General features: G+C 44.3%; 96 protein-coding genes, 1 tRNA gene and 3 pseudogenes (1 of these 100 only partly in view). 85 read left to right on the top strand and 15 right to left on the bottom strand.

Annotated elements, in window-relative coordinates:
- Positions 1–45, bottom strand: a tRNA-Arg gene (locus EKG39_RS09520); it reaches 31 nt to the left of the window's first position.
- A gap of 190 nt (positions 46–235) precedes the next feature.
- Entirely contained in the window at positions 236–1,402 is a 1,167-nt protein-coding gene (locus tag EKG39_RS09515; RefSeq protein WP_126505512.1) for a flagellar assembly protein FlgT, read from the bottom strand.
- A gap of 464 nt (positions 1,403–1,866) precedes the next feature.
- Between EKG39_RS09515 and EKG39_RS09510 the strand changes: the two genes are divergently transcribed.
- Entirely contained in the window at positions 1,867–2,505 is a 639-nt protein-coding gene (locus tag EKG39_RS09510) for a FlgO family outer membrane protein (protein WP_342775520.1), read from the top strand.
- On the top strand, positions 2,502–2,948 hold the full coding sequence (locus EKG39_RS09505; protein ID WP_126505511.1) for an LPP20 family lipoprotein: 447 nt from the start codon (positions 2,502–2,504) through the stop codon (positions 2,946–2,948). Before EKG39_RS09510 ends, EKG39_RS09505 begins: the two co-directional genes overlap by 4 nt.
- A gap of 416 nt (positions 2,949–3,364) precedes the next feature.
- On the opposite strand, the gene flgN is transcribed toward EKG39_RS09505, so the two are convergent.
- The 3 genes from flgN to flgA all read right to left on the bottom strand — a co-directional run bounded on the left by flgN (position 3,365) and on the right by flgA (position 4,947).
- On the bottom strand, positions 3,365–3,790 hold the full coding sequence (gene flgN, locus EKG39_RS09500) for a flagellar protein FlgN (RefSeq protein WP_126505510.1): 426 nt from the start codon (positions 3,788–3,790) through the stop codon (positions 3,365–3,367).
- A gap of 7 nt (positions 3,791–3,797) precedes the next feature.
- The gene (gene flgM, locus EKG39_RS09495) at positions 3,798–4,133 is read right to left on the bottom strand and encodes a flagellar biosynthesis anti-sigma factor FlgM (RefSeq protein ID WP_126505509.1); all 336 of its coding nucleotides are present in this window, start codon (positions 4,131–4,133) and stop codon (positions 3,798–3,800) included.
- A 106-nt stretch (positions 4,134–4,239) separates the two neighbouring features.
- Positions 4,240–4,947, bottom strand: a complete 708-nt coding sequence (gene flgA, locus EKG39_RS09490) for a flagellar basal body P-ring formation chaperone FlgA (RefSeq protein ID WP_126505508.1) — start codon at positions 4,945–4,947, stop codon at positions 4,240–4,242.
- Between the two features lie 211 nt (positions 4,948–5,158).
- Between flgA and EKG39_RS09485 the strand changes: the two genes are divergently transcribed.
- From EKG39_RS09485 to EKG39_RS09375, 23 genes and pseudogenes are all read left to right on the top strand, one after another.
- Complete coding sequence (locus EKG39_RS09485; RefSeq protein WP_126505507.1) at positions 5,159–6,079, top strand: chemotaxis protein CheV; 921 nt, start codon at positions 5,159–5,161, stop codon at positions 6,077–6,079.
- Between the two features lie 124 nt (positions 6,080–6,203).
- On the top strand, positions 6,204–7,043 hold the full coding sequence (locus tag EKG39_RS09480; RefSeq protein WP_185817575.1) for a CheR family methyltransferase: 840 nt from the start codon (positions 6,204–6,206) through the stop codon (positions 7,041–7,043).
- Between the two features lie 160 nt (positions 7,044–7,203).
- Positions 7,204–7,334, top strand: a pseudogene (locus EKG39_RS09475) (chemotaxis protein CheR); the annotation flags it as partial.
- A 688-nt stretch (positions 7,335–8,022) separates the two neighbouring features.
- Positions 8,023–8,421: a flagellar basal body rod protein FlgB gene (gene flgB, locus EKG39_RS09470; protein ID WP_126505505.1), complete on the top strand. Its 399-nt coding sequence runs from the start codon at positions 8,023–8,025 to the stop codon at positions 8,419–8,421.
- A 2-nt stretch (positions 8,422–8,423) separates the two neighbouring features.
- On the top strand, positions 8,424–8,840 hold the full coding sequence (gene flgC / locus EKG39_RS09465; protein WP_126505504.1) for a flagellar basal body rod protein FlgC: 417 nt from the start codon (positions 8,424–8,426) through the stop codon (positions 8,838–8,840).
- 13 nt (positions 8,841–8,853) lie between these two features.
- Complete coding sequence (gene flgD, locus EKG39_RS09460) at positions 8,854–9,702, top strand: flagellar hook assembly protein FlgD (RefSeq protein WP_126505503.1); 849 nt, start codon at positions 8,854–8,856, stop codon at positions 9,700–9,702.
- Between the two features lie 132 nt (positions 9,703–9,834).
- A complete protein-coding gene (gene flgE, locus EKG39_RS09455) occupies positions 9,835–11,199 on the top strand; it encodes a flagellar hook protein FlgE (RefSeq protein WP_126505502.1) in 1,365 nt (454 codons plus the stop codon).
- Positions 11,200–11,394: 195 nt separating this feature from the next.
- On the top strand, positions 11,395–12,138 hold the full coding sequence (gene flgF, locus EKG39_RS09450) for a flagellar basal-body rod protein FlgF (protein WP_126505501.1): 744 nt from the start codon (positions 11,395–11,397) through the stop codon (positions 12,136–12,138).
- 11 nt (positions 12,139–12,149) lie between these two features.
- Complete coding sequence (flgG, locus tag EKG39_RS09445; RefSeq protein WP_126505500.1) at positions 12,150–12,938, top strand: flagellar basal-body rod protein FlgG; 789 nt, start codon at positions 12,150–12,152, stop codon at positions 12,936–12,938.
- Positions 12,939–12,948: 10 nt separating this feature from the next.
- Positions 12,949–13,638, top strand: a complete 690-nt coding sequence (gene flgH, locus EKG39_RS09440) for a flagellar basal body L-ring protein FlgH (protein WP_126505499.1) — start codon at positions 12,949–12,951, stop codon at positions 13,636–13,638.
- An 11-nt stretch (positions 13,639–13,649) separates the two neighbouring features.
- Positions 13,650–14,741 carry a flagellar basal body P-ring protein FlgI gene (locus EKG39_RS09435; RefSeq protein WP_126505498.1) on the top strand — a complete coding sequence of 364 codons (1,092 nt, stop codon included), beginning with the start codon at positions 13,650–13,652 and terminating at the stop codon, positions 14,739–14,741.
- 192 nt (positions 14,742–14,933) lie between these two features.
- Positions 14,934–15,959: a flagellar assembly peptidoglycan hydrolase FlgJ gene (gene flgJ, locus EKG39_RS09430; protein WP_126505497.1), complete on the top strand. Its 1,026-nt coding sequence runs from the start codon at positions 14,934–14,936 to the stop codon at positions 15,957–15,959.
- A gap of 76 nt (positions 15,960–16,035) precedes the next feature.
- Entirely contained in the window at positions 16,036–17,952 is a 1,917-nt protein-coding gene (flgK, locus tag EKG39_RS09425; RefSeq protein WP_126505496.1) for a flagellar hook-associated protein FlgK, read from the top strand.
- A 57-nt stretch (positions 17,953–18,009) separates the two neighbouring features.
- Positions 18,010–19,224 carry a flagellar hook-associated protein FlgL gene (flgL, locus tag EKG39_RS09420; RefSeq protein WP_126505495.1) on the top strand — a complete coding sequence of 405 codons (1,215 nt, stop codon included), beginning with the start codon at positions 18,010–18,012 and terminating at the stop codon, positions 19,222–19,224.
- Between the two features lie 150 nt (positions 19,225–19,374).
- Positions 19,375–20,823, top strand: a complete 1,449-nt coding sequence (locus EKG39_RS09415; RefSeq protein ID WP_126505494.1) for a flagellin — start codon at positions 19,375–19,377, stop codon at positions 20,821–20,823.
- Between the two features lie 902 nt (positions 20,824–21,725).
- A complete protein-coding gene (locus EKG39_RS09410; RefSeq protein WP_126505493.1) occupies positions 21,726–23,171 on the top strand; it encodes a flagellin in 1,446 nt (481 codons plus the stop codon).
- Between the two features lie 185 nt (positions 23,172–23,356).
- On the top strand, positions 23,357–23,755 hold the full coding sequence (locus tag EKG39_RS09405; RefSeq protein WP_126505491.1) for a flagellar protein FlaG: 399 nt from the start codon (positions 23,357–23,359) through the stop codon (positions 23,753–23,755).
- 87 nt (positions 23,756–23,842) lie between these two features.
- Positions 23,843–25,204: a flagellar filament capping protein FliD gene (fliD, locus tag EKG39_RS09400; RefSeq protein WP_126505490.1), complete on the top strand. Its 1,362-nt coding sequence runs from the start codon at positions 23,843–23,845 to the stop codon at positions 25,202–25,204.
- Positions 25,205–25,262: 58 nt separating this feature from the next.
- Entirely contained in the window at positions 25,263–25,583 is a 321-nt protein-coding gene (locus EKG39_RS09395; RefSeq protein ID WP_126505488.1) for a flagella biosynthesis chaperone for FliD, FliT, read from the top strand.
- Between the two features lie 6 nt (positions 25,584–25,589).
- A complete protein-coding gene (gene fliS / locus EKG39_RS09390) occupies positions 25,590–26,000 on the top strand; it encodes a flagellar export chaperone FliS (RefSeq protein ID WP_126505486.1) in 411 nt (136 codons plus the stop codon).
- A gap of 291 nt (positions 26,001–26,291) precedes the next feature.
- Positions 26,292–27,725 carry a sigma-54 dependent transcriptional regulator gene (locus EKG39_RS09385; protein WP_126505485.1) on the top strand — a complete coding sequence of 478 codons (1,434 nt, stop codon included), beginning with the start codon at positions 26,292–26,294 and terminating at the stop codon, positions 27,723–27,725.
- Positions 27,726–27,983: 258 nt separating this feature from the next.
- Positions 27,984–29,099, top strand: a complete 1,116-nt coding sequence (locus EKG39_RS09380) for a sensor histidine kinase (protein WP_126505484.1) — start codon at positions 27,984–27,986, stop codon at positions 29,097–29,099.
- Positions 29,092–30,450 (top strand): sigma-54-dependent transcriptional regulator, encoded by a 1,359-nt coding sequence (locus EKG39_RS09375; protein WP_126505483.1) that lies wholly within the window; start codon positions 29,092–29,094, stop codon positions 30,448–30,450. Before EKG39_RS09380 ends, EKG39_RS09375 begins: the two co-directional genes overlap by 8 nt.
- Before the next feature lie 347 nt (positions 30,451–30,797).
- On the opposite strand, the gene EKG39_RS09370 is transcribed toward EKG39_RS09375, so the two are convergent.
- Entirely contained in the window at positions 30,798–31,025 is a 228-nt protein-coding gene (locus EKG39_RS09370) for a hypothetical protein (RefSeq protein ID WP_126505482.1), read from the bottom strand.
- Between the two features lie 206 nt (positions 31,026–31,231).
- Here EKG39_RS09370 and fliE point away from each other — a divergent pair, with 206 nt between their 5' ends.
- The 28 genes from fliE to EKG39_RS09230 all read left to right on the top strand — a co-directional run bounded on the left by fliE (position 31,232) and on the right by EKG39_RS09230 (position 58,812).
- On the top strand, positions 31,232–31,564 hold the full coding sequence (gene fliE / locus EKG39_RS09365) for a flagellar hook-basal body complex protein FliE (RefSeq protein ID WP_126505481.1): 333 nt from the start codon (positions 31,232–31,234) through the stop codon (positions 31,562–31,564).
- A 76-nt stretch (positions 31,565–31,640) separates the two neighbouring features.
- On the top strand, positions 31,641–33,350 hold the full coding sequence (fliF, locus tag EKG39_RS09360; protein WP_185817574.1) for a flagellar basal-body MS-ring/collar protein FliF: 1,710 nt from the start codon (positions 31,641–31,643) through the stop codon (positions 33,348–33,350).
- A complete protein-coding gene (fliG, locus tag EKG39_RS09355; RefSeq protein WP_126505479.1) occupies positions 33,340–34,389 on the top strand; it encodes a flagellar motor switch protein FliG in 1,050 nt (349 codons plus the stop codon). The genes fliF and fliG overlap by 11 nt, the downstream gene beginning before the upstream one ends.
- Positions 34,389–35,360 carry a flagellar assembly protein FliH gene (fliH, locus tag EKG39_RS09350; RefSeq protein ID WP_126505478.1) on the top strand — a complete coding sequence of 324 codons (972 nt, stop codon included), beginning with the start codon at positions 34,389–34,391 and terminating at the stop codon, positions 35,358–35,360. Before fliG ends, fliH begins: the two co-directional genes overlap by 1 nt.
- Before the next feature lie 154 nt (positions 35,361–35,514).
- A complete protein-coding gene (gene fliI / locus EKG39_RS09345) occupies positions 35,515–36,855 on the top strand; it encodes a flagellar protein export ATPase FliI (RefSeq protein WP_126505476.1) in 1,341 nt (446 codons plus the stop codon).
- Positions 36,856–36,914: 59 nt separating this feature from the next.
- Positions 36,915–37,361 carry a flagellar export protein FliJ gene (fliJ, locus tag EKG39_RS09340; RefSeq protein ID WP_126505475.1) on the top strand — a complete coding sequence of 149 codons (447 nt, stop codon included), beginning with the start codon at positions 36,915–36,917 and terminating at the stop codon, positions 37,359–37,361.
- 156 nt (positions 37,362–37,517) lie between these two features.
- Entirely contained in the window at positions 37,518–39,329 is a 1,812-nt protein-coding gene (locus EKG39_RS09335) for a flagellar hook-length control protein FliK (RefSeq protein WP_126505474.1), read from the top strand.
- A 119-nt stretch (positions 39,330–39,448) separates the two neighbouring features.
- Positions 39,449–39,970, top strand: a complete 522-nt coding sequence (gene fliL / locus EKG39_RS09330; protein ID WP_126505472.1) for a flagellar basal body-associated protein FliL — start codon at positions 39,449–39,451, stop codon at positions 39,968–39,970.
- Between the two features lie 40 nt (positions 39,971–40,010).
- Positions 40,011–41,039, top strand: a complete 1,029-nt coding sequence (gene fliM, locus EKG39_RS09325; RefSeq protein ID WP_126505471.1) for a flagellar motor switch protein FliM — start codon at positions 40,011–40,013, stop codon at positions 41,037–41,039.
- Between the two features lie 179 nt (positions 41,040–41,218).
- Positions 41,219–41,602 (top strand): flagellar motor switch protein FliN, encoded by a 384-nt coding sequence (gene fliN / locus EKG39_RS09320; protein ID WP_126505469.1) that lies wholly within the window; start codon positions 41,219–41,221, stop codon positions 41,600–41,602.
- An 8-nt stretch (positions 41,603–41,610) separates the two neighbouring features.
- Positions 41,611–41,988, top strand: coding sequence for a flagellar biosynthetic protein FliO (gene fliO / locus EKG39_RS09315; protein ID WP_126505468.1), 378 nt, complete (start codon positions 41,611–41,613; stop codon positions 41,986–41,988).
- Positions 41,982–42,731 (top strand): flagellar type III secretion system pore protein FliP, encoded by a 750-nt coding sequence (fliP, locus tag EKG39_RS09310; RefSeq protein WP_126505466.1) that lies wholly within the window; start codon positions 41,982–41,984, stop codon positions 42,729–42,731. The genes fliO and fliP overlap by 7 nt, the downstream gene beginning before the upstream one ends.
- A gap of 8 nt (positions 42,732–42,739) precedes the next feature.
- Positions 42,740–43,009 carry a flagellar biosynthetic protein FliQ gene (locus EKG39_RS09305; protein ID WP_126505465.1) on the top strand — a complete coding sequence of 90 codons (270 nt, stop codon included), beginning with the start codon at positions 42,740–42,742 and terminating at the stop codon, positions 43,007–43,009.
- Positions 43,010–43,061: 52 nt separating this feature from the next.
- Positions 43,062–43,859 (top strand): flagellar biosynthetic protein FliR, encoded by a 798-nt coding sequence (gene fliR, locus EKG39_RS09300; protein ID WP_126505464.1) that lies wholly within the window; start codon positions 43,062–43,064, stop codon positions 43,857–43,859.
- Between the two features lie 29 nt (positions 43,860–43,888).
- Complete coding sequence (gene flhB / locus EKG39_RS09295; protein WP_126505462.1) at positions 43,889–45,022, top strand: flagellar biosynthesis protein FlhB; 1,134 nt, start codon at positions 43,889–43,891, stop codon at positions 45,020–45,022.
- Positions 45,023–45,360: 338 nt separating this feature from the next.
- Positions 45,361–47,463 (top strand): flagellar biosynthesis protein FlhA, encoded by a 2,103-nt coding sequence (gene flhA, locus EKG39_RS09290; protein ID WP_126505460.1) that lies wholly within the window; start codon positions 45,361–45,363, stop codon positions 47,461–47,463.
- Between the two features lie 11 nt (positions 47,464–47,474).
- A complete protein-coding gene (gene flhF / locus EKG39_RS09285) occupies positions 47,475–48,872 on the top strand; it encodes a flagellar biosynthesis GTPase FlhF (RefSeq protein WP_126505458.1) in 1,398 nt (465 codons plus the stop codon).
- A 4-nt stretch (positions 48,873–48,876) separates the two neighbouring features.
- A complete protein-coding gene (locus tag EKG39_RS09280; RefSeq protein WP_126505457.1) occupies positions 48,877–49,758 on the top strand; it encodes a MinD/ParA family protein in 882 nt (293 codons plus the stop codon).
- Positions 49,751–50,470: an RNA polymerase sigma factor FliA gene (locus EKG39_RS09275; RefSeq protein WP_126505455.1), complete on the top strand. Its 720-nt coding sequence runs from the start codon at positions 49,751–49,753 to the stop codon at positions 50,468–50,470. The genes EKG39_RS09280 and EKG39_RS09275 overlap by 8 nt, the downstream gene beginning before the upstream one ends.
- A 73-nt stretch (positions 50,471–50,543) precedes the next feature.
- Positions 50,544–50,927, top strand: coding sequence for a chemotaxis response regulator CheY (gene cheY / locus EKG39_RS09270; protein WP_012143382.1), 384 nt, complete (start codon positions 50,544–50,546; stop codon positions 50,925–50,927).
- 13 nt (positions 50,928–50,940) lie between these two features.
- Positions 50,941–51,678, top strand: a complete 738-nt coding sequence (locus EKG39_RS09265; RefSeq protein WP_126505454.1) for a protein phosphatase CheZ — start codon at positions 50,941–50,943, stop codon at positions 51,676–51,678.
- Positions 51,679–51,693: 15 nt separating this feature from the next.
- The gene (locus EKG39_RS09260) at positions 51,694–53,904 is read left to right on the top strand and encodes a chemotaxis protein CheA (RefSeq protein WP_126505452.1); all 2,211 of its coding nucleotides are present in this window, start codon (positions 51,694–51,696) and stop codon (positions 53,902–53,904) included.
- A gap of 25 nt (positions 53,905–53,929) precedes the next feature.
- Positions 53,930–55,051 (top strand): protein-glutamate methylesterase/protein-glutamine glutaminase, encoded by a 1,122-nt coding sequence (locus EKG39_RS09255; RefSeq protein WP_126505450.1) that lies wholly within the window; start codon positions 53,930–53,932, stop codon positions 55,049–55,051.
- Positions 55,044–55,700 (top strand): hypothetical protein, encoded by a 657-nt coding sequence (locus tag EKG39_RS09250; RefSeq protein WP_126505449.1) that lies wholly within the window; start codon positions 55,044–55,046, stop codon positions 55,698–55,700. Before EKG39_RS09255 ends, EKG39_RS09250 begins: the two co-directional genes overlap by 8 nt.
- A 36-nt stretch (positions 55,701–55,736) precedes the next feature.
- Complete coding sequence (locus EKG39_RS09245) at positions 55,737–56,528, top strand: ParA family protein (protein WP_126505447.1); 792 nt, start codon at positions 55,737–55,739, stop codon at positions 56,526–56,528.
- A complete protein-coding gene (locus EKG39_RS09240) occupies positions 56,512–57,588 on the top strand; it encodes a chemotaxis protein CheW (RefSeq protein ID WP_126505445.1) in 1,077 nt (358 codons plus the stop codon). The genes EKG39_RS09245 and EKG39_RS09240 overlap by 17 nt, the downstream gene beginning before the upstream one ends.
- A 7-nt stretch (positions 57,589–57,595) precedes the next feature.
- Positions 57,596–58,087: a chemotaxis protein CheW gene (locus EKG39_RS09235; RefSeq protein ID WP_126505444.1), complete on the top strand. Its 492-nt coding sequence runs from the start codon at positions 57,596–57,598 to the stop codon at positions 58,085–58,087.
- A gap of 320 nt (positions 58,088–58,407) precedes the next feature.
- On the top strand, positions 58,408–58,812 hold the full coding sequence (locus tag EKG39_RS09230) for a DUF2802 domain-containing protein (protein WP_126505442.1): 405 nt from the start codon (positions 58,408–58,410) through the stop codon (positions 58,810–58,812).
- Between the two features lie 833 nt (positions 58,813–59,645).
- Here EKG39_RS09230 and EKG39_RS09225 read toward each other — a convergent pair.
- Positions 59,646–59,981 (bottom strand): EscU/YscU/HrcU family type III secretion system export apparatus switch protein, encoded by a 336-nt coding sequence (locus tag EKG39_RS09225; protein WP_126505825.1) that lies wholly within the window; start codon positions 59,979–59,981, stop codon positions 59,646–59,648.
- A 283-nt stretch (positions 59,982–60,264) separates the two neighbouring features.
- Positions 60,265–62,640, bottom strand: coding sequence for a hypothetical protein (locus EKG39_RS09220; RefSeq protein WP_126505440.1), 2,376 nt, complete (start codon positions 62,638–62,640; stop codon positions 60,265–60,267).
- Between the two features lie 597 nt (positions 62,641–63,237).
- Here EKG39_RS09220 and EKG39_RS09215 point away from each other — a divergent pair.
- The 3 genes from EKG39_RS09215 (at position 63,238) to EKG39_RS09205 (ending at position 65,888) form a co-directional block, all read left to right on the top strand.
- Entirely contained in the window at positions 63,238–63,981 is a 744-nt protein-coding gene (locus EKG39_RS09215; RefSeq protein WP_425470167.1) for an MlaA family lipoprotein, read from the top strand.
- 80 nt (positions 63,982–64,061) lie between these two features.
- Positions 64,062–65,165 carry a response regulator gene (locus tag EKG39_RS09210; RefSeq protein WP_126505437.1) on the top strand — a complete coding sequence of 368 codons (1,104 nt, stop codon included), beginning with the start codon at positions 64,062–64,064 and terminating at the stop codon, positions 65,163–65,165.
- Between the two features lie 411 nt (positions 65,166–65,576).
- Positions 65,577–65,888 (top strand): four helix bundle protein, encoded by a 312-nt coding sequence (locus EKG39_RS09205; protein WP_126505435.1) that lies wholly within the window; start codon positions 65,577–65,579, stop codon positions 65,886–65,888.
- A gap of 212 nt (positions 65,889–66,100) precedes the next feature.
- Here the strand turns inward: EKG39_RS09205 and EKG39_RS09200 are convergent, their stop codons facing one another.
- Entirely contained in the window at positions 66,101–67,570 is a 1,470-nt protein-coding gene (locus EKG39_RS09200) for a peptide MFS transporter (protein WP_126505434.1), read from the bottom strand.
- A gap of 1,151 nt (positions 67,571–68,721) precedes the next feature.
- Between EKG39_RS09200 and rfaH the strand changes: the two genes are divergently transcribed.
- The 23 genes and pseudogenes from rfaH (at position 68,722) to EKG39_RS09085 (ending at position 96,385) form a co-directional block, all read left to right on the top strand.
- The gene (rfaH, locus tag EKG39_RS09195) at positions 68,722–69,258 is read left to right on the top strand and encodes a transcription/translation regulatory transformer protein RfaH (RefSeq protein ID WP_126505433.1); all 537 of its coding nucleotides are present in this window, start codon (positions 68,722–68,724) and stop codon (positions 69,256–69,258) included.
- Between the two features lie 745 nt (positions 69,259–70,003).
- Positions 70,004–72,739 carry an SLBB domain-containing protein gene (locus tag EKG39_RS09190; protein WP_126505432.1) on the top strand — a complete coding sequence of 912 codons (2,736 nt, stop codon included), beginning with the start codon at positions 70,004–70,006 and terminating at the stop codon, positions 72,737–72,739.
- 252 nt (positions 72,740–72,991) lie between these two features.
- Positions 72,992–73,336 (top strand): annotated as a pseudogene (locus EKG39_RS09185) (four helix bundle protein); the annotation flags it as partial.
- A gap of 219 nt (positions 73,337–73,555) precedes the next feature.
- Positions 73,556–74,521, top strand: coding sequence for a Wzz/FepE/Etk N-terminal domain-containing protein (locus EKG39_RS09180; RefSeq protein ID WP_126505431.1), 966 nt, complete (start codon positions 73,556–73,558; stop codon positions 74,519–74,521).
- 274 nt (positions 74,522–74,795) lie between these two features.
- Positions 74,796–75,785: an exopolysaccharide biosynthesis polyprenyl glycosylphosphotransferase gene (locus tag EKG39_RS09175; protein WP_126505430.1), complete on the top strand. Its 990-nt coding sequence runs from the start codon at positions 74,796–74,798 to the stop codon at positions 75,783–75,785.
- Positions 75,786–76,529: a glycosyltransferase family 2 protein gene (locus EKG39_RS09170; RefSeq protein WP_126505429.1), complete on the top strand. Its 744-nt coding sequence runs from the start codon at positions 75,786–75,788 to the stop codon at positions 76,527–76,529.
- Between the two features lie 9 nt (positions 76,530–76,538).
- Positions 76,539–77,729, top strand: coding sequence for a UDP-N-acetylglucosamine 4,6-dehydratase (locus EKG39_RS09165; RefSeq protein WP_126505428.1), 1,191 nt, complete (start codon positions 76,539–76,541; stop codon positions 77,727–77,729).
- A 64-nt stretch (positions 77,730–77,793) separates the two neighbouring features.
- The gene (locus tag EKG39_RS09160; RefSeq protein ID WP_126505824.1) at positions 77,794–78,933 is read left to right on the top strand and encodes a LegC family aminotransferase; all 1,140 of its coding nucleotides are present in this window, start codon (positions 77,794–77,796) and stop codon (positions 78,931–78,933) included.
- Complete coding sequence (locus EKG39_RS09155) at positions 78,930–80,294, top strand: NeuD/PglB/VioB family sugar acetyltransferase (RefSeq protein ID WP_126505427.1); 1,365 nt, start codon at positions 78,930–78,932, stop codon at positions 80,292–80,294. The genes EKG39_RS09160 and EKG39_RS09155 overlap by 4 nt, the downstream gene beginning before the upstream one ends.
- A gap of 10 nt (positions 80,295–80,304) precedes the next feature.
- Positions 80,305–81,360 (top strand): N-acetylneuraminate synthase family protein, encoded by a 1,056-nt coding sequence (locus EKG39_RS09150; protein ID WP_126505426.1) that lies wholly within the window; start codon positions 80,305–80,307, stop codon positions 81,358–81,360.
- A gap of 10 nt (positions 81,361–81,370) precedes the next feature.
- Complete coding sequence (locus tag EKG39_RS09145) at positions 81,371–82,399, top strand: nucleotidyltransferase family protein (RefSeq protein ID WP_126505425.1); 1,029 nt, start codon at positions 81,371–81,373, stop codon at positions 82,397–82,399.
- Positions 82,400–82,407: 8 nt separating this feature from the next.
- Positions 82,408–83,220 carry a cytidylyltransferase domain-containing protein gene (locus EKG39_RS09140; protein WP_126505424.1) on the top strand — a complete coding sequence of 271 codons (813 nt, stop codon included), beginning with the start codon at positions 82,408–82,410 and terminating at the stop codon, positions 83,218–83,220.
- Positions 83,193–84,179 (top strand): N-acetylneuraminate synthase family protein, encoded by a 987-nt coding sequence (locus EKG39_RS09135; RefSeq protein WP_126505423.1) that lies wholly within the window; start codon positions 83,193–83,195, stop codon positions 84,177–84,179. Before EKG39_RS09140 ends, EKG39_RS09135 begins: the two co-directional genes overlap by 28 nt.
- On the top strand, positions 84,173–84,643 hold the full coding sequence (locus EKG39_RS09130; protein WP_126505422.1) for a YhcH/YjgK/YiaL family protein: 471 nt from the start codon (positions 84,173–84,175) through the stop codon (positions 84,641–84,643). Before EKG39_RS09135 ends, EKG39_RS09130 begins: the two co-directional genes overlap by 7 nt.
- 676 nt (positions 84,644–85,319) lie before the next feature.
- Complete coding sequence (locus EKG39_RS09125) at positions 85,320–86,621, top strand: hypothetical protein (protein ID WP_126505421.1); 1,302 nt, start codon at positions 85,320–85,322, stop codon at positions 86,619–86,621.
- Positions 86,614–87,906, top strand: coding sequence for a hypothetical protein (locus EKG39_RS09120; RefSeq protein ID WP_126505420.1), 1,293 nt, complete (start codon positions 86,614–86,616; stop codon positions 87,904–87,906). The genes EKG39_RS09125 and EKG39_RS09120 overlap by 8 nt, the downstream gene beginning before the upstream one ends.
- Positions 87,907–89,142 carry a lipopolysaccharide biosynthesis protein gene (locus EKG39_RS09115; protein ID WP_126505419.1) on the top strand — a complete coding sequence of 412 codons (1,236 nt, stop codon included), beginning with the start codon at positions 87,907–87,909 and terminating at the stop codon, positions 89,140–89,142.
- A complete protein-coding gene (locus EKG39_RS09110; protein ID WP_126505418.1) occupies positions 89,120–89,617 on the top strand; it encodes an acyltransferase in 498 nt (165 codons plus the stop codon). The genes EKG39_RS09115 and EKG39_RS09110 overlap by 23 nt, the downstream gene beginning before the upstream one ends.
- A gap of 680 nt (positions 89,618–90,297) precedes the next feature.
- Positions 90,298–91,655: pseudogene (gene glmM / locus EKG39_RS09105) on the top strand (phosphoglucosamine mutase).
- A 173-nt stretch (positions 91,656–91,828) separates the two neighbouring features.
- Positions 91,829–92,998, top strand: coding sequence for a nucleotide sugar dehydrogenase (locus EKG39_RS09100; RefSeq protein ID WP_126505417.1), 1,170 nt, complete (start codon positions 91,829–91,831; stop codon positions 92,996–92,998).
- An 82-nt stretch (positions 92,999–93,080) separates the two neighbouring features.
- Positions 93,081–93,968, top strand: a complete 888-nt coding sequence (galU, locus tag EKG39_RS09095) for a UTP--glucose-1-phosphate uridylyltransferase GalU (RefSeq protein WP_126505416.1) — start codon at positions 93,081–93,083, stop codon at positions 93,966–93,968.
- 94 nt (positions 93,969–94,062) lie between these two features.
- Entirely contained in the window at positions 94,063–95,415 is a 1,353-nt protein-coding gene (gene glmM / locus EKG39_RS09090; protein WP_126505415.1) for a phosphoglucosamine mutase, read from the top strand.
- Positions 95,416–96,025: 610 nt separating this feature from the next.
- Positions 96,026–96,385: a hypothetical protein gene (locus EKG39_RS09085; RefSeq protein WP_126505414.1), complete on the top strand. Its 360-nt coding sequence runs from the start codon at positions 96,026–96,028 to the stop codon at positions 96,383–96,385.
- A 355-nt stretch (positions 96,386–96,740) separates the two neighbouring features.
- Here the strand turns inward: EKG39_RS09085 and EKG39_RS09080 are convergent, their stop codons facing one another.
- Positions 96,741–98,321, bottom strand: coding sequence for an MBL fold metallo-hydrolase RNA specificity domain-containing protein (locus EKG39_RS09080; protein ID WP_246028464.1), 1,581 nt, complete (start codon positions 98,319–98,321; stop codon positions 96,741–96,743).
- 1,219 nt (positions 98,322–99,540) lie between these two features.
- Here EKG39_RS09080 and cysD point away from each other — a divergent pair.
- The 5 genes from cysD (at position 99,541) to EKG39_RS09055 (ending at position 106,727) form a co-directional block, all read left to right on the top strand.
- A complete protein-coding gene (gene cysD, locus EKG39_RS09075; protein ID WP_126505413.1) occupies positions 99,541–100,446 on the top strand; it encodes a sulfate adenylyltransferase subunit CysD in 906 nt (301 codons plus the stop codon).
- 311 nt (positions 100,447–100,757) lie between these two features.
- Positions 100,758–102,167, top strand: a complete 1,410-nt coding sequence (cysN, locus tag EKG39_RS09070; protein WP_126505412.1) for a sulfate adenylyltransferase subunit CysN — start codon at positions 100,758–100,760, stop codon at positions 102,165–102,167.
- Between the two features lie 96 nt (positions 102,168–102,263).
- Positions 102,264–103,991, top strand: coding sequence for an SLC13 family permease (locus EKG39_RS09065; protein WP_126505411.1), 1,728 nt, complete (start codon positions 102,264–102,266; stop codon positions 103,989–103,991).
- 741 nt (positions 103,992–104,732) lie between these two features.
- Positions 104,733–105,404 carry an adenylyl-sulfate kinase gene (gene cysC / locus EKG39_RS09060; protein ID WP_126505410.1) on the top strand — a complete coding sequence of 224 codons (672 nt, stop codon included), beginning with the start codon at positions 104,733–104,735 and terminating at the stop codon, positions 105,402–105,404.
- 357 nt (positions 105,405–105,761) lie between these two features.
- A complete protein-coding gene (locus EKG39_RS09055; protein ID WP_126505409.1) occupies positions 105,762–106,727 on the top strand; it encodes a DHH family phosphoesterase in 966 nt (321 codons plus the stop codon).
- Between the two features lie 354 nt (positions 106,728–107,081).
- Here EKG39_RS09055 and EKG39_RS09050 read toward each other — a convergent pair whose 3' ends face one another.
- Positions 107,082–107,534 carry an REP-associated tyrosine transposase gene (locus tag EKG39_RS09050; protein ID WP_126505408.1) on the bottom strand — a complete coding sequence of 151 codons (453 nt, stop codon included), beginning with the start codon at positions 107,532–107,534 and terminating at the stop codon, positions 107,082–107,084.
- Between the two features lie 521 nt (positions 107,535–108,055).
- On the opposite strand from EKG39_RS09050, the gene rfbA reads away from it, so the two are divergent.
- On the top strand, positions 108,056–108,955 hold the full coding sequence (gene rfbA / locus EKG39_RS09045; protein WP_126505407.1) for a glucose-1-phosphate thymidylyltransferase RfbA: 900 nt from the start codon (positions 108,056–108,058) through the stop codon (positions 108,953–108,955).
- A 272-nt stretch (positions 108,956–109,227) separates the two neighbouring features.
- Here rfbA and EKG39_RS09040 read toward each other — a convergent pair whose 3' ends face one another.
- The 4 genes from EKG39_RS09040 to EKG39_RS09025 form a co-directional block, all read right to left on the bottom strand.
- Positions 109,228–110,553 carry a CDP-glycerol glycerophosphotransferase family protein gene (locus tag EKG39_RS09040; protein WP_126505406.1) on the bottom strand — a complete coding sequence of 442 codons (1,326 nt, stop codon included), beginning with the start codon at positions 110,551–110,553 and terminating at the stop codon, positions 109,228–109,230.
- Between the two features lie 15 nt (positions 110,554–110,568).
- The gene (gene tagD, locus EKG39_RS09035) at positions 110,569–110,967 is read right to left on the bottom strand and encodes a glycerol-3-phosphate cytidylyltransferase (RefSeq protein ID WP_126505405.1); all 399 of its coding nucleotides are present in this window, start codon (positions 110,965–110,967) and stop codon (positions 110,569–110,571) included.
- Between the two features lie 227 nt (positions 110,968–111,194).
- On the bottom strand, positions 111,195–112,706 hold the full coding sequence (locus EKG39_RS09030; protein WP_126505404.1) for a sugar phosphate nucleotidyltransferase: 1,512 nt from the start codon (positions 112,704–112,706) through the stop codon (positions 111,195–111,197).
- A gap of 58 nt (positions 112,707–112,764) precedes the next feature.
- A complete protein-coding gene (locus EKG39_RS09025; RefSeq protein ID WP_126505403.1) occupies positions 112,765–114,918 on the bottom strand; it encodes a WecB/TagA/CpsF family glycosyltransferase in 2,154 nt (717 codons plus the stop codon).
- Positions 114,919–115,343 lie beyond the last annotated feature (425 nt).

The following is a 115,343-nucleotide window of genomic DNA, read 5'->3' as shown; positions in this document are numbered from 1 at the left end:
GATCGCTTAGGAGGCGACTGCTCTATCCTGTTGAGCTATAGGGAGACGTCAGTGATTATACTGGTTTTATTCCAGATGAAAAGAGGGATGAAAAGGCTTTAAATTTAGTTGCTTGTTTATTATTCAAAACTAAGAGGGAAACATCTCACCACGAGTGCATACACTTGCTACTTTCGCTAACTAGCTTTACTTGCTACTTATAGTCAATGTGATAGCACCCACGAAAGACTTATGATCACATCTTTATCGCAATATCATTTATTTGCACATTGAAGGATGCTTTTTGGCCGATTAATACGGCGGTGGCGGTATCTTCGGTGACCTGATCTATTTTCACCGTTGCACGGCTCTTTCCGGCAACGGCTCTCATCTTATCAAATCGGTCAGGAAAGTTTTGTTGCAGGATAAGTTGGAATGAATCACCCACATGTATTCCGTGGCGTCGGCCCAGGTTAATTATTAGCCTGTCATGTTGTTTGGCGACGACTTGTCCCAGAATAGGCCGACAGCTTAAACTGGTGTCGATATCTTCAATGGCCTGAGCTAAAACCTTGTCGATGGTTTTTCCGTAGGTCGACTTCCAGAATCTTTGATGATTAGAGGGAACGGTTTCCTGACGGTCGAACTCCCACGGAGCGGATGCATTGTAACTTTCACCCCAGATCTTCTCGCCACTGATCCCATGATAGAGTGCCAAACGAATTTGAAATTGACGGTTCGGATCGCTGCTCCACAGGCCAAGCATATGACTCTCGGCAGGATCGGTCGAGATATCGATGATTTCCGGCAGTAACACATATTGGCTGTCGGTTATTTCACTCAGCCAGCTGGGCAGACGGTATCCGCGAATATCGATTAATGCCTGTTCTATGTCCAAGCGTTCATTGGCATGAATGTGGGGAAAACTGGTTTGAGAGCTCTGAGTTATTGTATCTCCTATTCGTTGAGATAGCGCTTTTTCAAAAAATCCGATATTACCGTAGCGTAGCTGCGCTCTGTCTTTAATTTGTGACTGCGGGACTAATATTGCCGCTTTAAGTGACTGACTGTCACACTGCATCTCATTGCTGTCAGAACTGACAACATCGACTCTGATCATGACGGTGAGCTTATCATTTTCTATCAGTTCGTTAACTAACTCGACCTTGGCCGCTTGCGATTGATTTTGAATTGAAAAGCTATCTTCGACAAGCTGGCCATTCTTGACCTGTTTAGTGCTGGTAAACTTGGCACCACTGTTAAGGGTGGCATAGGTGAGGGCCTGATGAATGGCATCCTCCCGGGCTTTGGGGACATTACCGTTAACTATATTCGCTTCGCCCTTAACTACAACCCAAGCAGCACTCGAAATATTGGGGTATAAAAATATTGAAAACAAAAATAAAGCTGCGAGATATTTCATGTAACGTTCCACTTTCTATGATGTTCGGTAAAATTCAGACCGAATGAAAAATGTTGTAATGGCGTTTGGCAATAGCCCTGATTGTCCTTTGATGTCGCAATTCTGACACTAGATATACTCAATTACCCATCAGGTGTAATGAAGCAATAAATATGCCAGAGAAGGGCGAACAAATATATCGGTTCACGAGTTTTGCTTGTACTATATGGAAACTAAGGTGATTTGAATGATTCGGATAAAGTTCTACTTTAAAATGCCGATAAGCTCATAATACGAAAATTCAATTCAATGATTCATTCTCATAAATGTCTTTATGGCTTGATAGTTGCTTTATTTTTAGTCGTAATCGTTTTTTTGCTATATAGAGTTTAGCTGTATAGAGATTTGGCCTGGTACCGAATGTATTGAATAGGGCGCCTGTTCTCGCTATATACCAATTAGCGATGAATAGGGGAAATGGGAATATGATGCACAAAGCAATAGTACTACTAACTACGTTTATCTTAAGTGCCTGCGCTAGTACAAATGGTGAAGATGGACTCTCTAATAGCCAGCTCTCAGACGGCAATCAGTTGCCGCAGAGTTCGGCAATTAATCATATGTCTCAACAGATAGTGAATGAGTTGGTAAGACAAAATGATGAACTGAGATCAAATCAGCCACTCCTTGTCGCTACACCAGTGTTATTGGAAGATCTTAAGCGGACAAATGCTATAGGTCTTCAGCTCCAGCAAGGCTTTATCTCTGCACTGCATGATAATCAATTTAGCCTGGTCGATATCAATGTCGGTGATAATATGAGGGTTACTCCAGAAGGGGATTTTTTACTAACCCGAGATTGGAAGCAACTGCCTTCGGGGATCGCCGTCGAGCACGTTCTTGTGTCAACCATGAGCCTTAATACTTTGGGAGTCGTAGTTAACTCAAGGATTGTCAATGTAACCAATCATCGTGTCGTATCCGCATCTCAGGGGAGTTTTTCCGTCAATGATCTTCCCGGTTATCTGAAGTATTCTGAAAAAGTGGTCTCTCAAGAGGGGCTGTTATATCGAGATAGCGGTATTGGTATGCAAGAGCTTCAAGTGAAAGGTGACACAAAATGAAAATTTGGCTGATGTTGATTGTAGTGTTAATTACTGGCTGTTCATCTAAAGACAGGTATATCGAGTGGGAAACACAGGAGCCGGAGAGTTTTCCTAAGCTGACTGCAATAGGTTATGCCCCCTTGGATACTCAACCCGCAGAGGCTCAGTCACAGAAAGTATTAATGGCGATGCAAGCGTCAAAGATTGCCGCCTACAGGGAGTTAGCCGAGCAGGTATATGGCCAACAGCTCTCAGCTTCGAGTAAGGTCGATGATTGGATGTTAACCGATGATAGTATTCAAGCATCGGTTACCGGAGTCATACGTGGTGCAAAAGTGGTAAAAAGCTATCCAGCCGGTGATCACTATGTGACAGAACTCGAGCTAGATTTCGCTCAGGTATGGGCGCTTTATCAACAACAAAACAGGCCGCAAAAGATAAAAGAGATCACCTATTTTTGAAATAGCCATGAGCTACGGGCTACGGGCTATAAGTTACTAGCTTCTTACCTCCGTCATACCCGCAACGCTTTGAGCGGGTAGCTGACCTCCAGGTTCCATACGCTTTAAAGACATTTTCCATATCCCTGTGGGTCAGTGGAAGTGTCGAGTGATGTTTGGAGTATCACCGAACAGTGACTCTTAATTATCTTGCCACTCATAAAAGAACAAAATAAAAGAACAAAGCTAAAGGCTCTATGCTCTATGCTCCAGTCTTCTCAGGGGTGACGAGCAAAGTACTTACTTTGGCTTCGAGATGAGTTTCGAGTTAGGAACTAGGAACTAGGAACCAGGATTTAAGGGGGCGGGTCTTTGCTTTTGGCTCGCGACTCGGAGCTTTCTTAGCATTATATTTAGCACGCCGCTGCTTTAAGTTATTACGCTTTTAGGTTATTGCCCAATGTCGATATGGTCGAGGTCTTACCCTTACCGTTATAGGTGAGGCTGGAGGCATTTCTGCTGACTTGAAGTGCTTGTGAAAAACGCTTGACGCTAGCAATGTTCAGTTCGATTAAACTGGTATTTTCAATGTTCAGTTGTTGGCATTCGGCAAGCAGTTTCTTGGCAGAATTTACTTTTTCTGACAATACGCTATCACTGGTTAGCAAAGATAGTTCTGAGTGTGAGGCTAACAACTCATCGTTCATTTTCAGGTCGTCGAGTAACTTGGCTTTGGTTGTGGCCAATGAGAGTAAAAGTTCTGCACTCTGTTCGACTAATGCACTTTTCTCTTGTGTTATCGTTACTTTCAGCTCTTCAAGCAGCTTATACTGTAGCTCGATGATGTTAGTTATCTGACTCATAGCTGTATTAATTGAGATCCTTTAGTTCATTTTCGAACTGAGCGATATTGGTTGCGAGTTTTTCTGGATCGATTTTATAACGTCCTTCCGCAATGGCGAGCTTTATCTCTTGAACTTTACCCTGGTCAACTTCCGGAATATTGGCCAACTTTGCCTGAGTACTTTGTAGTTGCTGTGCCTGAGAGGTGATAGATACTGAATCACTCTTTGGTGGCGCGCTCGTTGAAGCCGTAGCAGCTCCCTGACTCGCCTGGCTACCACTTTTGGCAACATCGGCGTTAGCTTTAGCTTTACCCACATTAGTGTGTGCAGAGGTATTTACTTGTTTAATATCAATAGCCATCTTAGGCTCCAGCAATCAAAAAATGGAAGAACATACACGTATATCGGCAGTGCTCAGCAGAGCTTTAGTTATTTTTTTTCTAATCTTGATGTTGCTTAAGTTGAGATCACATCCTCACTTCAACTTCGCCTACACCTGTGACTCTCGCATCTAGACTTTTATTGGAATAACTGTTCTTAATACGAATTCTATCACCTAAATTGCCATCACGCAGTGCTTCTCCCACTGTTTTTATTTCGAAATTTTTTGAACGGGCATAAATTGAGACCGTATCTCCTTTACATACAAAGCAGAGATTATTGACGAAGATAGGCTGGTTGGGAGGAATTCTTCTTTTTACCCGTGTTCCGAGTACATCGTCTATTTTATCAAACTGTTGTCCCCGCAAACTGGTTTGCTCTACATATTGAATAGCAACATCACCACTGGATATCAAGTCATCTGGTCCCAAAGTTTCTACCGAAACGACAACCGGATAGAGCACATCGACCCTCACGGACAGAAATATTTGCCAAGGGTACTGAAGTTGTGGGCTATTACAGCTTATTTTTACCGTATTATTCCGTTTGATAGCCCTATTGGTCGCTAATTCTGCTTTAACGGGTGGCAGGCACAAAGGTGGCTTCAACCTGGAGTCCAGACTTTGGGGCGTAATTTTGACTTTGGCATGCTCCGCAACGGTAATTTTTTCTTCGATAACGGCTATAGCTAAGTTCGAAATGGTCGATAGAGAAGGAACACTTGCTTCTTGTGAGCTAAAAGCATGTGTTGATTGGAATAAAATGATTAAATAGACCACATATTTTACTTTCATAATGAATAGACTAGCTTGATTAGCTAGATTACACCTATACTTTCTTAGTGACCGGAACTTTGTACTTCTCATCTTGTGAGAGAAGGTGTCAGAAACTTGACAATTATATGGTCAGGTTGTGAGATGTATTTTATAAAGCAATTAGTATGCCTATACTCATTAGATAGTGGGTAATGGGTGAGCATCCAAAAGTCGACAAGGCAAGAGTACTATGTCAAACATTCTTGAGTCAGTGAATAAACGCACGCAGTTAGTCGGGCAAAACCGTTTAGAGCTTTTACTATTTAAGCTAAACGGTCGTCAAAGGTTCGGTATCAACGTATTTAAAGTCAAAGAGGTATTGCAATGCCCGCCTCTTACCAGCTTGCCTAAATTAAATAACACTGTGAGAGGTGTGGCTCATATTCGTGGTAATACCATCTCAGTCATAGACTTGAGTGCAGCAACGGGTGGTCGTCCTATCGAAAATACCGAAGGTTGTTTCATCATTATCGCGGAATATAACCGTAGTGTGCAGGGATTTTTGGTTAGCTCTGTGGAGCGGATCATCAACATGAATTGGGAGGCTATTTTGCCTCCTCCACAGGGGGCCGGCAGGTATTCTTATCTGACGGCGGTAACAGAAATTGAGGGAGAGTTAGTCGAAATCCTCGATGTTGAAAAAATTCTCGATGAGATTTCTCCGGTTAAAACAGAAATTAGTCAAGAGACCGATGAAGCCATAACCATAGACCGGGAAGAGCATTTCCATATTATGGTTATTGATGACTCGGCCGTTGCTCGTAAGCAGATCATCAGGGCTCTCTCGTCACTGGGCTTACAAATTGATACGGCTATCGATGGTCGGGATGCGCTCGAAAAGCTCAACAAAATTGCTGCAGAGATGGATAATGTAGCGACTGAAATCCCATTGATCATTTCAGATATTGAGATGCCTGAAATGGACGGCTACACTTTAACTGCAGAGATAAGGGATAACCCTAAGTTAAAAGATATTAAAGTGGTATTGCACACATCATTGAGCGGCGTATTTAATCAGGCTATGGTTCAGAAAGTTGGAGCTAATGATTTTATTGCAAAATTTAACCCAGATGAACTTGCTGCAGCAGTGAACAAGCATTTGAGTCTATAATGACTCTTTATGGAGTGCAGTGACTTGATATTAAGCTTGTTTCTTTTATCTGGCTCATGTATAACGCTGCGCTCTATACTAGTAAATGTAACACTCTTATAGCCTGTTTTATTGATATTAGGATATCAAGGTGCCGAATAAATCACTTGCTGAAAATGAGTACACACAATTTAGACTATTTCTGGAACAACACAGTGGAATTGTGCTGGGCGATAATAAGCAGTATTTAGTACGAAGTCGCTTAGCACCTTTGATGGGGAAGTATAATCTTCCCTCACTATCCGAAGTTGTTAAACATTCGATGAAGCCGAGCGAGCGCCAACTTAGGGCTTCTGTTATCGATGCGATGACAACGAATGAAACCTTATGGTTCAGGGACAGATATCCTTTCGAGTTACTCTCTAACACTTTATTGCCTGAGTACTCACGCCTTGGGCGACCACTGAAAATTTGGTCTGCCGCTTGTTCATCAGGCCAGGAACCTTATTCTTTGGCGATGACGATTCTTGAGTATCAACAGAAAAAACCAGGGACCCTGCCTGGCAGCGCGTCAATTTTGGCAACCGATCTCTCTCCCTCAATGTTGGAGCGATGTAAAAATGCTGAGTATGATAACTTAGCTTTAGGGCGAGGCTTATCAGAAGAGCGAAAACGTAATTTTTTTACTGCGACTGATGCCGGAACTATGGTTATCAAAGATAATGTAAAACGGTTTGTGAACTTCAGAGCACATAATTTGCTCGAAAGTTATACCTTATTAGGCAAATTTGACATTATTTTCTGCCGCAACGTACTCATCTATTTTGCCCCTGAGGCAAAGGCAAAAATTTTGCGGCAATTTGCTGCCGCTTTAAACCCGAAAGGTATCCTTTTTCTCGGTGCTTCTGAGTCAATTGCCGGTTTGACGGAAGAATTTGACATGGTTCGTTGTAACCCAGGCATCTATTACCAGAAGAAGACTTAACAACAGGACGGCACAGCGTGCCTTATAGACGGCTTCGCCTATGGGGACGCTCGCCAGCTCACTACTAGACGCCAACAAGTTGGCTATTCGAAACAGTGAAAAGATTATATGCTGTTCTGTTACCACCTGAAACCTAAGCTATTATGGCTGCCGTCCCTTGGCCGATTTGAACCCGAAAGGTATCCTTTTTCTCGGTGCTTCTGAGTCAATTGCCAGTGCTAACTTAGCAAGAGCGAAGAATTTGACATGGTTCGCTGTAATCCAGGTATCTATTACCAGAAGAAGACTTAACAACAGGACGGCACAGCGTGCCTTATAGACGGCTTCGCCTATGGGGACGCTCGCCAGCTCACTACCAGACGCCAACAAGTTGGCTATTCGAAACAGTGAAATGATTATATGCTGTTCTGTTATCACCTGAAACCTAAGCTATTATGGCTGCCACCCCTTGGCCGTTTTAAATCCGAAAGGTATCCTTTTTCTTGGTGCTTCTGAGTCAATTGTCGGTGCTAAATCCTACGCCTGTTTTAAAAAGTTGCGAAGAATTTGATATGGTTCGCTGTAACCTGGGTATCTATTACCAGAAGAAGACTTAACAACAGGACGGCACTGCGTGCCTTATAGACGGCTTCGCCTATGGGACGCTCGCAAGCTCACTATCAGACGCCAACAAGTTGGCTATGCGCAAAATATCACCAGAAGAAGACTTAATAACAGGACGGCACAGCGTACCTTACTAGACGGCTTCGCCTATGGGGACGTTCGCAAGCTCATAGTAAGACGCCAACAAGTTGGCAATTCGCTAAAGTGGAAAAGGCAACCAAGTGTCTTCCTTAAATTCTTTCATTTTGCTCCTGGTAAGCCTGCCAGCGATCTCGTAGCCTGCTTATTAGCGTTCCCATAGAGTCTTTCACCCCACCTTGCTTTTTATGGCACGACTATTGCTTTGTTTTTAGCATCGAGCTGAGGAGGCAATTTTATGGCGATTAACTTTGATAAAGCATTGGGTGTTCACCAATATACATTGGGGATCCGTTCTCAACGTGCCGAAATCATCTCTTCGAATATCGCAAATGCCGACACTCCTCACTACAAAGCACGGGATCTTGATTTCGATAAGGCGATGCAGGCGGCAACCAGCCGTCAGGGTGGATTAGGAATGAGTCAAACAGATGCTAAGCACTTCGACCTGACAGCCTTGTCCGGACAAAATACGGCTTATAGAGTGCCAAACCAGCCTGATACAGGTGATGGCAATACTGTCGATATCCAACAAGAACAGTCAGAGTTTATGCAAAATGCACTGGAATACCAGATGTCTCTAGGTTTTTTAGACAGCAAGTTTTCTGGCCTTAAGAAGGCACTGCGAGGAGAATAATTATGAGCTTATTTAATATCTTCAATGTTTCAGGCTCAGGAATGTCGGCTCAATCGGTCAGATTGAATACCACGGCGAGTAACATTGCCAATGCCGATGCCGTCTCCAGCAGCGTCGAGGAAACTTATCGTGCCCGTCATCCGATTTTCGAGGCTGAGATGGCCAAGGCTAATCATCAGCAGCAATCTTCTCAATCGGTTGCCGTTAAAGGCATAGTTGAAAGTGATGCTCCCTTGCAAAAAGAATACTCCCCCGATCACCCAATGGCCGATGGTGACGGGTTTATCTACAAACCTAATGTAAACGTGATGGAGGAGATGGCTAACATGATCTCAGCTTCGCGTTCGTATCAAATGAATGTACAGGTTGCTGAAGCTGCAAAATCCATGCTTCAACAAACTTTAAGAATTGGCAAATAGCAGGAGGTAACACGTGAGCCTCATTAACCCACTTAGTAGTGCAGGTGCTCAATCTATAGCTGGTCAGACTCAAACATCTGTGGCACCAGCGCAGCAGGCGACCTCTTCGGCCGCAGAAGCTGCAACTACACAATCGACAGCGGATACCACGACGGGAAATCCCTTTATCGATAGTATTCGATTACCCGAAGAGTCATCAATTCCGGAGCCTAATAGTCAAGAGCTAACTCAAGAAGATTTCTTCTCATTGTTGAGTCAACAACTTTCAATGCAGGACCCCTTTAAGCCTGTAGACAATGATCAAATGATCTCACAGATGGCTTCATTCTCGACCGTTGATGGCATTAAGAACCTCAACGATGAGATTGTTAATTTGAACTCCGTAATGACCTCGAGTCAGGCACTGCAAGCTTCTGGTTTAGTTGGTCAAAAGGTACTTATCCCCTCGGATACTGGCTATATTTCAGCGGAAGACCCTTCTATTAATGGCATTATCAGTACTCCGGAAGCGATCGATACAATTACGGTGCGAGTCGAAGATGATAAGGGGCAGCTTGTTAAATCCTTCACCATCGATGGCAGCGCCGGGGGAAATATCGATGTAAGTTGGGATGGATTGGGCGCCAATGGTGAGCCGGTGGCTTCGGGTAATTATTCCATTAAAGCCAGTGGCCGCATCGATGGTTCGAGTGAAGAACTTCCTGTTTCAACCTATGCCCATGTAACGAGTGTCTCTCTGGGAACTGCGAGTACCGGCTCGATTCTTAATTTGCGTGGTGTGGGCGGTATTAAGCTTGGTGATGTACTGGCCGTTGCTGAATCTGGCGGCGGAAATAAACCGATTGTTGATGCAGAAACCTAGGTCATTTAAGTAGGTAAAGATTTTATACCTGGCGCAATATTTGCTCCATTTACGTCAGGTAAGCAGTTAACTAGTAGACTGTGGGTGAATAGATAAGTAGCCAGCAGTAATGAATCAAAATTGAGGTGAATTATGTCTTTTAACATCGCATTGAGTGGTATCGCTGCAGCGCAGAAAGATCTGAATACCACGGCAAATAACATTGCTAACGTCAATAGTATCGGCTTCAAAGAGTCGAGAGCCGAATTTGCAGATGTGTATGCAAACTCAATTTTTGCTAACAGTAAGACTGGCGTGGGTGGCGGTGCAACAACCAGTCACGTGGCCCAGCAGTTCCATCAGGGAAGTCTGCAATTTACCAATAATGCACTGGATATGGCAATCAATGGCGGAGGCTTCTTTGTGACCTCATCGGGTTTTAGCTCTCAAGACCTGAGCTATACACGAGCCGGTGCGTTCAAAGTCGATGCCAATAGTTACCTAGTTGACTCTCAGGGGAATTTTTTGCAGACCTTCGAGGTGGATAAAGACGGTAACTCGACCTCTGTCAGCTTAACTGAGACTAAGCCTGTCAGAATTCCTGACACCGCAGGTAGCCCGAAGAAAACTGAGAACGTCGGCATACAGATGAACCTCAATGCCGGTGATCCGACCTATGATCCTGCGCTGTTCGATCCGACAGACCGTGATACCTATAACAACTCTACCGCGGTGACCATGTATGACTCGTTGGGTGAGCCGCACGTGATGACAACTTACTTCGTTCGTCCACCGGATGCAGCCTATAACGGAGAGAGCAACTGGGTCGCCTTCTATGCTGTCGATGGCAAACAGGTGGACTTAGCGGGCCCAGCCGGTGTTTATGATCGAGATACAACGGGCGATGGTGCGGCGGATACACTCAATGTCCCCGCTGTTACAGCTGGTGGTTGGAAGGGAGCGGTCGTTAAGTTCAATGAGTTAGGCTCTCATACATCGACAGATCCGGCAACGATAGTGACAGAGACCTTAGGCACTGCTGGCGCTGATGTTCTTGGCCCTGGTACCGACGGTTCACAAACCCTGACTATCGACTTTGATAATCCGACTCAGTATGCATCAACTTTCGAAGTAACTGAGTTAACCCAGGATGGTACTACGGTTGGCCGACTGACCAATGTTGAGGTTGGCGCCGATGGTCTGATCAACGCCAGTTACAGTAACGGTGCAACTGTCGCGCTGGCAAGGGTAGCATTAGCCCGTTTTGCTAACGAACAGGGTCTGACACAGGTAGGTAATACCTCGTGGAAAGCGAGTTTGGATTCAGGTGCAGCCCTCGCCGGTGAGGCAAACAGCGGTACCTTCGGTAGTGTTCGTTCATCGGCACTGGAGCAGTCAAATGTCGATTTGACTACGGAACTTGTTGACCTTATCTCGGCTCAGCGAAACTTCCAGGCTAACTCGAGAACGCTCGAGGTGAATAATACCCTGCAGCAGACAGTGTTACAGATCAGGTAACTTGTACTCGTCGATGATGAAGGCGTTGCCAGCGGCAACGCCTTGCCGCTTTCCCTTCCACTGAATATTTTAAAATTTCCTTTCAAATTGTTATCCCTCTTAATTCTCAACTCAAAACAACTTGAACAATCTGGCATGATGTTTGCTTTTATTATTTTATAGATAGTAATAGCAGAAAGATTGACGGAGGCGCTGGTGGACAAGTTACTCTACGTCGCTATGAGCGGCGCAAAGCAGAATATGAACTCGCTGGCGGTTCGTGCAAATAACCTGGCAAATGCCAATACCGACGGCTTTAAAGCCGATATGGAGCAGGCGCGTTCCATGCAGGCTTTTGGTGAGGGTTTACCCACACGTGTGTTCGCCATGACTGAGAGTCCGTCGGCAAACTTTGCATCCGGTCCCATTAAAACCACGGGCAGAGATCTAGATATTGCCGTTAAAGGCGACGGTTGGATTGCTGTACAGGGAGATGATGGCGGAGAAGCTTACACCCGCTCGGGGAGTTTGAGTTTCGACACCACAGGCCTGCTTCGTAACGATCGCGGTAATCCGGTGATGGGGGATGCCGGCCCCATCGTTTTGCCACTGCCTATCGAAAAAATTGAGATTGCTCAGGATGGTATCATCTCTGTCAGGCCCCAGGGCGCTACGGCAGAAGTGATTGAAGAGGTGGGTCGCATCAAGCTCGTCAATCCGGGTAATCAAAATATGATGAGGGGCTCAGATGGCCTGTTTAGATTGATGTCGGGAGAAAATGCACCCGCAGACCCTTTTGTTGCCGTCGAAAGTGGCGCGGTAGAAGGCAGTAACGTCAATGCCGTCGATGAGATGGTTAACCTCATCGATATACAGCGTCAATTTGAGATGCAAGTCAAAATGATGAAAACAGCCGAAGAGATGGATAAAGCCTCCTCTTCATTAATGCGTGTTAGTTAGGAGTCAAAATTATGCATCCCGCGTTATGGATAAGTAAGACTGGGTTAGACGCTCAGCAAACAGATATCTCGGTGATTTCTAACAATGTTGCTAACGCAAGCACTGTTGGTTACAAAAAGAGTCGAGCCGTCTTCGAAGACCTTTTATATCAAACGGTTAATCAGGCTGGAGGCGTGAGCGCTTCCAATACTAAGCTGCCAAATGGTTTAAATATCGGTGCGGGTACCAAAGTTGTCGCCACGCAGAAGGTATTTACTCAGGGCAATATGCTTACAACCGATAACTCGATGGATCTTATGGTCGAAGGACCTGGATTCTTCGAAGTTCAGCTTCCCGATGGCACCGCCGCTTACACCCGCAATGGTCAGTTTACGCTTGACGACACCGGACAGATAGTGACACCAGGTTCGGGTTATGTGGTTCAACCGGCGATCACCATTCCGGAAAATGCCACAGGTATAACCGTGTCGGCCGAAGGTGAAGTGTCAGTAAAAACACCTGGCACTGCAGAGAGTCAGGTGGTTGGCCAGCTGAGCATGACCGATTTTATTAATCCAAGTGGTCTGGATCCCATGGGGCAAAACCTGTACACGGAAACCGGAGCCAGCGGCACACCTATTCAGGGCACCGCATCACTCGATGGTATGGGGGCAATACGCCAGGGCGCGTTGGAAACGTCCAATGTAAATGTGACCGAAGAGTTAGTTAACCTGATTGAGAGTCAGCGTATCTATGAGATGAACTCAAAAGTGATATCGGCAGTCGACCAGATGCTCTCTTACGTGAACCAGAACCTGTAGAGGCATAGTTATGAGTAAGTTATCTGTTTTGCTTGCTGCAACCATTATACTTTCACCGGTACTGACGGGCTGTAGCTCAACGGGTGAGAAGCCGATTGCGGACGACCCCTACTACGCACCTGTCTATCCGGAAGCGCCACCGACTAAGATAGCCGCGACAGGTTCAATGTATCAGGACAGTCAGGCATCCAGCCTTTACTCAGATATCAAGGCACTTAAGGTCGGTGACATAATCACTGTGATGTTGATGGAGTCGACACAGGCTAAGAAGAGTGCTGCTAATGAAATAAAGAAAGGCACCGATTTAACTTTAGACCCGGTTTATGCTGGCGGTGGCAACATCACCATAGGTGGTCAGCCTATCGACCTCAGGTATAGCGACAGCATGAATACCAAGCGCGAGTCCGATGCGGATCAGAGTAACAGTCTATCAGGCAGTATCTCTGCCAATGTGATGCAGGTGCTGAATAACGGTAACCTAGTTATTCGCGGAGAGAAGTGGATAAGCATCAATAACGGCGATGAGTTTGTTCGAATTACCGGTATTGTTCGCTCTCAGGATATCAGACCGGACAATACTATCGACTCTCAGCGTGTCGCTAATGCCCGTATTCAATATAGTGGTACAGGTACATTTGCCGAAGTTCAAAAAGTGGGCTGGTTGAGCTCATTCTTTATGGGCAGCTGGTGGCCTTTCTAGGAGTCATTATTATGAAAATTAAGTTATTTTCTATATTCCTTTTACTGCTTGTTTGCGGCACTAGCCAGGCTCAACGAATCAAAGATATCGCTAATGTTCAAGGTGTGCGAAGTAACCAGTTAATCGGTTATGGTTTGGTTGTTGGTCTGCCCGGTACGGGTGAGAAGACCCGCTATACAGAACAAACATTCAAAACCATGCTTAAAAACTTCGGCATTAATCTACCCGATAATTTCAGGCCGAAAATTAAGAATGTTGCAGTTGTGGCTGTCAGTGCCGTAATGCCAGCTTTTATTAAGCCGGGTCAAACTCTTGACGTTACCGTATCCAGCTTGGGTGAGGCTAAGAGTTTGCGAGGGGGCATGTTACTGCAAACTTTTATGAAGGGGGTCGACGGTAACGTTTATGCCATTGCTCAGGGAAGCATGGTGGTTAGTGGCTTCAGCGCAGAGGGGCTCGATGGCTCAAAAGTCATTCAAAACACTCCAACCGTTGGACGTATTCCAAATGGAGCCATGGTGGAGAGAACGGTAACAACTCCTTTCTCCACTGGGGATCACTTAACCTTTAACCTGCGTCGTGCCGATTTTTCAACGGCCAAGCGCTTAGCCGATGCCATCAACGAACTGCTCGGTCCGGGAATGGCAAGGCCGCTCGATGCAGCGTCTGTGCAGGTTAGTGCTCCAAGAGATGTCTCTCAGCGGGTCTCTTTTCTTGCTACCCTTGAGAATATTGAAGTAGAGCCGGCGTCTGAGTCTGCGAAAGTGATAGTGAACTCCCGTACCGGTACCATAGTTGTGGGTAAAGATGTTCGCTTACTACCAGCGGCTGTCACCCATGGTGGTCTTACAGTCACCATCGCCGAAGCGACCCAGGTTTCACAACCTAATCCGCTGGCGGGTGGTCGAACGGTCGTGACTTCAAACAGTACTATCGATGCCAGCGAAGAAGATAGTCGCATGTTTATGTTTGACCCGGGCACCTCACTAGATGAGCTGGTCAGGGCCGTCAACCTTGTAGGCGCAGCGCCTTCCGATGTGCTAGCGATTCTTGAAGCGCTAAAAGTGGCCGGTGCTCTGCATGGTGAGCTGATCATTATCTGACTCTTGTCAGCCCCCGAAATAAGAGAGTTCAGTTTCCTATCTGAACTCTCTTCGATAGCTTTACTTCAATACCTTTCCCTCCCTATATTTTCGAACTATTCCGAATAAATACCAGTTGTTTGCTGAATTGGTACGCAGTTTGCAGAGTAGAGATACTATCGTCTGAATATTGTCGGAACTCTTGGAACATTTATGGAAAAGCTGTCGAACTCATCTCATTTTTTGGATATCGGAGGTCTGGACTCCCTTAGATCTAAGGCCCAGAAAGATGATAAGTCGGCGCTTAAAGAGGTGGCCCAGCAGTTTGAGGGGATATTTGTTCAGATGCTGATGAAAAGTATGCGTGATGCCAATGCGGTATTTGAATCTGATAGCCCCATGAATAGTCAGTACACCAAGTTTTATGAGCAGATGCACGATCAACAGATGTCTGTGAATCTGTCAGATAAAGGCATGTTGGGACTGGCAGATCTTATGGTTCAGCAACTTTCGCCGGAAACCAGTAAGGTCACTCCGGCATCAGTGCTTCGTGGTGATATTGAACAGGGCGGAGGGGCTCTGGGAATGGCTCAGAGTATGGTGATGAGTCGTGCGGTCAAACCTGAAACTAGCCAGATTAATATATCAGCGGACAGTCAGCTTGTTGACGCTCAACCAAAGAGTCCGCTTGAAAGCATCTTAACTGGCAAGTCTTTGCCGTCTGAAGTGACAAAGACGGGAATGACATTTAGTGGCCCTGAAGATTTTGTTGCCAAGCTGTACCCTCATGCTGAAAAAGCCGCAGCCAAATTAGGAACCAAACCTGAAGTGCTTATCGCACAGTCTGCATTAGAGACAGGTTGGGGACAGAAGATGGTAAAACGTGCGGGCGGAGATTCCAGTAACAACCTGTTCAATATCAAGGCGGATAAACGTTGGCAGGGAAGTAAGGCTATGGTCAGTACTCTTGAATTTGAGCAAGGGGTTGCCGTTCAGCAAAAAGCCGACTTCAGAGTCTATGACGATATTAAGCAGAGCTTCGATGATTTTGTCTCTTTCGTATCGGAAGGTCCAAGATACCAGGACGCGATGAAGAAGGCGGCGAGTCCAAATGAGTTTATTCGAGCACTTCAGGATGCAGGCTATGCAACCGATCCTCAATATGCCGATAAAGTAATAAAAGTGATGAAATCCATTAGTCAGGATCTCAAGGCGGTGATGCCGGGAGTACAACCATGAAAGTGATGTCCTGTATGTACATGGCAATAGAGCTCGTCTGCCACTCAGCTTCTAATTTCGATGGGAGTCTCTGCTAATGTCGATGAATCTTCTTAATATTGCCCGCACCGGAGTCTTGGCCTCGCAATCACAACTGGCGGTGACCAGTAATAACATTGCCAATGCCAATACTCAGGGATATCACAGGCAGGTTGCTGAGCAGTCCAGTCTCGAATCACAGCGCGCGGGGAGTGAGTTCTATGGTGCCGGAACCTATATTTCAGATGTAAAGCGTATCTACAACGACTATGCCGCGCGCGAGTTACGCATAGGGCAGACGAGTGTGAGTGAAGCACAAACGACTCATACCAAGATGAGTGGGCTCGATCAAATCTTCTCCCAAATCGGCAAGGCGGTGCCACAGGGGCTCAATGATTTCTTCGCAAGCCTTAATAGCCTGTCAGATCTGCCCGATGATATCGGTATGAGGGGAAACGTACTGGGCTCCGCAGGACAACTGGCCACAAGCCTTAATCAGATGCAGTCTCATCTCGATGGTCAGAAGAAACAAACCAATGATCAGATCTCTGGCATTACCGACCGAATTAATGAGATCAGTAAAGAGCTGGGCAATGTCAATCAGGAGTTGATGAAGTCTCAGGGGGAAGATGCACAGCTTCTCGATAAACAAGATGCGCTTATCCAGGAATTAAGCCAATACTCGGAAGTTAACGTCATTCCGCTCGATACCGGAGCAAAGAGTGTCATGCTGGGTGGGGCGGTGATGTTGGTTTCCGGCGAAGTCTCTATGTCAATAGGCACTACACCCGGAGATCCTTTCGGCGATGAATCACAAATTACCGCCTCGATAGGAACTCATAGCCAGGTTATCGATGGTTCAAAACTGGGTGGACAGCTAGGTGCACTATTTGAGTTTCGCGATGACACGTTAGTCAAGGCCCAGCAGGAGCTTGGTCAGTTATCTTTGGGTGTAGCCGATGCATTTAATAAAGCCCAGAAGGAAGGCTTCGACCTGAATGGCGAAGTGGGCAAAGACATTTTTAAAGATATTAACGACCCCACTATGTCGGTTGGCAGAGTCGGAGCGTTTAGCTCAAATGGTGGTAATGCCGCACTTAGAGTCAATATCGATGATTCAGGATTGCTGTCGGGTAATAGCTACGAGTTATCTTACACCGCTCCGGCGACTTATGAGCTCAAAGACACCTTAACCGGCAATATCACACCGCTGACGCTAAACGGTACTCAGCTTGATGGCGCGGGCGGCTTTACTATTCATATCGATTCCGGGGCATTTGCAGATGGAGATACATTTGAAGTAAGACCCGCTGCAGGTGCAGCCGCTGGGATAAGTGTTGTGATGACTGATCCTAAGGGGATCGCAGCCGCGGCTCCTAAAATAACCCCCGATGCTGCAAACTCAGGTAATACCGAGATAGAGATGGTGAGTATCGATAACAGAGGGGCTGCTGGTTTCCCAATCACAGGCTCTGAACTCACCTTCGAGATAAACACTGCAGCGAATACATTCGAAGTTTTCGATGCTACCGGTACATCCCTTGGTGCTCCCGCTGCATTTGTCCCACCTTCAATCAGCGCCTATGGCTTTACCTTCGATGTGACATCTACGGCGGCGGCAACGGATAGATTTACTTTCGATCTTTCATTTGCACCGGGTGACAACACTAATTCGGTTGCCATGTCTAAATTGAGTGAAGCTAAGCTGATGAACGGCGGCACATCGACGCTGACCGATGTTTATGAAGGGACCAAATTGAGTGTCGGCGGAAAAACAAAGGCTGCCGAAGTTGCGGTGGGCTCGGCAGAGGCGGTCTATTCACAGGCATATACCAGAGTGCAGAGTGAGTCTGGTGTCAACATAGATGAAGAGGCTGCCAATCTGCTCCGCTTTCAACAAGCCTATCAGGCATCGGCGCGGATCATGACGACAGCGTCTGAAATTTTCGACACGCTATTTAGCTCGACTCGATAGGGAAAGCGAAATGACTTTTTTAACTTTCAGATTAGTTCAGCGAGATAGGGGGTTGATATGAGAATTTCAACTGCGCAGATGTTTAACCAAAATCTCACCAGTGTTTTGGATAGGCAGTCTTCAACCAACAAGATTTTAGAACAAATTTCGAGTGGTAAAAAGGTTAATACCGCAGGTGATGATCCCGTAGCCGCTATTGGAATAGACAACCTATACCAGCAGAACGCACTTGCCGATCAGTTTGTGAAAAATATCGACTATGCGACGGGTCACTTAGCATTAAGCGAAAGTAAGTTAGGCAGCGCAGAATCTGTGGTTAGCTCAACTAAAGATCAGGTATTGCGTGCGATAAACGGCACAGTGACAGCCAGCGAGCGGCAAACCATTGCCGATGAATTGAAATCCAGCCTCGAAGAGCTACTTGCCATCGCCAACTCGAAGGATGAGTCGGGCAATTATCTGTTTTCCGGGAACGAAACGGGGACTCAACCATTCGCTTTCGATACCGCCGGTAACATTGTATACAGCGGCGACAGTGGGGTAAGAGAGTCAGTTGTGGCTTCAGGCGTAACGGTTGGTACTAACACGCCAGGTGATAGTGCTTTTATGAACGCTCCCAACGCAATGGGTGATTTTAGCGTCAATTATTTGCCGGGCCAAACCGGTGAATTCATTGTAGAAAGTGCAAAGCTTGCCCCCCCAGCTGTTCATACACCGGTGGCACCGGAAAGTTATACCTTTAATTTTACCGATAATGGTGTTGGCGGCATTCAACTGGAAGTTTTTGATTCTGCGGCAACGTCGCAGATCATAGTGCCTAATTTTGATCCAAGCAGTTCGGTTGACTTCAACGGTATCTCAGTAAAGCTCGATGGAATGGCGGCTGCAGGTGATTCTTTCACCATGGCTCCCGAAACTGAAGTGAGTATTTTTGACACCATTAATCAGGCTATTGCCGTACTGGAAGATCCAACTAAGGCAAATACTCCTCAGGGAAACTCCGAGTTGGCACAGATATTGGATAATATTGATAGTGGCAGAAACAGGATAGATTTTGACAGGGGTATTGCCGGTAATAGCTTAAAGAGCATTGAGAGCTATCGATCGACACATGCTGACGAAAAGATAGTCAATAGTTCGGCACTTTCGATGTTAGAAGATCTAGATTTTGCTTCGGCAATAACAGAGTTCGAAAAACAACAGGTCGCCCTGAATGCCGTGTCGAGTCTGTTTAGTAGAGTGGGATCAACGTCATTATTTGATTACCTATAAACGGCAATAAACATACTTACTGACAGTAGAGTGACAGCAGTCGACAGTCTTAAGGGACTAAGACTTCTCATCCGTAATAGTAAGTATTAACAGTTAACAAATTATAGCCAGGCTTGAGCCTTGGCAGTAAAACATAAAGAGGAACTCAAGATGGCTATTTCAGTTAATACAAACGTGACATCGATGAAGGCTCAGAGCAACCTTAACCGATCTCAGGGTGATTTAAGTACTTCGATGGAGCGTCTAGCTTCAGGTCTTCGCATTAACAGTGCTAAAGACGATGCGGCGGGTCTACAGATCTCTAACCGTATGACCAGCCAGATTAACGGTATCGGTGTCGCAATGCGTAACGCCAATGACGGTATATCAATTGCGCAAACCGCTGAAGGCGCGATGAACGAGTCGACGAACATTCTCCAGCGTATGCGTGACTTGTCACTGCAGTCGGCAAACGGCTCAAACTCAACAGAAGATCGTGCGGCGATGCAAAAAGAGGTTAACTCTTTGCAAGCTGAGTTGACTCGTATTTCTGACACCACCTCATTCGGTGGACAAAAACTGCTTGATGGTTCATACGGTACACAGTCTTTTCAAGTGGGCGCCGAAGCCAATGAAACCATTGCCGTGTCATTGCAGTCAGTAGCAGCAGCTAATATCGGTGCATTCCAGAGTGATGCGCCAGGTAGTATATTCGGTGGAAACCTTGTAACAGCTGCTGCGGGTAGCAACGGTACAACGGCTGGTGATATTACTATCACTCAGGGTACGGCTGTCACAGCTGTAACATTAGCTGCTGATGATACGGGAACTGAGATTGTCTCAAAAATTAACAATGCCGGTACAGGTGTTAAGGCTATTGCTGAGACCAATATTCAGCTCGATTTGACCGCTGCATTTGATAGCTCGATGATAATGAGCGTCGATGATGGAACCAGTACCTCATCGCTGAACCTGACCGGTATTGCTAATAACACAGATCTTGCCACCGCGATTAACGATGTCTCGGGTGAAACGGGCGTTACGGCTAAGATAGATAATGGTACGTTAACGGTCACCAGCACTAATGGTGCGGATGTTAACTTTGCCGGACTTGCAGCTAACACTACAGGTGCCTTAGCGATTACCAACATAGCTGCCGATGGCACAGCATCTGCAACATCAAACCTTGCAACAGCTGCTGCGACTTTCACTGCAGCAGCCGCAATTACACTGAGTTCACCCGATACCTATACAGTAACTGGTGGTGCTACTGCAGAAATATCAGGTGAAGCTTCAGGTGTGTTTGCCGGTGTTAATACGGTTAGTGTGTCCACCGCTGCAGGCGCCCAAAATGCCATCGATATTATCGATGGTGCGATTGCCGGCATTGATAGCTCTCGCGCCGACTTAGGTGCGATACAAAACCGTATGAGTTTTACCATCAGTAATCTGGACAATGTCAGAAGTAACGTATCAGATGCTCGTAGCCGTATTCAGGATGTGGATTTTGCCCTGGAAACTGCCGAGATGACCAAGCAACAGATTCTGTCTCAGACATCTTCTGCGATGCTTGCTCAGGCTAACCAGCTGCCACAGGTGGCCTTATCGCTACTAGGCTAAGGGAAGTGACTAGGTTCTAGAACCTAGCCCCTGGATTGATAAACCACCTAACTCTCTATGAGGGTTAGGTGGTTTTGTTTTATATAAGTTTCTAGGACGCTAACTGCGTGAGCTAATCGACGTCCGCTTCGCTGGCTGTATAAGCCAAGACGACACTCACTGCGTGAGTTAACTGACATCAGCTCTGCTGGCTGTATAAGCTAAGACGACACTCACTGCGTGAGCTAATCGACGTCAGCTTCGCTGGCTGTATAAGCTGAGACGACACTCACTGCATGAGTTATCTGACGCCAGCTTCGCAGGCTGTATAAGCTAAGACGACACTCACTTCGTGAGCTAATCGACGCCAGCTCTGCTGGCTGTATAAGCTAAGACGACATTCACTGCGTGAGTTAACTAACACCAGCTTCGCAGACTGTATGAGCCAAGATGACACTCACTGCGTGAGTTAACTGACACCAGCTTCGCAGGCTGTATAAGCTAAGACGATACTCACTGCGTGAGTTAACTGACGCCAGCTTCGCAGGCTGTATGAGCCAAGACGACACTCACTGCGTGAGTTAACTGACACCAGCTTCGCAGGCTGTATGAGCCAAGACGATACTCACTGCGTGAGTTAACTGACGCCAACTTCGTTGCTGTCTCTGTTTCTTACAGAGCGCAGCTCGTCGAACAGGCATCGCCGTCCGCGTAGCGATAGGCGAAGGCCGTCGTCTTAGCCTTTATCGATCTTAGTTCCTCCTCCCTTTAATCATTCCTCTTTAACACAAAGCAAAACTTTTTTTAAAAAATTTCTAAAGTAAAAAAAGGTGCTGCCGTTAAATACACTGTAACCCAAAAGATCCGCCTGGCTAACTGTAGACAGGCACAGTCTACAGTCAGGTATTAAGAGGAAACAAATTATGGCTATTTCAGTAAACACGAACGTCACTTCAATGAAGGCACAGAGTAACCTAAATGGTGCTCAGAGTAATTTAAGTACTTCTATGGAGCGTTTGGCTTCAGGTCTTCGTATTAACAGTGCGAAGGATGATGCGGCGGGTCTGCAGATCTCAAACCGTATGACCAGTCAGATAAACGGTCTCGATGTTGCGATGCGTAACGCTAACGACGGTATCTCTATCGCGCAAACCGCAGAAGGTGCGATGGGTGAGTCAACCAACATCCTTCAACGTATGCGTGACTTATCACTGCAATCGGCTAACGGTTCAAACTCAAGTGAAGATCGTGCGGCGATGCAAAAAGAGATTAACTCACTACAATCTGAGTTGACTCGTATCTCTGAAACCACCTCATTCGGTGGACAAAAATTGCTTGATGGCTCATACGGTACACAGTCATTCCAGGTAGGCTCAGAGGCTAATGAGACTATCGACGTGTCACTGAAATCTATTGCGGCAACCAACATAGGTGCATACCAAAGTGATGCGCCAGGTAGTATATTCGGTGGAAACCTTGTAACAGCTGCTGCGGGTAGCAACGGTACAACAGCTGGTGATATTACTATCACTCAGGGTACAGCTGTCACAGCTGTTACATTAGCTGCTGATGATACGGGAACTGAGGTTGCCTCAAAAATTAACAATGCCGGTACCGGTGTTAAGGCGACTGCCGAGACCAATATTCAGCTCGATTTGACCGCTGCATTTGATAGCTCGATGATAATGAGCGTCGATGATGGAACCAGTACCTCATCGCTAAACCTGACCGGTATTGCTAATAACACAGATCTTGCCACGGCGATTAACGATGTCTCGGGTGAAACGGGCGTTACGGCTAAGATAGATAATGGTACGTTAACGGTCACCAGCTCTAATGGTGCGGATGTTAACTTTGCCGGACTTGCAGCTAACACTACCGGTGCCTTAGCGATTACCAACATAGCTGCCGATGGTACAGCATCTACGACATCAAACCTTGCAACAGCTGCTGCGACTTTCACTGCAGCAGCCTCAATTACACTGAGTTCACCCGATACCTATACAGTAACTGGTGGTGCTACTGCAGAAATATCAGGTGAAGCTTCAGGTGTGTTTGCCGGTGTGAACACGGTTGATATCGGTACTGCTACAGGTGCCCAAAATGCAGTCGATATCATCGATGGTGCGATTGCTGGTATCGACTCGAACCGTGCCGATTTAGGTGCGATACAGAACCGTATGAACTTTACCATCAGTAACCTGAGTAACGTTCAGAGTAACGTAGCCGACGCTCGTAGCCGTATTCAGGATGTTGACTTTGCCAAGGAAACAGCTGAGATGACTAAGCAGCAGATTCTGTCTCAGACATCTTCTGCAATGCTTGCGCAGGCTAACCAGCTTCCACAAGTAGCGCTGTCTCTACTCTAAGCTTACTCTTAGTGACGAGTAACCGCTATAATGAATAGAGTTAATCGTTGCTTGTAGCGGGCACTCGATAGAGTAACCAAGGAGGGGAGATTCAGGAGTGAATCTTCCCTTTTGTTTATCAAGAGTTAAAGTTAAAGTTAAAACAGAAATTGCAAGGGATATGTAACCTGAGGAGGTTTAAGGCGATGGATATTAATTTAGTTAACACACCGAATAACACAGGTGTTAAGAGTGAGGTTATTGCTCCGCTAAAAGCGACGACTCCAGAGACTGCCGAGACTGAGCCAAGAGCGTTAGTGAAAGCCGTCGAAGAGAGTGATAAAGCCGCTTCAGTTTCGCAAGACTTGACGGGCGAAGAGAGTCCTGAGAAATTGCAGGAGGCCGTTGCCGAACTTAGTGATACCATGTCATTGATGAAGAAAGGTTTAGCCTTTAAAGTTGATGACACCTCGGGGATTTCTGTGGTCAATGTTATGGATATGGACTCGGGTGAGATGATTAGACAGATCCCCACCGTAGAAGCGTTAGAGTTGGCACAAAAAATGTTTGAGATTTCAGGTATGTTGGTGGAAACTGAAGTGTGATGACTTTTTGACGTTAAATAAATGCGTATGGCTTATAGCTTATAGCTTATAGCTTATAGCTTATCCAGATTAGATTTAGAGGTTCCCATGGGATTAACTGCAGTTGGTATTGGTTCAGGCATGGACATTAATGGCATCGTTTCCGCGCTGGTTGGTGCGGAGAAGGAGCCAAAACAAGCCAAGTTTAATGCCGAGGAAGGCAAGGTTACTGCCGAAATTTCAGCTATCGGCACTCTCAAGAGTGCCATGTCTGATTTTCAAAGTAAGTTGGAGTTTCTCTCAAAACCTGAATCTTTTATTAGTAACAAGGTTAAACTCTCTGACAGAGATTATCTTAGTGCCACCGTCGATGAAACGGCCATAGCAGGTAGCTATAGTCTGACAGTTGAGCAACTGGCTCAAAGTCAGAAAGTTAGTACGATAGCCGTTGCCGATGCCGAGGCTGCAATCGGTGAAGGAACACTGAGTTTTGATGTCGATGGTAGCAGCTTCGATATAGCAGCCGACGCCACAGACTCTTTAACTTCGCTGGTTGAGAAGATCAACAGCGCCGAAGATAATGTTGGAGTAACTGCGACCATTATTAATGACGATGATGGCGCTAAACTGGTACTAACCTCAACCAGTACAGGTCTGGCTAATCAAATAAGTGTGACTGCAACAGATGTCGGTCCCGGCACGCCACTTAATGATACCTTTGCTATGACCGAAGTACAGGAAGCCAAAGATTCCATCATAAAAGTCGATGGCTTAACGGTAACTTCCAGCTCAAATACGGTATCTGATGCTATTGCAGGTACAACATTAACGCTTACCGAAGCCGATCCTACTAAGACGACAGAACTCAAGATTGAACTTAATACTGGTTCGGTAAAAACGGGTATTAATGACCTTGTCGACTCCTATAATGAGTTAATGAAGACTGTGCAGGATATGTCCAGTTACGATCCTGACACTAAAAAAGCCGGCATACTTCAAGGCGACTCGATAGTTCGTACCATACAGAGCCAGCTGCGTGGAGCACTATCAGGTGTGTATAGCACAACAGGTGGTGATATCACCTTGGGCTCGATTGGTGTTACCACAACCCGTACGGGTTTATTAGAAGTTGATGGTGATAAGCTTGATGACGCGTTAACTGCAAACTTCGATCAGATAAAAGAGCTTTTTAGTACCGAAGATACCGGACTTGCATCGAGTCTGGATACTTTAGTAGACGGCTACGTTCAAACCGGTGGGATTTTAGATGGCCGTGATGAAACCTTAGACAATCAATTAGTAAGAATACAGGAGAGCAGGGAGCAGCTGGCTTTAAAAATGAAAGCCTATGAAGACAGACTATTTAAGCAGTTCAATGCCATGGATGCCATTGTAGGGCAGTTAAACTCTCAAAGTAGTATGTTGCAATCAAGGTTGGATTCTTTACCTGGATTGGTTAAACAAACTTAGGGCGTATAGTTATTAAAAGTTGGATTATATTTTGACTTATTGTTGGTGAGAAGGCTTTATGAAGGAATTGAATAAAGTAAACGAAGCATTATCTTCGAGTTTACTTCAGCTCGATGAAATTAATGTTGATGATGATTCTGGTGATGAGTTGGTATCAAATTTGCAGGATTTATTGAGTCAGCGTCAAAAATTGCTCGAACTACTTGTGTTAGATAGTCAGTTTGTGGATAGAGACTATCTGGAGCTGCAATTAAAGTTGACTCAAAAATACACAGTGCAAGCAAATAAAGTCATGAGACATAGGCAAAATTTGTTACACAATGGCAAAGTAAGCCAACGTCAAATTAATGTATATAAGACTATAGGTTCAAATAGGTAGGTTTTTATGAGAAGGTCATTACAGTCATATCGTAAAGTATCTTTAGATAATGAGATCGCGGTTGCTTCACCACATAGAATTATTCAAATGATGTTTGAAGGGGCGTTACAACGCCTGGCTCAGAGTCGCTATGCCATCGAAAACGGTGATATGGCAACCAAAGGGGTCAATATCGGTAAGGCTATCGGTATTATTAGTGGTCTAAACAGCAGCCTTAATATGGAAGCTGGTGGAGAGATGGCCGGTAATGTCAGTGATCTATATGACTTTATGTTACAGCGTATCTCTGATGCAAATATCAATAATGATTTGCAGGCGATCGACGATGTTTGCAGCATTCTAAAGACGATTAAAGAGGGATGGGATGCCATTCCACCTGAGCAGCATCACATCGCCTCCCATAACGAAGCCGTTTAATATTGTCATTGATTCGTGGGGGGAAACCCCCCCAATAAATCGTCAAAAGTCAATTTATTGACAATCGCATCTGGATTCGTTGAATATTTCAGCTAAAATCAATGGAGTGCAGCTAAAATCAATTCAGGTTTGCATTAAATGCATCAGGGACTTGCTAATAGCTTGCTGATAATACACTATTCCTCACGGTAGTGATTTTGTTCAGTTTGTATTGGAAACACTACACAGCTTTCTAAGCAACAAACACTAATAATTAATGCGAATAATAACGAGCGCTTTACGGCTTTTTTAATGATGCAAACAGATCAACGAATTCTACTTGTCGGTAACCAGTCAGAGCGAATTAATCGCTTGTCGTGCGTATTTGAGTTTTTGGGTGAGCAAGTTGAGCTGGTCGCAGTCGATAAGCTTGAACTGCGAATACAAAATACTCGATTCAGAGCCTTGGTTATTGCTGCCGAAACTCAATCTAAAGAGTTACTTCAATCCCTTGCCGGAACATTACCCTGGCAACCTATGTTGTTGCTCGGAGACGCGACGGGCGTCACAGCATCTAATATCTTAGGTCATATCGAGGAACCCCTCAATTATCCTCAATTGACTGAGCTGCTACATTTTTGCCAGGTCTTCGGCCAGGCTAAACGTCCGGATATTCCAACCAGCGTCAATCAGACCAAGTTATTCAGGAGTATGGTAGGACGAAGTGATGGTATTGCTCAGGTTCGTCACTTAATCAGTCAAGTTGCCAGCTCTGATGCTACGGTATTGGTGTTAGGTCAGTCCGGTACAGGTAAAGAGGTGGTAGCCCGAAATATTCACTACATCTCTGAGCGTCGCGACGGTCCATTTATTCCTGTCAATTGTGGTGCTATTCCCGCAGAGCTTCTCGAGAGTGAGTTATTCGGTCATGAGAAGGGGTCGTTTACCGGTGCGATTAGTGCCCGTAAAGGACGCTTCGAATTAGCCGAGAAAGGTACTCTCTTCCTGGATGAAATCGGTGATATGCCCCTGCAGATGCAAGTTAAGCTATTGCGTGTGCTACAGGAGAAGGTATTTGAACGGGTAGGGGGGTCAAAATCCATTACTACCGACGTTCGCGTTGTCGCCGCGACTCATAGAGATCTGGAAGATATGATCACTAACGGTGAGTTTCGTGAAGATCTCTATTATCGATTGAATGTTTTCCCCATCGAAATGCCAGCCCTATGTGAGAGAAAAGATGATATACCTCTCTTGCTTCAGGAGCTAGTCAGCCGAGTTTATAACGAAGGCCGTGGTAAGGTTCGTTTTACCCAGAGGGCGATAGAGTCGCTGAAGGAGCATGCCTGGTCTGGTAACGTTAGGGAGCTCTCAAACTTAGTTGAGCGTCTCACTATTCTTTACCCCGGTGGTTTGGTCGATGTTAATGACCTTCCTGCAAAGTATCGTCATATTGATGTGCCTGAATATTGCGTCGAGGTCAGTGAAGAGGAGCTTGAACGTGATGCGTTAGCTTCGATATTCAGCAATGATGAACCTGTCGATATTCCTGAAACTCGTTTTCCAAGTGAGCTACCTCCGGAAGGCGTTAATCTCAAAGACCTTCTCGCAGAGCTTGAGATCGATATGATCAGGCAAGCGTTAGAACAACAAGATAATGTCGTGGCCCGCGCCGCTGAGATGTTAGGCATCAGACGCACGACTCTCGTCGAGAAGATGAGAAAATATGGCATGGGTAAAGATTAAAAAGAAGTTCCCAGGAACTAGTTTCTAGTTCCTAGATCTTTTTACCTCTAACCTCGTTCCTAGGCCTTCGTTCCTCGTTCCTCGCCCCTTCTTTTAAATAGCCAGCTTTGCTGGCGTCTATTAGCTTGCGTAGCAAGTATCGTCTTAGCTATTATCCTTAAGTGAGCCTGCGAACGTCCTCGCACCTAGGCCCTTCTTTTCCTCTTGGCACAATTCATGCAAAACCTCCGTTAGCAGCAATTTTTTGACGGAGTGGATATGTCCGTAAGTCCCCAAATTCAACTTGATACATTAAATCAGCACTCGCCTCGATGGTTGGAAACAGCACCCGCTGCCAACATGTCAAATCGAATGGAGCGGATCCTTCAGGCTATGCCTTCCGGAGTGGTGATCATTAATGGTGACGGGGTAGTCACGGATGCCAATCCAGTGGCTGTTGAACTCTTGGGGTTACCACTAGAGGGCTTAAGGTGGATTCAGGTCATTAACCGTGCCTTCTCTCCACAAGATGACGACGGCCATGAAGTTTCGCTTCGTAATGGTCGAAGAGTTAAACTGGCTATCACTCCGTTGACACCGGAACCCGGCCAACTGATAGTCCTGACGGACTTGACTGAAACCCGCCTGCTGCAAAAGAATTTATCACACCTTCAGCGTCTTTCAGCGTTAGGTAAGATGGTTGCAACCCTTGCTCATCAAGTGCGTACGCCATTGACTGCAGCCTTGCTATACGCCTCAAATTTAGCCAGCCCCAGAATATCTGAATCTGCAAGAAGCCGCTTTCAGAAGAAGCTCGTCGATAGGCTAAATGAGCTGGAACATCAGGTGAACGATATGTTGCTGATGGCAAAGGGACGTCAACAAGAGCAAGGTGAAGCTGAGACTGTCGATTCGATTATGGGAAGTGTGCTGGCCAATTGCGAACCCATTGCAAAGCAACATTCATGTAAGCTTGAATTTATCGATGAATCCAGTGGTGAGTTTCTTGCCAATGCCAGCGCATTAAGCTCGGCTATCAATAACCTTGTGGTTAACAGCATAGAAGCGGGCGCGACCCGGGTTGAGCTGAAAGGGCGAGAATCGGCTCACGAACTTCAGATCGACGTCACCGACAATGGCAAAGGCTTAGATAAGGCGATGCAGAAGAAAGTGATGGAACCATTTTTTACGACTAAACCTCAGGGAACAGGGCTTGGTCTTGCTGTTGTTCAGTCGGTGGTGGCTAATCATGGAGGAAAGATAGATTTTAGGTGCGAGAAAGGAATGGGTTGCAGAGCTTCCTTACACTTTCCCAAGTTACAACAAATGACAGATAAAGAAGATCTTTTACAGGAAGGTTTATCTAAACAAGCTGAGGAGTCATCTCATGTCTGAAGGAAAAATACTCTTGGTTGAGGATGACCATTCGCTCAGGGAAGCCCTATTAGATACGCTATTACTGGCACAATATGAATGCACCGATGTTGGCTCTGCTGAAGAGGCGATCATTAAGCTGAAAGATGAATCATTCGATATGGTGATAAGCGATGTGCAGATGGAGGGGATTGGAGGCATAGGTTTGCTCAATTACCTTCATCAACATACACAGATACCAGTGCTGTTAATGACGGCTTATGCCACCATAGATAATGCGGTTAATGCGATTAAATTGGGCGCTGTCGATTATCTGGCAAAACCCTTCGCTCCCGAGGTGCTATTAAACCAGGTTTCTCGTTATATGAAGCCTAAACTGGTTCAGGACCGACCCATTGTCGCCGATGACAAGAGTCTTGCGTTACTCAGTTTAGCTCAAAAGGTAGCTGCATCCGATGCTTCGGTGATGATTATGGGACCGAGTGGCTCAGGAAAAGAGGTGTTAGCGCGTTATATTCATCAAAACAGCAGTCGTGTCGACGGTCCGTTTGTTGCCATTAATTGCGCCGCTATACCTGAGAACATGCTCGAAGCTACACTGTTCGGCTATGAGAAAGGAGCCTTTACCGGAGCCTATCAAGCCTGTCCCGGTAAATTTGAGCAGGCCCAGGGTGGAACCCTGTTGCTGGATGAAATTTCCGAGATGGAGTTAGGGCTTCAGGCCAAGCTTTTGCGTGTACTTCAGGAGCGCGAAGTTGAGCGACTCGGGGGGCGTAAAAACATTAAACTGGATGTCAGAGTGCTCGCAACGTCGAATCGTGATCTTAAGTCTATGGCGAGCTCTGGCGAGTTTCGGGAGGATCTTTATTATCGCATCAATGTCTTTCCACTGACTTGGCCAGCATTAAACCAAAGGCCTGCGGATATCTTACCTTTGGCAAGACACTTGCTGGTAAGGCATGCCACATCATCTGGACTGGCTCAAATACCTGAACTCGATGAAAGTGCCTCGAGGCGCTTATTGACACACCGCTGGCCCGGCAATGTCAGAGAGTTAGACAATGTGATCCAACGAGCCTTGATACTTCAAAGCGGTGGGGTTATCGGTATTAATGACATCATTATAGACTCACAAGATGGATTACTTAATCAAGATACATCGGATATCGCACAAAATATTGAACCTAAGCCCGCCGAACTCGATGGGCTAGGGGATGAGCTCAAGGCTCAAGAGCATGTCATTATTCTCGAGACACTGACCCAATGTCAGGGTAGTCGTAAGCTTGTCGCCGAAAAGTTGGGGATCAGTGCAAGAACGCTCAGATACAAAATGGCTAAAATGCGGGACATGGGAATACAAATACCTGCTTAAAAGAGGCCTGAGTTAATCGACGCCAGCTTTGCTGGCTGTATAGCTAAGACGACACTCACTTCGTGAGCTATTTGACGCCAGCATCGCTGGCTGTATAAGCCAAGACGACACTAACTGCGTGAGTTATCTGACGCCAGCTTCGCTGGCTGTATAAGCCAAGACGACACTCACTGCGTGAGCTAACTGACACCAGCTTTGCAGGCTGTATAAGCTAAGACGATACTCACTGTGTGAGTTAACTGACGCCAGCTTTGCTGGCTGTATAAGCTAAGACGATACTCACTGTGTGAGTTAACTGACGCCAGCTTCGCAGGCTGTATAAGCTAAGTCGACACTCACTGCGTGAGTTAACTGACACCAGCTTTGCTGGCTGTATGAGCTAAGACGACACTCACTTCGTGAGTTAACAGGCGCCAGCTTCGCAGGCTGTATGAGCCAAGACGATACTCACTGCGTGAGTTAACTGACGCCAACTTCGTTGGCTGTATAGCTAAGACGACACTCACTGCGTGAGCTAACTGACGCCAACTTCGCTGTCTCTTTTTCTTACAGAGCAAAGCTCGTCGAATAGGCATTGCCGTCCGCGTAGCGACAGGCCGCAGGCCATCGTCTCAGCTTTACAGGCTTTGCCGTCAGCGCAGCGATAGGCCGAAGGCCATCCCCCCTTCCTCTTCCTTTCACATTTAACTTGGCAAACTTATTGCATCATCATAACTATCTGTGATTTTCGTCAACTATTCGTCACTTTGTATTCAAGAAGGACGGCGATGGGGAGCTTGTTATGCAAATAGGTGCCAATTCATTACTGCAAGAGATGCAGTCACTAAGCGGTGAAATTCCAGCTGGCGGTATTAATACTCAAATTACCAGACAGGTGAATAATACCTCCGGCAGTAATTTTGGTGAGCTCCTTTCTCAAGCCGTGGGCACGGTGGGTGAGCTTCAAGCCAACTCATCTTCTATGGCTAGTCGACTGGATATGGGTGATACAAGCGTGACTTTATCCGATACCGTCATCGCCAGAGAGAAAGCGAGTGTTGCTTTTGAGGCAACGGTTCAAGTTAGAAACAAGTTTGTCGAAGCTTATAAACAAATTATGAGTATGCCTGTATAATTTCGGCCAATCGAAAATTTGAGTTAATACTAATAATTATGGATAGAACAAGCAGGTATCTATTGTGAGCACTGATATGGTTGTAGGTACAAATTCCACATTGGCAAGCGATGGCATTGCAGGTGGTGTACAGGAAGAGAACAAATCTGGTGGTGTCGGCTCTTTTGGTGGTGTCGATATGTTACGCCAGGTGACCATGATCCTTGCTCTTGCAATCTGTCTTGCGCTAGCCGTATTTGTCATGTTGTGGGCACAGGAGCCTGAATACAGACCATTGGGTAAAATGTCGACTCAAGAGATGATTCAAGTATTGGATGTACTCGATAAGAATAAGATCAAGTATGAGATTGATGTCGATGTCGTGAAGGTACCCGAAGACAAGTATCAAGACGTAAAGTTGATGCTGAGTCGTGAAGGTGTCGACAGCGCAGCCACTAGCGGTGATTACCTGAGCCAGGACAGTGGCTTCGGTGTAAGCCAAAGAATGGAGCAGGCAAGGCTCAAACATAGTCAGGAATTAAACCTGGCCAGAGCCATCGAAGAATTAAGAAGCGTGACCCGCGCAAAAGTTATTTTAGCTATTCCAAAAGAGAATGTGTTTGCACGTAATCGCTCTAAGCCTAGTGCTACGGTTGTGATCAATGCCCGCCGTGGAAGCCTCGGCCAGGAAGAGGTAGATTCAATCGTCGATATCGTGGCATCTGCTGTTCAAGGATTAGAGCCAACACGTGTGACTGTGACAGACTCCAACGGACGACTACTCAACTCCGGCAGCCAGGATGCGGTCTCGGCTCGTGCTCGTCGCGAACAAGAGCTTGTTCAACAAAAAGAGTCAGAATACCGTAACAAAGTTGAATCGATACTGATGCCAATCCTGGGGCCAGAGAACTTTACCTCTCAAGTCGATGTTAGAATGGACTTCACTTCCGTTGAGCAGACGGCTAAGAGATTTAATCCGGATCTTCCTGCCCTTCGCAGTGAGATGACTGTCGAGAATAATTCGAACGGGGCAACCTCGGGTGGCATTCCCGGCGCCTTGTCTAACCAACCCCCCATGGAAGCTAATATTCCACAAGAGGCGTTGAATAATCAGGCCGGCGCCGAGTCTAATTCCTCTTCTGGTTCATCTCATAGAGAAGCGACGCGAAATTTTGAACTCGATACGACAATCAGCCATACAAGACAACAGATTGGTGTGGTGAGACGAGTGAGTGTTTCTGTTGCTGTCGATTTTAAATCAGGCAGTGCCGGTGAAGATGGTCAAGTCAACCGTGTGCCAAGAACCGAACAGGAATTATCAAATATACGTCGCCTGCTCGAAGGTGCTGTGGGCTTCAGTACCCAGCGTGGTGACATGATTGAAGTCGTTACCGTTCCCTTTATGGACCAGTTGATCGAGGAGCTACCCGCCCCCGAATTGTGGGAGCAACCATGGTTCTGGCGTGCAATTAAGCTAGTCCTGGGTGGCATTGTTATCCTGGTGCTTATTCTTGCGGTTGTCAGACCTATGTTAAAACGACTCATCTACCCAGATAGCGTTAAATTGCCGGACGAGCCAAGATTTGGTGACGAGCTGGCAGAGATTGAAGATCAATATGCTTCAGATACATTAGGTATGTTGAACAGGCCTGAAGCTGAATACAGTTACGCCGACGATGGCTCAATTTTGATACCAGATCTTCACAAAGATGATGATATGATTAAAGCAATTAGAGCACTGGTGGCAAATGAGCCAGAACTGTCGACACAAGTCGTAAAGGGTTGGTTACAAGACAATGAGCAATGATACCGAGAATGTAGTTAAGTCCAAAAATGGCAATTTTAGTGTCGATGATCTTACCGGCATCGAAAAAACGGCCATCTTATTGTTGAGCTTGAGTGAAGCCGATGCGGCTTCAATTTTGAAGCATCTTGAACCTAAGCAAGTTCAGAAAGTGGGCATGGCAATGGCCGCGATGCAAGATTTTGGTCAAGAGAAAGTCATTGGTGTTCATCAGCTATTTTTGGATGAAGTTCAGAAGTACTCCTCAATTGGTTTTAACAGTGAGGAGTTCGTTCGTAAGGCGCTGACAGCTGCACTGGGTGAAGACAAGGCTGGTAACCTGATAGAACAGATCATCATGGGAAGCGGCGCAAAAGGTCTCGAATCCCTTAAGTGGATGGATCCACGTCAAGTTGCCACCATAATCCAGAATGAGCATCCCCAGATCCAAACCATTGTTCTCTCGTATCTTGAACCCGATCAGGCCGCCGAAATTTTTGCTCAGTCTCCAGAAAATACCCGCCTCGATCTGATGATGCGAATAGCGAATTTAGAAGAGGTGCAACCGGCCGCCTTGCAAGAGTTGAACGACATTATGGAGAAGCAGTTTGCCGGTCAGGGCGGTGCACAAGCTGCCAAGATGGGTGGCTTGAAAGCGGCTGCTAACATCATGAACTATCTCGATACCGGTGTTGAGAGTCAGTTGATGGAGACCATGAGAGAGTCGGATGAAGAGATGGCTCAACAGATACAAGACCTGATGTTTGTCTTCGAGAACCTCATTGATGTTGATGACATGGGCATTCAGGTTCTTCTCCGCGAGATTCAGCAGGACGTGTTAATGAAGGCGCTTAAAGGCGCAGACGACCCGCTTAAAGATAAGATATTGGGCAATATGTCTAAGCGTGCCGCAGAGTTACTGCGCGATGATCTTGAGGCTATGGGACCAATCAGAATTAGTGAAGTTGAAACTGCTCAAAAAGAGATCCTCTCTATCGCACGACGCCTGAGTGACAGCGGGGAAATTATGTTAGGCGGCGGCGGCGGTGAAGAGTTCTTATAATGAAACCTAATAGCCCTGATAAGCCGGATGAAGATAATAAACCTGAGTCTGAAATGGACTTCAGCCATTGGCAAATTCCCGATGTGACTCAAGCCGTTCCTGAAGATGTATCGAATTTGTTCGGCCGCAGAGCCGCTCAGCAAGAACAGGTCGAAGAAGCCGAGGCCTTTTCCCCTCCCACCCTCAGTGAAATTGAAGATATCCGAAAACAAGCTGAGCAGGACGGGTTTGCTGAAGGTAAAGATGAAGGCTACCAAGCGGGCATAGAAAGTGGTCGTTTGGACGGGTTGAAACAGGGTCATAGTGAAGGATTTGAGCAAGGGCGAGAACAGGGCTATCAGGAGGGCGTCGAACAAGCTAAGGTGTTAATTAATCGATTTGAATCCTTACTCTCTCAATTTGAAAAGCCGATGCAGCTGCTCGACAGCGAAATAGAGCAGGAGATCGTTCAATTGACGATGAAGCTGTCGAAAGCCGTGGTTGGACACGAGTTAAAAACCCATCCTGAACATATTCTTTCGGCATTAAGGTTAGGTGTAGACTCCTTACCGATAAAAGAGCAGGGCATTAATATTCGCCTGCATCCAGATGACCATCAGCTCGTTCAAGACTTGTATAGCGCTAACCAGCTAGAGAAAAACCGTTGGGAGTTGGAAGCCGATCCGAGTCTGAGCCCCGGTGACTGTGTTATTAATAGCCTGCGAAGCAGTGTCGATATGCGTCTTGATACCCGGATTAACTCGGTTTTTGAGGAGTTAGAGGGTCACCAGCAACATCTGGCTCAGACGATCGAACAGCAAAAACAGGAATTGGACTCTCAGATTGAGCCTGCGGTTTCCTCTGGGGAAGCAATGCCTGAAAGTGACTCAAATGCTTCGGAGCAGAAAATTCAGGTCGAGGGTAACCCGGAAGTCGGCATGGATAAACAGGGCCACACTGACGCGTTGCCAGATGAAAATTCTAAAGAGTAGCGTTTTGACTCTGCCTCCGGCGAATCGAATGATAAATAAGTATCAGTGGATACTTGCCCGATAAATACTCGCGATCACAGTATTCAGTGACATCTTCCTTCGATGGCTAGTTGCTTAACAAACCCAGTAATCAATTATATAGGCGAAGAACATCATGCGCAGCCGCCAAAACCAACTACTCAGTAAAATTAAGCACCAATCGATCAAGGTTCACCCTTTCGTCGCGGAGGCGAGTGGCCAGTTAGTTCGAGTTGTTGGTCTCACGCTCGAGGCCACCGGATGTCGTGCCCCCATAGGAAGCCTGTGTAGTATTGAAACCTTAGCCGGAGAGCTGGTTGCAGAGGTGATCGGTTTCGATGACGAACTGCTTTATCTGATGCCAATCGAAGAGCTTCGAGGTGTGTTACCTGGCGCTAAAGTCACTCCCTTAGGTGAACAAACGGGCCTGAATGTGGGGATGTCACTGCTTGGCAGAGTACTCGACGGTAATGGTCATCCTCTCGATGGGCTAGGTCGGTTGCAAACCGAGCAAAGAGCCCCGAGACACTCACAAGCGATTAACCCGCTCTCACGAAGGGCAATCACAGAGCCGCTGGATGTGGGAGTCAGGGCTATCAATGCCATGCTCACCGTGGGTAAAGGGCAGCGTATGGGGCTTTTTGCCGGCTCGGGTGTGGGTAAGAGTGTGCTTCTTGGAATGATGACAAGAGGGACAACCGCCGATGTGATTGTTGTCGGCCTGGTGGGGGAGCGTGGACGAGAAGTTAAAGAGTTTATCGAAGAGATATTAGGTAAAGAGGGGCGCGCCCGCTCGGTTGTTGTCGCAGCGCCTGCCGATACATCGCCCTTGATGCGGCTGCGAGCCTGTGAAACCTCCACAAGAATAGCCGAATATTTCAGAGATCTTGGATATAATGTTCTTTTACTGATGGACAGCCTAACCCGATATGCTCAAGCTCAGCGTGAAATTGCACTGGCCGTCGGTGAGCCGCCGGCGACCAAGGGCTATCCGCCTTCGGTATTTGCTAAGTTACCAAAATTGGTTGAACGTGCCGGAAATGGCGGGCCGGGTCAAGGCTCTATCACTGCGTTTTACACGGTGCTGACAGAAGGTGATGACCTGCAAGATCCTATTGCCGATGCGGCCAGGGCAATTCTCGATGGACATATTGTGTTATCCCGTAGTCTGGCCGACTCCGGTCATTACCCTGCGATCGATATTGAAGCCTCAATCAGTCGTGTCGCCCCTATGGTAATAACCCCCGAGCACTTAGAGTCGATGCGTTGCGTCAAGCAGGTATATTCCTTGTTCCAGCAGAATAAGGACCTCATATCTATCGGTGCCTATACTCAAGGAAGCGATCCTAGAATAGATAATGCTATCCGCTTGCAACCGGCGATGAATGCTTTTTTAAGACAAACGATGAAAGAAGCGCTCAGCTTCGATAGCAGTACGCTAATGCTCTCTCAATTGGGCGCACAGTGTAAGGTATAAATAAGTTTTCAGGACCTAGAACCTAGAGTCCGGTAGCTTCTTTTACTTCAGGAATATTAATGGCTAAGCATGATCCGTTAGACACAGTTTTAAAGCTGGCAACAGAGGCCGAAGAGCAAGCTGCGCTTCAGCTGCAGTCGGCCCAGTTGGCACTGCAGAAATGTCAGAGTCAGTTGGAGGCGTTGAGAAATTATCGATTAGACTATATGAAACAGATGGAAACCAACCATGGTAAGACTATCAATGCCAGTTATTATCATCAATTCCATCAGTTTGTTCGCCAGATCGATGAAGCAATAGTCAAACAGATAGCATCGGTTACCGAGGCCGATACTCAGAGACTTCACCGTCAACAATATTGGCAAGAGAAGCAACAAAAGCGCAAGGCGGTCGAACTCTTGCTCGCCCATAAAGCAGAGAAAGCGCAACAGGCAGAGTTAAGGCGGGAGCAGAAATTAATTGATGAATTTGCTTCACAACAGTTTTATCGAAAGCGCTCCCGTTAGTGGCGTCATTTCTGTTTCCATAATGCAGTCGTATATATTGGCGCTTTAATTGCATATGATCGTTATGCAATTATAGATTGACCGATTCCGGTCGATATTTTGACGCTATGTGTTGGTCCATATTTTAATTGGACTATAGCGGCTGTTGGAGGCTTCATGCAGAAAATGACAAATGTACTTTTATCTAATGCGGAGATAACTGCCGAGAGTAACGCCTCTGCAGGCATAAAGAAAAGTACCCATTCAGAAAGTCAGTCATCTGAAATTAAATCCTCTAAGACTCAATCTTCTAAGAGTCAATCCTCTGAAAAGAGTGACTTTTATGCCGCGCTGGAACAGGCAAGTAATCAAGCCGATAAGTCCTCTGAAAAATCAATTAGCTCAAAAGAGACGCGAATCGATGCTGTTGATAATGAGGGTAAGTCTTCACAGAGCAAAGAGTTGGCTGATGTTGCGCAAGGAGATGCTACCGATGTGGATCATGTTTTAGCTCAGCTGACCCTTGCCAGCGAGCTTGATAATACCGATAGCCTGGGCTTTAGCGGTAAACTCTTGCCGCTCAATGCCGATTCGACATCAAATTTCCCCTCACAAGAGTCAGAGCTTGCATTCAACTTCAATAAGTTTGGCGGTGATACTAATCTGGAGTCTGAGCTCACGCTTCAAACAAGTGATGCAGATAAACCCGTCCTTGAGATTAGCGAATCCACCGATACTATCGATCAGGAGATAATGGATCTGCTGATGGTTAAAACTGGGTTATCAAAAGAGGAGTTGCAAGCCCTGCCTGCTGAAAAGTTAACTGAGCTGGCAGCATTAGCTAAAGCCAGTGCAACGAATTTCCAAGACATTCTCGGTGGCAATGTGTCGGGCGCTTCGAATCAAGCATCATTGACTAGCTCTGGCAATGTACAAGGGACAGGCAATGTTCAGGGAGCAGCCAATGTTAAGGAAGCTACAGCGGGAAGTCCTGTCGGTAAAGTGGACTCATCGGCTCGTAATGCAAGCTCAGTTGCTATGGGAGCAAATGGCCTAACTCAAAGTGAAGCGGAGAGCAAAGGTACACAGGCTGGAAAAACCGACCCATTATCGGCCATAAATGGCAGTTCTCAATCAAACGCCCCTAAAGAGGGGGACCTAAAACTCAGTGGTGTAAACCTTAATGACACTAAGTTAACTGATACTAAGCCGATAGAAGCCAAGCCAATAGAAGCCAAGCAGGTCGAACTTAAGTCAAACGATACTAAGTTGAATAATATCCTCGGCGAAAAGTCAGTTCTCGAGGTCGATAAAAACCTTCAGGTTAACAACAAGAGTGCGGGGCTTGCCCCTGAAGCCGCCGCGCAACAGTTGAAAGGGGCCGACCTTTCTGTGCAGTTGACACCGGTTAAAGGTGGAATGGAACTCTCGCCTGCTCAAAGTGAGCCTGTGGCAGATATAAAGACTTTTCAGGCTCCAGCGCAAACTCCCGCCTCTCAGTCGAGTCGAGGTGAAGTCCCTCAATTTCAGTTGACGTTGAGACAGAATAACGAACAACAGAATATGATGCAGGACATGATCCAACGTTTCTCTCCGGTCATGAAACAACAGTTGATGACTATGGTGAGTCAAGGCGTACATCATGCGGAGATCAGACTCGATCCGGCTGAATTAGGCCAGATGATGGTGAGGGTTCAGGTTCAAGGAGACCAGACTCAGGTTCAATTCCAGGTGAGCCAGCATCAAACGCGAGATCTGATTGAACAGGCGATCCCCAGGTTAAGGGATCTGCTTTCTGAGCAAGGAATGCAATTAACAGACAGTCACGTTTCGCAGGGGGATACAGGTCAAGGGGAGCGTGGAGAGCCTGGAAGTGATGAAAACCAAGGTGGGTATGGAAGTGACATGGATGAAATTGCAGCAGAAGAGTCACAATTAAGCATAAATCAGACAACAAGTTATAGTTCGGGTATAGATTATTATGCATAAGCAGGTAACCTATAGCCTTAGAAAAGCAGTTATTGAAAATTAAACGCAGTCGGGACAAGATATAAGGCTTCGGAGCGTATAAATAATTAGCTCTGTTACCTCTTTAAAAGGGAATACAAATGGCTGAAGAAGAATCGTTAGAGCTCGAGGAGAGCCAAGAGCCGAAAAGTAAGAAAAAGTTGGTGATCTTCGGTGCTATAGGACTTGTTCTATTGCTGCTTATTGGTGGTGGACTCTGGTTTTTTCTTGGGTCGAGTGATACCTCCGAGATTGCGGATACCGAGGAGGTTGCCACCGAGACAGGTGAGCCGGTCAACAGTGGAGAAGCTTACTATGTCGGTATGCCCAGACCGTTTCTGTTTAACCTACCCGGGGTGAACCGTTCCAGATTGGTAGAAATTAAAGTTCAGCTCATGGTTCGTGGCAGTGAAGATGATCTCTTGATTAAAAAGCACATTCCATTAATTGAGGATGCGTTACTTACTACGTTTAGTAGCGCCGATGTGCAGAAGTTGAGTTCACTAGCCGGTAAAGATGAGATGCGCCAACTTGCCCTGCTCAATGTACAAAATACCCTGCAACCGGTAACCGGACGAAAAGTCGTTGAAAAAGTTCTGTTTACCGGTTTTGTTATGCAGTAATTCAAAACGTATTCTATTGAAAAGTTAAAAAGGCATTATTGTGAGTGATCTATTAAGCCAAGACGAAATTGATGCGTTACTGCATGGTGTAGATGACGTAGAAGAAGATGAGGTAGATGAGGGGATTGACGCCCGCTCCTATGACTTCTCTTCGCAAGATCGTATTGTCCGTGGACGTATGCCGACGCTCGAGATCGTCAATGAGCGCTTTGCCCGCCATTTGCGGATCAGTATGTTCAATATGATGCGCCGAGCCGCCGAAGTGTCCATTAACGGTGTTCAAATGCTTAAGTTTGGCGAATATGTCCATACACTGTTTGTTCCTACCAGTCTCAACATGGTGCGTTTTAGCCCCTTAAAAGGGACTGCACTGATCACCATGGAAGCAAGATTAGTATTTATCTTGGTGGATAACTTTTTTGGTGGGGATGGACGCTTTCACGCTAAGATTGAAGGTCGTGAATTCACTCCAACCGAACGACGTATTGTGCAGCTACTGCTTAAAATTATCTTCGAAGATTATAAAGATGCCTGGGCACCTGTGATGGATGTCGAGTTTGACTATCTGGACTCCGAAGTTAACCCTGCTATGGCTAATATTGTTAGCCCTACAGAAGTGGTTGTTGTCAGTTCATTCCATATCGAAGTCGATGGCGGGGGCGGTGATTTTCATATCACCATGCCTTATTCAATGATTGAACCTATCCGTGAACTGCTCGATGCCGGTGTACAGAGTGATACTCAAGATACTGACTTGCGTTGGTCTCAGGCATTAAAAGATGAAATTATGGATGTCGATGTAGGCATAGATGCAACCATAGTAGAACATCAGGTTACGCTAAAAGATGTGATGGAGTTTAAACAAGGGGACGTGATCCCCGTTGAGCTGCCGGAACATATCGTTATGAGGGTTGAAGACCTGCCGACTTATCGATGTAAACTCGGTACCGCACGTGATAATTTAGCTTTGAGAATATGTGAAACCATTCCGAGACCGGAAACGGCTAAGAGTGAGTTACAACTTGTTACCAGAAAGGCTAAGGCCAGAGAAGCTAAAGAGTTAGGTTAAGCAAGCAACTGGTTACGGGTTCTAGTGATGAGGTGCATAAAAGGTTGTAGGGCTGTTCACAGACGAGGGTCTTAGCATTTTACACTTGCTCGAAACTCGAAACTCGAAACTCGAAACTCGAAGCTAAATGTTAACTCGAAACTAAATGTTAACTGAGATTAAAATTTAAGGTACAAAAGATGAGCACAGAAGATACAGGTGACGATTGGGCTGAAGCGATGGCAGAGCAGGCCATAGAAGAGGCACAGGCTGTTGAACTCGACGAGTTAACCGATACCGCAGCAGCGTTGTCTGAAGAGGAGGTTGCAAAGCTCGATTCAATTATGGATATCCCTGTGACCATCTCGATGGAGGTAGGTCGTAGCTTTATTAGTATCCGTAACTTACTCCAGCTTAACCAGGGATCGGTAGTCGAGTTAGATCGCGTGGCCGGTGAACCCCTGGACGTTATGGTTAACGGAACACTGATCGCCCATGGCGAAGTGGTTGTTGTGAACGATAAATTTGGTATTCGTTTGACTGACGTGATCAGCCAGACTGAACGAATTAAAAAGCTTAAATAAAGGCTGTTATGATTACCTCAATGTTAGCAGCGGGTGCTGCTACGACAGCTTCTGTAGCCTCGGCGGTAGAAAAAGACTCGGCAATGTCTACGTTAGCGAACATGCTGGGCGGCTTAATTCTCGTACTTATCCTTATCTTCGTACTGGCTTATATCGTGAGACGGTTTAATTTAGTCCCCGCAAGCAGTAATGTGCTTAAAGTGGTTGCTGTAACCTCGTTAGGACAGAGAGAGAAGGTGGTATTAGTTGAGGTAGATGGTCAGCAATATCTACTGGGCGTGACTCCTCAACAGGTTAATTTAATAGATAAGCTGGAAACTGTGGTAAATATTGAGATGGATTCATTTGCCAGTCGATTACTTCAAGCAAAGTCAAAACAATCATGAAACGGATCCTGATTTTTATTGCGTTTAGCCTATTACTTATTTCGCCGGAGGCCTTCTCACAAGGAGGCGTTCTTCCAGCCGTAACTGTGACAACTGGCCCTGAGGGCGAAACACAGTATTCTGTGACGATGCAGATACTCTTGTTGATGACCTCACTGAGTTTTCTGCCTGCCATGGTCATCATGTTAACCTCATTCACGCGAATCATCGTTGTCCTGTCTATTCTTCGCCAGGCGATTGGTCTGCAGCAGGCTCCGTCAAATCAGGTGTTGATTGGCATGAGTCTGTTCCTCACTTTTTTCATTATGTCTCCCGTTTTCGATAAGGTTTACGATGGTGCGGTTAAACCCTACATGGAAGAGAGTATCGGGATAGAACAGGCATTTAATCAGGGGAAGGAGCCGATAAAGGCATTCATGTTGGCGCAGACCCGAGTAACCGACCTAGATACCTTCATTCAGATATCCGGCTATCAGAACATCAACTCTCCTGAAGAAGCGCCGATGAGTGTGATTATTCCCTCTTTTATCACTAGTGAATTAAAAACGGCCTTCCAGATAGGTTTTATGCTGTTCGTTCCATTTCTGGTTCTGGATTTAGTGGTTGCCAGTATCCTGATGGCCATGGGTATGATGATGCTTTCACCTATGATTGTTTCACTCCCTTTTAAAATTATGCTGTTTGTTCTCGTCGATGGTTGGAGCCTTGTGATGGGGACTCTGGCTAATAGCTTCGGGACCTAGGAGTCCTTATGAGTCCAGAATCTCTGGTCGATATATTCCGGGAAGCGTTAACCGTTATCGTGACAATTGTCTCCTTGATCATTGTTCCTGGTCTTATCATAGGTCTCGTTGTGGCCGTATTTCAGGCGGCAACCTCAATTAATGAACAGACGTTGAGTTTCCTGCCTCGTTTGCTTACTACCTTGTTTGCACTGATGTTTCTTGGGCATACTCTGATACAAACTATGATGGAGTTCTTCCTTGAGATGGTAAATATGATCCCGCAGGTTATCGGGTGATGTATATCTATCTGCTGGTGCCTATCTTTGACTGTATAAAGCGTCCTGGCTGATGGAAATTTTAATGGGCACCATCATGGATACCATAGCGTCATATATGTGGCCGCTATTTCGGGTATCGAGTATGTTGATGGTGATGGCCGTTTTTGGTGCAAATACCACTTCGGCTCGTGTTCGTCTGCTCTTGTCTATGGCGATCACCTTCGCCATCGCCCCAGTATTACCCCCCGTTGAAAATATTGAACTTTTCGCCCTGTCTTCGGTATTTGTTTCCGTGCAGCAGATCTTAATCGGTGTCGCCATGGGGTTTGTTACCCTGCTGGTGATGCAGACATTTGTGTTGACGGGACAAATTATCGGTATGCAAACCAGTTTGGGCTTTGCCTCCATGGTTGACCCCTCATCGGGTCAACAGACCCCGGTGATCGGTAACTTCTTTCTACTGCTAACGACAATGATCTTCTTAAGTGTCGATGGGCATTTAGTCTTGATTAGGATGTTGGTGGTGAGTTTCGAGACGATCCCTATCTCTGATCAGGGGATCAGTATAACCAGCTACAAGTTGTTAGCCGAGTGGGGTGCCTATATGTTTGGTGCCGCGCTCACCATGTCAATTACTGCGATCGTGGCGCTCTTATTGATTAACCTATCTTTTGGTGTCATGACCCGAGCGTCGCCCCAACTCAACATCTTTGCTATTGGTTTCCCTGTTACCATGGTCAGTGGATTGATCATCTTATGGTTAACTCTGACCCCGATTATGGCGCATTTCGGTGAAGTCTGGCGTGCCGCTCAGTTACTGCTTTGCGATGTTTTGCTGCTTCAATGTAATGTCGATGGACTGTTTTAAGCGAATGATAATGCTGCAGGAGTTAACCAATGGCTGAGAATGACAGCAGTCAGGAAAAAACCGAGGAGGCGACCCCCAGGCGCCGGGAGCAATCCCGGGAGAAAGGTCAGGTTGCCCGTTCGAAAGAGTTAGGAACCTCTGCTGTCTTGATGGCAGCCGCCGTCGGTTTTGCCATTGTTGGCCCCGATATCGCTAAAAGCCTTTTTAATGTAATGAAAAGGCTTTTTACTATGGATAGATCTCAGATCTATGACACCAATGAGTTGTATTTAATCTGGTCTATCATAGGGCAGGAGCTCGCATTTCCTATGTTGAGCTTTATTGCAATACTCACCTTCGTGGCGTTCTTGGGTAACATAGTCCTGGGGGGGATCACCTTCTCTGCCAAGGCTTTTATGCCTAAAACGGATAAGATGAACCCGATCAATGGGTTTAAGCGGATGTTTGGTGTTCAGGCGCTCGTCGAATTGACGAAAGGCATCGCGAAATTTTCGGTCGTCGCATTATCGGCCTATTTTCTTCTAAGCTTTTTTTTTAATGATATTCTCGCGCTCTCACGGGATCACCTTCCCGGTAACGTATACCATGCACTGGACCTCTTGGTCTGGATGTTTATTATTCTCTGCTCCTCAACCATCTTAATTGTCCTGATAGACGTTCCGTTTCAGATTTGGAATCACAACAAGCAGCTGAAGATGACGAAGCAGGAGGTAAAAGATGAGTATAAAGATACCGAAGGTAAACCGGAAGTTAAGGGACGGATAAGGCAGCTACAGAGGGAGATGGCACAACAGCGAATGATGGGCGAAGTGCCTAATGCCGATGTGATTGTGGTAAACCCTGACCATTATGCCATTGCGGTTAAATACGATGCCATGAAAGCCACGGCACCATTCGTTTTGGCAAAAGGTGTCGATGAAGTGGCATTCAAGATTAGGGAGATAGCGCGCGAACATGAGATTGCCATCGTTTCTGCCCCGCCTCTGGCACGTGCCATATACCATACAACCAAGATCGATCAGGAAATTCCCGAAGGACTTTTCACTGCAGTCGCTCAGGTGCTCGCCTATGTATTTCAGCTTCGTCAATATCAAAAGCATGGTGGTAAGCGGCCTAATCCTATCCCTAGAGAGCAACCGATCCCGGAGGACCTAAAATATTAGCCTGCTTTGTATGCTATAGCTATAGGGTTAAACGGCGGGGCTTGTCGATAGCGGCTCGCAGCACAGGGAGTCTAAGCTCGGAGGAGTCAATATAATGATCTTAACCCGCAGAATAGTAGCATTCTTATCCACTTTTACAGCTTTTCCCATTATATTGTCCATTTGAGATATTAAGCCGTTCTTTTACTGTGTGTTTAACGGTATAGTAGCGCAGCAAAAATATACTTACTAAAATTTCACTAATTTTTTACTAAATTAGCACTAAGTTATTAAACTTCCCATATTGGCTTAAAAATTGCTGAGTAAGGGCTAGATGTCAAAGTTTGGACTCTTTTTGAATGGATGTTAAAGCAAGCCTAGGTCAATTAAAGCAAGTAAGACCCGCCAATTTTAAAGGCTTGGGTACCCCCCTGCTTGTCTTAGCCGCATTGGCTATGATCGTATTGCCGATCCCTGCATTCCTGCTCGATATTCTTTTCTCTTTCAATATTGCCTTAGCGCTTGTTGTATTGCTGGTATCTATCTATACCGACAGGCCTCTTGATTTTGCCGCTTTCCCCAGTGTGTTACTGGTTGCAACCCTGTTGAGGCTAGCACTTAACGTTGCCTCTACCCGAGTCGTACTGCTCGAAGGTCACAATGGTGGTGATGCGGCGGGTAAGGTGATTGAGGCCTTCGGCTCTGTCGTTATCGGTGGTAACTATGCCGTAGGTCTGGTTGTCTTTCTAATTCTTATTATCATTAACTTTGCGGTAGTGACAAAGGGTGCTGGTCGCATCTCAGAAGTTAGTGCTCGCTTTACCTTGGATGCTATGCCGGGTAAACAGATGGCAATCGATGCCGACCTGAATGCTGGTGTACTAAACCAAGACCAAGCCCGGGCTCGCCGCGCCGAGGTCACCAAAGAAGCTGACTTCTACGGTGCGATGGATGGTGCCTCTAAATTTGTAAAAGGTGACGCGATTGCCGGTATTATGATCCTTGTCATCAATATCTTAGGTGGTTTTGTTATCGGTATGGTCCAACATGGACTCGATTTTTCAACGGCTGTTGAGATCTATACCCTGTTGACCATTGGTGATGGCTTAGTGGCGCAGATCCCCGGACTACTTCTCTCTATTGCGGCAGCGTTGATGGTGACGCGCCAGAATGAGTCGGGAGATATGGGTCAGATGATGATGAGTCAGATGTTTGACAGCCCTAAGTCACTGGCTATCGCATCGGGTGTATTATTTATTATGGGCATCGTCCCCGGAATGCCGCATATCGCATTCTTAACTTTCGCAGTCCTTACTGCCGCCGCCGCATACTTTATCCATCGCAAACAAGAGAGTGACCGCGAGAAAGCGCTCGAGCTGGCTAAGACCTCTCCGGCTGAGAAGGCCGATGCCGCTAAACCCAAAGAACTTAGTTGGGACGACGTACAACATGTCGATACTATCGGACTTGAGGTCGGTTATCGACTCATTCCTCTAGTTGATAAAGGCCAAGGCGGAGAGTTGCTGGGTCGAATCAAAGGGGTCAGAAAGAAACTTTCTCAGGAACTTGGCTTCCTGGTTCCTGCTGTTCACATTCGCGATAACCTTGACCTGTCGCCAAACACCTATCGTATCTCTTTAATGGGGGTGGCCTCCGGTGAGGCCGAGATCAGGCATGATTGTGAACTGGCGATTAACCCAGGGCAGGTGTATGGCAAGTTAGACGGCATTGAAACCACCGACCCCGCCTTTGGGCTGGAGGCGGTGTGGATTGCACCAGAACTCAGAGAACACGCGCAAACCTTAGGCTATACCGTGGTTGATGCTGCGACGGTTGTGGCAACACACTTGAGTCAGCTGTTAACGAATAATGCGGCTAAGTTACTTGGTTATGAAGAGGTTCAGCAGTTGATGGAGATGCTGGGTAAGCACTCTCCAAAACTTGTTGATGGTTTCGTGCCGGATGTGATGCCACTTGGCTCTGTGGTGAAAGTGATGCAGAACCTGCTTAATGAAGGGGTTTCAATACGGGATCTGAAGACCATAGTCCAGACATTGCTGGAGTATGGCACTAAGAGCGCAGATACCGAGGTATTGACGGCTGCGGTGCGTATTGCACTGAAACGCATGATAGTTCAGGAGATCAGCGGACCGGAGACAGAGATCCCTGTCATTACATTGGCGCCAGAACTGGAACAGATGTTGCATCAGTCTATGCAAGCGACAGGCGGTGAAGGTCCGAATATTGAGCCTAGTCTTGCTGAACGTATGCAGAAGTCTTTAGAAGACGCATCACAGAGGCAGGAGATGGTCGGACAGCCGGCAATATTGCTTACATCGGGTATGTTACGTTCAACCTTGTCCAGGTTTGTTAAACATACAATTCCAAACCTAAGGGTGATCTCCTATCAGGAAGTGCCCGATGAGAAGCAGATTAGAATAGTATCTGCTGTCGGTCAGTAGAGGGTGTGTAAGTGAAGATTAAACGATTTTTAGCAAAAGATATGCGCACAGCTCTCGCCCAGGTTAAAGAGACCTTAGGTTCAGATGCTGTGATTATGTCAAACAAGAAAGTGACGGGTGGCATAGAGATAGTCGCGGCAGTCGACTACGATGAGCCTAAACCAAAATTGCAGCAAACCGAAAGTGCTGCTCCCACGTCATCATTTCTGGATCTGGCCGAAGAGAAAATTTCTCTCGGGTCAAAAAGACCTGTACGGACAGAATCAAAAGTAAAACCGGCGCCTGCTGCCGATTCACTGCAGGCCCTGTTAGAGCGACAGCAAAATCGTGTTAACCAACAGGTGGGTAATAAGTCTGACGAGCTTGATATGCCCGAGTGGGCTAAAGGGTTACAAGCTCCATCGGCGAATGCGAGAGTAGCCGAACCCGAAGCTAAATCATTTAATAGTCGAAGCGGTCAAGAATCTAAGGCTAAACCGAGTCAAGAGTTAGATGCGATGCGTGAGGAGTTAGCTTCCCTGCGAAATCTGTTGACCCACCAGGTAACATCACTACTGACTGAGCAGAAGAGTCGGGTTAACCCTGTTGGTGCCATGTTAGAAAGTAAATTGTTAGATGCAGAGTTTTCACCTACGGTGGCAACAAAGCTTTCCGACTTGAGTGAACATTATACTCCGGCAGAACTTGTCAGAACTTTGCCACGCAGTTTGGCCAATATGTTAGATAATCAAGGTGATGATATCGTTCGTCAGGGTGGTGTCGTCGCATTTGTTGGTCCGACTGGGGTAGGTAAAACAACAACGGTTGCAAAATTAGCGGCCAGATATGTAGCACACCATGGTGCAGATCAAGTTGCATTGATTACGACGGATCATTATCGCATTGGAGCCTTTGAGCAATTGGCTACCTATGGCAAAATAATGGGGTGTCCGGTAAAGCAGGCACATGATCTCAATGAGTTGGAACAAATTCTTTATCAGCTCAGAAATCGCAAGCTAGTATTGATAGATACAGCGGGTATGGGCCAACGAGATATCAGGCTTTTCCAACAACTTGATAATTTAGCTGCAAATAGCAGAATACCTATACGCAGTTATCTGGTACTGTCTTCTACAGGGCAGAGAAGAGTTTTAGAGGACGCCGTAGCGCAATTTAAACGTATTCCTCTATCGGGAGCAGTTTTGACTAAGCTCGATGAATCGATCTCTTTAGCTCCCGCATTGAGCGTATTGATACAAAGTGGGTTACCATTAAGTTATGTAACTGACGGGCAAAGAGTTCCGGAAGATATGCAAGTTGCTGATACCTTAGCTTTAGCCAATAAAGCGTTATCGGTATTAGACAAGAAAGAACAACACCCAGTACAGAACAGTGAACGGTCAGATGAAAGGGCCTATGCATTTGAGTAAAGCAATGAGTCGGGATCAAGCAAGTGGTTTACGTATGATGAATCAACCTTATAACGAAAAAGTAAAAGTAATAGCGGTTTCCGGTGGTAAAGGTGGCGTGGGTAAAACCAGTGTCTCTATCAATACCGCCGTTGCCTTGGCTGAAAAAGGAAAGCGCGTATTAGTCCTCGATGCTGACTTGGGCTTGGCTAATGTCGATATTATGTTGGGGTTACGAGCCGATCGTAACTTATCACACGTATTATCGGGTGATGCAGAGCTGGATGATATTATCGTTCGTGGTCCTAAAGGTATCGGTATTATTCCGGCGACCTCGGGAACACAGGCGATGGTTGAACTGTCTCAGGCACAGCACGCCGGTTTAATTCGAGCCTTCAGTGAGATGCGTACTCAATTTGACATTTTAATTGTCGATACTGCGGCAGGTATCTCAGATATGGTATTGAGTTTTTCTCGAGCCTCTCAAGATGTGTTAGTAGTAGTCTGTGATGAACCGACATCGATCACCGATGCTTACGCCTTAATAAAGATATTGAGTCGTGAGCATGGCGTTTTCCGTTTTAAAATAGTTGCCAATATGGTGAGAAGTTTACGGGAAGGGATGGAACTGTTTGCTAAACTTAGTAAAGTTACGGATCGTTTCTTAGATGTCGCGTTGGAATTAGTTGCAACGATACCTTTCGATGAAAATTTACGTAAATCTGTACGTAAACAAAAATTGATCGTAGAAGCATATCCAAAATCGCCGGCAACAATTGCTTATCATGGTTTGGCTAATAAGATAATTAGTTGGCCTATACCCCAGCAACCAGGTGGTCATCTTGAATTTTTTGTCGAGCGTTTAGTACAACGACCTGAGTATCAAGAGGATAGGACGAGTGAGTAAAGCCGCTGCGTATACTTGTTTAGATAATAAAGCCTCAATAGTTGAACAGTATGCACCGTTGGTTAAAAAGATTGCCCACCATCTGTTAGCGCGTTTACCGGCGTCGGTTCAACTCGATGACCTGTTGCAAGCCGGAATGATGGGGCTCCTCGAAGCTTCTTCGAAGTTTGATGGTAGCAAAGGGGCAAAATTTGAAACTTTTGCAGGCATTCGGATCCGTGGTTCGATGCTTGATGAGATCCGTCGGGGTGACTGGGTTCCGCGCTCGGTTCATAGGAATCAAAGGCGAGTTGCTCAGGTTATCGATGAGTTGGAGCAAGGGTTAGGCAGAGATGCCGTTGATAGCGAAATTGCGCAGCGACTTGATATGTCGCTCGATGAGTACCATCATATTCTAAATGATGTTTCAGTTGGAAAAGTAGTTGGTATTGAAGACTTAGGTGTATCGGTTGATGTTGTTAGCCATGATGAGGTTCAGCAGGACGATATTTTTGAGTCGATAGCAGACGTAGAGTTTCATAAGGCATTAGTGGAAGCAATTAAACTATTGCCTGAGCGAGATGGATTAGTTTTGTCGCTGTATTATGATGAAGCATTAAATTTAAAAGAAATTGGGGCCATTCTTGAAGTTAGCGAGTCACGAGTCAGCCAGATATTGAGTCAGGCAATGCTAAGACTTAAAGCTAAACTTAAGCATTGGACAACAAAATAACAATTATATACCCAAGTTACTTCAAGTGGTTTGGGCATAACAGTAACAATTAAAGAGCTCCGCGGAGGAAACCTTGGACAAGAATATGAAGATTCTCGTTGTTGACGATTTCTCAACAATGAGGCGTATCATCAAGAACTTGTTAAGAGACTTGGGTTTTAATAACACTCAAGAAGCAGATGACGGTTCAACAGCACTGCCTATGTTGCAGAAAGGCGATTTTGACTTTGTCGTGACAGATTGGAACATGCCTGGTATGCAGGGGATCGATCTACTTAAAGCGATTCGTGCAGACGATGAATTAAAGCACCTCCCTGTGTTGATGGTTACTGCAGAAGCAAAAAGGGAACAGATCATCGCAGCAGCGCAAGCCGGTGTGAATGGTTATGTTGTTAAGCCTTTTACAGCAGCTACGTTAAAAGAGAAGTTAGACAAAATTTTTGAACGACTCGGATAATCAAGGTTGTGTTATGCAGGCTATAACTTCAGGGCTCATTTCGTTAGAGCAAGCCAATAAACTTGTCGAACTACTGACCGAAGGCCAGCAAGAGCAAGCCGACGAGTTAATCAGGGACATTGCAACGCCAATTCAAAAAGAACTGTTCGATGAAGTTGGAAGACTGACTCGACAGCTTCACAGTGCCATTGTTGATTTTCAGGTCGATGACAGACTGGTTAAATTGGCGAGCACTGAAATCCCAGACGCTAAAGAACGCCTAACTTATGTCATAGACATGACAGAGCAAGCTGCAAATAAGACCATGGATGCCGTTGAGGAGTGTCTGCCATTGGCAGAGGCTCTGACAACGAATATTCAATCGGTAAAGCCTACATGGGGTAAGCTCATGAGGCGTGATATCGAACTGAAAGAATTTAAGGTTCTTTGTCATGACATTCAGCAGTTTGTCGATCGAAGCGAATTGGATTCGATTCGTTTAAGAGAGCTACTAAATCAAATTTTATTGGCTCAAGATTTCCAAGATTTAACAGGGCAGATGATTCGAAGAGTTATTGACTTAGTTCGTGAAGTCGAAAATAACTTAGTTTCTATGCTAACTGTATTTGGTGAACAGCCCGTTAGTGAAGACACATCAACCGAGAGCAGTAGCGTTGAAGCCGAAGGGCCTATCATGAATGCTGAGGAACGTGAGGATGTTGTCACAGGTCAGGACGAAGTCGATGATCTGCTTTCGAGTCTGGGTTTCTAATTAGGAGTCATATTAATGTCATTTGATGTTGATGAAGAGATACTGCAGGACTTTTTGATCGAAGCTGGTGAAATTTTAGAGCTTTTGTCTGAACAGTTAGTCACGCTGGAAAATAACCCAGAAGATACGGAACTGCTGAACGCAATCTTTCGAGGTTTCCATACCGTAAAAGGCGGTGCAGGATTTCTTAGCCTGACGCCAATGGTCGATGTGTGTCATGAAGCCGAGAATACCTTCGATCTGTTGCGGACAGGTAAGCGAGAAGTATCTTCAGAATTGATGGATATCATTCTGCAAGCAGTGGATGCCATCAACTCAATGTTTGCTCAGACACAGGCTGGTGTCGAGCAAGACCCTGCAGATGCAGAGTTATTGACAAACTTGAAACTACTGAGCTCGGGTGCTCCTCTTCCAAGTGAAGGTGGTGCACAGCAGGCTCCAGCCTCCGATGACTCTATTGAGTTATTCGATCAAGCTCCCGCAGAGGAAGATTCTGGTATTGAGCTGTTTGATGAGGCTCCTGCACCTGAAGCCCAAGCTCCCGAAACCACAGCCCCAGAAATCAGCAGTGGCACAAGCAGCGGCAGCATCGATGAAATTGATGAGTCAGAATTCGAAGCGCTTCTCGATGCGCTTCATGGTGCGGCGAACGGTCCTACCGGCTCTAAAGATACCAAACCTGATACCCCGGTAGCGCCTGCAAGTGGTGATATTACAGACGATGAGTTTGAGTCTCTGCTCGATGAACTGCACGGTTCAGGTCAGTTTAAAAATAAGGATGCACAAGTTGCCCCAGCAGTTGAGCCTGCACCTCCTGCGGTAGACTCAGATGACATCTCAGATGATGAATTTGAAAAGTTACTCGATGAACTCCATGGTTCAGGTGGAGCACCGAAAGCCGTAGCAGCCGCTCCTGTCGCGAGTAAGCCTAAGAGTGCACCTGCTACTCCCGCTACTCCTGCAGCCCCGGTTGCTAAGCCTGCTGCGAAAGCGCCGGTAGCTAAAGCGGCACCTAAGGCTGTAGCCAAAGCAGCACCGGCTAATATGCCACAGGCGGAAACAACGGTTCGTGTCGATACCGCTCGCCTCGATCAGATCATGAATATGGTCGGTGAGTTAGTGTTAGTGAGAAACCGCCTTATAAGCTTGGGGATTAACCGAGACGATGAGGAGCTCGGTAAAGCCTTGGCTAATCTGGATCTTGTTACCGCCGATCTTCAAGGTGCGGTGATGAAGACTCGCATGCAACCGATTAAGAAAGTCTTTGGTCGCTTCCCTCGAGTCGTGCGTGACTTAGCCCGTACCCTGAACAAAGAGATTGATCTGAGAATGATCGGTGAAGATACCGATTTAGATAAAAACCTTGTAGAAGCGCTTGCCGACCCATTGGTTCACTTGGTTAGAAACTCTGTGGATCACGGTATTGAGATGCCAGCAGATCGAGAGGCTACAGGTAAATCCAGAACGGGTACCATTACCCTTTCTGCGAGCCAGGAAGGTGACCACATCCTATTGAAGATTGAGGATGATGGTGCCGGAATGGATCCAAATAAGCTTAAAGAGATCGCCATAAGTCGTGGTGTACTCGATGAAGATGCAGCCTCAAGAATGTCTGACGAAGAGGCATATAACCTCATCTTTGCTCCCGGATTCTCAACCAAGGTCGAGATCTCCGATATTTCGGGACGTGGCGTTGGCATGGACGTGGTTAAAACCCGTATTGCTCAGTTAAACGGAACTATCCATATCGATTCCTTGCAAGGTAAGGGAACTCGCTTAGAGATTAAAGTACCGTTAACGCTTGCGATTATGCCGACATTAATGGTTGAAGTTGCAACACAAGTCTTTGCGCTGCCTCTTTCCAGTGTGAGTGAGATCTTCCACCTCGATCTGACCAAGACCAATATCGTCGATGGTCAACTTACAGTCATCGTTCGGGAAAAGGCCGTACCTCTGTTCTATCTGGAGCAGTGGCTCAGCAGGAAACACACCGGGTTTAAGCATGGTGATAAAGAGCATGGCCATGTGGTTATTGTTCAACTTGGTACTATGCAGATTGGTTTCGTGGTTGATTCTCTTATTGGTCAAGAAGAAGTTGTTATTAAGCCTCTGGGCACCCTGCTGCACGGAACACCAGGAATGGCAGGAGCCACAATTACATCTGACGGTGGTATTGCACTGATCCTTGATGTACCTGGTTTGCTGAAAAATTACGCAAAAAGATAAAACGAAATGCGGTATAGGAAATTGAATGGGCATTAAAGTTCTTGTTGTTGACGATTCCAGTTTTTTTCGTCGAAGGGTAAGTGAAATTGTCACTAAAGATCCAGAGCTGGAGGTGATCGGTACCGCTTCAAATGGTCTGGAAGCCGTAAAAATGGCGGCAGAGCTTAAGCCCCAAGTGATCACTATGGACATAGAGATGCCCGTAATGGACGGCATCAGTGCCGTTCGTGAAATTATGGGTAAAACACCGACGCCAATTTTGATGTTTTCTTCGTTGACTCAAGATGGAGCAAAGGCAACGCTTGACGCGTTAGAAGCCGGGGCGCTCGATTTTCTTCCTAAACGCTTCGAAGATATTGCGACCAATAAAGATGAGGCGATTCTCTTACTCCAACAGAGAATCAAAGCACTTGGACGTAGACGAGTTTATCGACCTATAACCCGCCCTGCGACACCAACACCAACACCAGCTAAATCGACTAGAGCGACGACATCTCCCCAGCTCACCCGGTCTGTGACTCCCGCACCGGCTCCTGTAAGAGGAACCGTCGTTAAAAGGGCATCGGGCAAAAAGTATAAGTTACTGGTAATTGGTACCTCTACCGGTGGGCCTGTTGCGCTACAGAAGATATTGACTCAACTACCGGCAAATTATCCCCATCCTATTTTATTGATTCAGCATATGCCCTCAGCCTTCACTCCGGCATTTGCCAGTCGTTTAAATGGCCTTTGTAAAATTCAGGTCAAAGAAGCGCAGACAGGGGATCAACTCAGAGCAGGTACCGCGTACCTAGCTCCCGGCGGGATGCAGATGATGCTTGAAAGAGGTGGAGCTCACGGCCGGATTAAAATCGTCGCCGGTAGCGCGGATATGAATTATAAGCCTTGTGTCGATATTACGTTTGCTTCAGCTTCAAAAATATCCGGAAGGGAGACGCTGGCAGTTGTCTTAACCGGAATGGGAGCCGATGGAAGAGAAGGGGCCAGAATGCTGAAGAGTGCCGGTGCGACTATCTGGGCACAAGATGAGGCGAGTTGTATCGTCTATGGCATGCCACAAGCCGTGACTGCCGCCGGGATATCGAGTCAATCGATAGCACTGGATGATATGGCCGAAGCAATTCTAAGAGAATCCAGCCATGGCTAGAGCCAAGAGAAAGATGAACACTTTCTCTATTCTGATTATATTTCTACTCTCAATAGGTGTTTTTGTTACAACAAGCCTCTATTTTGATGTGCGGCATAAAAATGAATTGCTGCTCAGTGAAGTGGAGCGATTGCAAAGCAGTCAGGTTTTGCTCATGGTGCCAGATGAGCAAGCAGAAGTTGTAGCAAAATGGATGGCTGAGCATCCCAAAGCAACACAGGCATTACTATCCCACGCGAAACCTCAGCAGGAAGTTAAGGTGACTGTTGGACCCGGTGTAGATGTCTCTGAGGCTGGGGCTCACAAAACGAGTCAAGATAAGCCGCGTACAGCTGCACAAACGGATCAAGATGATATAGTGGTACCTGAGAGTATTGCTCGCTTTACGAATAAGAATATCGAAGAGCCAGCGACTGATGGGAACTCTATTAATGAAGTCACTGATCTATCAAGCCTTAGTTCAGAAGAATCTTCAGATGTCCCGGATATCCAGCTTGCTTCCGACGGAATAAAGAGTGAAGCCGATGGCAGCAAAGTTGAGAAGGAGTTGGTGGCGGTTCCCCTAACGATTTCAGAAAATGAAGATGGGGTTAAAGTGATAAGCTTACCTCATGGCGGCATTCGAGTGACAACTCGAGAGAATAATTAAAATAGTGATAGTGGCAGTTTATTTGAGGGGCTTTTTTTGAAGATCTGGACCATAGCAAACCAGAAAGGTGGCGTGGGTAAAACGACTACGGTTGCCAGTTTGGCCGGAGCTCTGGCTAAACGTGGGCAGCGTGTTTTGATGATCGATACCGATCCGCACGCATCGCTGGGTTATTACCTTGGCATTGACTCCGAAGAGGTTCCTGGCTCTCTCTACGATGTTTTTTTAGCTCATAAGCAACTCACTAAAGAGGGAGTGAAAAGCCATATCGTCTCAACGGATGTTGAGGGGATCGACCTGCTTCCTTCGACTATGGCGCTCGCCACCTTAGACCGATCTCTCGGTCACCAGGGGGGGATGGGACTTATTTTGCAAAAATTGCTCCTCTTAGTTAAAGATGACTACGATGTGGCACTGATCGATTGCCCACCTGTCTTAGGCGTGTTGATGGTCAATGCGCTTGCGGCCAGTCAACATATTATTGTGCCTGTTCAAACGGAGTTCCTTGCGATTAAAGGTTTAGATCGAATGATAAAAACCATGATCTTAATGGGGCGTTCTAAGAAAACCAGATATAACTATACTGTTGTACCTACTATGTATGACAGACGAACTAAGGCGGCGTCATCCGCTCTGCAGCATCTGGGTGAAAAGTATGGTGACAAACTTTGGCCGGATGTGATCCCGGTCGATACTAAATTCAGAGATGCGAGTTTAGCGCATCTTCCAGCTTCACATTACGCGGCAAGCAGTCGTGGTGTGAAGGCATACGAAAGGCTGTTAGATCACCTGTTAACCGGGGAGCTTTCTCATGACAACCTCAGTTGATGAAGCGGTATTCGATTATTTTTCTCTACTCCTTACTGAGGTCGAAGATGAACCAAGTATTCAAGTTGAGGCGATAACTGCCGATATTGCTGAACAAGTTGTTCCCGAAGTGATTTCAGATGGACCAAGTGTCGAGGCATTGAAACCCGACGCGTCGAATCATGAAGCTTTACAGCAAGAGTCATCAAAGTCTGTTGGGTATGGGAATGAGTCTGTAATTGAAAAGCCCGAAGCAGTTGAGACACCAAGGCTACAAACACAACTCAAGACTCAACCTCAAACAGAGACGCAGGCGTTAACGAAATCAAAAATAAGAGAGAGCGACCCTCATCTTGATAAGATGGCTCTGGAGCAACTTTTAGCACCGGTTTTCAAACCTGAGCCACAGATTGAAACTGAATCAGTTGTTAAGCTTAAGAATCAAACGCTTGCTAAACCCAAAATTAAGACGACATCTGCTCCGGATAAAGTCGCTGTAAAGCCTAAAGTCGATGTTAACCTTGAAAAGAAGGTTGATATTGAGCAAAAGCAGGAACAGAAAGCAGAGTTAAAGACACAATTAGGTGAAATACCACCTAAAGTAACAAAAGATCTGCTTGAAACGCTCGATGATGAGTTTCAGGTACTATTCTTTAAGGTAGCAGGGCTGACATTGGCCGTGCCGTTAGTGAGTCTGGGTGGAATCGTTAAAATTGAACGGATTAATCATATTATGGGCAGACCCGCTTGGTATAAGGGAGTCCAAACATATAGAGATACACAGCTAAATATTGTCGATACCGGTGCATGGGTTATGCCTGAAAAGTACGATAAAACATTAGCTGAATCTGTAAACTATCAATATGTTGTATTATTAGAAGATAGTAACTGGGGATTGACGTGTGAATCCTTGGTAAATGCAGTAAGAATCACGAAATCTGAGGTCAACTGGCGGAGCAAAGCTGGGAAGCGCCCTTGGTTGGCTGGTGTAGTAAAAGAGCAGATGTGTGGCATATTGCATGTGCAAGCACTCATAGAATTATTAAATTCAGGTTTAGGTAGTCAGGATCCTGTTGGCTGAGGTAGATATGACAGACGCAAATAAAGTAGCGGTAGCGGTAAATAAAGATGATGAAGTGTTACAGTGGGTGACATTCAGACTCGACAATGAAACTTATGGCATTAATGTCATGCAGGTTCAAGAGGTATTAAGATATACCGAAATTGCACCCGTTCCTGGTGCTCCTCACTATGTATTGGGCATTATCAACCTAAGGGGTAATGTTGTCACAGTCATAGATACACGCTCTCGTTTCGGCTTAGCTTCTGCTGAAGTCGATGACTCAACAAGAATTGTGATCATCGAAGCTGAAAAGCAGGTGATTGGCATTCTTGTCGACAGTGTGGCTGAAGTTGTTTATCTTCGTGGTTCAGAGATAGATAATGCACCTAACGTCGGCACAGAAGAAAGTGCTAAGTTTATTCAAGGTGTGAGTAACAGGGATGATGAATTACTTATTCTTGTAGACCTGGATAAGCTGTTATCTGACGAAGAGTGGATGGAGCTGTCCCAAATTTAATCGCTACAGTTTCTGACTCTGGCTTCTACCTATTAGTTTCCAATCTTTTAGATTGAGTTTAGTCAGAGTTTAAGTTCAGGAATTTGCTGGCCTATTTTCAGGTTCCGGTTTTGCCGGAGCCTGAAGTTTTGTATCTTCTATAAAGTTACTTCATTAAAAGAGTCTTACTCTTGGTTAAATCACTAGCCGCCCGAGGGAGCTTCTCTGGCATTCACTTCTGTGTTGCAAGGGAATAACCATTTCTACATCAATGCGCCTTGAATTGAAAAGCCTGAGTAGCTCTGAATTGACAACATACTTATCGGAATTGGTATATTCACATGATCGGTGATGAAATCTTAATCGCAGCCTTAGTGTATGTGATTGCGTGTTTAGGCTTAGCATTCTTTCAACAAAAGCAAACCGCTAAGCTTAAGGCGAAAGTCGATGCTCTTACCGTATTAGTTAAAGAGAGTGATCGTCAACGAGAAGCGGTGAAGCGTGAGCTGCAAGAGCTAAGAAGCGGTACCATAGGTGTCGGAAAACGCATGTTGGAGCTGGAAAAGAAAACCTCTCGACAAGATGCCAGACTCGACGAAGCAAACCAACAAGACCCACAGGCCAAGCTGTACACTCGCGCAATGAAAATGGTTGACTTAGGTGCCGGTGTCGATGAGCTGATTAATGAATGTGAGATCCCGAGAGCCGAAGCCGAGTTACTCATCAGATTGCATGGGAAAGGTTAAGAAAAAGTGACGCTGCGCTAACCGGTGTTCCTGCTGAACTGTAAGAGCTAAGACGACGCTGCGCTGTTTGACGTTCCTTGTTTGAATTGATTGGGGCGTTGTAGGAGCGCGCTTCAGCCGCGAAGCTTTTAACCGCAGCGGGATAACCTGGTAATGTATACCTCCAATGGTTCCCGGCTAAAGCCGGTCCTACACAAGAACTAACCCAACCATTCCCTCTCTGTAGGAGCGCGCTTCAGCCGCGAAGCTTTTAACCGCAGTGGGATCACCTGGTAATGTATACCTCCAATGGTTCCCGGCTAAAGCCGGTTTTACACAAGAACTAACCCTACCATTCCCTCTCTGTAGGAGCGCGCTTTAGCCGCGAAGCTTTTAACCGCAGCGGGATAACCTGGTAATGTATACCTCCAATGGTTCCCGGCGAAAGCCGGTCCTACACAAGAACTAACCCTACCATTCCCTCTCTGTAGGAGCGCGCTTTAGCCGCGAAGCTTTTAACCGCAGTGGGATCACCTGGTAATGTATACCTCCAATGGTTCCCGGCTAAAGCCGGTTTTACACAAGAACTAACCCTACCATTCCCTCTCTGTAGGAGCGATCTTTAGCCGCGAAGCTTTTAACCGCAGTGGGATAACCTGGTAATGTATACCTCCAATGGTTCCCGGCTAAAGCCGGTCCTACGCAAGCGAAGCGCCGGATAACTTGCGCTGCAAGTGTCATCTCTGCTTGTTAAGCCAACTTGTTGGTATCGTCTCAGCTTATACAGGCGAAGCCATCGTCTCAGATTTTAAAGGCAAAGCCGTCAATTAGCACACCAGGTGTGCGTCGTTTACTCAAACTTCCTCTACAATTTTTTGATGCATGTTATTCCACTGCTCGGGGAATTTTCCGTCGAGCATATACACAAATGCAATTAACTCGGCAATAAGAAAGTAGAGCTCTTTGGGGATCTCCTCGCCAAGTTCTAAGCGCTGTAAAAAGTCACTGAGATGCGGGTTCTTATGAATATGAATACCCGCCTCTTCGGCTAATGCAATTATCTCTTCAGCAACAAGCCCCGTACCTTTAGCCGTAACTGTAGGCGTGTGTTGACCATCGAACCCAAGCGCTACAGCTTGTCGTTCTGTCTGTCGGTTATCTTCTTGTTGGGTATCATCTTCATTTTTCATATCTGTCACTATATTCATTAATTTGCTAGAAACCACCCCGGCTAAAGCCGGCTCTACATCAAAGCAGGTCTTACACAGTAGCGATTAACCATTAACTGTTTGCCCTTTTTTTGTCGGAGCGTGCTTCAGCCGCGAAGCTCTTGGTTACGAATCGGCAGTGATATACGTCTAAACCACTCCCGGTTAAAGCCGGTCTTACATCAAAGCCAGTCCTACATTAACAATTCCTGCTCCTTGAGGAGCGCTTTTGTCATCTTTCGCGGCTAAAGCCGCTCCTACACAATCAAGCCTTTATCTTTACCAGATAATGATCGCCCGGGAGTAGGGTCGCGGGTACTTTAGAGCGTTTAGTTACTACCTTTTCCGGTGTTAAACCGATATCGACCAGTTTTTCCATAAGTGGTGGTAACAGCAGATCAATCTTATTGAGTAAGGTGTCATCCTCGCCGTTAAATGTCATATCTAAGCGGTTGTCTTTTATCTGGGTCTTAATTAAAAGAGGCCCTTGAGCTAAGTTAAATTTGAGCTGGAGTCGCCAATTTGAATTAGTGTCATCCTCCTGATTACTTTCCTCTTTGGTGAACTGTCCCTCAAGTTGGTCCTGATGCTGATTGAGTGAGTAGGGGAGGGTAAAGTACCAGTTTGTCTGCCCATTGCTATCGTTGCTGGCCTGGGAGTAGAGGTTCAGGTTGTTAACTAACTTCGCCATAGTTTCAGTGGTCCCCGCCTTATCGAACATGGACAGGAGTGAGTGGTTGACTCCCAACTGAGACTGTAGCTTTTGTAAATATTTTTGAGATGATGTACTGAGCTTAGAGCTGCTACCGCTTCCGGGTTTACCGGTAAAGCCTGCCGTCTTTACACCAAGCAGAAGCTGAAACAGTAACGAGACTGAATTCATGTGTGACATGCTAGCTCTGGCTACAGCATTGACCTCAACAGTTGAATTTAAATTCAACAAGCCCACTAACTCCTCCTGCACCTTGCTCGGAAGTGCCAAAGTTCGCAACATAGAGGGGTGAATTTGTGGTAAAAGTTTAAATAAGAGAGTTGCGAGGGATTTTTGCGGCTCTGCGGCTTTCTCCGTATTTTGTGGAAGCCCTCCGGCTTTACCAAATGCCTTATTGAGAGCACTCAACATGAGATCTCTGTTTAGCCCTGACGAAGAGGACTCCTTTTCCTGTTTCACCGTACCGGGTAAAGTCTGCTCAGACTTTTGTTTAGGTGATAGCTGATTAGGTGACTCTTGTTTAGCTGCTAGGTGCTTAAGCGATTGTAAATCAGTACCTTCCTTAAGCCCTTTAATTGTCTGGGCCTGATTCAACTGGTTTTGAATGGCCTGAGACTTAATGCCCTGCTCGGTATTTGTCTGTACTCCCGATGTCTTATTAGCTGAAGCATTAGATTCTGAAGCAGTAGAGAGCGTGCTTGATAGTGACTTAGCCAAAGTATCCGGGTTCATGTTAGTGCTGGCTTTGGCGGATCCGCCAGTTGAGCTGGCCTCAGCTAAAACACCTGTAGCTGACTGCTTGGTAGCGGGGGCATTGGAACTGGTTGGGGGTAAGCCGTTCGGGTCTTTGTAGGGGAGCTTTTCCAGCACCTTTATCAAATTTGAGTACAGCTTAGATAATTCCGGCTTAGCTAACACCAACTGTGACTCCATCTCCCCCGTGTTTCGTGATGATTGAGCCTGTGAGTTAGATGTGAGCTCCACTATGCTGGTTTCTACGATAGGAGTAAGCCTTAAAACCCATTGCCGGTTTTGGTAACTAATGCTGGGCACCAGCTCAAGCCCGGGAGTCGCGCCATGAGTGGGTGAGGGTTGAGCGGCGCTGAGAGCAGAGAGAGTGGCTTGTGGCAGAGGCAGTGACAATCCATTGGATAAAGTTAACGCCTTGCCGTCGTACTGGGCGGTGGGAAGAGGGTAGCCTTGTGGACGGGAGCTCAGCTGCTTTAATTGATTGAGGTCTATCCCATTTTGTTGGATCAAGCTTTTAAGTCCCTCGGGCAGGCTGGTAGTTATCGTTTTTCCTAAGGATATCAACTGAGCCGTGAATGAATCTTTTCCCGCAACGGTTACGGCACTATCGGTCGCTGTATTTTGAGGCTGTATTTTATGAGCTAATGAATTTTGAGCTAATGCTGTTTGAACCTGAGTTTTTTGAGACTGTGGGTTTTGAGAAAATGAGAACTCTTGACTAGTATTGACCAGATAACTTATCGCCTTTAACGCAGTGCGACGACTCGAATAAGATGAAAAATCAATATTGTATTTTGAGCCATCTAAAGTTATTTGGTCTATCTTTGAAGAAAACTGTATAACGGCAGCTCTTAATCCCTGAGCCTCAATTTTTACTTGTGGATGTCTGTCCGTGGCAATGGTGGTGGATGGTAATTGAGCCTTACTGTCGGCGTTTTGGGAAACAACCGACCCCGAACCTGCAGGAGGTGCCGATTGCGCAGCTGAGCTGGGTTTAGCACTAGTATTAGCACTGGTATTAGTGCTGGTATTAGTGCTGTTGGGCGCAGTAGCACCTGTTTTTTCATGAGGTTGAGTGTCCTTGGAGGGCACCATCTCTACTCTGGAATGGTTACCGGAAACGACTCTTGTTATGGGCAATGTGCTACTTCCATTACGTGTGTTGACAGGTTCTGACATTGATTGATTTCCGGTATTTTTTCATTAGTGCTTACAATTTTCGTGATAATAAATTTGATCTATTTTTTTTGGCAAGTATCCTTAGCCCCTTACAAACAAAAATCACACTGAGTAGTCTAGTTTTAAACTGATTGGGCAATTATTTGTCATTACTACTCATTATCGACTCAAGCAGAGGCTTACTTTAGTTTTTCCTGCTAATAGCCTAAGCAAAAGGTTAAGTTTGAGTATGAGGGCGATGGCACTCCGGCAACTGAGACTCACTCTTAAATCTAGCATCAATACAGTATCTGGTTTGTGTTAATCGTAAGCAGTATCAGCTGAAACGGATTCAGTTGTTTTACCAAAGAGAGAAATATGAAGTTTAAATGGATAATGCTGGTTATAGCAGTGTTTGGCGTTGCTCCCATTTCAGCATCGCAGTTAAACATATACGGACAGGACGCCGAACGTGTACACGTCGATTCTACCGAATTCCCAATTAGCCCTGATCAAACAGACTCTGACCTGACTTACTCGGCTCTAAGTTACTCAGAACAGAGTTACCCTGAACAGGGCATTTCAGGCCAAACTGACGAATCCGATATCGCTGCTGACATTGAAGGAACTGATTCTGATGTTGGCAGGTCTGAGCCATCTGATGCAGAAGTCACGACTCCAGAGATTACCGTTACCTATGTTGACCCCAGAGATCCCATCGAAGGGTTTAACCGGGCTATGTGGGACTTTAACTACCTGTACCTGGACAGGTATTTTTATCGACCAGTTGCTCATGGATATAACGATTATGTACCTAGACCGGTGAAGACAGGTATCCATAATTTTGTATCTAACCTGGATGAACCCAGTTCCTTGGTAAACAACACCTTGCAGGGTAAATGGGGCTGGGCCGCAAATGCCGGTGGACGCTTTACGATAAACTCGACCATGGGGCTACTCGGTGTCATTGATGTCGCCGATATGATGGGCCTGCCACGCAAACAAGATGAATTCAATGAGGTGCTGGGCTACTACGGTGTACCTAATGGCCCATACTTTATGGCGCCGTTCTTGGGACCTTATGTCACCAGAGAGGTCGCGTCGTTCTGGGTTGATGGCCTATACTTTCCAATATCGGAGATAACTGTGTGGCAGTCCTTGTTGAAATGGGGGCTTGAGAACCTGCATAGAAGGGCCGGAGCTATCGATCAAGAAAGACTCGTCGATAACGCGTTAGACCCTTATACTTTTGTTAAAGAAGCCTATTTTCAACATATGGACTATAAGGTGTATGATGGTGATGTACCTGTCGATCTTGATGAAGATGAGCTGTTAGATGAGTTTATGCAGGAATTAGATTAAAGAAGGTCCTGGGAAATGCCGAAGTTCCCAGACCACCGATAGTAGAACCCGGGAACTCGAGCCTTCTAAAAAGGACCCATATGGCGTTAAAAGATTTAATCATTCTACTCGTTGAAGATGATCCTGTTTTTCGTCGTATCGTTGCGTCGTTTCTCGATAGCCGCGGTGCGACGGTTATCGAAGCCGATGATGGCGAACAGGGGCTGGAAAAGTTTAAGCAAAGAGCATTCGACATTGTCCTTGCCGATCTCAGTATGCCCATTATGGGTGGCCTGGTCATGCTCAAGAAGATGTCTGAGATAAATCCCCGCACACCATCAATCGTAATATCGGGTAATCAGGTCATGGCTGATGTAGTTGAAGCGCTACGTATAGGCGCGAGTGATTACTTAGTTAAGCCCGTCTCCGATCTGTTTCTCATCGAAAATGCGATAAAGCAGTGCCTCGATGAGAAACACACCAAAGATGTCCAGCTCGAGGATATCGAGGAGCTCTCCTATCAGGAGCTGCAAGATAACCTGGCTCTCTTAGAACAAAATGCTGAAGCGGCAAAGAGTGTTCAGCAGCAGTTATTTCCCCCGTCACAGATTAACTATCTCACCGCAAAAATTGACTACAGCTTGTTTAAGACCGATGAGGTGAGTGCTTACTTTATCGATACGGTCAATGTCGGTGATAAACACCTTGTGATGTATATGGCTCATTTTCACCCGCAGGATAATCGCGCAGCTTTCGCCAGCGTCTTGCTTAAGAGCTTCGTTAATCAAAAGCTTAAGTTGTTCCGCAATGGAACCACTCAGGCGATCATCGAACCCTACAACATGCTGACTTATCTCAATGAACGCATGACCAAATCAGGTCTGGATATCTGCATCGACATTGTCTACGTGGTCGTTGAGCTAACCCAATACAGAGCATCAATAGCGCAAGCCGGCCAAGGCTTACGTTGTTATATCCGAAATAATGAAGGATTAACCCCTCTCGCGCTCTCAGACTCTCTACAGCTTGGAATATTGGATTGGGGGCATCCCAGTGCTCAGTTCAGGACTTTAATGCCTGGAGAGCAGCTGTGTATCTCTTCAAGTAAGCCCGCCCATAAGCAGATGTTACTCGAAAACCAGTTTCATGGTCTCGTCTACGACACCCAAACCCCCACCGGCGGCTATGTACAGTTGTCATTTTAGACTCTGTAGGAGTGTGCTTCAGCCACGAATCTTTTTAGCTGCAATTGAATCAGCTATACATCGGTTACAAAGCCATTCCCGGCTAAAGCCGGTCTTACACTATCGTTCACCAACTTGCCCTCCCTTGTAGGAGTGTGCTTCAGCCACGAATTTTTTTAGCTGTAATTGAAGCAGCTATGCATCGGTCACAAAGCCATTCCCGGCTAAAGCCGGTCCTACACTATCGTTCACCAACTTGCCCTCCCTTGTAGGAGTGTGCTTCAGCCACGAATTTTTTTAGCTGTAATTGAATCAGCTATGCGTCGTTCACAAAGCCATTCCCGGCTAAAGCCGGTCCTACACTATCGTTCACAAACTTGCCCTCCCTTGTAGGAGTGCGCTTTAGCCACGAATCTTTTTAGCTGCGACTGAATCAGCTGTGTATCGGTCATAAACCCATTCCCGGCTAAAGCCGCACTTTCTATACTGTCCAATATTGCAGAAGGAGAAGAGAGAGGGGCACCTAAAGATTCAGCAAGATTCCTCTATTATTCCAAAGGCTCAGCCGGAGAGTTGGCTACACAGCTATATATCGCTATTGAAGTAGGCTTAGTCGATAAAGGTAAAGCATTACACCTGATAGATGAAACCAAGCAGTTATCCGCAATGCTGGCAGCTTTGATCAAAATTCGCAAAGGGGTCGTGTATGAATGCCCTGCAGAATACCTGCCCAAGGAAGACTGAAATTCTTAGGTTCTGCGATAGGCAAAGTTTCTAATTGAGTTACCAGCCTTAGAATAGAATCGTCAGGGAGACGTATTACTTTAAGTCCTCGAACCTAGGCACTCTTGGCTAAAATCTTTCATAAAAAAAACGCCGCATATAAATATGCGGCGTTTTAGTTCGATTGAAGCGTTGAGAGTTAGGAACTAGAACCTAGCGTCTCAAATCTTCTTTTAATGCTGTATACCTTCATGCTCTGCAGTAACTGCCATCTCTTCTTCCAGAGCTTCTTCTTCGGTGTGATGTGGGCCTTCGGCACCATGCATCCAGTCAACAAGCTTGTCAGCCATAAGGTACAAGACGATACCTGAGATAGCCGATGTGATTGCGATACCGGCGAAGATAGACATTGCGTTAGCAAGCTGCTCCTCTTTTGGTCCGCCGTGTCCGATGAATGAACCAACAACACCACCAATCTTGTTTGCCATAGCAACGAACAGGAACCAGGCACCCATCATTAATGATGCGATACGAAGCGGAGCCAATTTAGTTACCATTGACAGACCGATAGGAGACAGACAAAGCTCACCCATTGTATGGAAGAAGTATGCGCCTACTAACCACCACATGCTTGACTTAGCATCAGGGTTACCGCCCATTTCAAGAACTGCACCGATCATGAATAGGAAACCAATGCCAAGCAGTACCAGACCTAAGGCAAACTTAACCGGAGAGTTAGGCTCGTTTTTACCTAAGCGGATCCAGATAGAGGCGATTACAGGAGCAAAGATAACGATGAACATGGCGTTCAATGATTGGAACCAAGTAGTCGGTACTTCCCAACCACCAATCATACGATCGGTAAAGTCGTTGGTGAACAGGTTCATCAAACCACCGGCTTGCTCGAAACCAGCCCAGAAGATGATAGTGAACAGACCCATGATCATGATGACCTTGATGCGGTCGCGTTCAACTTTAGTTAGTGGCTCTTTACGAACGTCACCAGCCGCTGCTGCTCTCTCTTTTTCAAGCTTAGCCGCAGGGAAACGTCCTATATCACCGAGTAACTTCTGTGCGAACACAAACTGGATGATAAGAGACAGCACCATACCAATACCGGCACAGATGAAGCCCATCTGGAAGTTGCCGTCATAGGCGCTAACAACCGAACCTACAATGATACCTGAAAGGAAAGCACCAACGTTGATACCCATATAGAAGATAGTGAATGCGCCATCACGACGATGATCACCTTCTTCATACAAGTCACCAACCATGGTAGAGATGTTTGGCTTAAACAGGCCGTTACCTAAAATCAATACGGCAAGACCAAGATAGAACACCTCTGTCTCCATGCCCTGTACCCACGCATGTGGTGTACCAAGAATGAATTGACCGGCTGCCATCAAGGCACCACCGATAACAATTGCACGACGTTGACCAAGATAGTTATCGGCTAACCAGCCACCGATGAGAGGAGTTAAATATACTAAACCGGTAAATGTACCGTAGAGGGATAGGGCGTCTGCGCTGGTCCAACCTAAACCGTGACCACCTTCAGTTTGTACTTTATCTACCAAATACAGCACCAAAATGGCACGCATTGCGTAATAACTGAATCGTTCCCATAACTCTGTTGTAAACAACAGGAACAATCCCTTCGGATGCCCGAGCATCGTCCCCTGGGGTTTTGCTACGCTCATTAAGTCTTCCACCTTCGCTTGTGATTGCCTGCGGGACAAATGTCACCACAGAAAAATATTACTACTTTGTTTTACAGTCTTGTAACTTTACATGCCAATTGGGTACTTGCTTACATTAAATCTATGATTGTAAGAACTTTATGTGCCCAGGCCGCTAACAAGTGTGTCACAGACTATTGTTATATTTTACTATTTGAAGTTATAAATCCTACGAAACCCACCTTATATACCCTTTTCAGGCTGCAAATGTCAATTTAGATGAACCGAGTGATGAGTATTTAAACAAGTCGAACTGTAAAAATAACGAGAAGGCGAGGTGTTAAAATCATTCATTGGAATCTAGTGTCACGGCTAAAGGCTGTTACTTCCTATCTGAGCTGTTTCAGTATTTGTAATTGCAGGATTTACGTGTGGGTGTTTATCGCGGCTAAAGCCGCTCCTACATTATCTTAAAAATAGAAGAACTACCGTCATAGGTAGGAGGGGCTTTAGCCCCGAATCTTTAAATCTGTTTACGTTTGTTCAAGCTCGCGTCTACCTGATGCGCAGTGTTCCTAATTTTTCCCGCGAAGCATCTCTCAGTATTACCAACAAAGGCGATCTTAAAAGGTAGAATATCTGCCAGCAAATGTAGGAGGGGCTTTAGCCCCGAATCTTTTAATCTGTTTACGTTCGTTCAAGCTCGCGTCTACCTGATGCGCAGTGTTCCTAATTTTTCCCGCGAAGCATCTCTCAGTATTACCAACAAAGGCGATCTTAAAAAGTAGAAGAATTGCCATCATATGTAGGAGGGCTTTAGCCCCGAATCTTTAAATTTAATTTGTAAAATATAGCGTCAACAAACGGTCGTAAACCAATAACTCGACACGCCTGCGCATTAAGTAAACAATGCGTTAGTAAGGGGAATCTAATGTAAACCAAATCGCAACTTTTCAGTTCCAAAAGCTAAACTCCTTTGGTAGTATCCAGCCCGTGAATGGGATGTCACGTCATATTTTTCATTGTTGCTGATATTTTTTTCTTTAGTTTTTGTATTATTTACGGTTTGTAAATTAGCAGATAAACGAGAAGGGCATCCCAAGGCTGTAGAGCGCAGCTGCTATAAATTCAATTTCGAATGTCGAATATAAAGCAACAACAAAAAGGATGTTATGAAGGCTTGGTATCTCTTATATTGCAAACCACGGGGCGAAGCTCGTGCACAGCAAAATTTAGCACTACAACAGATCGATACCTATCTCCCAAATATTGCAGAGAAAGTGGTTAAGGCTGGCCGAACAAGCGTCCGCACTTCGCCGTTATTTCCCTGTTACCTCTTTGCTTATTTCGATCCCCAAGTAACAAGCGTTAGCCGTATTCACTCTACCCGCGGTGTTTCCCGAATTGTTGGCTGTAAAGAGCTGATGACACCGATCGACGACGAGATTATTAGCGCCATTCAATTGCGCGAGCGAGAACTTGTTGCTGAACTGTCAGAGTCTTCGGATATTGAACTGAACCAGCTAAAGCCAGAAGTAGCACCTGAATTTTCAGAAGGAGATAAAGTCACCTTTATCGAAGGTCCCTTCGTTGATTTAGACGGCATATTTGCCGAAAAAAGTGGCGACAAGCGCTGTCATATATTATTTGAAATAATGGGCCAGCAAAAGCGGGTCACAGTGCCTAAAAGCAGCATTAAGCCGAAGTAAACAGAACTAAATTAGAGCCGTGCTAATCGCTGTTAAATTTGTGTGTTTTAAGTTGCCTGTATATCGCAGTATTTAAAGGGTTGTTGTGGTCATAACTTAGACTGCATTTATCTTCTGGTTCGGGTATACTCCCGTGTTCGATTTTGTTTGGTTTTAACTGGTCATACCTATTAAAATCAACGCTTTTGGCCCTGACCGCACGCGGCGCGGGCTAATTAAACACTAAAAAATTAAATTTTCGCATCAAGCGAAGGGCAGTTTAGGGGCCGTAACCTATGGGCGGTAGCGTGTCTGAAAGGCAGAAAACGTCGCTTCGGTTAGCTTATCGCTGGTGACTTTTTGCCTGTGACTCTCCGTTGTTTCCGTATTCTGTAAGCAAAGCGTTCCGTAGGTCGAAGGCCGTTCGCCTTAGCTTTTAGCTCTAAACTGTTATCCGTATTCTGTAAGCAAAGCGTTCCGTAGGTCGAAGACCGTTCGCGTTTGCTTTTAGCTCTAAACTGTTATCCGTATTCTGTAAGCAAAGCGTGCTGTAGGTCTTAGACCGTTCGCAATTGCTCTTAGCCCTAAACTCTAAACTTTTACCAGTATTCCGTCAGCGAAGCGTTCCGTAGGTCATAGACCGTTCGCATTTGCTTTTAGCTCTAAACTGTTATCCGTATTCTGTAAGCAAAGCGTTCCGTAGGTCTTAGACCGTTCGCACTTGCCTTTGATTCATAGCTCAAAACCTCTTTAATGGAGAACGCCGGTGTTACACAAAACCAGAAAAATTGTTATTGCAGGCATCAGTGCCTTAGTTTTGTTAGGCGCGCAGGCACAAGCTGCTATGCCTTCTCCACAGATGATAGAGCAGTTTAAAAACTTGCCTGCTTCTGAACAGCAAAGACTCGCTAAACAATATGGTATAGACCCTTCTATGTTAGGTGGCTCTACAGCCCAACAACAGATAGAAAATCCTCAAGTAGTCGCGCCAAGAGCGTCAACTAACAACGTCATTGATCAATCAACTCAAGCAAAAAACTCTCTCGATTTTAAACAGGACTCAAACAAAAATGAGTTAAAACGATTTGGATACGATCTCTTTCAAGGAGAGCCATCGACTTTTGCTCCTGTTTCCGATATCCCAGTGCCAAGTGAATATCTGGTGGGGCCGGGCGATAACATAAAAGTTCAGTTATATGGTAAAGACAACAATGAATATGATCTCGTCATAAACCGCGAAGGCGTGATTCAATTTCCTGAACTGGGGCCTATATCGGTTAACGGCTTAACATTTGCCGAGCTTCGGGAGCTGCTTACTTCTCGAATTCAACAGCAGATGATAGGTATCGAATCTAACATCACCATGGGTGAATTGCGTTCTATACGAATTTTTGTAGCTGGTGATGCTTACAAGCCAGGTTCATATACAGTCTCAAGCCTGTCGACCATTACTCAAGCCTTGTTCGTTGCAGGTGGAGTTAATGAAATTGGCTCACTTCGAAACATCAAATTAAAACGAAACGGTAAGCTCGTTGGCAGTATGGATCTATATGACCTCCTTATGCGAGGAGATGCATCAGGCGATCTGCGTTTGCGCTCCGGCGATGTTGTATTCATACCGTCGGTAGGTGGCCTTATAAGTGTCACCGGAGAGGTTCGTCGGCCAGCTGTTTACGAACTTAAGGCCAATGAAGAGATGGCAGACATCATTCAAATGGCTGCGGGATTCAAGCCTGGAGCTTACCCGCAAAGCACCAGCGTCGAACGCTTTAATGACAAAGGGCTTAAAAGCATCATTAACGTAGATCTAAAATCTGCTAAAGGTAAAAGCGCACGAGCACATGCTGGGGACTTAGTCAGAGTAAAAGGGGCATCGAATCAATTTAAAGATGCAATCACAGTTATAGGTGCTGTAGTCAGGCCCGGTAAATACCAGTGGTACCAGGGGCAAAAAATCAGTGATCTGCTTCCTTCACTTTGGGGAGACGTAGCCTCAAGCGCAGATCTTGACTATGGAGTCGTAGTCAGAGAATTAAATCAGTATGGCGATATTGAGGTTTATCAATTCCAGCCGGCTAAGGCGATTAACGATAAGTTGGCCTCGCAAGACCTACTTTTACAAGCTAGAGATAGAGTCATTCTCTTCAATTACAATGATGCGGCCCAAAACCGATACGAGCTTAATAAGTTAGTTAAACAACGTTTAGCAAAAGTTAAGGCGTTATCAGGGGATTCACTGCTTGGTACTGACATTTTTAAATCTGGTTTCGACCAGCTAAACAGGAACAAATTACAACAACGTTCGCAAGTCGGCGGAGTGGTTGTAGGTAAAGAGAATATTGATGATGACGCCGCTGCGATAAAAGGTGAAGTCAACAAGATGTTGGCGAACATGTATGAAGATAAAGACCTGATTAAACTAAGTGGGGTGATGAGCAGAAGTGAGCTGCTATATCCTGTCGTAACCAAACTTATCGACCAAGGACAATCAGGAAGTAATGTTAAGGTCGTAGCGATAAACGGCAAGGTGCGTCATCCAGGAATATACCCGTTAGCTAAAGGCGCTAAATTGAATGATTTAGTTGTCGCCGGTGGTGGTTTACAAGAGGGAGCTTATGCTGCAAGGGCTGAGCTGACAAGTACTTCATCAACTACCGAAGGTTCTACGATCAGTCATGTCGACATTGAGCTAAGTCGTGCGCTGCAAAATGATGCCAGTGCCAATGTCACTTTGAAAGGCCGAGATATATTAACGGTAATGACGACGCCTTCATGGCAAGAAAATAAGTCTGTCGAGATCCGCGGTGAGGTTAAATTCCCGGGTATCTACAATATCCGCCGTGGTGAGACGCTTAAAGAAGTCGTACATCGCGCCGGAGGTTTTACAGAATATGCATACCTTCCATCTTCAGTTTTCGTTAGAGAGTCGGTTCGCCAGCAAGAGCAGTTAGAAATTAAAAAGCTTGCGGATCAGCTACGCCGCGATATCGCAACCCGCGGAGTATCTAAAGACGGCAACGTAATTAATTACTCTGATGCTCAGATGATGCTAACCGATCTTGAGAATATAACAGCGGTAGGCCGTTTGGTTGTTGATCTGTCTGCAATCTCAGTCGGTATCGAACAAGCAGACCTTCAATTAGAAGATTCAGATATCTTATACGTACCATCTACCAAACAAACCATTGCTGTGATGGGCGAAGTCCAACATGCAGCGACTCATAGATTTAAACAAGGTTTAACTCTTGACCAATATCTGAATATGTCTGGTGGGGTTAAAGAGCGAGCCGATGATGACAGAACCTATGTCATTAAAGCAGATGGCTCTGTGATGATGCCATCCAGCTCAATGTGGTTCAGTAGCGAAGACAATCTACAACCAGGTGACACCATTATTGTACCGCTTGATACCGAGTACAAAGATAACTTGACCCTATGGACACAAGTCACCAGCATCATCTACAACACCGCAGTCGCATTTGCCACAGTCGCTAATCTTTAGAATCTAAGATGAACGCCGCAAGCGGCTACGGAACGCTTCGCTCACGGAACGGACATTTTCCTCATGGATGAAATGCAGTTATCCAGTGGCCATAGGCCATTCCGTCAGTGAGCTTGCGAACGTTCCGTCAACCGTAAGCGCAGCGTTCTGTCTCTGCATTAGCTCTTACCGTCAGTGAGCTTGTGAACGTTCCGTCAACTGTAAGAGAAGCGTTCGATATTTTACAAACCAAGGATGGTTATGAAATTTTAAAAGTTAGAAGTCTGGCAATTGAGCTACCAAGTATCTTGCTCCATATATTCAGAAACAAAGGAGTTAAGGGATTGGGGCTTTAAAGATCAAATAACCCGTTCAGGTCTTTCTGTTCCTTCAAATATTGCAGAGGGGATAGAGCGGCAAGGGGTTAAAGAACAGATACAGTTTTTATATATTGCTAAGGCTTCATTTGCTGAATTAATCACTCAAGCAATGATTGGTAAAGATATCGGTTACCTTGAAGCCGACTTTGTTGATGAACTATTGAAAAAGACAGAGCAAATATCCGTAATGCTTGCAGGATTGATTAAAAGCATAAAAGTCCGAAATCAGGAGTCTTAGCTTTAAAGTATTGCTGTAAGTGAGCCTATGAATTTTCTGTTATCTGTAATCGCTTTTACTGTAAGCGAAGCGTTCCGTAAGTGAGCCTGCGAACGTTCAGTTATCTGTAATCGCTTTTACTGTAAATCTTATAACCGTAAACGAAGTGTTCAGTGAGCGAAGCGTTCCGAAAGTGAAGCGTTCCGTCATCGGAGACTCAACCAAAGAGACAAGATTTGAATGTCCACCGAAATTAAAAACTACCCCGACGCCCAGTTCGTCAACCCCCAAATCACGAGCGACGATGAAATCGACCTTCGAGAACTCTTCTCCGTGATCTGGCAGGGCAAGTGGCTCATTATTGCTATAACAGCCATTTTTGCTATTGGTTCAGTTGTTTTTGCCATAATGCAACCTAATACCTACAAGTCTGAGGCGCTATTAGCGCCAGCTAGTGAAGAGCAAGGCGGTGGTTTAAGTGCCTTAGCTGGGCAATTTGGTGGTCTTGCCAGTATGGCGGGTATTAATTTAGGTGGCGGGGGCGGGGTAGATAAAACCCAGATGGCTATCGAGGTGATGAAGTCACGTCAATTTACCAGTCAGTTTATCCAAAAACACAATATTCTTCCTGATTTAATGGCCGCTGAAAAATGGAACATGTCTGAGAACAGAATTATCTACGATGAAGAGCTGTTTGATTTTAGTAAGAATAAGTGGGTACGTGAAGTTAAAGCACCATTTAAGCCTGAACCTTCGATGCAAGAAGCCTTTAAAGTATTTACTAAAGTCATATCTGTTAGCTCGGCAAAGGATACAGGCATGGTTAGGGTATCAGTAGAGCACTTATCGCCTGCCGTTGCGCAGCAATGGGTGACCTGGTTAGTTGAAGATATTAATAAAGCGATGAAAGATCGCGATGTTGCTGAAGCTTATAGAAGTAGTGATTTTCTGAATAAACAAATAGCACAAACAAATGTTGCTGATATTCGTTCGATACTCTACAAACTTATCGAAGAGCAAGCAAAAACAATCATGTTTGCCGAAGTTAGAGATGAGTATGTGTTTAAGACAATTGATCCAGCGTTAGTATCGGAAGAAAAGGCTGGGCCTAAACGAGCACTTATATGTGTGTTAGGTACCATGCTAGGTGGCATGTTGGCTGTGATGATTGTTCTGATAAGATATTTTGTAAAAAAAGAAGATTAAATAAAAAGAAGAGCCTATTGGGACTGTTTAAAGAAAAACAGCGAAACCGAGGGCTTACAAGGGATAGCGACATATCGACTGTCTCAAAATGGTTTAAAAGTGTCTCAGCATGGTATAAAAGACTGAGATGTAAACGTGAATGAATTCGCTAACATGATTAGTGCTTGTTAGGGTTTTGCTAGCAAAAATATTTTAAATTTTTAATTACTTTTTATTACTCAAGCAACATATTTCGCCTTTAGGCATCCACGATATTAACAATTTTGGTCTTTGTATGAATATACGAATAAATGAAACCGCTGACACTGCTGAGTTTCAACCGATTAAAACGGTATCAAAGCGTTTTAAATCTAAGTCACAGGTATTAAGTCAACCAAGAATTTATATCTATTGCCCAACAGATAGGGAATTAGAAATAGGTGAAATTGTGGATGACTACACATTTGATATGGTTGTAAATGATTACACTATTACCGATCTGAGCTGTAAAGTCATATGTCATTTTGAAAGTGCGCGTCTAAATAAAGAACAAAGGCAGTTCCTAGTTAAAGCAACAGAACTTGGAGCTTGGGTAGAACCTTTAGTTAGCTATCTAGATGAGAGACTGGGTTATACCGAAGTTCGATTACTTCACAGTGGTTACTTCTTGCATCAAAAAGCATTTTCGATTTTATCAACGAAAAGAACGCAGTTAGCTAAGCGAGTCATTGATTTATTCGCTGCATTCTTACTTTGCACCGTTGCTATACCTGTTGGACTTATCACAGCGTTAGCTATTAAGCTTGAAAGCCCCGGTCCGGTTTTTTATAAGCAACGCCGTACTGGTCAGTATAATGATGAGTTTGAGGTCATTAAATTTCGCTCCATGCGGAGCGATGCAGAAAAGTCAGGTGCGCAATGGGCAAGTCAGAATGATGCTCGTGTGACTAAAGTTGGTAATTTTATCCGCAAGACTCGTATTGATGAGTTACCGCAGATTATCAATATTCTCATGGGCGAAATGTCTATCGTAGGCCCAAGACCTGAACGTGAAGTCTTTATTGCTGAGCTAGAAAAAGAAATCCCATATTACCGTTTCCGTCACGCAGTTAAGCCTGGTGTAACAGGTTTAGCCCAGGTGAGTTACCCTTACGGTGCATCTGTCGAGGATGCTGTATGGAAGCATAAATACGATATCTATTATATTAAGCACCATAGTTCACTGTTAGATATCAAAATTCTATTAAAAACAGTGAAGGTTGTATTATTTGGTATGGGTAGGTAAATGGAATCATTAGTCTCGATAATCATGCCTAGCTATAATTCGGCTAAAACGATTGCGCAAAGTATCGATTCAGTTTTGGCGCAAAAATATAGAAACTGGGAGCTTTTGATTACAGATGATAAGTCTAGCGATGATACCTTAGCTATTATCAATAAATATCGAAATAAAGATAAGCGTATTCGTTTATTTGAAAATGAAATAAACCTAGGTGCTGGCGGTTCTCGTAACCGCTCGATTAAAGAAGCTGGTGGAAAGTATATAGCATTTTTAGATTCAGATGATCTTTGGCTTGCTGATAAACTGTCAATCCAAATTGGTTACATGCAAAAAAATAATGTTGCACTGTCTTACACTTGGTATCAAAAGTTTGGTAATCATGGTGATGGAGGCTTTGTAGAACCTAGGTTAACGGTTACGTACCAGCAGATTTTATATAGCAATATTATAGGGTGCCTAACGGCTGTATATGATGCAGAGTTATTGGGAAAACGTTTTATGCCATTAATCCGAAAACGTCAAGATATGGGTTTGTGGTTAGATATTTTAAAAGATATCGATATGGCTAAAGGTGTCCCTCAAGTATTAGCAAAATATCGGATAGATTCCGGTATGACACAAAATAAAATTAAAGTTTTAAAGTGGCAGTGGTTATTCTATCGTGAAGTGGCTGAATTAAGCGTGGTATCGTCATTACGCTACTTTATAGTTTATACTGTTTTGGGTTTTCTAAAATATAAAAAATAAGAGTTTATTATGAATTATATATTGCCTTTAATTGGCCGCAGTGACGCTTTGTTTACTCAAGATATCGTTAATCATGAAGTTGAACTATCGCATATCGTTTCTGAATCTCGTTTTCTTGTTCTTGGTGGTGCAGGCTCTATTGGCCAATCGGTAACCAAAGAAATTTTTAAGCGTAACCCAGCTAAGCTTCATGTTGTAGACATCAGCGAAAACAATATGGTTGAACTGGTGCGTGATATCCGTAGTTCATTTGGTTATATCAATGGTGACTTTCAAACCTTTGCGTTAGACATCGGTTCTATTGAGTACGATGCGTTTATTAAGACGGATGGTCAGTATGACTACGTTTTGAATCTTTCGGCGCTAAAGCATGTTCGCAGTGAAAAGGATCCATTTACTTTGATGCGAATGATCGATGTCAATGTGTTTAATACTGACAAGACCATTCAGCAGTCGATTGATGCCGGCGCGAAAAAGTATTTCTGTGTTTCAACAGACAAAGCCGCGAATCCTGTGAACATGATGGGGGCTTCAAAGCGTATCATGGAAATGTTTCTGATGCGCAAGAGTGAGCATATAGCTATTTCTACTGCACGCTTTGCAAATGTGGCTTTTTCAGATGGCTCGCTTTTACATGGTTTTAATCAACGCATCCAAAAGAGTCAACCGATTGTTGCCCCAAATGACATTAAACGTTATTTCGTTACTCCGCAAGAGTCGGGTGAGCTGTGCTTAATGTCCTGTATTTTCGGTGAAAATCGCGACATTTTTTTCCCGAAATTAAGTGAAGCGCTCCATCTTATTTCATTTGCTGATATTGCAGTCAAATACCTTGAGCAACGAGGTTATGAGCCACACCTATGTGAGAGTGAAGAAGAAGCGCGTGAATTAGCAAAAACGCTGCCAGCGCAAGGTAAATGGCCATGTCTATTTACTTCAAGTGATACCACTGGGGAAAAAGATTTTGAAGAGTTCTTCACGGTTAATGAAACGCTGGATATGGCGCGCTTTGATAACTTAGGCATCATTAAAAATGAGCCGCTTTATCAACAAAAATTGCTTGAGCTGTTTGAACGAGAGATTGGTCAAATGAAAACGGCTCGAGAGTGGAGTAAAGAAGAGATAGTGAAACTGTTTTTCACTATGCTCCCTGATTTTGGTCACAAAGAAACAGGCAAGTACCTCGATAGCAAAATGTAATTGATATTCGCCAGTTTAACTAGCAATGACCCAAGTAGACCCGCAAAAAGTAGAGAGCAGATTAATGAGCCAAGTATCGATAGTTGAGTTTGTTCGTGATGTATACCAAACCAATGACTTTATCCCTCTGCATGCGCCATCATTTGATGGCAATGAGCAGAAGTATGTTCTAGAAACTCTTGAAAGCACGTTCGTTTCTAGCGTGGGTAAGTTTGTCGATCAGTTTGAACACAAGATTGAAGCCTACACGGGTACAGCTAAGGCTGTAGCGACTGTCAACGGCACCGCCGCACTTCACGCCGCACTTTATATGGCAGGTGTTCAACGTGGCGATTTTGTCATTACTCAAGCGTTGACGTTTGTTGCGACCTGCAATGCGCTACATCATATGGGCGCAGAGCCTATTTTTGTTGATGTGTCGCCAGTGAGCTTAGGCTTGTGCCCTAAAGCGATGGATGAGTTTCTAACTCAGCATGGGCAAGTGACCGAAAATGGTTGTATTCATAAACAGACTCAGCGTCCAATTCGCGCGGTGGTGCCAATGCATACCTTTGGGCATCCAGTCGAATTGGATGAACTTATAGCTGTTTGTAATAAGTGGAATATCACACTTGTAGAAGATGCTGCTGAGAGCTTAGGTTCATTCTATAAAGGCAAGCATACCGGGACTCTTGGTGACTTTGGTGCACTCAGCTTTAATGGTAATAAAATAATTACAACTGGCGGTGGTGGGATAGTGCTATGCAGAACCGTTGAGCTTGGAGACCGTACAAAACATGTGACAACCACGGCTAAAGTCCCACATCCTTATGAGTTTTATCATGATGAACCTGGTTTTAATTACCGAATGCCTAACCTTAATGCTGCGCTTGGTTGCGCACAAATGGAAGTGCTTGAAAAATATATAGCTCAAAAGAGACAGTTAGCTGAAAAATATAAAGAGTATTTTATTGAAAGTGAATTCCAATTTGTAGTTGAACCTGAATATGCAAAATCTAACTATTGGTTAAATGCCGTTATATGCCCCTCAATAGATGCACGTAATGAACTTTTGAAACAGACAAATGATGCAGGTATTATGACTAGGCCTATTTGGCAATTAATGCACCGCTTACCAATGTTTAAAGGTGCACTGAGAGGTGAACTCAAATATTCTGAGTTTATTGAGGCGCACCTTATTAACTTACCGAGCACACCAATATGAATGAGACAAAGAAACTTATATTGATAGGTTGCGGTGGTCACTGTCATTCAGTTATTGATGTTATTCACTTAACAGGCTTGTATGAAATTGTTGGTATTTTAGATAAACAAGAAAATATTGGGAAAATAATCCTAGGATATCCGGTTGTAGGTACTGATGATGAAGTGGATGATTTTCCTGATTGTGAATTTGTCATCACCATAGGCACTCTAGGAAACTCTTCATTACGTGAAGATATCTACTCTCGTCTTGTAAATAAGGTTCGTTTTGCCACAATAATATCACCATTATCTCACGTGTCTTCGTTTTCAGAAGTTGGTCATGGTAGTGTCGTCCACCATGGGGTGATAATTAATTCTAATGTATCGATTGGTGATAATTGCATAATTAACTCTCAGGCACTTGTTGAGCATGATTGTGTTATCGGTGACCATACTCATATTTCCACTGGTGCAGTTGTTAATGGTAATGCTTCAATAGGTAAAGGTTCCTTTTTAGGCAGTCATTCGGTCGTTATTCAGGGGAGCAAGGTTAAACCAGGTAGTTGTATTAAAGCCAATCAACTTTACTATGACAAAAAACGAACAGCTGTACTTACAGTTATTTATCCAACTGATAAACGCTATATTGATGATTATTGTCTGTCATTAGTCAATCAGACAGATAAATATTTTGATGTTTTATTGATGAATGATGGCTTTGGTTCATTGGACCGATTACGAGTGCAATACCCTGAGCTTTCCATTATTGAATTGGCAAGTGAAGACTGTATTGCAAAAAACAGAGAGTCGTTAATTAAACAAGCTATTGAACTAGGTTATTATACGGCTGTCTTTGCAGATATAGATGATATTTTGATGAGCAGCCGTATTGAGGTATCAAAAAAATACTTAAAAAAATATGACGTAGTGGTTAATGATTATACGTCATTCAACGATACGGGGTTGATTGAACGCAGGTACATTAGCCGTCGTTACTGTAATGGGGATTCTATATATTTAGATGATATTTTATTAAAAAATATTTTTGGACTTTCGAATACAGCTATTAATTTGAAAAGGGTCGAAGGGCTAGACTTTACCTTTCCAAAAGAATTGATAGCTGTAGATTGGTATTTTTATTCTCTGATATTGTTTAATCAGTTGTCTGCAGTATTTATTAATGAAACAGAAACACTCTATCGTCAACATAGTGGAAACATCATTGGTTCTAACAATGAAGACTTAAAGAAAAAGCAGCAAATGATTGTTGATACACATTATGCTTGCTTAGATAAAACGAATGTACATTTTTATGCGTTAAGAGAAATGCGTAAAAAGAACGAAATTAAATCACTACATTATCCCTTATGGTGGGAATAAAGGAATACTGATGAAAATAACAACTAAATTTACAATTGCCAACTTTTCAAAGCCTTACATTATTGCAGAAATAGGCTCGAACCATAACGGTGATATGGAATTAGCTAAGCGATTAATTGTTCAAGCCAAGGATGCTGGTGTTGATTGTGTAAAATTCCAGAGTTGGTCGAAAGATACTATTTTTGCAAAGAAAAAGTATGAAGATAACTTTTTTATTGCAGATGATTATCGTGATCGTGATGATTACACTCTAGAAGAAATTGTTGATGCATACTCAATCTCTGAAGAAGAATTATTAGAGATGAAATCTTTTGCAGATGAAGTGGGGATTGACTGCACATCGACACCATTTAGTAAAAAAGAAGCTGATTTCTTAGTTGATAAGTTGAATACTCCTTTTATAAAAGTCGCTTCGATGGATTTAAATAACTTACCTTTTTTAACTTATTTAGCGAAAAAAGGTAAACCGATGGTAATTTCAACAGGCCTTAGTGAGCTTCATGAAATTGATAAAGCGGTTAAGTGTATTGAAGCTACAGGTAACAGCCAGATTGTCATATTACATTGCGTGTCGACTTACCCACCAGTCGATGCAGATGTTAATTTAAATAATATCAAAACTTTGATGGCTACTTATCCAGAATATGGTATTGGTTTTTCAGACCATACTATTGGAGTTGAAATTCCGCTCGCTTCTGTTGCTATGGGGGCTTGTCTATTGGAAAAACATTTTACATTAGATAAAGAAATGGAAGGGTGGGATCACAAAGTGTCAGCAAACCAGGATGAAATGATTAAGATTGTTACTGGTAGTCGTCGAGTTGTAGATGCATTAGGCTGTTTCCGTATTACGGCTCCAGAAACTGATGAGAAGAAAGCGGAATTTAGGCGTAGCATTGTTATTACTCGCGATATGAAAGCTGGTGAGGTTTTAACTGAGAATGATTTAGACTATAAACGACCTGGAATTGGGTTAAAACCTGAAATGACAGAGTTTATTATTGGCATGGCAGTAAATAGAGATTTATCAAATGACCATATCTTATCTAAAGATGACTTAATATAAAGGTATCTTGATGATTACTTTACAGCGAACAAATACTTCAGATTATCGAGAAATTATTGAAGCCTTAAATCAAGGTGGTCAAGGCTATGTAGCCATAGTTGACGATAAACATAAATTGATTGGGTTAGTAACTGATGGGGATGTCCGTCGTTGCCTTCTTGATAATACATTGAGTGTTACCCATTTAATTAACATGACACCAGCTACTTGCCTAGTTACTGAAAGTTATGAATATGTAATTCAACAACTAAATGAAAAGCACCTTAAGCAGATGCTTCTTGTTGATAGTAACGGTTGTTTAGCTGAGGTTGTTTCGTTAGATGCCAATGTGTTCGCAAATCATAAAAATAAAGTCGTTATAATGGCTGGAGGGTTGGGTAGTCGATTAGGTGAGCTGACTAAAGTTACGCCGAAACCGATGCTTCACATTGCAGGAAAACCAATTATTTCGCACATCATTGAGCGTTTTAGGAATTATGGATTTCGAGACTTTATCATTTCGACAAATTATAAAAAAGAAGTCATTGAAGACTTTCTGAAAAATGGTCGAGAATTTGGTGTGAACATTGAGTATGTCAATGAAAATACACGGATGGGAACAGCTGGAGCATTAAGTTTAATGCGTGAAAAGCTAGACTTGCCTTTTTTTGTAACTAATGCGGATGTCATTTCAATGATTGACTATCCTGATTTACTTCGATCGCATATTAATAGTGTTTGCCATGCGACAATGTGTGTTCGTAACTATGATTGTACCATTCCATTTGGTGTCATACAGAGTGACAACAATGATATAATTACTGACATTGTTGAAAAGCCAACTCATAGCTACAGTATCAATGCGGGTATTTATGTCCTAAATCCTGAATTATTAGCAGAGATACCAGATAACACCTTTTATGATATGCCTAATTTATTCTTAGATATTGCAAAGAAAGGCATTATGGCCCAAAAGTATCAGCTAAATGATTATTGGATAGATATTGGAAACCCTGATGATTATCTGTTAGCAAATAAAGAAGCTGTAGAGTTCTTATAGGAATATATATGAAAGTTGTCTCTTGTATCGTTGCGAGAACCACATCAAATCGATTGCCTTTGAAAGTATTGCGTGCTGTTAATCCAGCGCATGATAAATCCATGTTGGATGTTATTATTTCTAAAGCAAAGTTATCGACCTTGATAGATAAAATCTACTTATGCACATCTGAAGAGCCATGTGATGATATTTTAGTTGATACAGCGTATCGAAATGATATTTCCCTTTATCGTGGGGCAAGTGATGCTGTGATAGAGCGTTTAGTTAGTGTGGCAGAGATAGAAAATGCGGATTACGTGGTTCGTATTACTGGTGATAATATCTTTGTTGCAGGAGAATATTTGGATGAACAAATTGAATTATGTATTGACAATCAGCTAGATTACTGTCGTTTATCTGGTGTTCCTATCGGTGCTACCGCTGAAGTCATTAAAGTGACCGCTTTGAAGCAACTCTATGAGGAAATGGATGTAAGTGTCAGTGAATATTTGATGCTATATATATTTAACCCTGAACGCTTTCGCTGTGGGATTTTAAAATCAAGTATAGATTTGAGCCAATATGGAATTACCGTCGATACACCAGATGACTTTGAATTAGTTAAGCGCATTCTTTGTCATCTAGGGGATAGTGCAAGTGCGTTGAAGTTAAAAAACATTTGCCGATTATTTAAAGACAATAAAGATATCTTTAAGGAAATTCCAGCAGATACTCACATCAAGTTACCTTATGATGAGTCAATGCGTTTTGATGAATTTTTAAATAACCAAAAACAACGAGTAGAGCGTTCGACATGTGTGAAACAAATCAACATACTATAACAATTATTGGTGAGACAGCGTTTAATCATGAAGGTGATTTTGATTACTTAATGAATCTTGTCGATTTGACCGCTGCTGCAGGTGCAACACATATTAAGTTTCAAGTGCTTATTAATTATGATGAGTTTGTTAGTCAGTTAAGTGAGGCATATTCGCTAGTTAAGTCTTGGTGCTTTTCTGTTGAACAATGGAATACAGCTTTTGATTATGCTGAGTTACTAGGCTTAAAGCTTTTTGTCATGCCCCTAGATCAGAAGGCTGTCGCTTTATGTCATCGAGATTCAGTCGAATATATTGAAATTCACTCTGTGTCTTTTAATGATGAACTTTTGCTCGATGAGGTCAATCGTAAGGTTCAGGGTAAAGTCATTGGGCTAGGTATTGGTGGAAGAACAATCGAAGAGCTTAAAAATTTAGAACAAAAACTTCGACACCAAAAATTATTGTTGCTTTGTGGTTTCCAGGCATTCCCAAGCCAATTGGAGGAAGTAAAAATAAGTCGAATTAAATATTTGGCTAAATATTTTCCAGAAGCTTTTTTAGGTTATGCAGATCATAGTGATCCGAACCATTTAGATGCTCAATTTTCATCACATTACGCTTATCAGCTAGGAGCTCGTGTTTTTGAGAAACATGTAACCTTAAAACCTAATAGAACAGATGCTCAGTCAGCATATACAGGTGTTCAGTTTAAAAACTACATAGAGAGCTTAAATCGCTATATTTCTGTTATTGAAGAAGACGAAACAACATCTTTTACAATGAGTGATAATGAAATAAGTTATAGGCATCGGCAGAAAAAAGTAGTAGCGATAAGAGATATTGCAGAGGGTGAAGTTTACACTCATGAAAATATTGCATTAAAAATGCATACCGAAGAAGGTACATATTCTAATTTAACTGAACTTATTGGCTATACTGCAAATCAGAGTTTTAAACTTGGGAAGGTTATATGCTAAACCAACCGAAATCTTTGACTGAATTTTTAACCAGCTGCCCTGATGAATTGAAAAGTGCTATAGAATATGCCGTGGGGAGTTATGTCCATCTTAAGGACGGGCGGTTTGATATTCCTGATTCTAATGTGTTTGGTGTGAAACTTAATTATTCATTAAAACCTTATCAACTTGATGATGTATTAACTTATGAAAATCATAGGAAGCTTATCGATCTTCATATTATATTAGAAGGTGAGGAGATGTTCTCCCAATTAGATGATGTACAGGGGGAGTTGTTGTCAGAATATAATAAAAAAGATGACTATGAATTAATATATTCTTCTCAAATTAATTCATTTAGTATTGAAAGTAATAACTGTATCCTTTTTAATGTTGGTGTTTGGCATACTACCGGGATAAAAAATAAATGCGATAGTGTAAAAAAAATAGTATTAAAAATACCATTAGACATCTTTACTAAGTGACAATGTTTATGGGGCTCTTATAATTTAGAAATCTATGTTTAAATTTATGATATACTTTAAAGGAGTTGGTCACTTTAATGGTTAAATATCTGCATTATGAAAATATTTTCTGATAATCATCAAATGTATGTTTATTAATAGAGAGTATCGGTTGCCACTGTTCAATTTTCTACAAAAACCAGCGTGTTAAATGTACATGGATATTATATTGAGAGCATCAACACTAATTAGTATATATTTGTGAATGTCAATTGAAAAATATATATTTCAATGTGGTTAGAGGTTATCTATAGCATAGGATAATTATCAATAGTTGACCTGAAACAGTTCTGCTAGCCTCCAATACTGCCCGTTAGTCCCATGTGATTGAAAACGTTTTTAAACTTTTTGGTGGTTTTGAGCATTGATTTCCATGGACTCCAACAGAAGTAAGTTTCGTGGGAGTGATCCCCAGATTCATTTGCAAAACAACCTCACAGTTCCGTTGAATGTTTTTTGTGTTGGTCGCTGATAATTTGGCTAATATTGGAAATAGATTATTTGTGGCTCTTATATAGAGTAGGTAGCATCCACATGGGAAATGCCTCTACAACTGATAAATCACAAAAGGTTCTGAAAAGCTCTGGATGGCTGGAATGTTAATTATGTTTTATTTTTTTAGTGGCGTACAGATATTATGAAGAATTGTGGCAGAATTGCACTTCAAGAAAAATTATGCGAACTGGACTTTTTCGGTGTTAACGTCTGGTTTGCGTTGCGTGATGTTATTCCCACCAAGTCAAGTGTGCAGTCAAAAATAAAAAATAGAGAGAAGATTAAATTTATATATTTATTGAAGCTCTTTATTTCTTCGATATATTTACTGAAGAATCTTCGTTGCCACAAGGTGTTGATAATTTCAGACCCCGGTAGCCGTGTGGAGTTTACGACGGGAAAAATAGATCAACTATATGATAGATATCTTGATGGAGTGCATAATCGTTCTGAACATCTACTTTTTGAAATTCCTAAGTTAGGAGTTAATTTCAATGATGTTAAATCATATTCTGCTGATTTGGTTGTTCCTGGAATTTTAATATATATTCTAGAGTTTATTGGCTTTATTGGACTAAGTTTTTCTTTAAACAAACGTCGTAAACTAAGGGGGCTATCAACGACAGTATTAGATAGAATTAAAAATAATGGCGGTGAGTTTAGTGAAAAAAGAATTAGTCGAACAATTATTGAAAGAAGGATTAGTACGTTTTACGCAAAAAAACTTGCGGCGGCATGGTTATTTAAAATAATTAGGCCAAAGGGTTTAGTTGTGAAGTCATCTTACTCACCAACATGTCTTAGTATGTTGCAAGAGGCCAAGATCTTAGGCATCAATACCGCCGAGATGCAGCATTCTCATATTTATCGCTCTCATCCTGGATATACTTATGATAAGCATGAGTTGGTCGTATTTAAAAATCAATATCAGCCGACTCAATTCTTTGTTTTTAGCGAGTATTATAGGACGTTATTATCACTATTGGGTTGGGAGTCTCAAATTAAAGTAGTTGGCAACCCGTATTATGAAACATTTAAAAAATATGGAGCAGATGTAAATTATAAATTCGATTTACTCATAATAAGTCAGTACAACTTGACCAGAGAAATTATTGAGTGGTTGCAGGCGGAACTACCAGCTAACCCAACCATAACCATATGTATTAAATGCCATCCAAGATCAAATGAGGAGTTTTTAGCATACACTAGTGCCTTTTCAAATAACAAAAATATCATTATTGCAAGAGTCGGCTCGATATTTGGATATATACAAAAGGCAAAGTTTATTGCTGGTATATATAGTAGTGGATTGGTTGATGCTATTTCTTGTGGCCATAAACCATATGTTTTACCCATAGAGGGAAGCGCATTAATGAAAGAGCTAGAAGATGACAAACAGTTAATTTACATTACTAAGCTCTCAGAGATAACCATGAATGTATAACCTAATTTATTTCATCATTGTTTCTTTTTCTTATGGGTTATGTATTTATATTAGGATGAGAAATAATAGTTTTCAACTATATAGGCTGTGTAATATTGTTTTATTGTTTGGGCTTGTTTTTTTTAGTATCACGGCTCCGAAGTCCTATTATGGGACACTTTTCTTAGACACTAAATTTTATCATGGCTTCGATTTAGAGATATATTCTATCTATATTTTATTTTCTATCTTGTTACCGCTTAGCGTCTTATTTGGCGATAAGCTTGCAAAAAACTGCCGAATTAAGGTGGTTGAGAGACAAGGTGGGATTACGTTCAATTTAGTAATATTACTTTTTGTAGTAATTTACACAATTATTTTAATTCGTAAGGTTGGTGTAGGTAATCTTCCAAACGTAGCAATTCTAACTGGTAATTGGCAAGATGTTATTTCATTGAAGTTTAAGTTGGCTTCTGGTGAGTATGGCTTGATTGTCAGTAAGTTTGATACATTCTTATTGCCGTTTGTTCTATATCTTTTTCTGTATGTTGTAATTGCAAAGCAAAAATTATTGCATGGCTGTCGTCATATAATCTTTATGGTTGTGCTTTCTATATTTTTATTTTATGCCACAGTACGTGTTAGTCGAGCCGGTATAGTTTATTATATCTTATCTGGTTATTTGTTTTCTAAAATGCTTTCACGTAAAAATGTTTTAGGAGTTGGTATTATATTTATTCTGGCGATTTTAGTCTTCACATTTCAAATGTTTGGTCATGGCGATAAAACAATTTTGGAGAGTGTTGATTCGGTTTTGGATAGAATGGTATACCAACATGCCTTTATATATGTACAAAATCAAATTTCTAATACAGGAATATACTCTACGATAGATTTGATTAATATACCCGGTTTGGCACAGATATTTGGTCAAGAATATGTGAATATGTCAAAAGAAGCTTATCTGGCATTCTATAATAATGATTATTCAGGTGGTACAGCCGGTTTAGGTTTTGCACAACTTTACTTCGCCTTTGGATATAGCAGTGCGATAATATGGATGTTATTTATGATTGTTTTTTTCTTTGTTGAATCCATCTTGTTTAACGGAATAGAAGCTTCTAGAGCAGAAGGGAATAACTATAAATCTTTATCGGCATTTTACTATACTCTTACAGCTTTATTCTGTGTGGCGATACTGAGCAATGTTTATAGTTTTTTTTCATTTTCGACGCTGTTTAGTGTTACAGTTTGGTATCTGTTAATTGTTTTTTCATTTAAATTTAAGGTAGTGCAAGGTAAATAGATGATAGCGAATGTAATTGTTTTTGGAACGGCTTCTATTTTAATCGCTTTGCTTAATTTTGCATTTGTATCAATTGCTAGCCATCTTCTTGTTCCGGAAGAGCTTGCTAAATTTATCTTTGCATATTCAATTTTTAATGTCCTTGGCGCTATATTTATATTCGGCTCTGTTACAAAACTATCAATTATTCGTACAAGTAATTCTTCTCAGAGTAAAGAATTAAGTCAAAATATCTCTGTAATATATACGCAGCTGGAAATGTCGTTATATATTTTACCTATTTTGTTGTTAGTTATTTTTGTTCTACAGCATTATGGTATGCCTGTGATTTTAATTACTGCAGCGATTTTTGCTGGTGCGTTTAAATCATTACAATTGTTATACGCCAATGTAGTTCGGATTGATGGACAGGTGACTCTTTTCTTGTTATCTCAATTAGCTCCTCCGACTTTGGCACTTGGCTCAATTGGTTTTTTATATGCTCTTGATGTTTCCTTTACTTCAAATGACTACTTTTACGCTTTAGCTATCCCTGTTGTCATTTGCTCATTAGTTTCTTATTATCTTTTGCTAAAAAAAATAGGAGTGCAGTTAAACCTTTCTGTTTGGAAAAATTCTAAACGTACATATCAGTTTAGTTTTTGGGCGGCTTTACATGCATTTTTTGCGTCATTGATGACCATGGGGGATCGTTATGTACTTTGGTTCTTTTTAGCAGGAAATGAATATGCTGTTTATTCTATAGCTGCTGTGTTGGCATCGTTATTATCTTTAGTTTATACGTCTTTGAATCAAGCAATCGTACCTCATCTGTATCGTCAATTAAATGCCAGTAAATCAAGGTGGCAATTAGTTGTGAGGTTTTCTTTGAGGTACTTCTTGTTTTGTCTTATGATATTCTTAATTTATCAACTATCGCTTAATACTTTTGTCTCAATCATATTACCTGACGAATATTTTTCGTCAATTAAGTTTGCGCGATGGTTGGCGTTAGGATGCTTAATTCAGGCTTCTTACCAACTATTTTCTTCGGTTATTTTATTTAAGAAAAAGCCGATGATGTTAACTAAAATTACAGTCGCTGTTGGTTTGTTTGCCTTAGCAAATACTGTGTTATGTGCATACTTAGGAGGAGCGAATGCGGTAATTTTTGCTTTTTCTGCTAACTGGTTGATATTTTTGGTTGTTACTTCTTTTTTTGCAAGGAGGCTTTATGTTTCGGAAGTTGTATATTAAATTTAAGCAAGCCGTATTTTCACATTTTGCATTGTTGAGAATAGGCTCGTTTCTTGAAAAACCCAAAGCCAATTCGTGGACAGTCCTTAGCAAAAATACTCACTTGGGAAGAAATGTTAACTTCAACGGAATGCGTATTTATGGTGGGGGGAAGGTTATAATTGGAGATAACTTTCATAGCGGTAAAGGATGTTACATTATTACTCAGGTTCATAACTATGAGGGTAAATCGATACCTTATGATGATACTTACAGGCTAAAAAATATTGAGATCGAAGAAAATGTTTGGTTTGGAATGAATGTATCTGTTCTATCTGGATGCCGTATAGGTGAAGGGGCTATTGTTCAAGCGGGTTCAGTCGTCGTTTCTGACGTACCAAAGTACGCAATTATAGGAGGAAACCCTGCTAAAGTTTTCTCAAGTAGAGATATTAAACATTACCAAAAATTAAAAGTTCAGGGGTGTGTGCATTAGTATTTACAAGTGTTTTTATTGTCCTAATTTATCACCATCTACATGCAAGGTAGGCTTTGTTGATATGATCCAACGAACTCTTATTTCGATGAATTGATCTGATATTTAATACGAACTGTTCAGAGGGGATTATGGCTGAGTTGAAGTGAAAAATCATTAGTATATCGAGACTTAGTCAATTGATTGTGGGCTAATTAATTAGCCCACAGGTAATGTCATCACAATTTATCCCTTCTACAAAATTCAAGTATGCGGGTATAGATCACCTAAAAGACGAAGCTTTTAAACCATCTAAGAGATACTATCATCAGCGCTCTTTATCTGTAAGAACGATTTATAGATTAAAAACTTGAGCCAAGCTAAGCCAATAAAGTTTTTATTAGCGATAACTAATGCGGGAGTAATGAATAAAAAGTTGGAGTTTAGGCTTATTTGTTCGAAAGGTATAGAGTAGTGAACAGTAAAAGTCCTCAATATTGGATGTTGTATTTTAGAAGGATACTCTCCTACTGTGAAGATGGTGGTATAACGCTAATTATGTGCTATTTAATCACTTTTTATTCAGTTATTCTTGCTATCACTTGCCTTGGTTGTAAATAATTTTAAGTGGCAGAGTAGGTTGTGTTGTTGTTTTTCTGATTTTAGTTTGATTGTTTTATTCCTCAATCGTTTGGAGTTTGATGTCTCGTAAGTATTTTGGTACCGATGGGGTACGAGGTAAAGTGGATGAGTTTCCTACTAATCCTGATTTTGCAATGAAGTTAGGTTGGGCGGCTGGGACGGTTTTATCATCAGCTGGCACCAAAGAAGTTTTGATTTGGTAAAAATACCCGCATTAGTGGTTATATGCCTGAATCTGAAATCGAGGCTGGTTTCTCTGCGGCGTGTATAAACGTGGCATTAGTTAGTCCTATGCCAACGCCTGCTGTCGCTTATTTAGCGTCGACGTTCCGCGCCGATGCTGGCGTAGTGAACAGTGCTTCGCATAACCCTTATTATGATAACGGTATCAAATTTTTCTCAAATACCGGAACCAAGCTTAACGATGCACAAGAGCTTGAAATTGAGGCCTTGCTTGATAAAACCATCAATGACAATGCAATGTGTGCCTTCCGATAAGTTGGGTAAAGTACGTCGTATCGATGATGCGCCTGGTCGTTATATCGAATTCTGTAAAGGTGTATTTCCGAACGAACTTTCACTTACAGGCTTAAAAATAGTTATCGATAGCGCAAATGGTACTGCGTTCCATATTGCCCCAAACGTGTATAGTGAACTCGGCGCTGAAGTATCAGTATTAATGATAAGCCTGATGGTATCAATATCAATACCAATACCAATACCAATACCAATACCAATACCAATACCAATACCAATACCCTATGCTGCGCGACTCATATTGATCGCTTGCAAACTGCAGTGATGGTGCATGAAGCCGATTTGGGTATTGCGCTTGATGGTGACGCGGATCGCTTGATGTTTGTTGATCACAAAGACCATGTGGTAGATGGCGACCAAATTCTCTATATTTTGGCCGTGAAGCTAAAGACAATGGTAAGCCACAAGGTGGCGTTGTTGGTACCTTGATTGCGAACCTTGGGCTAGAACAAGCCCTTAAACGATGGATGTGCCATTTGTTCGCGCTAAAGTAGGTGATCGTTATGTAGTTGAGCAACTAAAAGCCACTGGTTGGAGGATTGGTGGTGAAGGTTCAGGTCATATTTTACATCTTGACCATGCGAGTACGGGGGATGGTATCGTGGCTTCATTATTGGTGCTACAAGCAATATTGCAAAGCGGTAAGTCACTGGCTGAATTTGCCTTTGGCATGGAAACATTTCTGCAAGTACTGATTAATGTACGTTTAACCAGTGACAATGCCGATGAGATCATGGCATCAGAATCTGTCATTCTAGCCGTAAAAGGTGCTGAAGCAGTGCTTGCTGACAATGGCCGTGTATTGCTGCGTAAATCAGGTACCGAGCCTTCGAACCGTGTAATGGTTGAATCAAATAACTATGAGGTGACTCAAGCGTAAGCTGAGTATATTGCTAATGCGATAAGAAAAGTTTCACGTTTCATAATAAAAGCAAAAATGTGTATGTATTCTTCTGAATATAAATTTTTATAGAAAGCTTCTCTCTGATTACATTTAACTTCTTAGTTGAAAGTTTTAGATCAATTTCGTCATACTAATATTTTGGGTTACATATGAAAATCGCTATAGCGGGGACTGGCTATGTTGGTCTCTCGAATGCTGTATTACTGGCACAAAAAAATGAAGTTATCGCTGTAGATATTATTGCAGAAAAAGTGGCTCTAATTAACGATCAACGATCGCCGATTGCTGATAATGAAATTGAACATTATTTAGCAACCAAATCATTAAAGTTGACGGCTACCTGTGATAAGCAACTCGCTTACACTGATGCTGATTATGTCATAGTTGCTACGCCAACTGACTATGATCCTCAAACCAATTACTTTAATACGTCTTCTGTTGAATCAGTTATTCAAGATGTATTGGCGATAAACCCTGATGCTGTTATCGTGATTAAGTCAACAGTACCGGTTGGGTTTACTGAATCGGTTCGTGAAAAGTTCGAGTGTGACAATGTTATCTTTTCTCCTGAGTTTTTACGTGAAGGCACAGCCTTATACGATAACCTGCATCCGTCTCGTATCATTATCGGTGAGCGCTCCGAGCGTGCTAGAGTTTTTGCTAATCTGTTATCAGAAGCGGCACTTAAAAATGATATTCCACTGCTTTTTACTGATTCGACCGAAGCCGAAGCGGTCAAACTATTTTCAAATACCTATCTGGCGATGCGCGTTGCCTATTTCAATGAGCTTGATACGTATGCCGAAACGCATGGTTTAAATGCTCGACAGATCATTGAAGGGGTCGGTTTAGACCCTCGCATCGGTAGTCATTATAATAACCCATCATTTGGTTATGGCGGCTATTGCCTACCTAAAGATACTAAGCAGTTACGTGCAAACTATGCGGATGTACCTAATAGCTTGATTGGTGCCATCGTTGATGCGAACACCACTCGAAAAGACTTTGTTGCCAGTGCAATTATTAAGAGAAATCCTACTATAGTCGGCATATATCGCTTAATAATGAAGAGTGGTTCAGATAACTTCAGAGCATCTTCGATTCAAGGTATTATGAAGCGAATCAAAGCCAAAGGCATCGAAGTGGTTGTTTATGAGCCAGTACTCGATGAAGTTGAGTTCTTCCATTCTCGTGTAGTCAAAGACTTGGCTGAATTTAAGCAGATGTCCGATGTTATAGTATCGAACCGTATGGTTGAAGAGATCGCAGATGTAGCCGATAAGGTTTACACTAGAGATCTATTCGGAAATGACATGTAAGTAACCACTTCTGTTTTAGTAGTTTTGTAGCAAATTATTTAAGAGCTTAACCTAGTTAAGCTTTTTTCATTTAAGGATTAAAATGAAAGTAGTAATTCCTGTTGCTGGCCTTGGTACGCGCATGTTACCCGCTACCAAAGCCATTCCCAAAGAGATGTTACCATTAGTTGACAAGCCACTCATCCAATACATTGTCAAAGAGTGTGTAAGCGCTGGTATTAAAGAGATAGTGTTAGTAACCCATGCAAGTAAAAATGCCATTGAAAATCACTTTGATACCTCCTATGAATTGGAATCTACGTTAGAGAAGCGTGTAAAGCGCCAATTGCTAGATGAAGTTCAATCAATTTGTCCTAAAGATGTGACCATTATGCAGGTACGTCAGGGGGAAGCTAAAGGACTTGGGCACGCGGTGTTGTGTGCTAAACCTTGCATCGGTAATAACCCATTTGCTGTTGTATTACCTGATGTGATTTTAGATGAATACACAGCTAACCAAACCAGTGAAAATTTAGCTGCCATGATTGGTCGTTTTCAGTCTACTTTGGCTAGTCAGATTATGGTTGCACCTGTTGCGAGTGAAGATGTCAATAAGTATGGAATTGCCGATTGTGATGGTGTTGGTTTGTGTGCTGGCGAATCAACAGTGATCACTAATATGGTTGAGAAACCTGCTGTTGGTGAGGCACCGTCAAATCTTGCCGTTGTTGGCCGTTATGTCTTATCCGAGAAAATTTGGGACTTATTAGCAAAGACCCCTGCTGGTGCAGGCGATGAAATTCAACTTACCGATGCTATCGATATGTTGATCGAATCCGATACCGTAGAAGCATTTCACATGACAGGCAAGTCGCACGATTGCGGCGACAAGCTTGGCTACATGAGTGCGTTTGTTGAATATGGCCTTAAAGATAAGATGTTTGGCGCTGATTTTAAGAAGCAGGTCATGGCACTTTTGGAGCTTAGTTAACTTTAAGTAATGTTTTTTTATAAAGCCAAATCATTTTTGATTTGGCTTTTTATTTCTTTTTATTTTTAATTCTCAATCATTTGTTAAGGATGATATGTCTCGTCAATATTTTGGTACCGATGGTGTTCGCGGGAAAGTGGGTGAGTTTCCTATTACACCCGATTTTGCAATGAAATTGGGTTGGGCGGCAGGCACTGTGCTGGCATCGTCAGGCACTAAAGAGGTGTTAATCGGCAAGGATACACGGATTAGTGGTTATATGCTTGAGTCTGCAATGGAGGCAGGTTTATCTGCGGCTGGGATTAATGTTGCGTTAGTGGGGCCAATGCCTACTCCTGCGGTGGCCTATCTAGCAACAACTTTTCGTGCTGATGCCGGCGTGGTGATTAGTGCATCACATAACCCTTTTTGCGATAATGGCATTAAGTTTTTCTCTAATTCGGGTACTAAGCTAAATGACGCTCAAGAATTAGAAATCGAAGCTTTGTTAGACAAAGCCATTAACCACAATGCAATGGAATGCGTAGATTCAGCAGATTTGGGTAAAGTTAGGCGAATTAACGATGCAGCCGGTCGCTACATTGAATTCTGCAAAGGCGTATTCGCTAATGATTTAACACTCGCTGGGCTTAAGATTGTTGTTGATAGTGCTAACGGGGCTGCCTATCATATCGCGCCAAATGTCTACAGGGAGCTAGGCGCTGAAGTTATTAGCATTAATGATAAGCCTAATGGACTCAACATTAATGCACAATGCGGTGCTACAAGCTTAGACAGTTTACAAACAGCGGTTATGGTGCACGAGGCTGATTTAGGTATTGCCCTGGATGGTGATGCTGACCGGGTGATGTTTGTTGACCATAATGGTCATGTGGTTGATGGTGACCAGATTCTATATATTTTGGCCCAAGCTGGTAAAAGAAACAGTTCACTTGATGGTGGGGTTGTTGGGACTTTAATGTCTAACTTAGGGTTGGAAATCGCTTTAAAAGAGCTTGATATCCCTTTTGTGCGCGCCAAAGTGGGCGACCGCTATGTTGTTGAGCAGCTTAAAGCGACTGGTTGGAAAATTGGTGGTGAAGGTTCGGGTCATATCTTAGATCTTAACTATGCATCGACTGGCGATGGCATTGTTGCTTCGTTATTAGTATTGCAAGCTGTTTTGCAAGCCAATTCGAAATTAGCCAATGTTGTAGCTGGTATGACTAAACTTCCACAAGTATTGATTAATGTTCGTCTTACTCAGAACAATGCTGATGAAATTATTGCGTCAGAAGCGGTTAAGCAGGCGGTTATAGATGCTGAGAAGATACTCGCTGAAAATGGCCGTGTATTACTGCGAAAGTCAGGAACAGAGCCTTTGATAAGGGTTATGGTAGAGTCTACCGATATTAATATGACTCAGGAACAGGCTGAGAATATTGCTAAAGCCGTGAGTGAAGCTTAAAGCTAAGACGAACGTCGCAAGCGACTACAGAACTCTGCGCTACGGAAAGGCCTTTGGCTACATGAACGCTTCGCTTAGCGAAAGATCAAAGTTGTCAGTTTGAAGTGAAAGAAAAACATCGAAGCCCGCCCTATTTATTTAGGGCGGGCTTTTTTTCTTATGTAGGACCGGCTTTAGCCGGGAATGATGTTGTGAACATTTCATGGCTGATTCGATATATCGGATAAAAGCTTCGCGGCTAAAGCGCGCTCCTACTGAGGGCTGGGGATTAGTCTCTTATGTAGGCGCGGATTTAGCCAAGGAAAGCTTTTTGGGGTCTTGAAAGTTTCGCGGCTGAAGCGCGTTCCTACAATTTAGCAAGTTTCTGTAATGTATGATTTTTTATAAATTATTGTAGTTCTAGCGTTAATCATATTGTTGTGTAAATATTAGCCTTTTCTGAGTTATGTATATGGCAGAAGTTGTGCTGGTGACAGTTTTTTGACGCCGATCTCAAATTCTATAAACAACCTCCTCCGTGTGACTATTATTAATAGAGTAAATACTTAAAAGCGAGTACAGTTCTTTGCCAATAAACCGTATAAACATCTAATGTTAAAAGGATTTACAAATGCAGGTACATACTCAGGGCTATAAGAAAAATCATTTTCGTCGGTATTTTATTAAGACTTTAGGTTTGGTATTTAAGACTGCCCCGTTTTTATTGACGGTTGCAGTATCTGCAGATAATGCATTAGCTAGGTGCACCTCAGAGTCAAAAGCAATTTGGGCTGCAGATAAGCTAGTATTTGGATGGGAAAAGGCCAATGAAAAAAAAGATCAACGAATTAGAAACTGCCTGGTTAGAATTAATCATGAAAAAATGAATAGGGTTTCTCAAGATAGCCTCAAGCACGAAGAGGGGACACATGCCATGTTTGAAATGGCGGTGAGTGATCAAGATGAAGGAGACCTTGCTTATGCAGAGTGATCTTTTTTGGTACTCATCACTTTAGCTTCCGGCTTTCAACTTGTTTCTCACGATAGTATTTTTGAGTTTTATAAGATTCGCGGCTGAAGCACGCTCCTACGCGATAGCACAGTGAATTAGTACAGTGAATTAGTGCAGTGAATTATTGCATTGTGTAGGATTGGTCTTAATGTAAGATCTCTTTAGTCGAGAAAGATGATAAGCAGATGCCTATACAGGCTTTTGCGTTTTTTGATTGTGTAGGACCGGCTTTAGCCGGGAAGGATGAAACAAATACAGGTAGAAGCTCGCGGCTGATTCAATTTATAGCTAAAAGCTTCGCGGCTAAAGCACGCTCCTACAACTAAGGGCGTATTTATCTTTCTCTGTGTAGTCCTATCACTATCTCAGCCTCGGGCAACAACTTTCTATACTCTACCGCTAATGCCTCCTTAGCCTCATCATCGCCATGGACTATGCGTATATGCTTAGGTTTATGGTGCATACGTTTGACGAAGTTGATGAGGTTCGATTGATCTGCATGAGCCGAATAGCCGCTGATGGTGTGCACGCCGGCTTTAATATCGCGCTTGTTGCCATCAAGAACGACATAACCTCCCCTTGGACCATAGGTCTGAATATCGCGTCCCGGCGTTCCCTGTGCCTGATATCCCACAAATAGAATGTCTGCGGTCGGCTCGTCGATAAACTGTTGCAGGTAGTTCATTATCCTCCCCCCACTGCACATGCCGCTTGCGGCGATGACTATGGCGGGTTTATCTCTTTTAGATAGGTATTCTACCGTGGACATGTGTTCATCGTGACTGTCGACAGTATAGAGTTGGTCGAAGTCGAGTGGATGCCTGTGATGTTTTAGTCTTTGCCTGGCCTCACTGTCCCATAGCTGTTTGAACTCAAGATACTTTTTTGTAAAGTTTGCCGCTAGTGGTGAGTCGACAATGATTTCTATGCTTTCCCACATTTGAGATTGCCATCTCTTGCTACTTTCTTGTGGATTGGATAGCTGGCCCTGCTGAAAAATGATCTGTTCGAGTTCATATAACAGCTCCTGAGTTCGCCCTATGCTAAAGGCGGGAATGAGTACCACCCCATTGTCTGACACTGCTTTCTCTATCACTCTTCTCAGGCTTTGCGTTCGTGTCTTACGTCCCTGATGGTTTCTGTCGCCATAAGTGGACTCGATGATTAGGGTATCCGCCCGGTAGGGGCTCTTGGGGCTGGCAAGCAGAGGTGTATAGGTAGCCCCCAGATCCCCTGAAAAAACGACTCTATGTTTATTCAGATCTTTGCTGCTGGTTTTATCTGCCTTGGGAGCACTTAGCTCTATCTCTATGTAGGCTGAGCCCAGAATATGGCCCGCAGGTTTAAATTTTGCTTTGGCCTTACTAAAGCAAGATGTGCAGGGCTTGTTATCGACTGCGCTATCTACCTCGCTATTAATCTTGCTGGTGACTTTATTAGTGCTTTGAGCGGATTTGGTTAGGTTTACTTCGAGTGGAAACCAGTGGTTATATTCGACAGGAACGAGTAATTCTTTCAACTTCTTCAGATACAGCTTGATAAGCCTCTTATCTTTAGTGACACCGACGCGGATAGCATCTTCGATGACCATAGGCAGCAGCGCTGCTGTCGCGGTAGTCGCAAAAATAGGTTGGTCAAATCCGGCTGCCAAAAGGTAGGGGATACGTCCAACATGGTCGATATGGCAGTGTGTGACCAGTAATGCTGTGACAGTGCCTATATCGAATGCTATTTCTAACTGTTCAGCATTCGAGACTCCGGCTGTTTCTGCCCCCTGAAACAGACCACAGTCGATAAGCAGGCTGCTTTTTTCATTGATTACGAGTTGATGGCAGGAGCCTGTGACACCATTCACCGCACCGTGATGAATTATCTCTACAGCCTGTTTGCAAGCTATGGTTTGAGTTCTTGGCAAAATACACTCCCTGTATGTTTGTCTCTATCCTATTTGAATATATAGCCTTTCAAAGGGAGAGCAAGCGGTATTTGTCTATTGTGTAGGACCGGCTTTAGCCGGGAATGATGATACAAACACGGCAAAAGCTTCGCGGCTAAAGCACGCTCCTACAACGAAAGCTGCGAATTGTTTGATTGTGTAGGACCGGCTTCAGCCGGGAATGATGATACAAACACGGCAAAAGCTTCGCGGCTGAAGAGCACTCCTACATTTAAGGTTGGCGGATTGTTTGATTATGTAGGACCGGATTTAGCCGGGAATGATGCTATAAACACGGCAAAAGCTCGCGGCTGAAGCACGCTCCTACAACGAAGATTGTGAATGGTTTGATTGTGTAGGACCGGCTTTAGCCGGGAATGATGATACAAACACGGCAAAAAGCTTCGCGGCTAAAGCACGCTCCAACAACGAAGGTTGCGAATGGTTTGATTGTGTAGGACCGGTTTTAGCCGGGAATGAGGGTACAAACACGGCAAAAGCTTCGCGGCTAAAGCACGCTCCTACATTTAAGGTTGGCGGATTGTTTGATTGTGTAGGACCGGCTTCAGCCGGGAATGATGATACAAACACGGCAAAAGCTTCGCGGCTAAAGCACGCTCCTACAACGAAGGTTATGAATGGTTTGATTGTGTAGGACCGGCTTTAGCCGGGGTGATGATACAAACATGGCAAAAGCTCGCGGCTGAAGCACGCTCCTACAACGAAGGCTACGAATTGTTTGATTGTGTAGGACCGGCTTCAGCCGGGAATGATGCTACAAACACGGCCAAAGATTCGCGGCTGAAGCGCGCTCCTACAACGGCTAAAGCACGCATAAGGAATCAAAGATATAGGGCTTGAACATACAATTAAGAACTTTATATTTCATTTTGGTATAAGTGTTATTGCTTTTATAACTTTAAAATCATTTCTGCCGTGGGTATGATTATTTCAGAGCGTCATCCTGACGATATTTTAGTCTTGATTGTATTTGGTTTGCTTCTCTTTAGTTAGAGCATGGTATGTTAATGGCTGTGAAGTATCAGGTTAATAAACAGTTGGTTCTATCTGATGCTTTGGCTCAAGTTACAGTGCTCAAGTGATACTACTTAAGTGACAACTCAAGTGACACTAATTGGGAGCAGTAAAGTATGAGCTTGCAAAAGTTATTTTTACAATCGTTTACACGGAAATCGATATGTCAAAACATCTAACCCACCTTAAGCAGCTGGAAGCTGAGTCGATTCAAATTATGCGTGAAGTTGCCGCTGAGTTTGATAATCCTGTGATGCTCTATTCAGTAGGTAAAGACTCCTCTGTATTGCTGCATCTGGCTCGTAAGGCATTCTATCCGGGAAAAATCCCGTTCCCTTTGATGCACGTCGATACTAACTGGAAATTCAAGGAGATGATTGAGTTTCGTGACAAGATGGCTGAGAAATACGGCTTCGATTTAATCGTACATAAAAATCCCCGTGGCATGGAGATGGGAGTTGGCCCATTTACCCATGGCAGCGCAAAGCACACGGACATCATGAAGACTGAAGGGCTTAAGCAAGCGCTGGATATGCATGGTTTCGATGCCGCTTTCGGCGGTGCGCGCCGCGATGAAGAGAAGTCTCGTGCCAAGGAGCGTGTTTACTCTTTCCGAGATAGTAAACATCGCTGGGATCCTAAGAACCAACGCCCTGAACTGTGGAGTATTTATAACGGTAAGGTGGATAAAGGTGAAAGCATTCGAGTTTTCCCGCTCTCTAACTGGACCGAACTTGATATCTGGCAGTACATCTATTTAGAAGGTATTGAGATCCCCTCTCTTTATCTGGCATCCGAGCGCCCGGTCGTCGAACGTGATGGCACCCTGATTATGGTCGATGACGAGCGTATGCCGATTGAACCTGGTGAAGATGTGCAAACCAAGATGGTGCGTTTCAGAACCTTAGGTTGTTACCCCTTAACCGGTGCGGTTGAGTCACAAGCGCAAACCTTGCCGGAAATTATTCAAGAGATGCTGCTCTGTACCACATCTGAGCGTCAGGGACGTGTCATCGATAACGACTCGGCCGGCTCGATGGAAAAGAAAAAGATGGAAGGGTATTTTTAGCGTTAGTTGGTAGGACCAGCTTTAGCCGGGAATGGCACAGTAGGTTGTTAAAAGCTTCGCGGCTGAAGCACGCTCCTACGTAGAAGGATGGCGAATTGTTTGATTATGTAGGACCGGCTTTAGCCGGGAACGATGATACAAACACGGCCAAAAGCTCGCGGCTAAAGCGCGCTCCTACAGAGAGAAGCCAACCTCTACATAGATTTAGCGCTTTTTTGAAAATATTGAATATTGATTTAATCGTGAGCAAGCTTTTTTCGAAGCTCGAAGCTCGAAGCTCGAAGCTCGAAGCTCGAAGATAAGGAATAAAAATGACCACCAGTTCTAATTTGATTGCTTCTGACATCGAAGCGTATCTGAAAGTCCATGAAAACAAAGATATGCTGCGCATTTTGACCTGTGGTAGCGTCGATGACGGTAAGTCTACTCTGATTGGTCGTTTGTTATTCGATAGTAAGATGATCTTCGAAGATCAGATGGCGGCCATAGAGAAAGACTCGAAGCGTTTCAATACCACTGATGAGGCATTTGACCTGGCGCTCTTGGTCGATGGTCTTCAGTCTGAGCGGGAGCAGGGGATCACCATAGATGTGGCCTACCGTTATTTCGCCACCGAGCAACGAAAATTTATTATTGCCGATACGCCCGGCCATGAGCAGTACACCCGCAATATGGCAACCGGTGCGTCGACCTGTGATCTGGCCATTATCTTAATCGATGCTAGGCACGGTGTTCAGGTTCAGACTCGTCGTCATAGTTTTATCTGCTCGCAGCTTGGCATTAAGCACGTGATCATCGCCATCAATAAGATGGATGCTGTCGATTATGATCAGTCGACTTATCAGAAGATAAAGAAAGAGTATCGCGAGTTTGCAAAAGACCTGTCATTTACCGATGTTCGCTTTGTGCCTATTTCGGCACTGAAGGGCGATAACGTGGTGAATGAGAGTAAACATATGACCTGGTATCCGGGTTCTACACTACTTAAATTATTAAATACCGTTTCTGTGAAGCAAGATAGCAGTGAATCTTTTCGCTTTCAGGTTCAATATGTTAATCGACCAAACCTCGATTTTCGAGGCTTCTGTGGCAATATTGGCTCGGGCGAGATCCGTGTCGGTGACACTATAGTCGCGCTGCCTTCGGGTAAAGAGAGCCGCATAAAATCCATAGTAACCTTCGATGGTGAGCTGGAGAAGGCTGGTAGCGGTGAAGCGGTGACATTGACACTCGAAGATGAGATAGATGTCAGTCGCGGTGATATGTTGGTTCGCCCCCACGATAAGCCCAATTCGGTAAGTAATTTTGAGGCTGATGTGGTTTGGATGACAGAAGAGCCGTTATGTGTCGACCGCGAGTACGCCATTAAGGTTGGTAGTAAATCTGTTTATGGTTACGCCGATGCCATTAATCATAAAGTCGATGTAAATACGCTGGAGAAACAACCGGCGCAGCAACTTGAACTCAATGAGATTGGTAACTGTCATTTTGCCGTGACCGAACCCGTACAGTTCGATGCGTATGATGTTAACCGTTCGACGGGCGCGTTTATCGTTATCGATAGACTCACAAATGTCACCGTCGGAGCGGGAATGATCCGTAACTCTATCGAAGGCCAAAAAGCGAAAACACATGAATTTTCAGAGTTTGAGTTAGAGATGAACGCATTAGTTCGCAAGCACTTCCCACATTGGGGAGCGAAGGATATCTCGAAGGGTTAGAGCTGTTTATTGTAGGAGGGGCTTTAGCCCCGAATCTTTTGACTGAATCTATGTTCCCGGCTAAAGCCGGTCCTACATTGAAAAGATTAGGAAACTATGTCTCTAGATGCTTATTTAACTATCGGAATATTTCTCGCGACGATTGTGGGACTTATCCGGTTTCAGAGTCGACCGGCCGTTGTGTTTGGTGTGGCGCTGTTAGCCTTGGTCGGGTTGAATCTGGTCTCGAGAGAGCAGTTACTTTCGAGTATGTCCAATCCAGGACTCGTCACCTTGGTACTCCTTATCTTGTGTTCTTTTGCGCTGGAAAAGACACGGCTCCTGCGTGTCATCGCCTCTAAAGTGATAGTGAATAGTTACAACTCCACCTGGTTACGCTTGTTCGGCATTACAGCCTTGAGCTCGGCTCTGCTGAATAATACCGCCGTGGTGGCGACCTTGCTTTCGCCCATTCGCAATAATCCCCATCACTTTGCCAGTAAGTTATTACTGCCTCTCTCCTATGCCGCGATCTTGGGTGGAACACTAACTCTAATCGGTACCTCCACCAACTTGATTGTGAACAGTCTCTATATCGATGCGCAGGGGCAGTCGCTGAGTTTTTTCTCGTTCACTGCTGTCGGTGCGATATTGGTATTGGCTTGTGGCTTAGTGTTAAGAGTGGCCTCTCGTTGGCTCCCTGAAATTGAGCATAAAGAGACCTGCTCGAAAGGCTATTTCATCGATGCGAAAGTGGTCGTTGGATCCGAATTAATCGGCCGTTCGGTGGAAGATAATGGCTTAAGGCATCTCGAGTCTTTATTTTTGGTTGAAGTGGTACGAAGTGGGCGTTTAATCAGCCCTGTGACGCCTACAGAAGTTCTACAATGCGATGACAGGCTTATCTTCAGCGGAGATATAACTAAGGTAATGCAACTGAGTCAGTTCTCAGGACTCGAGATGTTCGCCGAGAAAAATGGACTATTAGATTCGAACCTGACCGAAGTCGTTGTTAAACAAGAGAGTGTACTGATAGGTAAAACGTTAAAGGGCGCTGGTTTCAGGGCGCTGTTCGATGCAGCCGTGGTTGCGATTAGGCGTGATGGTGAAGAGGTATCGGGCAAGTTAGGTGAAGTGGTCATTAAGGCCGGTGACTTCTTGATGTTAGCCGTGGGTGAGGATTTTAAGTCTCGTAGAAACATCAGTAAAAACTTCATTGTCATCAGCGGCGTCGAGCCCGAAACCCGTATTAATGGCCATAAAGCCTGGCTCTCCATCGGTGGTTTCGTGTTAACTATTGCCTTGGCGGCGACCGGAGTCATTGAGATGCTGCAGGGGTTAATGTTGCTCTTGGGCGTGCTGATCTTCAGTCAATGCCTCAATGTGAACGAGGTCGTTCGTCGCTTTCCTGTCGATATCTGGCTTATTGTCTCTTCGGCAATCCTGCTATCTCATGCCTTAGTTAATACCGGCGTCGTTGAGCTGTTAGCCCATTGGGTGAATGGGGTCACGGATAGGGAACACCTCTATCTGGCCTTGATTTTGGTTTACCTGATGACCTGGTTGTTGACTGAATTAGTGACTAACAACGCCGCTGCTGCGCTAATGTTTCCCATCGCTTACAGTATTGCATTAGGTTTTGGGGTTGATATCTTACCTTTCGTTATGACAGTAGCTTTTGCCGCCAGCGGTAGTTTTATCAGCCCCTACGGATACCAGACAAACTTGATGGTCTACAATGCTGGCCAGTATCGGTTGATGGATTTTATCAAAATAGGCCTACCCGTCAGTCTGGTGTATGCCGTTATCGTATTAACGACAGTGCCGATATTTTTTCCGTTTTAGGATGTTTGTAGGACTGGCTAAAGCCAGGAATGATGATACAAACACGGCCAAAGCTTCGCGGCTAAAGCGCGCTCCGACAACGAAGGTTGCGGGTTGTTTGATTGTGTAGGACCGGCTTTAGCCGGGAATGATGATACAGACAGGGCCAAAAGCTTCGCGGCTGAAGCGCGCTCCTACAACGAAGGTTGCGAATAGTTTGATTGTGTAGGACCGGCTTTAGCCGGGAATGATGATACAGACAGGGTCAAAAGCTTCGCGGCTGAAGCGCGCTCCTACAACGAAGGTTGCGAATAGTTTGATTGTGTAGGACCGGCTTTAGCCGGGAATGATGATACAGACAGGGTCAAAAGCTTCGCGGCTGAAGCACGTTCCTACAACGAAGGCTGCGAATAGTTTGATTGTGCAGGACCGGCTTTAGCCGGGTAGGATGATACAGACAGGGCCAAAAGCTTCGCGCCTGAAGCACGCTCCTACAACGAAGGTTGCGAATAGTTTGATTGTGTAGGACCGGCTTCAGCCGGGAATGATGATACAAACACGGCCAAAAGCTTCGCGGCTGAAGCGCGCTCCTACAACGAAGGCTGCGAATAGTTTGATTGTGTAGGACTGGCTTTAGCTGGGAATGATGATACAGACAGGGTCAAAAGCTTCGCGGCTGAAGCACGCTCCTACAACGAAGGCTGCGAATTGTTTGATTGTGTAGGACCGGCTTTAGCCGGGAATAATTAAAATGGACAGGAAATGACACAAGAAAAATATAGAGTTGTAGATGTGGCGGGAGATAAATCTTCCGATGTAGTCTGGCATCTTGCTAGTGTGTCTCATGCCCAGCGTGAGGCTGCCAACGGTCACGCCCCGGCAGTACTCTGGTTTACCGGCTTGAGCGGTTCGGGAAAGTCGACTGTCGCTAATGCCGTAGATAAAATGCTGCACGACTTAGGATGTAAAACTTATGTGCTTGACGGTGACAATGTTCGTCATGGTCTAAATGGCGATCTTGGTTTTTCAGATACCGATCGGGTTGAGAATATTCGCCGGATAGGCGAAGTCTCTAAGCTGTTTGTCGATGCCGGTTTGCTGGTCTCTACCGCCTTTATCTCTCCCTTTGTAGAAGACAGAGCTAGCGTGCGAGCTCAGCTTAATGACAGTCAGTATAGTAATAGTCAGCATAGCAATAGTCAGTTTATCGAAGTCTATATCGACACTCCCATCGAAGTGTGTGAGCAGCGCGATCCTAAAGGTCTGTATAAGAAGGCTCGCGCCGGTGAGATTAAAAACTTTACCGGTATTGATTCGGCCTATGAACAGCCAATTAACCCTGAAGTGCATGTTAAGACCGCTGAGCAGTCTATTGAAGCCTGTGCATTGCAAGTGGTCGATTATCTGAAAGAGAATGGATATATCAAAGTTTAGGGCTGGCTTTAGATATTTGTAGGACCGGCTTTAGGCGGGAAGGATGATACAGACAGGGCCAAAAAATTCGCGGCTGAAGCACGCTCCTACAACGAAGGTTGTGAGCTGTTGATTGTGTAGGACCGGCTTTAGCCGGGAATGATGATACAAACAGGGCCAAGACTCGTAGCTTAAAAGCTTCGCGGCTGAAGCACGCTCCTACAACGAAAGTTGTGATCTGTTGATTGTGTAGGACCGGCTTTAGCCGGGAACCGTCATCCTGAACTCGTTTCAGGATCCAGTGTCTTTTTCTTTAGCTCGCGACTCGAAACTTTCTTAGCTTCATCTTGAGCCTTCTGACTTCTATATAGGATATTCATGAACTACGATATTTTTAATGGTGATGCCGATGGCATTATTTCATTGCTGCAGCTTCGCTTAGCAAACCCTATCGAGAGCGAGCTGGTGACCGGCGTTAAGCGGGATATTGGCTTGCTCGAGAAGCTGACTGAAAAAGTTGGCCTTTCTAAGACTGATAAGATCACCGTGCTCGATATTTCTATGGAGAAAAACAGATCTGGTTTAGTGAAAGCCCTCGATGGTGGAACCGATGTTTTTTATGTCGATCATCATAGAGCAGGTGACATACCGGTTAGTAAGCACTTAGATGCGCATATCGATCTGGATGCCAACACCTGTACCGCTTTAATTGTGGATGGAGTCTTAAACGGAGAGTTTCACTATTGGGCCATCACGGCGGCCTATGGTGATAACTTGATTGCTAAAGGCGATCAACTTTCAAAGGCGGCAGGCTTATCTGTTGAGCAGTCTGAGCAACTGAAAGAGTTAGGCACCTTAATTAATTACAATGGCTACGGTGCAGCAACTGAAGATCTACACTTTCATCCAGCTACGCTTTACCGAGCGCTGCTCGAGTATCCCTGTCCATTCGATGTATTTGCCAATAACAGCTCGCCTTTTTATCGGCTTCAAAAAGCATATCAAGAAGATATGGATAATGCGTTAGCGATAAAGTCTGATCATCAGAGTGACAAGCTCTCACTGTTTGAACTCCCCAATGAGCCATGGGCAAGGCGGATCAGCGGTGTCTATGGCAACCTGCTTGCCAATCAAAGTCCAAAATCTGCACATGGGGTATTAACTGAAAACAGCGACGGTACCTTTACAGTTTCTCTACGTGCGCCTCTGTTAAATAAGCAAGGTGCGGGTGATATCTGCAGTCAATTCGAAACGGGGGGAGGCAGGGCTGCCGCAGCGGGTATCAATGCCTTGCCCAAAGAGCTGATTAATGACTTTATACAAGCCGTGGAAGCGTTTTATTAATTTTAATGTATGACCGGCTTTAGCCGGGAAAGATGATACAAACACGGTCAAAAGCTTCGCGGCTGAAGCACGCTCCTACAAAGGGAGCTGAGTATGTATCTGTTGTGTAGGACCGGCTTTAGCCGGGAATGATGACACAAACACGGTCAAAAGCTTCGCGGCTAAAGCGCGCTCCTACAAAGGGGACAGAGTATTTATCTGTGTGTGGAACCGGCTTCAGCCGGGAAAGATTATAAGAATACAGGTAAAAATTCGCGGCTAAAGCACGCTCCTACGAAGGAGGGAGTATTGTTTCTTGTGTAGGACCGGCTTTAGCCGGGAATAATGCTCAGGAAAAAATTATCCCTGTAGGCATCAAAGGTAAATACAGTCCCAATGAGAATATTGCCCAATATTTTTGACAATGTTAGCCCTTAGTGGGTTAGCGGCTATATATCGCATTATCTGTTTAATATCTTCATTTTCTCTAAGGTTATGGTCGTAAAAACCAGGCTGCCACACCTTCTTATCTCTATTTAATTGTGCATTAATCTGCTTCGCACTCCGGCCTTTAGTTGAGCCTATTGCATAACTTAAATCAGATGTCTCGTTTAATTGAAATAGCCAGTGAAGATGGTCAGGCATCAAAACAAACCCTATCGTGTTGGTGATCTCTAGCTCGTCAGTTTGTTTTAGATTATTAATGACAATGCGAGCGCAGAAAAAATCGAGGAAAAGTGGCTCTCTGTTATCTGTATTCGCTGTCACAAAATAATAGTTATTGTCTTTACTATACCTTCCAACTCTTAAGTCCTTTGCATGTTTCATCACTAGTTCCTTCTAGATTCTGATTTACAGTTGTAAGAGTTACTTTAGTTTAAAGAATTGATTATTTGAAATATTGTTTGGAAATAATCAGGTCTTTCTTTTGCTAAAAGCTTCGCGGCTGAAGCGCGCTCCTACAACGAAGGTTGCGAATTGTTTGATTGTGTAGGACCGGCTTTATCCGGGAATGATGATACAAGCAAGGCCAAAAGCTCGCGGCTGAAGAACACTCCTACAAAGGGAACAGGGTATTTGTCGATTGTGTAGGACCGGCTTTAGCCGGGAACGGTGATACAAACACGGTTCAAAACTTCGCGGCTGAAGCACGCTCCTATAAAGGGAACAGGGTATTTGTCTATTGTGTAGGACCGGCTTTAGCCGGGAACGGTGATACAAACACGGTCAAAAGCTTCGCGGCTGAATCACGCTGCTACAGAGGTTGGTGATGGCTGGCGTCACCACTTTGATTGCCCTTACTTTTAACGGTACACTTCGCAGTAATCTCTTTTAAGAAAACAGCAGTGATGAGAAAAGGTATTATATTAGCGGGTGGTACGGGCTCTCGCCTGTTTCCAATCACGCAGGTTGTGAGTAAACAGCTGCTTCCTGTCTATGATAAGCCTATGATCTATTACCCGCTATCGACCCTGATGCAGGCAGGGATCACGGAAATATTACTTATTTGTACGCCTGTAGATAAGCCCTTGTTTGAAACCTTATTGAAAGATGGAAATCAGTGGGGAATATCCCTCCACTATGCCGAACAAGCAAAGCCCAATGGACTTGCTGAGGCTTTAATTATTGCAGAACCATTTCTCAATGGCGAAGCTTGTGCGTTGATCTTAGGGGATAACCTATTCTACGGTGATGCGTTGAGCACGTTATTGGTCGATATTAGCTCAAATAGCCAGGGGGCTTCAGTATTTGGGTATCACGTCGCGAACCCTACCGACTACGGGGTCGTCTCTTTCGACCAATTTGGGAAAGCTGTTTCAATTGAAGAGAAGCCCGAACAGCCTGAGTCTCAATACGCGATGCCCGGTCTGTATTTTTTTGATAGCCGAGCCCCTCACTTTGCAAGACAGGTTAAACCTTCGGCTCGCAATGAGTTGGAGATCGTTGATGTTATTAATGACTACTTAATAGCTGGCGAGTTAAGTGTAAAAATCTTGGGAAGGGGGACTGCCTGGTTGGATACGGGGACCCCTGATGCTCTGTCTGAGGCTACGCAATTTATCGCAGCAATCGAAAAACGACAAGGCCTTAAAGTAAATTGCCCGGAGGAGGTCGCTTATCGGTTAGGCTTAATTGATGCTGTTCAACTAAAAACGTTAGCGCAACCTTTGTTGAAAAGCGGATATGGCGAATACCTATTACGCCTGTTAGATGACTCGAATAATCGTGTAGGCCCAGCTAGCTGGTAGTGGTTCTCTTGATAAAAACTTCGCGGCTAAAGCACGCTCCTACAACGGCGAAACCACGCGTCTGCAGAATGGCTAGTGTATTTGTCTTTTGTGTAGGACCGGCTTTAGCCGGGAATGGCTGTGACATACATTCCCGGCTGATTCAATTTATAGCTAAAATCTTCGCGGCTGAAGCGCGCTCCTACAACGGCGAAACCACGCGTCTACAGAATGGCTAGTGTATTAGTCTTTTGTGTAAGACCGGCTTTAGCCGGGAAGGTTTAGTGAATATTTCAAAGCTGATCCGATTTTCCAATAGAAAAGCTTCGCGGCTGAAGCGCGCTCCTACAGAGGGAAAAGTCAGCTCCGATTATTTCATTTTCTATTGTCGTGAAGGCGTCGCTGTCCTCAGTCTGCCAGTAAATTTGTTGTAGCAGGCGATACTCTTTTTCCGTTTCGCTGTCGATGTAGAAACTCTCCTCTTTGTTTAGCCTCTTCAATAGTGCCGGGAATGTATGTACGGCACTCTTGGATGAAGCGTTACACTCTGTTGAAAAACCTCCAACTAAGGGTAAGCACTCTGCATAGTCATAAGTTTCTCTGAGCTGAGTCGACTCTTCTTTTTGGTTGAAGCGGTAAAACAGAATTGGTACGCGATGTAAAAGCATATCAATAAACAGAGATGATTGGTCGGTGATTAATAGATCTACCTCGTGCAAGATGCTGTAAACATCCTGCCAAGAGGAGATATCTATGATATTTGGATACTGGCCGAGTCGCTTGCCCAGATGGGCTTCATTTGGATGAAAGCGAATTAAGAATAGTTGGTTATTTTTCTGTAATTGCTGTGAGAGTTTCGACCAGTCGAAGCCTTTATCGTAATGACACATGCGGTCCATCTGACTCTGGCTCAAGGTCAGGCTCTTATTCCCTTGCGTCTGTGCAACGTCGTGACAGGTCGGTACATACAAGATCACCTGATTATAATGGACATTAAAGATGCTCTTCAGGGATTTTTTGTGATTGGGGTAACGCTTGTAATAGTCGCTTCTCGGATTCCCACTGCGTATCACTTGTTGTGGTGTGATCCGAAAGGCTGATGAAAAAAGGGGATCGATAACCGGACTAGGGCTCAGCATGATATCGGGGGTGATATGTTGCTGGTGGAATTTCAGCGAGTTTCTTAATCGGCCCAGCGGTCCCTGAGCATGATAGATGTGAGCTAACGGCCCCGATTCAATGTCGAACTCAATCTTCTTAAGCGGTGAGCCATGCCAGAGGTTTGTTTTTATCGCCCCCCTGGCGACATACTGATTGATGTCACCAATATAGGTGTTATAAAAATAATACTTTGCGGTCAGGCAATGATAGAGCCCTCGCAGGCTTCTTCGGTGATAGGTTTCAATACCCTGTTTTTTCAGCTCTTGTATAAGCTGTGCATCTCCACTTATCCAGATGGCACGAATAAATCGGGTCTGCTGCCAATGAAGACATAAATACTTGGCATTATCTGAAAACTGATCCTTGTAGCTACCCAATACCGCCTTATTCATTCTCGGGCTGAAACCCGAGCAGTAGTAGATTATTTTTCGTAATATCGATGTGATCAGCTTCATCATTTTCTTCTCACTTTCTTATACTGATTGGACTAAAGCCAGGCTGCTCTTTATTTCCGTGGTGGAAATATTGCCGGTTCTGTCTAAATAGATGACCTGACATTGGCTGGAAAGTGAGTCAAATTTGCCCTGCCAGTCGTTACCCATTCCGAAAATGTCTATCTTTAGGCTTTTAATATCATGTTGTTTCTGCTGCCAATTCGTCTCTGGAATAACGAGATCGACATAGCGACATGCGGCAACAATCTCGGCCCTTTGTTGATAGTTGAAAAATGCCGCCTTGCCTTTTTGAGCGTTGAATTCATCGGTCGAGACTCCGACGATGAGTCTGTCACCCAATGACTTGAGGCGCTGAAACAGGCGTACGTGGCCGAAGTGAAACAGATCGAATGTACCGTATGTGATAATCGTCTTCATGGGCCTTCTCCTCGAACGTTTGGTCTTATAAGCTCAGTTCTCTTTGAGTAATTTTCTCTAAGAGCTTCTCTCTAAGTGCTTTTCTTTATCAGCTTCGCACTAAGTAGTTTCTAAGGGCTTTGCATTCTCGTTATAGGTTTGAAATCTATGGCTAAAATTTGCTAACTTTTTTAGAGCTCTGGGTTTTAGGTATTGGGTTTTAGGTACTGGATTTTAAGGCTCAGGGTTTAAAGAACTGGGTCTTGAGCCTCTCTGTTTTGTCCCCTCATGTTTGGCTCCAAGGCTCGATTGTTAACCTTCAAGGATTGCCAAAGCAGTGAAAGGTATTTTGTACTGTGATTATTGGCTGCAAATTCAAGCGCTAACAGGGTTCTTTCCTCTTGTGGTGCCGATTCATCGAGAAGGAGTTGTACGGGGCCTAATACCCCCAGGCGGCCAGGAACTTGTCCGTGGGAAACACTGGTTTGCGGGGAGGCTCCAAAGAGATCTAATCTGCCAGTGATGACGTAATACAGTTGAGGGATTAATGCCAATATCATCGGGGAGATGTTCCACTTCCATGCCATGAATGTGCGGCCGAGGTTATCCTTGCAGCTCTGCTTTATCCTCGTTTCGGATGTTGTTCCGGATTGAGGGAGCTTCGATGAGTGATGCATATTTTTACCGTTAGTCTTTGCCCCGTAGCTATTGATGAATGAAACAGCCTGCAACAGAGGCCATAAAGGTAAGCTCACAATAAGTAAAGTGAAGAGTAAAAGTCGGGTGATTAAACTCGTTTTATCTGATTCATCTTTTGCTGGCACTTCGCAAGAGCCTATCAGAGCCTGATCGTCTATCTCTATGACGCCCTCGGTCCTGACATTTATCAGTAGGTTTTTACACAAAATATTGTCTTTTACCTCTAAGCCTTCGCCAACGTACGTATGGGGTAACACCAGGCAGTTATTCAGTATTGAGCCTTTATCTATCAGGCAATCATTGCCGATCGAAATACAGTTTTTCATCACAACGCTGGGGTCTATCCAAGCGTTTTCTCCAAGTATTCCCCATCCCTGTTGCTCGTTTAACTGTCCGGTTCGTGCCTTGGCGCCAACATAGAAGTCTTGCTCGGGGTTGCCTGAGTGATAGCTTCGCTCCATAGGCGTTAATGAAGGGAATTTGTTGGCTGCCAGGCTAAGGTTGGTATCCATATATGTCTGAAAGCTATCGAGCATGCAGCAGTGTCCGTGCAGAACCAAAGTGACAACGGCCTCGTCATTGCCTTGCTGACACAGGGGCCAGTTAAGATCGGCAATGTGGGGAAGTGCCGCGGGTAACAACATCATTCCCGCATTCTTGTTGGCCATCTTGGCTTGTACAAAGTCGTCCGGAAACTCTTTTGAGAACTCGATAAATTGCGCGAGCGACGGTGAGCGGAATATATCGCCTCTGGTGAGCAGTAACTTATCTTGCGTATCGAGTGAGAGACGTTTTAAAACGGCCGAGGTATCCTCCTCTGGCTTACTCAGGAAGTACTCAATGTCGACTCCCCACTTTTTACCCGAACCTAAGTGTTGTTCAATCTCTTTTGCCTGAGGCGAGATAACCATCTTTACCTGAGTGATGCCTGATAGCGCGATGTCCTCTAACGTATAATCAATGACAGCCTTGTTGCCTACGGGGAGCAAGGCAGGGCAGTAGTAATGGTTCAGAGGAGTGAGCTCATCTCCGAGTCTGTTGGCAAAAATTATGGCTTGCATAACTTACTCTCCATAGTTAAAAAGTGATTGTTTTTAGAGTTAAATTTTCTCTTTGTGGTTAGTAAGCACCTCGTGCGAGGAGTACGGCCGGGATGGTTTTAAGTAAGATCCAGATATCGGTGAGCAGCGATTGTTGGTAGATATAATCCACATCCAGCTCCACCTGTCGGTCAAATGGAATATCTGAACGCCCACTCACCTGCCAGATACAGGTTATGCCTGGTTTTACGGCTAACCTTTTTCTGTCCTTCAGGGAATATTGCTCTACTTCAGTTTCCAGTGCCGGGCGTGGCCCCACCAGAGACATCTCTCCGCAGATCACATTCCATAATTGAGGCAGTTCATCGATAGAGGCTTTTCTTATAAATTTGCCAATTAAGGTGATACGAGGGTCACGTTTCATCTTGAACAGTACGCCTCCGTCCATCTCGTTTTCGGCTTGCAGTTTACTCAGTCGCTGCTCGGCGTCCTGATACATTGAACGGAATTTCCACATGGTAAAGGGGGTGCTATTTTTGCCAGCTCTTTGCTGGCTGAATAGCACAGGACCTTTCGATTCGATTCGGATCAGCAAGGCAACTAACATCAGAGCGGGAAGCAGAAGCAAGAGTAAAAATGAGGCACCAAACAGATCAAATACTCTCTTAACGCCGCAGGTTAGCTTGCTGCTGATCCTTTGGCGTTGGCAGCGGTTGAGTGCTAGTAGATTTTTAGTCTCAATATTCGACAGATCAGCGATACTGATGTCTGAACTGGTGTTGTTAGCTCTATAGTTAGGTTTAATCGGCGCCTTGTCATCCGACTGGCTCTGATTAAACTTATGGCTGTTATTAGGCTTATGGATATCCTTGCCGATACTCTTCTGAATCAGTGCAGCCCGTGCGCGCTCCCGGAGGATCTCCTTCAACACCCGGTAGATAAACAGTGGGTTTCCTAATATATAGCGCTTCCACATACGTCCGGGTTCTTCAGATAGACGGCATATCCACTCCATTCCAATCTGTCTCACCCATAATGGCGCTCGCTTGACCTTTTCGGCATAGAAATCGAAAAGACCGCCAACGCCGATACCGACGGCGACATTGAGTCTATGTTTATGCCTGGCAAGCCATAGTTCCTGTTTCGGGGCTCCCATGGCGACGAGCAATACCGATGCTCCTGACTCATTTATCTGTTTGATGACCGCGTCATTTAGTTGGGGAGCGTCGATGAATCCATGGTGAACTCCGGCAATCTTGAGCCTTGGATATCTGCACTGCATTTTATCTGCGGCCGATGCCGCGATGCCATCTTCGCCACCAAGGAGAAACAGGGAGAGCCCGTTATCGGCAAGTTGCCGGCACAATAGGGGAAACATGTCGGTACCGTTTAAATTATCCTTCGGTGCTAAACCTTTCCAGAGGCTTGCCAGTCTGATCCCTGAACCATCGGCAAGAATCATGTCGCAGTCATTGAGTAGGCAGTCTCGGTACTGGCGGTTTTTTATACTGATATTCATGCAGTCAGCATTAACAAATGCGTATTGAGCCATGGCTTGTTTATACATTGGTTGCTTATTTATCGGCAGTGTTCTATCGCGTTTTGCATGCTTGGTGATGCTTGTAAGTAACTCTGACATACTCAAGTTGTTCAACGCGATATCAAACAGAGGGATCGTTTTCGTGTGCTTATTAGCGTCCTGGTTTGAGAATAGCCAGATGATGAGGGTTCTGAATATGGCGAGCAGGTAGCTTAGTGCGCTGCTGTGAGCACTGATAATGGCACTGTCCTGACTTTCGAAACTTAGTCCCACCTGCTGATGCATGAGTTTGAAAGAGAGCAGCCCCGGTTTTATCTCCGTTAGACTCGATAGCTGGTGGGCTGAAAGCTTATGGGTTAAGGAAGAGATGGGGTTATGTGTGCCGGCCTCTTCAAGAATATAGCTCTGCTCTGTGCCCAGTAGTGAAATATCTCCCTTTAGCAAGTTGAGCAGATGTGGCCATTGACAACAGATCCCCTCTCCGCTGAATTGGTACAGGGCTATCTGTGTGTTGTCCAAACCACGGATGTAGACAAGTTCGATGGCAGAGCCATAACGGCATCTTCTATAGGCATATTTCAGGATCAACACAGGGGATGCGGCGACTATCAATAGTACTGCAATCAGGATGTCGATAGCTCTTACCGAAAACGGTCTTATGACCGTTTGAGTGACATGCGTCTGAGTTGTCATCCTTACCTACCTTATGCCGATACAGCCGTTAGAGTGCTTTAAACCTTGTCGATATAAGAGGTACTGCATAGTTTAAGCCAGTTTTTATATGCCTTTTATTTCAGTTGGTTAAGGCGTTTTGTGAATGGTTGCCTCAGGAGTTAATACTGTGATTTGCAGTTTGCGATGCATTAAGGGCTTTGATTTTGAGAACACCGCTGAAGCAGGTTTCAACTTGTAGGATCGTGCCTTAGCCGTTGTAGGAGCGTGCTTCAGCCGCGAAGCTTTTGGCCGTTTATATATTATCCTTCCCGGCTAAAGCCGGTCCTACACATGCGATAAATAACCAAGCCCACCAGTGGGAGAGCGCCTTTGCCGTTGTAGGAGTGTGCTTCAGCCGCGAAGATTTTGGCCGTATTTGTACCCCCATTCCCGGCTAAAGCCGG

Origin of the sequence: Shewanella atlantica, assembly GCF_003966265.1 — a bacterium.
GTDB classification, from domain to species: domain Bacteria; phylum Pseudomonadota; class Gammaproteobacteria; order Enterobacterales; family Shewanellaceae; genus Shewanella; species Shewanella atlantica.
The sequence above is the reverse complement of the archived record's forward strand: the minus strand, read 5'-3'. Positions and strand labels throughout refer to the sequence as shown.

Bases quoted from the DNA above. Each gene is read 5' to 3' on its own strand.
- EKG39_RS09505 (WP_126505511.1), top strand. From the start codon at position 2,502: ATGAAAATTTGGCTGATGTTGATTGTAGTGTTAATTACTGGCTGTTCA.
- fliF (WP_185817574.1), top strand. From the start codon at position 31,641: ATGGTTGTAGGTACAAATTCCACATTGGCAAGCGATGGCATTGCAGGT.
- EKG39_RS09410 (WP_126505493.1), top strand. From the start codon at position 21,726: ATGGCTATTTCAGTAAACACGAACGTCACTTCAATGAAGGCACAGAGT.
- flgC (WP_126505504.1), top strand. From the start codon at position 8,424: ATGAGCTTATTTAATATCTTCAATGTTTCAGGCTCAGGAATGTCGGCT.
- fliD (WP_126505490.1), top strand. From the start codon at position 23,843: ATGGGATTAACTGCAGTTGGTATTGGTTCAGGCATGGACATTAATGGC.
- EKG39_RS09165 (WP_126505428.1), top strand. From the start codon at position 76,539: ATGAATTATATATTGCCTTTAATTGGCCGCAGTGACGCTTTGTTTACT.
- EKG39_RS09385 (WP_126505485.1), top strand. From the start codon at position 26,292: ATGATGCAAACAGATCAACGAATTCTACTTGTCGGTAACCAGTCAGAG.
- EKG39_RS09280 (WP_126505457.1), top strand. From the start codon at position 48,877: ATGAGTCGGGATCAAGCAAGTGGTTTACGTATGATGAATCAACCTTAT.
- fliL (WP_126505472.1), top strand. From the start codon at position 39,449: ATGGCTGAAGAAGAATCGTTAGAGCTCGAGGAGAGCCAAGAGCCGAAA.
- fliS (WP_126505486.1), top strand. From the start codon at position 25,590: ATGAGAAGGTCATTACAGTCATATCGTAAAGTATCTTTAGATAATGAG.
- EKG39_RS09200 (WP_126505434.1), bottom strand. From the start codon at position 67,570: ATGAGCGTAGCAAAACCCCAGGGGACGATGCTCGGGCATCCGAAGGGA.
- flhB (WP_126505462.1), top strand. From the start codon at position 43,889: ATGGCTGAGAATGACAGCAGTCAGGAAAAAACCGAGGAGGCGACCCCC.
- EKG39_RS09030 (WP_126505404.1), bottom strand. From the start codon at position 112,706: ATGCAAGCCATAATTTTTGCCAACAGACTCGGAGATGAGCTCACTCCT.
- EKG39_RS09115 (WP_126505419.1), top strand. From the start codon at position 87,907: ATGATAGCGAATGTAATTGTTTTTGGAACGGCTTCTATTTTAATCGCT.
- EKG39_RS09155 (WP_126505427.1), top strand. From the start codon at position 78,930: ATGAATGAGACAAAGAAACTTATATTGATAGGTTGCGGTGGTCACTGT.
- EKG39_RS09435 (WP_126505498.1), top strand. From the start codon at position 13,650: ATGAAAATTAAGTTATTTTCTATATTCCTTTTACTGCTTGTTTGCGGC.
- flgB (WP_126505505.1), top strand. From the start codon at position 8,023: ATGGCGATTAACTTTGATAAAGCATTGGGTGTTCACCAATATACATTG.
- fliR (WP_126505464.1), top strand. From the start codon at position 43,062: ATGGAAATTTTAATGGGCACCATCATGGATACCATAGCGTCATATATG.
- flhA (WP_126505460.1), top strand. From the start codon at position 45,361: ATGGATGTTAAAGCAAGCCTAGGTCAATTAAAGCAAGTAAGACCCGCC.
- EKG39_RS09055 (WP_126505409.1), top strand. From the start codon at position 105,762: ATGAACTACGATATTTTTAATGGTGATGCCGATGGCATTATTTCATTG.
- EKG39_RS09305 (WP_126505465.1), top strand. From the start codon at position 42,740: ATGAGTCCAGAATCTCTGGTCGATATATTCCGGGAAGCGTTAACCGTT.
- cysD (WP_126505413.1), top strand. From the start codon at position 99,541: ATGTCAAAACATCTAACCCACCTTAAGCAGCTGGAAGCTGAGTCGATT.
- fliE (WP_126505481.1), top strand. From the start codon at position 31,232: ATGCAAATAGGTGCCAATTCATTACTGCAAGAGATGCAGTCACTAAGC.
- EKG39_RS09175 (WP_126505430.1), top strand. From the start codon at position 74,796: ATGAATATACGAATAAATGAAACCGCTGACACTGCTGAGTTTCAACCG.
- cysC (WP_126505410.1), top strand. From the start codon at position 104,733: ATGACACAAGAAAAATATAGAGTTGTAGATGTGGCGGGAGATAAATCT.
- EKG39_RS09050 (WP_126505408.1), bottom strand. From the start codon at position 107,534: ATGAAACATGCAAAGGACTTAAGAGTTGGAAGGTATAGTAAAGACAAT.
- EKG39_RS09415 (WP_126505494.1), top strand. From the start codon at position 19,375: ATGGCTATTTCAGTTAATACAAACGTGACATCGATGAAGGCTCAGAGC.
- flgK (WP_126505496.1), top strand. From the start codon at position 16,036: ATGTCGATGAATCTTCTTAATATTGCCCGCACCGGAGTCTTGGCCTCG.
- EKG39_RS09170 (WP_126505429.1), top strand. From the start codon at position 75,786: ATGGAATCATTAGTCTCGATAATCATGCCTAGCTATAATTCGGCTAAA.
- cysN (WP_126505412.1), top strand. From the start codon at position 100,758: ATGACCACCAGTTCTAATTTGATTGCTTCTGACATCGAAGCGTATCTG.
- EKG39_RS09040 (WP_126505406.1), bottom strand. From the start codon at position 110,553: ATGATGAAGCTGATCACATCGATATTACGAAAAATAATCTACTACTGC.
- EKG39_RS09130 (WP_126505422.1), top strand. From the start codon at position 84,173: ATGCTAAACCAACCGAAATCTTTGACTGAATTTTTAACCAGCTGCCCT.
- EKG39_RS09100 (WP_126505417.1), top strand. From the start codon at position 91,829: ATGAAAATCGCTATAGCGGGGACTGGCTATGTTGGTCTCTCGAATGCT.
- EKG39_RS09240 (WP_126505445.1), top strand. From the start codon at position 56,512: ATGACAACCTCAGTTGATGAAGCGGTATTCGATTATTTTTCTCTACTC.
- EKG39_RS09255 (WP_126505450.1), top strand. From the start codon at position 53,930: ATGGGCATTAAAGTTCTTGTTGTTGACGATTCCAGTTTTTTTCGTCGA.
- fliJ (WP_126505475.1), top strand. From the start codon at position 36,915: ATGGCTAAGCATGATCCGTTAGACACAGTTTTAAAGCTGGCAACAGAG.
- EKG39_RS09065 (WP_126505411.1), top strand. From the start codon at position 102,264: ATGTCTCTAGATGCTTATTTAACTATCGGAATATTTCTCGCGACGATT.
- EKG39_RS09335 (WP_126505474.1), top strand. From the start codon at position 37,518: ATGCAGAAAATGACAAATGTACTTTTATCTAATGCGGAGATAACTGCC.
- EKG39_RS09150 (WP_126505426.1), top strand. From the start codon at position 80,305: ATGAAAATAACAACTAAATTTACAATTGCCAACTTTTCAAAGCCTTAC.
- EKG39_RS09085 (WP_126505414.1), top strand. From the start codon at position 96,026: ATGCAGGTACATACTCAGGGCTATAAGAAAAATCATTTTCGTCGGTAT.
- EKG39_RS09160 (WP_126505824.1), top strand. From the start codon at position 77,794: ATGAGCCAAGTATCGATAGTTGAGTTTGTTCGTGATGTATACCAAACC.
- EKG39_RS09370 (WP_126505482.1), bottom strand. From the start codon at position 31,025: ATGCCTATTCGACGAGCTTTGCTCTGTAAGAAAAAGAGACAGCGAAGT.
- flgJ (WP_126505497.1), top strand. From the start codon at position 14,934: ATGGAAAAGCTGTCGAACTCATCTCATTTTTTGGATATCGGAGGTCTG.
- EKG39_RS09135 (WP_126505423.1), top strand. From the start codon at position 83,193: ATGTGTGAAACAAATCAACATACTATAACAATTATTGGTGAGACAGCG.
- EKG39_RS09380 (WP_126505484.1), top strand. From the start codon at position 27,984: ATGTCCGTAAGTCCCCAAATTCAACTTGATACATTAAATCAGCACTCG.
- EKG39_RS09025 (WP_126505403.1), bottom strand. From the start codon at position 114,918: ATGACAACTCAGACGCATGTCACTCAAACGGTCATAAGACCGTTTTCG.
- flgG (WP_126505500.1), top strand. From the start codon at position 12,150: ATGCATCCCGCGTTATGGATAAGTAAGACTGGGTTAGACGCTCAGCAA.
- glmM (WP_126505415.1), top strand. From the start codon at position 94,063: ATGTCTCGTCAATATTTTGGTACCGATGGTGTTCGCGGGAAAGTGGGT.
- EKG39_RS09510 (WP_342775520.1), top strand. From the start codon at position 1,867: ATGATGCACAAAGCAATAGTACTACTAACTACGTTTATCTTAAGTGCC.
- EKG39_RS09405 (WP_126505491.1), top strand. From the start codon at position 23,357: ATGGATATTAATTTAGTTAACACACCGAATAACACAGGTGTTAAGAGT.
- fliH (WP_126505478.1), top strand. From the start codon at position 34,389: ATGAAACCTAATAGCCCTGATAAGCCGGATGAAGATAATAAACCTGAG.
- flgL (WP_126505495.1), top strand. From the start codon at position 18,010: ATGAGAATTTCAACTGCGCAGATGTTTAACCAAAATCTCACCAGTGTT.
- EKG39_RS09395 (WP_126505488.1), top strand. From the start codon at position 25,263: ATGAAGGAATTGAATAAAGTAAACGAAGCATTATCTTCGAGTTTACTT.
- flgH (WP_126505499.1), top strand. From the start codon at position 12,949: ATGAGTAAGTTATCTGTTTTGCTTGCTGCAACCATTATACTTTCACCG.
- EKG39_RS09220 (WP_126505440.1), bottom strand. From the start codon at position 62,640: ATGTCAGAACCTGTCAACACACGTAATGGAAGTAGCACATTGCCCATA.
- rfbA (WP_126505407.1), top strand. From the start codon at position 108,056: ATGAGAAAAGGTATTATATTAGCGGGTGGTACGGGCTCTCGCCTGTTT.
- EKG39_RS09260 (WP_126505452.1), top strand. From the start codon at position 51,694: ATGTCATTTGATGTTGATGAAGAGATACTGCAGGACTTTTTGATCGAA.
- EKG39_RS09235 (WP_126505444.1), top strand. From the start codon at position 57,596: ATGACAGACGCAAATAAAGTAGCGGTAGCGGTAAATAAAGATGATGAA.
- fliI (WP_126505476.1), top strand. From the start codon at position 35,515: ATGCGCAGCCGCCAAAACCAACTACTCAGTAAAATTAAGCACCAATCG.
- EKG39_RS09125 (WP_126505421.1), top strand. From the start codon at position 85,320: ATGAAGAATTGTGGCAGAATTGCACTTCAAGAAAAATTATGCGAACTG.
- EKG39_RS09180 (WP_126505431.1), top strand. From the start codon at position 73,556: ATGTCCACCGAAATTAAAAACTACCCCGACGCCCAGTTCGTCAACCCC.
- EKG39_RS09140 (WP_126505424.1), top strand. From the start codon at position 82,408: ATGAAAGTTGTCTCTTGTATCGTTGCGAGAACCACATCAAATCGATTG.
- EKG39_RS09210 (WP_126505437.1), top strand. From the start codon at position 64,062: ATGGCGTTAAAAGATTTAATCATTCTACTCGTTGAAGATGATCCTGTT.
- EKG39_RS09145 (WP_126505425.1), top strand. From the start codon at position 81,371: ATGATTACTTTACAGCGAACAAATACTTCAGATTATCGAGAAATTATT.
- galU (WP_126505416.1), top strand. From the start codon at position 93,081: ATGAAAGTAGTAATTCCTGTTGCTGGCCTTGGTACGCGCATGTTACCC.
- tagD (WP_126505405.1), bottom strand. From the start codon at position 110,967: ATGAAGACGATTATCACATACGGTACATTCGATCTGTTTCACTTCGGC.
- flgA (WP_126505508.1), bottom strand. From the start codon at position 4,947: ATGAAAGTAAAATATGTGGTCTATTTAATCATTTTATTCCAATCAACA.
- EKG39_RS09485 (WP_126505507.1), top strand. From the start codon at position 5,159: ATGTCAAACATTCTTGAGTCAGTGAATAAACGCACGCAGTTAGTCGGG.
- EKG39_RS09110 (WP_126505418.1), top strand. From the start codon at position 89,120: ATGTTTCGGAAGTTGTATATTAAATTTAAGCAAGCCGTATTTTCACAT.
- fliG (WP_126505479.1), top strand. From the start codon at position 33,340: ATGAGCAATGATACCGAGAATGTAGTTAAGTCCAAAAATGGCAATTTT.
- flgN (WP_126505510.1), bottom strand. From the start codon at position 3,790: ATGAGTCAGATAACTAACATCATCGAGCTACAGTATAAGCTGCTTGAA.
- fliN (WP_126505469.1), top strand. From the start codon at position 41,219: ATGAGCACAGAAGATACAGGTGACGATTGGGCTGAAGCGATGGCAGAG.
- flgE (WP_126505502.1), top strand. From the start codon at position 9,835: ATGTCTTTTAACATCGCATTGAGTGGTATCGCTGCAGCGCAGAAAGAT.
- flgM (WP_126505509.1), bottom strand. From the start codon at position 4,133: ATGGCTATTGATATTAAACAAGTAAATACCTCTGCACACACTAATGTG.
- EKG39_RS09120 (WP_126505420.1), top strand. From the start codon at position 86,614: ATGTATAACCTAATTTATTTCATCATTGTTTCTTTTTCTTATGGGTTA.
- fliO (WP_126505468.1), top strand. From the start codon at position 41,611: ATGATTACCTCAATGTTAGCAGCGGGTGCTGCTACGACAGCTTCTGTA.
- EKG39_RS09230 (WP_126505442.1), top strand. From the start codon at position 58,408: ATGATCGGTGATGAAATCTTAATCGCAGCCTTAGTGTATGTGATTGCG.
- EKG39_RS09515 (WP_126505512.1), bottom strand. From the start codon at position 1,402: ATGAAATATCTCGCAGCTTTATTTTTGTTTTCAATATTTTTATACCCC.
- EKG39_RS09375 (WP_126505483.1), top strand. From the start codon at position 29,092: ATGTCTGAAGGAAAAATACTCTTGGTTGAGGATGACCATTCGCTCAGG.
- EKG39_RS09265 (WP_126505454.1), top strand. From the start codon at position 50,941: ATGCAGGCTATAACTTCAGGGCTCATTTCGTTAGAGCAAGCCAATAAA.
- EKG39_RS09225 (WP_126505825.1), bottom strand. From the start codon at position 59,981: ATGAAAAATGAAGATGATACCCAACAAGAAGATAACCGACAGACAGAA.
- rfaH (WP_126505433.1), top strand. From the start codon at position 68,722: ATGAAGGCTTGGTATCTCTTATATTGCAAACCACGGGGCGAAGCTCGT.
- EKG39_RS09250 (WP_126505449.1), top strand. From the start codon at position 55,044: ATGGCTAGAGCCAAGAGAAAGATGAACACTTTCTCTATTCTGATTATA.